The sequence below is a fragment of the Cryobacterium ruanii genome (assembly GCF_004404055.1).
GTDB classification, from domain to species: Bacteria; Actinomycetota; Actinomycetes; order Actinomycetales; family Microbacteriaceae; genus Cryobacterium; species Cryobacterium ruanii.
In genome coordinates, this window is the sequence record NZ_SOHK01000024.1 from 1 (window position 1) to 114,929 (window position 114,929).

At 65.6% G+C, this 114,929-nt stretch carries 104 protein-coding genes, 1 tRNA gene and 2 pseudogenes (1 of these 107 running past the window's edge); 74 read left to right on the top strand and 33 right to left on the bottom strand.

Annotation, left to right across the window (positions count from 1 at the left end; genetic code table 11):
* The 3 genes from E3T47_RS16005 to E3T47_RS16010 all read left to right on the top strand — a co-directional run.
* Positions 1–211 (top strand): hypothetical protein (locus E3T47_RS16005; protein ID WP_206751341.1); only part of this gene is annotated, 211 nt, incomplete at its 5' end.
* 272 nt (positions 212–483) lie between these two features.
* Complete coding sequence (locus E3T47_RS14895) at positions 484–3,267, top strand: response regulator (RefSeq protein ID WP_134556841.1); 2,784 nt, start codon at positions 484–486, stop codon at positions 3,265–3,267.
* 4 nt (positions 3,268–3,271) lie between these two features.
* Entirely contained in the window at positions 3,272–4,144 is an 873-nt protein-coding gene (locus tag E3T47_RS16010) for a response regulator (protein ID WP_166805734.1), read from the top strand.
* A gap of 14 nt (positions 4,145–4,158) precedes the next feature.
* On the opposite strand, the gene E3T47_RS14905 is transcribed toward E3T47_RS16010, so the two are convergent.
* A complete protein-coding gene (locus tag E3T47_RS14905; RefSeq protein WP_134556842.1) occupies positions 4,159–4,473 on the bottom strand; it encodes a hypothetical protein in 315 nt (104 codons plus the stop codon).
* Positions 4,474–4,495: 22 nt separating this feature from the next.
* Here E3T47_RS14905 and E3T47_RS16620 point away from each other — a divergent pair, with 22 nt between their 5' ends.
* Complete coding sequence (locus E3T47_RS16620) at positions 4,496–4,630, top strand: hypothetical protein (protein WP_277871854.1); 135 nt, start codon at positions 4,496–4,498, stop codon at positions 4,628–4,630.
* 58 nt (positions 4,631–4,688) lie between these two features.
* Here the strand turns inward: E3T47_RS16620 and E3T47_RS16850 are convergent.
* The 4 genes and pseudogenes from E3T47_RS16850 to E3T47_RS14925 form a co-directional block, all read right to left on the bottom strand.
* Positions 4,689–4,877 (bottom strand): annotated as a pseudogene (locus E3T47_RS16850) (hypothetical protein); the annotation flags it as partial.
* Positions 4,878–4,924: 47 nt separating this feature from the next.
* The gene (locus tag E3T47_RS14915) at positions 4,925–6,217 is read right to left on the bottom strand and encodes an ABC transporter permease (protein WP_134556844.1); all 1,293 of its coding nucleotides are present in this window, start codon (positions 6,215–6,217) and stop codon (positions 4,925–4,927) included.
* Positions 6,214–6,951, bottom strand: a complete 738-nt coding sequence (locus E3T47_RS14920) for an ABC transporter ATP-binding protein (protein WP_134556845.1) — start codon at positions 6,949–6,951, stop codon at positions 6,214–6,216. Before E3T47_RS14920 ends, E3T47_RS14915 begins: the two co-directional genes overlap by 4 nt.
* 123 nt (positions 6,952–7,074) lie before the next feature.
* The gene (locus E3T47_RS14925; RefSeq protein WP_134556846.1) at positions 7,075–7,725 is read right to left on the bottom strand and encodes an MBL fold metallo-hydrolase; all 651 of its coding nucleotides are present in this window, start codon (positions 7,723–7,725) and stop codon (positions 7,075–7,077) included.
* A 140-nt stretch (positions 7,726–7,865) separates the two neighbouring features.
* Between E3T47_RS14925 and E3T47_RS14930 the strand changes: the two genes are divergently transcribed.
* Positions 7,866–7,941: transfer RNA gene (locus E3T47_RS14930), tRNA-Glu, on the top strand.
* A gap of 99 nt (positions 7,942–8,040) precedes the next feature.
* Here the strand turns inward: E3T47_RS14930 and E3T47_RS14935 are convergent.
* Positions 8,041–9,066, bottom strand: coding sequence for a methyltransferase (locus E3T47_RS14935; RefSeq protein WP_241982298.1), 1,026 nt, complete (start codon positions 9,064–9,066; stop codon positions 8,041–8,043).
* A gap of 390 nt (positions 9,067–9,456) precedes the next feature.
* Here E3T47_RS14935 and E3T47_RS14940 point away from each other — a divergent pair, with 390 nt between their 5' ends.
* From E3T47_RS14940 to E3T47_RS14975, 8 genes are all read left to right on the top strand, one after another.
* A complete protein-coding gene (locus E3T47_RS14940; RefSeq protein ID WP_134556847.1) occupies positions 9,457–10,482 on the top strand; it encodes a TerC family protein in 1,026 nt (341 codons plus the stop codon).
* A 37-nt stretch (positions 10,483–10,519) separates the two neighbouring features.
* Entirely contained in the window at positions 10,520–11,311 is a 792-nt protein-coding gene (locus E3T47_RS14945; RefSeq protein ID WP_134556848.1) for a PP2C family protein-serine/threonine phosphatase, read from the top strand.
* A gap of 153 nt (positions 11,312–11,464) precedes the next feature.
* Positions 11,465–12,925 (top strand): 3-isopropylmalate dehydratase large subunit, encoded by a 1,461-nt coding sequence (gene leuC, locus E3T47_RS14950; protein WP_134556849.1) that lies wholly within the window; start codon positions 11,465–11,467, stop codon positions 12,923–12,925.
* 1 nt (position 12,926) lies between these two features.
* On the top strand, positions 12,927–13,538 hold the full coding sequence (leuD, locus tag E3T47_RS14955; RefSeq protein ID WP_134556850.1) for a 3-isopropylmalate dehydratase small subunit: 612 nt from the start codon (positions 12,927–12,929) through the stop codon (positions 13,536–13,538).
* Positions 13,539–13,705: 167 nt separating this feature from the next.
* Complete coding sequence (gene murA / locus E3T47_RS14960; RefSeq protein ID WP_241982317.1) at positions 13,706–15,013, top strand: UDP-N-acetylglucosamine 1-carboxyvinyltransferase; 1,308 nt, start codon at positions 13,706–13,708, stop codon at positions 15,011–15,013.
* Positions 15,014–15,038: 25 nt separating this feature from the next.
* Positions 15,039–15,809, top strand: coding sequence for a lysophospholipid acyltransferase family protein (locus tag E3T47_RS14965; RefSeq protein WP_241982299.1), 771 nt, complete (start codon positions 15,039–15,041; stop codon positions 15,807–15,809).
* Positions 15,799–16,950 (top strand): NAD(P)H-dependent glycerol-3-phosphate dehydrogenase, encoded by a 1,152-nt coding sequence (locus E3T47_RS14970; RefSeq protein WP_241982300.1) that lies wholly within the window; start codon positions 15,799–15,801, stop codon positions 16,948–16,950. The genes E3T47_RS14965 and E3T47_RS14970 overlap by 11 nt, the downstream gene beginning before the upstream one ends.
* Entirely contained in the window at positions 16,850–17,947 is a 1,098-nt protein-coding gene (locus tag E3T47_RS14975) for a D-alanine--D-alanine ligase family protein (protein ID WP_134556851.1), read from the top strand. The genes E3T47_RS14970 and E3T47_RS14975 overlap by 101 nt, the downstream gene beginning before the upstream one ends.
* Positions 17,948–17,955: 8 nt before the next feature.
* On the opposite strand, the gene E3T47_RS14980 is transcribed toward E3T47_RS14975, so the two are convergent.
* Complete coding sequence (locus E3T47_RS14980; RefSeq protein WP_134556852.1) at positions 17,956–18,480, bottom strand: DUF3515 family protein; 525 nt, start codon at positions 18,478–18,480, stop codon at positions 17,956–17,958.
* A 24-nt stretch (positions 18,481–18,504) separates the two neighbouring features.
* On the opposite strand from E3T47_RS14980, the gene thiL reads away from it, so the two are divergent.
* Positions 18,505–19,542 (top strand): thiamine-phosphate kinase, encoded by a 1,038-nt coding sequence (gene thiL / locus E3T47_RS14985; protein WP_134556853.1) that lies wholly within the window; start codon positions 18,505–18,507, stop codon positions 19,540–19,542.
* Here the strand turns inward: thiL and rsmD are convergent.
* Positions 19,539–20,114, bottom strand: a complete 576-nt coding sequence (gene rsmD, locus E3T47_RS14990) for a 16S rRNA (guanine(966)-N(2))-methyltransferase RsmD (protein WP_134556854.1) — start codon at positions 20,112–20,114, stop codon at positions 19,539–19,541. The genes thiL and rsmD overlap by 4 nt on opposite strands.
* 133 nt (positions 20,115–20,247) lie before the next feature.
* Between rsmD and E3T47_RS14995 the strand changes: the two genes are divergently transcribed.
* The 11 genes from E3T47_RS14995 (at position 20,248) to E3T47_RS15045 (ending at position 34,625) form a co-directional block, all read left to right on the top strand.
* A complete protein-coding gene (locus tag E3T47_RS14995; protein ID WP_134556855.1) occupies positions 20,248–22,497 on the top strand; it encodes an ATP-dependent DNA helicase RecG in 2,250 nt (749 codons plus the stop codon).
* A gap of 63 nt (positions 22,498–22,560) precedes the next feature.
* Positions 22,561–23,049: a pantetheine-phosphate adenylyltransferase gene (coaD, locus tag E3T47_RS15000; RefSeq protein WP_134512970.1), complete on the top strand. Its 489-nt coding sequence runs from the start codon at positions 22,561–22,563 to the stop codon at positions 23,047–23,049.
* Positions 23,046–24,170, top strand: a complete 1,125-nt coding sequence (locus tag E3T47_RS15005) for an AAA family ATPase (RefSeq protein ID WP_422386504.1) — start codon at positions 23,046–23,048, stop codon at positions 24,168–24,170. The genes coaD and E3T47_RS15005 overlap by 4 nt, the downstream gene beginning before the upstream one ends.
* Before the next feature lie 2 nt (positions 24,171–24,172).
* Complete coding sequence (locus tag E3T47_RS15010) at positions 24,173–25,558, top strand: DUF58 domain-containing protein (protein WP_134556856.1); 1,386 nt, start codon at positions 24,173–24,175, stop codon at positions 25,556–25,558.
* Positions 25,551–27,935 carry a transglutaminase TgpA family protein gene (locus E3T47_RS15015; protein WP_134556857.1) on the top strand — a complete coding sequence of 795 codons (2,385 nt, stop codon included), beginning with the start codon at positions 25,551–25,553 and terminating at the stop codon, positions 27,933–27,935. The genes E3T47_RS15010 and E3T47_RS15015 overlap by 8 nt, the downstream gene beginning before the upstream one ends.
* Before the next feature lie 37 nt (positions 27,936–27,972).
* Complete coding sequence (locus E3T47_RS15020; RefSeq protein WP_241982301.1) at positions 27,973–28,545, top strand: YceD family protein; 573 nt, start codon at positions 27,973–27,975, stop codon at positions 28,543–28,545.
* Positions 28,546–28,547: 2 nt separating this feature from the next.
* Positions 28,548–28,751, top strand: coding sequence for a 50S ribosomal protein L32 (rpmF, locus tag E3T47_RS15025; protein WP_092108959.1), 204 nt, complete (start codon positions 28,548–28,550; stop codon positions 28,749–28,751).
* A gap of 75 nt (positions 28,752–28,826) precedes the next feature.
* A complete protein-coding gene (gene rnc / locus E3T47_RS15030) occupies positions 28,827–29,519 on the top strand; it encodes a ribonuclease III (RefSeq protein WP_134556858.1) in 693 nt (230 codons plus the stop codon).
* Positions 29,520–29,524: 5 nt separating this feature from the next.
* On the top strand, positions 29,525–30,436 hold the full coding sequence (mutM, locus tag E3T47_RS15035) for a bifunctional DNA-formamidopyrimidine glycosylase/DNA-(apurinic or apyrimidinic site) lyase (RefSeq protein WP_134556859.1): 912 nt from the start codon (positions 29,525–29,527) through the stop codon (positions 30,434–30,436).
* Positions 30,437–30,470: 34 nt separating this feature from the next.
* Positions 30,471–30,701, top strand: a complete 231-nt coding sequence (locus tag E3T47_RS15040) for a hypothetical protein (protein ID WP_134556860.1) — start codon at positions 30,471–30,473, stop codon at positions 30,699–30,701.
* A gap of 216 nt (positions 30,702–30,917) precedes the next feature.
* Entirely contained in the window at positions 30,918–34,625 is a 3,708-nt protein-coding gene (locus E3T47_RS15045) for an AAA family ATPase (protein ID WP_134556972.1), read from the top strand.
* A 145-nt stretch (positions 34,626–34,770) separates the two neighbouring features.
* On the opposite strand, the gene fdxA is transcribed toward E3T47_RS15045, so the two are convergent.
* The 9 genes from fdxA to E3T47_RS15090 form a co-directional block, all read right to left on the bottom strand.
* Positions 34,771–35,043, bottom strand: coding sequence for a ferredoxin (fdxA, locus tag E3T47_RS15050; RefSeq protein WP_134556861.1), 273 nt, complete (start codon positions 35,041–35,043; stop codon positions 34,771–34,773).
* A complete protein-coding gene (locus E3T47_RS15055; protein ID WP_134556862.1) occupies positions 35,040–36,440 on the bottom strand; it encodes an FAD-dependent oxidoreductase in 1,401 nt (466 codons plus the stop codon). The genes fdxA and E3T47_RS15055 overlap by 4 nt, the downstream gene beginning before the upstream one ends.
* A gap of 46 nt (positions 36,441–36,486) precedes the next feature.
* A complete protein-coding gene (locus tag E3T47_RS15060) occupies positions 36,487–37,398 on the bottom strand; it encodes an ABC transporter permease (protein ID WP_134556863.1) in 912 nt (303 codons plus the stop codon).
* On the bottom strand, positions 37,388–38,113 hold the full coding sequence (locus E3T47_RS15065) for an ABC transporter ATP-binding protein (RefSeq protein WP_134556973.1): 726 nt from the start codon (positions 38,111–38,113) through the stop codon (positions 37,388–37,390). The genes E3T47_RS15060 and E3T47_RS15065 overlap by 11 nt, the downstream gene beginning before the upstream one ends.
* 68 nt (positions 38,114–38,181) lie before the next feature.
* Positions 38,182–39,594, bottom strand: a complete 1,413-nt coding sequence (locus E3T47_RS15070; RefSeq protein ID WP_134556864.1) for a sulfate adenylyltransferase subunit 1 — start codon at positions 39,592–39,594, stop codon at positions 38,182–38,184.
* A 3-nt stretch (positions 39,595–39,597) separates the two neighbouring features.
* The gene (locus E3T47_RS15075) at positions 39,598–40,659 is read right to left on the bottom strand and encodes an ABC transporter substrate-binding protein (protein ID WP_134556865.1); all 1,062 of its coding nucleotides are present in this window, start codon (positions 40,657–40,659) and stop codon (positions 39,598–39,600) included.
* Entirely contained in the window at positions 40,659–41,603 is a 945-nt protein-coding gene (cysD, locus tag E3T47_RS15080; RefSeq protein ID WP_134556866.1) for a sulfate adenylyltransferase subunit CysD, read from the bottom strand. Before cysD ends, E3T47_RS15075 begins: the two co-directional genes overlap by 1 nt.
* On the bottom strand, positions 41,600–42,400 hold the full coding sequence (locus tag E3T47_RS15085; protein WP_134556867.1) for a phosphoadenylyl-sulfate reductase: 801 nt from the start codon (positions 42,398–42,400) through the stop codon (positions 41,600–41,602). Before E3T47_RS15085 ends, cysD begins: the two co-directional genes overlap by 4 nt.
* Positions 42,397–44,082 carry a nitrite/sulfite reductase gene (locus E3T47_RS15090; protein ID WP_174844691.1) on the bottom strand — a complete coding sequence of 562 codons (1,686 nt, stop codon included), beginning with the start codon at positions 44,080–44,082 and terminating at the stop codon, positions 42,397–42,399. The genes E3T47_RS15085 and E3T47_RS15090 overlap by 4 nt, the downstream gene beginning before the upstream one ends.
* Before the next feature lie 277 nt (positions 44,083–44,359).
* Between E3T47_RS15090 and ftsY the strand changes: the two genes are divergently transcribed.
* The 5 genes from ftsY to E3T47_RS15115 all read left to right on the top strand — a co-directional run bounded on the left by ftsY (position 44,360) and on the right by E3T47_RS15115 (position 48,660).
* Entirely contained in the window at positions 44,360–45,235 is an 876-nt protein-coding gene (ftsY, locus tag E3T47_RS15095; RefSeq protein WP_134556868.1) for a signal recognition particle-docking protein FtsY, read from the top strand.
* A 22-nt stretch (positions 45,236–45,257) separates the two neighbouring features.
* Entirely contained in the window at positions 45,258–45,761 is a 504-nt protein-coding gene (locus E3T47_RS15100) for a DUF2004 domain-containing protein (protein WP_134556869.1), read from the top strand.
* A gap of 74 nt (positions 45,762–45,835) precedes the next feature.
* Positions 45,836–46,060, top strand: a complete 225-nt coding sequence (locus E3T47_RS15105; RefSeq protein ID WP_134556870.1) for a hypothetical protein — start codon at positions 45,836–45,838, stop codon at positions 46,058–46,060.
* 29 nt (positions 46,061–46,089) lie between these two features.
* Positions 46,090–47,679: a signal recognition particle protein gene (gene ffh / locus E3T47_RS15110; protein WP_134556871.1), complete on the top strand. Its 1,590-nt coding sequence runs from the start codon at positions 46,090–46,092 to the stop codon at positions 47,677–47,679.
* A 168-nt stretch (positions 47,680–47,847) separates the two neighbouring features.
* The gene (locus E3T47_RS15115) at positions 47,848–48,660 is read left to right on the top strand and encodes an LLM class F420-dependent oxidoreductase (protein WP_134556872.1); all 813 of its coding nucleotides are present in this window, start codon (positions 47,848–47,850) and stop codon (positions 48,658–48,660) included.
* 35 nt (positions 48,661–48,695) lie between these two features.
* Here the strand turns inward: E3T47_RS15115 and E3T47_RS15120 are convergent, their stop codons facing one another.
* A complete protein-coding gene (locus tag E3T47_RS15120) occupies positions 48,696–49,832 on the bottom strand; it encodes a glutamate--cysteine ligase (protein ID WP_134556873.1) in 1,137 nt (378 codons plus the stop codon).
* Positions 49,833–50,034: 202 nt separating this feature from the next.
* Between E3T47_RS15120 and rpsP the strand changes: the two genes are divergently transcribed.
* Genes rpsP through rimM form a run of 3 tightly spaced genes read left to right on the top strand, consistent with a single transcriptional unit; the run spans position 50,035 to position 51,391 of the window.
* Positions 50,035–50,439, top strand: a complete 405-nt coding sequence (gene rpsP, locus E3T47_RS15125) for a 30S ribosomal protein S16 (RefSeq protein ID WP_092341199.1) — start codon at positions 50,035–50,037, stop codon at positions 50,437–50,439.
* A gap of 3 nt (positions 50,440–50,442) precedes the next feature.
* Positions 50,443–50,679 (top strand): RNA-binding protein, encoded by a 237-nt coding sequence (locus E3T47_RS15130; protein ID WP_035879344.1) that lies wholly within the window; start codon positions 50,443–50,445, stop codon positions 50,677–50,679.
* Positions 50,680–50,683: 4 nt separating this feature from the next.
* Positions 50,684–51,391 (top strand): ribosome maturation factor RimM, encoded by a 708-nt coding sequence (gene rimM, locus E3T47_RS15135; RefSeq protein WP_241982302.1) that lies wholly within the window; start codon positions 50,684–50,686, stop codon positions 51,389–51,391.
* A 78-nt stretch (positions 51,392–51,469) separates the two neighbouring features.
* Here the strand turns inward: rimM and E3T47_RS15140 are convergent, their stop codons facing one another.
* The 3 genes and pseudogenes from E3T47_RS15140 to nirB form a co-directional block, all read right to left on the bottom strand.
* On the bottom strand, positions 51,470–52,612 hold the full coding sequence (locus E3T47_RS15140; protein WP_134556975.1) for a uroporphyrinogen-III synthase: 1,143 nt from the start codon (positions 52,610–52,612) through the stop codon (positions 51,470–51,472).
* Between the two features lie 104 nt (positions 52,613–52,716).
* Positions 52,717–53,526 carry a uroporphyrinogen-III C-methyltransferase gene (gene cobA / locus E3T47_RS15145; RefSeq protein ID WP_134556875.1) on the bottom strand — a complete coding sequence of 270 codons (810 nt, stop codon included), beginning with the start codon at positions 53,524–53,526 and terminating at the stop codon, positions 52,717–52,719.
* Between the two features lie 4 nt (positions 53,527–53,530).
* Positions 53,531–56,142: pseudogene (gene nirB / locus E3T47_RS15150) on the bottom strand (nitrite reductase large subunit NirB).
* Between the two features lie 302 nt (positions 56,143–56,444).
* On the opposite strand from nirB, the gene nirD reads away from it, so the two are divergent.
* The 9 genes from nirD (at position 56,445) to E3T47_RS15195 (ending at position 62,943) form a co-directional block, all read left to right on the top strand.
* Positions 56,445–56,834, top strand: coding sequence for a nitrite reductase small subunit NirD (gene nirD / locus E3T47_RS15155; RefSeq protein WP_134556876.1), 390 nt, complete (start codon positions 56,445–56,447; stop codon positions 56,832–56,834).
* On the top strand, positions 56,831–57,613 hold the full coding sequence (locus tag E3T47_RS15160) for a sirohydrochlorin chelatase (RefSeq protein ID WP_134556877.1): 783 nt from the start codon (positions 56,831–56,833) through the stop codon (positions 57,611–57,613). Before nirD ends, E3T47_RS15160 begins: the two co-directional genes overlap by 4 nt.
* A 9-nt stretch (positions 57,614–57,622) precedes the next feature.
* Positions 57,623–58,447: a tRNA (guanosine(37)-N1)-methyltransferase TrmD gene (trmD, locus tag E3T47_RS15165; RefSeq protein ID WP_134556878.1), complete on the top strand. Its 825-nt coding sequence runs from the start codon at positions 57,623–57,625 to the stop codon at positions 58,445–58,447.
* 57 nt (positions 58,448–58,504) lie between these two features.
* Positions 58,505–59,044 carry an MFS transporter gene (locus E3T47_RS15170; RefSeq protein WP_134556879.1) on the top strand — a complete coding sequence of 180 codons (540 nt, stop codon included), beginning with the start codon at positions 58,505–58,507 and terminating at the stop codon, positions 59,042–59,044.
* Positions 59,045–59,220: 176 nt separating this feature from the next.
* Positions 59,221–59,562 carry a 50S ribosomal protein L19 gene (gene rplS, locus E3T47_RS15175; RefSeq protein WP_134556880.1) on the top strand — a complete coding sequence of 114 codons (342 nt, stop codon included), beginning with the start codon at positions 59,221–59,223 and terminating at the stop codon, positions 59,560–59,562.
* An 80-nt stretch (positions 59,563–59,642) separates the two neighbouring features.
* A complete protein-coding gene (gene lepB, locus E3T47_RS15180; protein ID WP_134556881.1) occupies positions 59,643–60,425 on the top strand; it encodes a signal peptidase I in 783 nt (260 codons plus the stop codon).
* Positions 60,425–61,069: a ribonuclease HII gene (locus E3T47_RS15185; RefSeq protein WP_134556882.1), complete on the top strand. Its 645-nt coding sequence runs from the start codon at positions 60,425–60,427 to the stop codon at positions 61,067–61,069. The genes lepB and E3T47_RS15185 overlap by 1 nt, the downstream gene beginning before the upstream one ends.
* A gap of 12 nt (positions 61,070–61,081) precedes the next feature.
* Entirely contained in the window at positions 61,082–61,405 is a 324-nt protein-coding gene (locus E3T47_RS15190; RefSeq protein ID WP_022886464.1) for a DUF2469 family protein, read from the top strand.
* A gap of 65 nt (positions 61,406–61,470) precedes the next feature.
* A complete protein-coding gene (locus E3T47_RS15195) occupies positions 61,471–62,943 on the top strand; it encodes a glyceraldehyde-3-phosphate dehydrogenase (RefSeq protein ID WP_134556883.1) in 1,473 nt (490 codons plus the stop codon).
* Here the strand turns inward: E3T47_RS15195 and E3T47_RS15200 are convergent.
* Positions 62,940–63,395 (bottom strand): nitroreductase/quinone reductase family protein, encoded by a 456-nt coding sequence (locus E3T47_RS15200; RefSeq protein ID WP_134464779.1) that lies wholly within the window; start codon positions 63,393–63,395, stop codon positions 62,940–62,942. The two genes, E3T47_RS15195 and E3T47_RS15200, sit on opposite strands and share 4 nt — an antisense overlap.
* Before the next feature lie 39 nt (positions 63,396–63,434).
* On the opposite strand from E3T47_RS15200, the gene E3T47_RS15205 reads away from it, so the two are divergent.
* From E3T47_RS15205 to dprA, 4 genes are all read left to right on the top strand, one after another.
* Positions 63,435–64,574: an alcohol dehydrogenase catalytic domain-containing protein gene (locus tag E3T47_RS15205; protein WP_422386505.1), complete on the top strand. Its 1,140-nt coding sequence runs from the start codon at positions 63,435–63,437 to the stop codon at positions 64,572–64,574.
* 257 nt (positions 64,575–64,831) lie between these two features.
* On the top strand, positions 64,832–65,188 hold the full coding sequence (locus tag E3T47_RS15210) for a YraN family protein (RefSeq protein WP_134556884.1): 357 nt from the start codon (positions 64,832–64,834) through the stop codon (positions 65,186–65,188).
* Positions 65,188–66,723 carry a YifB family Mg chelatase-like AAA ATPase gene (locus tag E3T47_RS15215; protein WP_134556885.1) on the top strand — a complete coding sequence of 512 codons (1,536 nt, stop codon included), beginning with the start codon at positions 65,188–65,190 and terminating at the stop codon, positions 66,721–66,723. The genes E3T47_RS15210 and E3T47_RS15215 overlap by 1 nt, the downstream gene beginning before the upstream one ends.
* On the top strand, positions 66,720–68,042 hold the full coding sequence (gene dprA, locus E3T47_RS15220) for a DNA-processing protein DprA (RefSeq protein WP_134556886.1): 1,323 nt from the start codon (positions 66,720–66,722) through the stop codon (positions 68,040–68,042). The genes E3T47_RS15215 and dprA overlap by 4 nt, the downstream gene beginning before the upstream one ends.
* 15 nt (positions 68,043–68,057) lie before the next feature.
* On the opposite strand, the gene E3T47_RS15225 is transcribed toward dprA, so the two are convergent.
* On the bottom strand, positions 68,058–69,536 hold the full coding sequence (locus tag E3T47_RS15225) for a pyridoxal phosphate-dependent decarboxylase family protein (protein ID WP_134556887.1): 1,479 nt from the start codon (positions 69,534–69,536) through the stop codon (positions 68,058–68,060).
* Positions 69,537–69,652: 116 nt separating this feature from the next.
* Here E3T47_RS15225 and E3T47_RS15230 point away from each other — a divergent pair, with 116 nt between their 5' ends.
* From E3T47_RS15230 to E3T47_RS15240, 3 genes are read left to right on the top strand one after another with little or no spacing between them, the layout of a single operon-like run.
* On the top strand, positions 69,653–70,981 hold the full coding sequence (locus tag E3T47_RS15230; RefSeq protein WP_134556888.1) for a YncE family protein: 1,329 nt from the start codon (positions 69,653–69,655) through the stop codon (positions 70,979–70,981).
* Between the two features lie 54 nt (positions 70,982–71,035).
* The gene (locus E3T47_RS15235) at positions 71,036–71,953 is read left to right on the top strand and encodes a phosphodiesterase (protein ID WP_134556889.1); all 918 of its coding nucleotides are present in this window, start codon (positions 71,036–71,038) and stop codon (positions 71,951–71,953) included.
* A 37-nt stretch (positions 71,954–71,990) separates the two neighbouring features.
* The gene (locus tag E3T47_RS15240) at positions 71,991–72,983 is read left to right on the top strand and encodes a tyrosine recombinase XerC (protein WP_134556890.1); all 993 of its coding nucleotides are present in this window, start codon (positions 71,991–71,993) and stop codon (positions 72,981–72,983) included.
* Between the two features lie 56 nt (positions 72,984–73,039).
* On the opposite strand, the gene E3T47_RS15245 is transcribed toward E3T47_RS15240, so the two are convergent.
* Positions 73,040–73,600, bottom strand: a complete 561-nt coding sequence (locus E3T47_RS15245) for a murein hydrolase activator EnvC family protein (protein ID WP_134556891.1) — start codon at positions 73,598–73,600, stop codon at positions 73,040–73,042.
* A 361-nt stretch (positions 73,601–73,961) separates the two neighbouring features.
* On the opposite strand from E3T47_RS15245, the gene rpsB reads away from it, so the two are divergent.
* The 9 genes from rpsB to E3T47_RS15290 all read left to right on the top strand — a co-directional run bounded on the left by rpsB (position 73,962) and on the right by E3T47_RS15290 (position 80,874).
* Positions 73,962–74,915, top strand: coding sequence for a 30S ribosomal protein S2 (gene rpsB, locus E3T47_RS15250; protein ID WP_134556892.1), 954 nt, complete (start codon positions 73,962–73,964; stop codon positions 74,913–74,915).
* 9 nt (positions 74,916–74,924) lie between these two features.
* Positions 74,925–75,752 (top strand): translation elongation factor Ts, encoded by an 828-nt coding sequence (gene tsf, locus E3T47_RS15255; protein WP_134556893.1) that lies wholly within the window; start codon positions 74,925–74,927, stop codon positions 75,750–75,752.
* Between the two features lie 167 nt (positions 75,753–75,919).
* Positions 75,920–76,642, top strand: coding sequence for a UMP kinase (gene pyrH, locus E3T47_RS15260; RefSeq protein WP_134556977.1), 723 nt, complete (start codon positions 75,920–75,922; stop codon positions 76,640–76,642).
* Positions 76,643–76,672: 30 nt separating this feature from the next.
* Entirely contained in the window at positions 76,673–77,227 is a 555-nt protein-coding gene (frr, locus tag E3T47_RS15265) for a ribosome recycling factor (protein ID WP_092108831.1), read from the top strand.
* A 9-nt stretch (positions 77,228–77,236) separates the two neighbouring features.
* Positions 77,237–78,250 (top strand): phosphatidate cytidylyltransferase, encoded by a 1,014-nt coding sequence (locus E3T47_RS15270; protein ID WP_134556894.1) that lies wholly within the window; start codon positions 77,237–77,239, stop codon positions 78,248–78,250.
* Between the two features lie 47 nt (positions 78,251–78,297).
* Positions 78,298–79,026, top strand: a complete 729-nt coding sequence (locus E3T47_RS15275; RefSeq protein ID WP_134556895.1) for a DivIVA domain-containing protein — start codon at positions 78,298–78,300, stop codon at positions 79,024–79,026.
* Between the two features lie 147 nt (positions 79,027–79,173).
* A complete protein-coding gene (locus E3T47_RS15280; RefSeq protein WP_241982304.1) occupies positions 79,174–79,740 on the top strand; it encodes an aggregation-promoting factor C-terminal-like domain-containing protein in 567 nt (188 codons plus the stop codon).
* A 58-nt stretch (positions 79,741–79,798) separates the two neighbouring features.
* A complete protein-coding gene (locus E3T47_RS15285) occupies positions 79,799–80,104 on the top strand; it encodes a hypothetical protein (RefSeq protein ID WP_134556897.1) in 306 nt (101 codons plus the stop codon).
* 29 nt (positions 80,105–80,133) lie between these two features.
* The gene (locus E3T47_RS15290) at positions 80,134–80,874 is read left to right on the top strand and encodes an alpha/beta hydrolase (protein WP_134556898.1); all 741 of its coding nucleotides are present in this window, start codon (positions 80,134–80,136) and stop codon (positions 80,872–80,874) included.
* A 15-nt stretch (positions 80,875–80,889) separates the two neighbouring features.
* On the opposite strand, the gene E3T47_RS15295 is transcribed toward E3T47_RS15290, so the two are convergent.
* The gene (locus tag E3T47_RS15295) at positions 80,890–81,939 is read right to left on the bottom strand and encodes an AI-2E family transporter (protein WP_134556899.1); all 1,050 of its coding nucleotides are present in this window, start codon (positions 81,937–81,939) and stop codon (positions 80,890–80,892) included.
* A 23-nt stretch (positions 81,940–81,962) separates the two neighbouring features.
* Positions 81,963–83,570 (bottom strand): coiled-coil domain-containing protein, encoded by a 1,608-nt coding sequence (locus E3T47_RS15300; protein WP_134556900.1) that lies wholly within the window; start codon positions 83,568–83,570, stop codon positions 81,963–81,965.
* A gap of 238 nt (positions 83,571–83,808) precedes the next feature.
* Between E3T47_RS15300 and E3T47_RS15305 the strand changes: the two genes are divergently transcribed.
* Both E3T47_RS15305 and E3T47_RS15310 read left to right on the top strand, forming a co-directional pair.
* A complete protein-coding gene (locus E3T47_RS15305) occupies positions 83,809–85,644 on the top strand; it encodes a DUF8094 domain-containing protein (RefSeq protein ID WP_134556901.1) in 1,836 nt (611 codons plus the stop codon).
* Positions 85,641–86,633 carry a tetratricopeptide repeat protein gene (locus E3T47_RS15310; RefSeq protein WP_134556902.1) on the top strand — a complete coding sequence of 331 codons (993 nt, stop codon included), beginning with the start codon at positions 85,641–85,643 and terminating at the stop codon, positions 86,631–86,633. Before E3T47_RS15305 ends, E3T47_RS15310 begins: the two co-directional genes overlap by 4 nt.
* Before the next feature lie 4 nt (positions 86,634–86,637).
* Here E3T47_RS15310 and glgB read toward each other — a convergent pair whose 3' ends face one another.
* Complete coding sequence (gene glgB / locus E3T47_RS15315; protein ID WP_134556903.1) at positions 86,638–88,989, bottom strand: 1,4-alpha-glucan branching protein GlgB; 2,352 nt, start codon at positions 88,987–88,989, stop codon at positions 86,638–86,640.
* Complete coding sequence (locus E3T47_RS15320; RefSeq protein ID WP_422386506.1) at positions 88,986–91,085, bottom strand: alpha-1,4-glucan--maltose-1-phosphate maltosyltransferase; 2,100 nt, start codon at positions 91,083–91,085, stop codon at positions 88,986–88,988. Before E3T47_RS15320 ends, glgB begins: the two co-directional genes overlap by 4 nt.
* 114 nt (positions 91,086–91,199) lie before the next feature.
* On the opposite strand from E3T47_RS15320, the gene glgP reads away from it, so the two are divergent.
* On the top strand, positions 91,200–93,767 hold the full coding sequence (glgP, locus tag E3T47_RS15325; RefSeq protein ID WP_134556905.1) for an alpha-glucan family phosphorylase: 2,568 nt from the start codon (positions 91,200–91,202) through the stop codon (positions 93,765–93,767).
* Between the two features lie 10 nt (positions 93,768–93,777).
* Here the strand turns inward: glgP and glgX are convergent, their stop codons facing one another.
* Positions 93,778–95,856: a glycogen debranching protein GlgX gene (glgX, locus tag E3T47_RS15330; RefSeq protein ID WP_134556906.1), complete on the bottom strand. Its 2,079-nt coding sequence runs from the start codon at positions 95,854–95,856 to the stop codon at positions 93,778–93,780.
* A 71-nt stretch (positions 95,857–95,927) separates the two neighbouring features.
* Between glgX and E3T47_RS15335 the strand changes: the two genes are divergently transcribed.
* From E3T47_RS15335 to ligA, 3 genes are read left to right on the top strand one after another with little or no spacing between them, the layout of a single operon-like run.
* A complete protein-coding gene (locus E3T47_RS15335) occupies positions 95,928–97,124 on the top strand; it encodes a cysteine desulfurase family protein (protein WP_134556907.1) in 1,197 nt (398 codons plus the stop codon).
* 37 nt (positions 97,125–97,161) lie between these two features.
* On the top strand, positions 97,162–98,328 hold the full coding sequence (gene mnmA, locus E3T47_RS15340; RefSeq protein WP_181445810.1) for a tRNA 2-thiouridine(34) synthase MnmA: 1,167 nt from the start codon (positions 97,162–97,164) through the stop codon (positions 98,326–98,328).
* Positions 98,321–100,567: an NAD-dependent DNA ligase LigA gene (ligA, locus tag E3T47_RS15345; protein ID WP_134556908.1), complete on the top strand. Its 2,247-nt coding sequence runs from the start codon at positions 98,321–98,323 to the stop codon at positions 100,565–100,567. The genes mnmA and ligA overlap by 8 nt, the downstream gene beginning before the upstream one ends.
* On the opposite strand, the gene E3T47_RS15350 is transcribed toward ligA, so the two are convergent.
* Positions 100,554–101,696 (bottom strand): glutathione-independent formaldehyde dehydrogenase, encoded by a 1,143-nt coding sequence (locus E3T47_RS15350; protein WP_134556909.1) that lies wholly within the window; start codon positions 101,694–101,696, stop codon positions 100,554–100,556. The genes ligA and E3T47_RS15350 overlap by 14 nt on opposite strands.
* Before the next feature lie 243 nt (positions 101,697–101,939).
* Entirely contained in the window at positions 101,940–102,776 is an 837-nt protein-coding gene (locus E3T47_RS15355) for an aldo/keto reductase (protein ID WP_241982305.1), read from the bottom strand.
* 496 nt (positions 102,777–103,272) lie between these two features.
* Between E3T47_RS15355 and gatC the strand changes: the two genes are divergently transcribed.
* The 5 genes from gatC to E3T47_RS15380 are packed head-to-tail and all read left to right on the top strand — an operon-like array spanning position 103,273 to position 108,006.
* Positions 103,273–103,569: an Asp-tRNA(Asn)/Glu-tRNA(Gln) amidotransferase subunit GatC gene (gene gatC / locus E3T47_RS15360; RefSeq protein WP_134556910.1), complete on the top strand. Its 297-nt coding sequence runs from the start codon at positions 103,273–103,275 to the stop codon at positions 103,567–103,569.
* 2 nt (positions 103,570–103,571) lie between these two features.
* The gene (gatA, locus tag E3T47_RS15365) at positions 103,572–105,119 is read left to right on the top strand and encodes an Asp-tRNA(Asn)/Glu-tRNA(Gln) amidotransferase subunit GatA (protein ID WP_134556911.1); all 1,548 of its coding nucleotides are present in this window, start codon (positions 103,572–103,574) and stop codon (positions 105,117–105,119) included.
* Positions 105,119–106,624, top strand: a complete 1,506-nt coding sequence (gene gatB, locus E3T47_RS15370; protein ID WP_134556912.1) for an Asp-tRNA(Asn)/Glu-tRNA(Gln) amidotransferase subunit GatB — start codon at positions 105,119–105,121, stop codon at positions 106,622–106,624. The genes gatA and gatB overlap by 1 nt, the downstream gene beginning before the upstream one ends.
* A gap of 3 nt (positions 106,625–106,627) precedes the next feature.
* Positions 106,628–106,900, top strand: a complete 273-nt coding sequence (locus E3T47_RS15375) for a hypothetical protein (RefSeq protein ID WP_134556913.1) — start codon at positions 106,628–106,630, stop codon at positions 106,898–106,900.
* Complete coding sequence (locus E3T47_RS15380; RefSeq protein WP_241982306.1) at positions 106,897–108,006, top strand: VIT1/CCC1 transporter family protein; 1,110 nt, start codon at positions 106,897–106,899, stop codon at positions 108,004–108,006. The genes E3T47_RS15375 and E3T47_RS15380 overlap by 4 nt, the downstream gene beginning before the upstream one ends.
* Here E3T47_RS15380 and E3T47_RS15385 read toward each other — a convergent pair.
* Together E3T47_RS15385 and E3T47_RS15390 are read right to left on the bottom strand one after the other, a co-directional pair.
* A complete protein-coding gene (locus E3T47_RS15385) occupies positions 108,003–108,809 on the bottom strand; it encodes a cache domain-containing protein (RefSeq protein WP_134556914.1) in 807 nt (268 codons plus the stop codon). The genes E3T47_RS15380 and E3T47_RS15385 overlap by 4 nt on opposite strands.
* Positions 108,806–109,612 carry a FadR/GntR family transcriptional regulator gene (locus tag E3T47_RS15390; protein ID WP_134556915.1) on the bottom strand — a complete coding sequence of 269 codons (807 nt, stop codon included), beginning with the start codon at positions 109,610–109,612 and terminating at the stop codon, positions 108,806–108,808. Before E3T47_RS15390 ends, E3T47_RS15385 begins: the two co-directional genes overlap by 4 nt.
* A gap of 119 nt (positions 109,613–109,731) precedes the next feature.
* Here E3T47_RS15390 and E3T47_RS15395 point away from each other — a divergent pair, with 119 nt between their 5' ends.
* The 5 genes from E3T47_RS15395 to dinB all read left to right on the top strand — a co-directional run.
* Positions 109,732–110,778, top strand: coding sequence for an ABC transporter ATP-binding protein (locus E3T47_RS15395; protein WP_134556916.1), 1,047 nt, complete (start codon positions 109,732–109,734; stop codon positions 110,776–110,778).
* Positions 110,779–110,801: 23 nt separating this feature from the next.
* On the top strand, positions 110,802–112,010 hold the full coding sequence (locus tag E3T47_RS15400; protein ID WP_134556917.1) for an extracellular solute-binding protein: 1,209 nt from the start codon (positions 110,802–110,804) through the stop codon (positions 112,008–112,010).
* A 32-nt stretch (positions 112,011–112,042) separates the two neighbouring features.
* Complete coding sequence (locus E3T47_RS15405) at positions 112,043–112,969, top strand: ABC transporter permease (protein ID WP_134556918.1); 927 nt, start codon at positions 112,043–112,045, stop codon at positions 112,967–112,969.
* 9 nt (positions 112,970–112,978) lie between these two features.
* Entirely contained in the window at positions 112,979–113,779 is an 801-nt protein-coding gene (locus tag E3T47_RS15410; RefSeq protein ID WP_134556919.1) for an ABC transporter permease, read from the top strand.
* A gap of 178 nt (positions 113,780–113,957) precedes the next feature.
* On the top strand, positions 113,958–114,929 hold the 5' portion of the coding sequence (dinB, locus tag E3T47_RS15415) for a DNA polymerase IV (protein WP_134556920.1). 237 nt of this gene lie beyond the right edge of the window; only the first 972 of its 1,209 coding nucleotides appear in the window; it begins with the start codon at positions 113,958–113,960; its stop codon lies beyond the right edge, outside the window.

Consider the following 114,929-nt stretch of genomic DNA (forward strand, 5'->3'; position numbering starts at 1 on the left):
CGCTCAAGTGAAGGCGACGAACCAAAGCCCAATCTTCCACTGTGATCACCCATCTATCGTGCTTGGGTGGCCTAGTTTTAAACCGTCGATTCTGGACTACATTTCAACCGTCGCTGACATGGACGAGCGCTACCATCGCGTGCTACTCGCCAGCCAGGCCCTGAAAGCCATCGAAGACCACTGCACAGCTATCTCAACGACGCTCGCCTAGCCCACGCTGCCTGAAACTCAAGGCAAACGTCCAACTTCTGGCCCCCAAGCAAATCTCGAGCGACACTTTATTCGCGATGCTGCGCGCCGGCATTCCTTATGGAACCAAACACACCCCTTGCCGCTTGACAACGACAAGTCCCCCGCGCCGCCCGTTGTCGGCGGTCCCTGTGCGGTGGGCATTTCGGGTGAAGCATGCTGTAGATTTAATGAGAAAAATTCGTTAACGAGGCTCTGGGTTCCTCTTCGCAGATCACAGAAAGCGTGGTGAGTATGACTAAACGCCGCAGCAAAGACGAGTCTTGGTCTTCGACTCAGAATAAATTGGATAAAGAACTGACCCAGGCAAGCGAAGAGTATTCGGTCGCACAAAAGGGCGTCGCCGACACGAAACTGCTGGAACAGATCGTCAGCCTGCAGAATGCAATCTTCAATAGTTCCAATTTTGCATGTATCGCCACAGACGCCAATGGAGTGATCCAAATTTTTAATGTGGGCGCTCAACACATGCTTGGTTACAAGCTCGAAGATGTCGTGAATAAGGTGATGCCGGGAGACCTGCACGATCCAGACGAAATTATCGCGCGGGCAGAACGGCTAAGCGTCGAATTCGAGACTGCGATCCAGCCCGGCTTTGAGGCCCTCGTTTATAAGGCGAGCCGGCGAATCGAAGACATCTACGACTTGACCACAATCCGCAAGGACGGCAGCCGCTTACCAACCACGATCTCAGTCACGGCGTTATGTGACGCTGACGCAAAAATTATCGGCTATCTGCTGATCAAGACCGACAATACGGCACGCAATCAGGCAACAATCGCCCAATCGGTTCTCGACCAACGACTGCGCGACCAACAGTTTTATACCCGGTCACTCATTGAATCTAACATTGATGCGCTCATGATGACCGACACCAATGGGATCATCTCTGACGTAAATCAAGAGACGATCGACCTGACTGGGCGCACCAGGGATGAGCTCATCGGCGCTCCGTGCCGCAACTTCTTCACGGATCCCGAACGCGCCGACACTGCGATTCGGCGGGCCCTTGCGGAAAGTAGAGTCAACGACTACGAGCTCACGGTGCGTGCGATTAACGGCGATGAAACAGATGTCTCGTACAACGCGGCAACGTTTTACGACCGGGATCGTGTCGTGCAGGGAGTCTTCGCCTCCGCTCGCGATGTGACCGAACGCAAACGGTTCGAGCAGGCGCTCAAAGAAACCAATATCGAGTTGGAGCGTGCCAGCCGAATGAAGACGGAATTTCTGGGCACTGTGTCGCATGAATTGCGCACGCCCTTGAATGCTATTATCGGGTTTTCTGAGTCGCTTAAAGAGGGACTCGTGGGCAAGTTAAGTGATGCCCAGCGAGAGTATATAGGCGATATTTATACAAGCGGGCATCATTTACTGGCGCTCATTAACGACATCCTCGACCTCTCTAAAATCGAGGCGGGAGTGGTAGATATAGATTTAGAGCCCGTCGATGTGCACTTGTTGCTGGAACAGAGTCTGCTGATGGTGCGGGATGATGCCGCCATGCACGGCATACAACTGCGCTTTAAGAGTGCTATCAAGCTCGGTTCTCCACTGCTCGACATGCGAAAAACCAAGCAGATCGTGTACAACCTTTTGTCCAATGCGGTGAAATTTACTCCCGACCAGGGGCAGGTCACCCTGACAGCGAAACGTGTCGGGCGGAGTACGGTTGGTCACATCCCCGGCGCGCGGCCCGTGCACGATTTTCCGTTGCCCCAAAGCGCCGTTGCAAATTTTCTTGAGATTCGTGTCGACGACACGGGGATAGGAGTTTCGTCGAAGAATATGTCGAAACTGTTCTTGGCGTTTAGTCAGATCGATGGTGCGCCGGCCCGACAAAACACGGGCACCGGCCTCGGTCTGGCTACAGTTAAGCAAATGGTGGGCATCCAGGGCGGCACGGTCGCTGTGGCGAGCGCTGAGGGCGAGGGCTCGAGCTTTGTGGTTTGGATTCCCTTGGGTGCAACCGATCAGGTCGCACCGCTCTGGTCACTGCCGGGTTCAAAAGAGTCGGGTATCGACGGCAACCCTGCGAAGCGTGGTGCCAGCGCTCAGGCGGCCGATGTTGGTCGGGCGAAGCCGCATCCGTTCAACCCGATAGTCGCGGCATTATCGGAGGCCGGGCCGGGTACCTCAGACGTCAGGGCGGACTCGACCTCGACGCGCCACCTCGTCGCAGGGTCCGTCGCTGGGGCCGTGACATCTCAGCCTTGGCAAGCTTCCGAAGCGGGTTTGGAGAAGCCCACTGTTCTCGTAATCGAAGATGATGCCAACGGAGCTGAAGTGCTGCGGCTACTGCTGGAGGCTGAACAGTTTCGGGTCCTCGTCGCTCGCAGCGGCGAGGAGGGCTTGAAAATCGCCCCACGCCAGCATCTCAGCCTCATCACTCTCGACATCCGTTTGCCGGGAATGAACGGTTGGGGTTTTCTGAGGCGCTTGCACGAGTTCACTGATCTTGCCTCGGTTCCGATCGTGATCATTGCGGGGAGTACCGATGTGAGCCTGGCCCTGACCCACGGCGCGGCCGCCGTTCTGGAGAAGCCGATCAGCCGAGCTGCGCTGCAACAGTCGCTAAAAGCGCTGAACCTCAGCCCTGACGCGCTGCGCGCGCGACGCATCCTGGTGGCCGACGATGATCCTGAAACCATTGACGTGATCGCACGATTCTTGACTCGCCCGGAGTATCTGGTCGAACGTGCCTTTACGAAGGACGAGGCCATCGAGATGGCACAACGATTGCATCCGGACCTCGTGCTGCTCAATCTTATGATGGAAGGGTTCAGTGGCTATCAGGTCGTGCTGGCATTGCAGAGCGACAAGACAACCGAACATATCCCCGTGCTGATCGTGACTGCGAAGCCACTCACCACGCAGGAATCAGCGGTGATTGACAGCGACCCAAGCCAGCCCGTGCGAGTGCTGGGGACGGAAAATTTCGACCGAACGTCTTTCATGGCCGAGGTGAAGCGCGCTTTAAAGTCGCGAGATTTTCGCGGCGATTCGGCGGGCGGGTAGCGATATGGCCAGAATTCTGATTGTCGAAGATAACCCCACCAATATGAAGTTGGTCACCCTGCTCGTGCGCCGCGCGGGTCACGCGACGTGGGGAGCCGGTAACGCCGAAGACGGCTTGTTGCTTGCTCGGGTCGAGGTGCCGGACCTGATTCTGATGGATATCCAGCTGCCGGGAATGGACGGATTCGCCGCTACCGCCGAGTTAAAGAACGACCCGATCACCTCCGAGATCCCGGTGCTAGCGTTAACCGCGATGGCTCTGCCCAGTGATCAGGACCTAGCGCGCCAGGCAGGGTGCGATGCCTACATCACCAAGCCTCTGCACTATCAGGAGCTTCAGGACGCGATAAATTGGTTCGTGCCTAGAGTCGACAATGCAGCCGCATCCTTCAAGGCAGGATCATCGAACCGCAGTGTTCTGGATCCCGTGACGTCGCACCACGATTCGGCCTCACTGGCTGCACCCACGGAACAGGCGTGGGCCGCGCGTCGCGTTCCAGGTGCGCCCCGTATTCTCGTAGCTGAAGACAATCCGACCAACCAGAAACTCATCCTGTGGCAGCTGAACCTGCTCGGATACGACGCGGATGTGGCGGCCAACGGCGCGCTGGCGTTCGCCCGGTGGACGACGGGCGATTATGACCTCGTGATCACGGACCTCCACACTACAGAGATGAGCGACTACGAACTGGCAGCGGCCATTCGAGCAGCGGTGCCTGGTATTCGCCTGCCGATTCTCGCCATGACCGCCAGCGCCGAGCGCGGCGATCCCGACCCCGCCTGCATGGTCGGCATGAACGAATATCTCACGCGACCCCTGCACCTGGCCAAGTTGCGGGCGGCCCTGCTGAAATGGCTGCCCAGGGAACACAACTGATAATCTTGCCGCGTCTACAGACCCGGAATACACAGCGAGCGGCGCAGCACTTCAATCGTTCTGCTCAGCGACTCGGCCAGGGTCGGAGCCCGGTCATGATCAGCCGTGTTTCGACCAGTATCGGCATCGGACCCGGCCGCACAGTCTTGGGCGGGCATCCACTGCGCCGCCATGAAACGCACGCCCAGCATGGCGTGCATGGCTAGTTCTGCCTGGCCGTGCCGAAAGGCCCGGTCGGACTCATTCTCGGAGTGTGCGTCAGCTCCGCGTCCGAGGCGTGAGTAGACCAGCTCGATGATCTCGCCGGTGACCCGGGTCATTCGCTCCATTTGCCTCCTGCATGAGCTGCGGATGCAGCCCAAATATTCGCAGGCGGTCGGAGAACAGCTGTTCGTCGATGCCGTCGCGCAGGCCGATCGCCCTCATCAGGATGAGCACGTCGGGCAGCAGACATCGCCGGGGGCGCCGATGAAGGCGCGGGCCTGACCTTCATCGACGGTGAGCGGTTCGGCGCCGAGGATGGCGGTCTTTGGGTCTGGAAATAGTGGAAGAAGGTGCGCTGGGAAATACCGCCATGGCTGCAGATCATAGCCACGGTGACGTTGTTGAAACCATGTTTAAATACAAGGCTGACGGCACTGCGCTCCACGCGCAGCTTCGCCTCCTGATGCCTGTCTTTACGAGTGAGCACGCGCAGGTGCGCTGTCGCGGATGGCATCGGTGGGTGGGTCATGTCGGTCCTGAATCATCGGTTTTGGCCATTCACAGCGTGCCAAAGCGCTACTCGTAGCGCAGGGACTCGATTGGGTTCTGCTTGGCCGCGCGCTGGGCCGGCAGCGTGCCGGAGAGGAACGCGATCAGCATGACAAGTCCAATGACGAAGGTCACCGACGCCGGCTCGAACAGGAGGATGTTCAACCCCGGCAGTCCGGAGAGCAGTCCCTGCGACAACGCGGCACTCAGCGCGGAGCCGAGCCCGATGGCCACACCGGCGCCGATGGCGCTGCCGAGGAATCCGATGACGATGGCTTCGAGGCTGAACAGGGTGTAGACCTTGCCGCTGCTCATACCCATGGCCTTCATCAGGCCGATCTCGCGGGTGCGTTCCTGAACGCTCATGAGCAGGGTGTTGATGATGCCGAACGCGGCGGCTATCAGGGCAATCACGGCGAAGGCGTTCAGCACTCCGACGATGCCGTTGATCACCGTCTGAACTGCCCCCAGCTGGTCTTCGATGGTGCGAGCGGTGTAACCCGCGGTAGCGAGGTCCGCCTTGAGCGCCGTGATGGCATCCGCTGACAGCGTGGTGTCGAAGTGAGCCACGGCCACACCATAACTTGTGACAGCTGTGTCGATGCCGCTGGACTGCGCGTCGGCCAGCTCGGCTATCAGCGCGTCGTTGGCCCCGGCGCCCGCAGCAAGCAGGCTCTCGAGGGAGACGCCGACAACGGTGGCGTCGACGGTGTGCTTCTCTCCGAGAATGTCGGTTATCCCGATGGAAACGGATGCCCCCACTGCGTCCTCCGCCGAGGCGAACCCGAGGGGGAGTACAAAGGTATCGGGCAGCACGAGCTGCGCTTCACTGGCGCCGCCATCGAGCTGCGCGCCCGCTGTGAGGTCGGCCGTGGTAACGGCCGAGGTGGCGTTGATGCTGAACTCGTAGGGTGTGCCGGAGTCGTACTCGATATAGTCGGGCTGTACCGATCGGATCGGATCGACCGACTCGATGCCGGCGGTGGCGCCGATCGTCACGAGGTCGGCATCCGTCAGCGCTTTGGTCGTCGTACCGGGAGGTCCCTGGTTGCTGGCGACCGATGCAGACGAGCTTGCGTCAAACTCCACCGGGCCGTCGCCGGCGGTACTGGCATCGGTCGCTTGCGTGATGATGAACACGTCGGGGGAGCCGAGGGCGCCTACTTGCGCATCGACATACTGGCTGACGCCGGCGCCGACCGCGTTGGTCAGGGTTAGAGTGAACGCGCCGACGAAGATGGCCAGCACGGTCAGGGTCGTGCGGAGCTTGCTGCGAAAGGTGTTGGAGATCGCGGTGGCGACGAGGTCTTTGATTCTCATGCCGGGCCTCCGGCGGTGGTCATCGCGTGCGCGCCAGTGTGCGTTGCGGCGGTCTGCGGTACGACGAGTCCGTCGCGAATGTAGATCTGGCGATCGCAGCGAGCGGCGAGTTCCTCGTCATGGGTGACGATGACGAGCGTGATGTCCTGACTGCGGTTGAGTTCGAACAGGATGTCTTCGACCACGGCTCCGGTGGCGGTGTCGAGGTTACCGGTCGGTTCGTCGGCGAAGATCACGCGCGGCGCATTGACCAGGGCCCGCCCGATCACGACGCGCTGTTTCTGCCCACCGGAGAGGGTCGTGGCCTTGTTGCCGGCCTTGTCGACCAGCTCGAGCTGTTCGAGAACTTGCATGCCGCGGCGCCGCCGCTCCCTGCCGCCCATGCCGGCGATCTTCAGCGGCAGAATGACGTTGTCAAGCACGCTCACGTTAGGGGTGAGGAAGAACTGCTGAAAGACGAAGCCGAACTCTTTGTTGCGCAGTTCGTTGACCGCACGCTTCGACAGCGCCTTGGCGTCCTTGCCGGCGACCTGCAGCGTTCCCCGGTCGGGCTTGTCGAGGAGGGCAAGCAGGTGCATGAGGGTCGACTTGCCCGACCCGCTTTTACCGACGATCGCCACTGTCTCACCGGGCGCGATCTGAACTGACACGCCCTTCAGGGCGTCGAAACGGCTCGCACCCGACCCGTAGGATTTCTCCAGGCCTTGCGCATCAATTACCCACTCGGAGTCCATTGGTTTCCCTCGGTTCTGGCGACCCGTACGGGCCCCTTTGCAGTAACTGCACCCTAAGTTGCAGTTGTTGCAAATCACCTGAGGGCATGCCGTCTTCAAGCGGATGCTGCGCCGCAGATCGGGCTACAAGTCGAGGCTGTCGCCCGGTTCCAGGGGGAAGAATTCCCCGCCGCCGTGCTCGGTGACGCTTTGGAATCGAGCGTTGGACAGATCTTTTCCGACGCGGGACAGCAGCATCTCGTGGGTCGGAAAGCTTCGTTTGGGCTTCAACGCCAGAACGAAATCCATCGCCTCACTGATTTTCATCCAGGGCGCTGCCGCCGGCACGGCGAGCGTGCCCACCTCCACTCCCTCGGGAATGGTGAAGGCGTCACCGGCGTAATACAGCTCGTCGTTGACGAGCACGCCGACGTTGTCGATGACCGGGATTGATTCGTGGATGACGGCGTGTCTGGCACCGAAGAAGCGCAGGGTGAACGGATCGACGTTGATCACGTCGCCGGCCTGCACCGTCGTGACCTCGAGGTCGGCATCGACCGCGGCGATGGCTCTCACCACGCCGGCCGGCGCGAAGATGCGCAGGTCAGAGTTCATTTCCACAATGCGGCCCAACTGTTCCGGGGTCCAGTGGTCGGCGTGTTCGTGGGTGATTACCACGGCGACGGCGCCCGCCGTGCCGGTGAGGGCGGTGGTGAACGAACCGGGGTCGATGTACAGCTTCTTACCCGAGAGCTCAAGGATCAGGGCGGCATGCTCCAGCTTGGTCAGTTTCATGCCCTGAGCTAACCCCGATTCGGGTCGTGGCGCAACAGCATCCGCTTTCATGATTGCGGATTGTCGCCACCGCGACGCGCCGCGCAGGCTCAGTTTGGAAGTGCGCTCTTCTGTGTGGCATACTCGGTAAGTTGCAAAACGGCCCCATCGTTTAGCGGCCTAGGACATCGCCCTCTCACGGCGGTAACGCGGGTTCGAATCCCGCTGGGGTCACCATTGCCCGGCTGCCTTCCCCGCGAAGGTGCCGGGTATTCTTGTATAACCGGTCGGCGACCCGGCCGGTTCAGCTGGCGTCGTTGTCAGCTGGCTCGGTTGTTACGAAGCGCAGAGTCGCCAAAGTGAGGTGACTTCGTTCCGGCGCACCTCGTGCAGCGGGTCCCTCGAGTCGGCGGCGCGCGAGTGTACGGCGGGTGCTTCAAGCGCATCGATCACCCGCAGACCAGCGGCAGCGATCACGTTCAGGAGATCGTCGCGTGAGCGCAACCCGACCAGTTCGGCGAAATCGGAGAGCACGAGCCAGACCTCACCATTGGGTTGCAGATGGCCAAGCACGCCGGCCAGAAACCCCTTGAGCATGCGGGAACCGGGGTCGTAGACGGCCGCGTCGAGCAGGGAGTGCGCCGTCGCGGGGATCCAGGGCGGGTTGCACACGATCAGATCGGCGCGTCCCTCGGGAAACAGATCTGTCAACTGCACCTCAACTTGCCGGGAGAGTTTCAGTCGCGATACCGTCTCGCGAGCGGATGCGACGGCGCGTGGCTCGATATCCGTTGCGACCACCCGGGGCACGCCCCGGGTCGCCAGCACCGCCGCGAGCACCCCGGTGCCGGTACCGATGTCGAAGGCCACTGTCGGCGTTGCCAGCGGAGCCCTCGCCACGAGGTCGACGTATTCGCTGCGCACCGGAAAGAACGTGCCATAGTGCGGATGAATGCTGGCGTTCAACGCGGCAACGGGAATGCCTGTGCTGCGCCACTGATGGGCGCCGATCGTGCCGAGCACCTCGTGCAGTGACACAACGGATGCCTCGGTGATGCTTCCATAGGCAGCGACCGTGGCAGCGTGAATGTCGGGCGCACGGCGCAACGCGATGATGTTGCCGATTCCGAGCGGAACGAGCAGGAGTCCGAGAATACGTGCCCGGTGCGAGCGGTTCTGCCGATAGCGGTAGAAGAGCTCGGCGGTCGTGCGCTCGGCCTGATCGGGGCGAGGCCTGGTGCGGTGCTCCAGCGCCGTCAGGATCTGGCGGGCATTCTGAAAGTCGCCGGTCCAGAGCATCGCGACCCCCTGCGAGGCCAGCCGGTAGGCAGCGTCCGCTGTGATGGTGTCGTCAACCGGCACGACCCGTTTCGGGGCTAATGCGCCGTTGGCCGATCGCCAGGATGCGGTGGCCGGTTGACCATCTTCTGACCAGTCGATGAATTGCCGTGGGCTGTCAGCAGCCGCAATCGAAGCCCGGTCCATAGTCATAAATTTCAATTATAAGCCGCGGTCGCGACCTGCGACGGGGCGACGGTGCGCGCGGGACCGTCACACTGTTAGGCTTCTTCAAGCGAAAGGGAGTATCCCTCTGGGCCCGGTCGGGCTCTACGTCGCGATCGTCAACACGGGCCGCACTGGCGGGGCCCCGGTCGCGGTGGTATCGGTGTGCGCCGTTGAGGCGCCATCGATGTGGGAGAGACTTTCGGGTTCTGCTACGCCCGATTTCCCATCATCATTTGAAAGGCCCCCGTGGAACTCGCCCTCCCTCTTTGGTTCGAAGTTGGATCACTCGTTGTTCTGACCCTTATTCTGGTCGCCGACCTGCTGATTGTCTACAAGCGTCCGCACGTTCCGAGCATGCGAGAAGCCAGCCTCTGGGTGGCGTTCTACGTCGGGCTGGCCCTGATCTTCGCCGTGCTGATGCTTGTGCTCGGAGACGCCGAACACGCTGGTCAATTCCTCGCCGGCTGGTTGACCGAGTACAGCCTGTCCATCGACAATCTGTTCGTCTTTGTGATTATCATGGCCCGGTTCTCGGTGCCGCGGAAATATCAGCAAGAAGTTCTGATGGTGGGCATCATCATCGCACTCGTGCTGCGCGGAATCTTCATTCTGCTTGGCGCCCAGCTGATTGAAAGCTACAGCTGGATCTTCTACATCTTCGGGGCGTTCTTGTTCTATACCGCTGTCAGGCAGGCGTTGTCGTCGGAGGAGGACACCGAAGACAAGGAGAACGCGGTTATTCGTCTGCTGCGTCGCCGAATTCGCATCTCGTCGGAATTCGACGGCGCCAAAGTGCGTACGCGGATTGACGGCAAAAAGGTTTTCACCCCGATGCTCATCGTGTTCATTGCGATCGGCACGACGGACCTTATCTTCGCGCTCGACTCTATTCCGGCCATCTTCGGCATCACCGAGAGTCCGTTCATCGTGTTCACGGCCAACATCTTCGCTCTTATGGGCCTGCGCCAGCTGTATTTTCTGCTCGGCGGACTGCTCGAACGCCTCGAATACCTCAAGTACGGCATCGCGGTCATCCTCGGCTTCATCGGTGTCAAGCTCGTGCTGCACGCCATGCACGAGAACGAATTGCCCTTCATCAACGGCGGCAACCACATCCTATGGGCGCCGGAGATCGGTACCTGGACCTCGCTCGGCGTGATCATCGGTAGCATGGCCGTGGCCACCGTGGCAAGCCTGATCAAGGCCAATCATGACGCCAAAAAGCGAGGCCACACTCTGGCCGAAGAGATCTCGGTAAACGCCAACGAATGACTGATCGAGGCCGGGCGCCGGCGAACGGGGAGTTCTCATGACTCTGAACCAGCAGAGCACGATAGAACTCTCCACCGCTACCGCCCGCCTCTCCTTCAGCGTGCGCACCGATGTCGGCAGCGTGCGCAAGGTCAACGAAGACAGCGTTCTCGCGCAGTCCCCGGTGTTTTTCGTGGCTGACGGGATGGGCGGCCACGCCCACGGCGATGTCGCCAGCCAGACTGTGCTGCGCGTCTTCGACGAGCACATCGCCCGTGACCTGCCGTCGACGCCGGAGCGCATCCTTGACGCCATTCATTCCTCGAATGATGCCGTGCGAGATCTTAGCGCGGCCGACGATTACGGCACCGCGGTGTCGGGCACGACCCTCGCCGGCATCGCCTTCGTCGATGCCGGCGATGATGTCGGCTACCACTGGATGGCGTTCAACGTGGGTGATTCACGCGTTTACACCTGGACCGATGGCGTTCTGACCCAGCTGTCGGTCGACCATTCCGCCGTACAGGAGATGGTTGATGCCGGCCTGATCTCTCGCGAAGACGCCGAGAAGCACCCCGAGCGCAACGTCATCACCCGCGCCATCGGCGCCGACGAGTTCGTCGATGCCGATGTCTGGCTGCTGCCGGCCCTGGGTGAGCAGTCCTTTCTCATCTGCTCCGACGGGCTGACCAAGGAACTCGACGACGCGGCGATCGCGCGGGTACTGGCCATGGACATCCGTTTGGATGGCGACGGACGCAGCTGTGCTGACATTCTCGTTGATGAAGCAATCGAACACGGCGGGCGGGACAACGTGAGCGTCATCTACGTGGAGTCGACGTTCGACTGATTGCGTGCGAGCCAGGTTGCTGAGCGAGGTGTTAGCCTGAAGCCGTGGTGCTGAGCCGACGTCTTCTGTGCCGCGACGAGTCCCCGTCCTGAGGCCTCCCTCGTCGTGCAAGTTCGGCGTGGCCGCCATCGATTCGTGAGGAAGACGCTCAAAATGACCAACGCAATACCCACTTCGCAGGTTAGTTCCAGCACCGGCCTGCGCACGCTCGCCGAGAAGGTCTGGGATAAGCACCTTGTCACCAAGGGTGAGAACGGCACGCCCGACCTCATCTACATCGACCTGCACCTGCTGCACGAGGTCACCAGCCCCCAGGCCTTCGACGGGCTGCGCCTCGCCAATCGAACGCTGCGCCGGCCCGATCTGACCATCGCGACCGAAGATCACAACACGCCGACGCTGGCCATCGACAAGCCGATCGCCGATTTGACCAGCCGCACGCAGATTGAGACCCTGCGACGCAACTGCGCCGAGTTCGGTGTGCGCCTGCACTCCCTGGGTGACATCGAACAGGGCATCGTGCACGTGGTCGGTCCGCAGCTCGGCCTGACCCAGCCGGGCATCACCGTGGTGTGCGGTGACTCGCACACGTCAACGCACGGTGCCTTCGGAGCCATGGCGCTCGGCATCGGTACGAGCGAGGTCGAGCACGTCATGGCCACCCAGACACTGCCGTTGAACCCGTTCAAAACCATGGCCATCACGGTCAACGGCGCACTGCGCACCGGGGTCACCGCGAAGGACATCATCCTCGCCGTCATCGCGAAGATCGGTACCGGTGGGGGAGCCGGTTACGTGCTCGAATACCGTGGCGAGGCCATTCGTGCCCTCTCCATGGAGGGTCGCATGACCATCTGCAACATGTCGATCGAGGCCGGTGCCCGCGCCGGCATGGTCGCCCCTGACCAGACCACCTATGACTACCTCGAGGGCCGGGCGCACGCACCACGCGGCGCCGACTGGGACAAGGCCGTTGCCTACTGGCAGACCCTGGCCACCGATGAGGGCGCCAGCTTTGACGCCGAGGTCGTCATCGACGCGAACGAGCTCGAACCGTTCGTCACCTGGGGCACCAACCCCGGGCAGGGCGTCTCGCTGAGCGGATCCGTGCCGAACCCCGCAGACATCGTCGACGCCAACGAGCGTTCGGCCGCCGAGCGGGCGCTGGAATACATGAACCTCACGGCCGGCACTCCGATGAAGGAGATTCGGGTCGACACCGTTTTTCTCGGCTCCTGCACCAACAGCCGGGTCGAAGACCTGCGCGCTGCCGCCGAAATCATCAAGGGCAAGACCAAGGCCGAGGGGTTGCGCATGATGGTTGTTCCCGGCTCGGCCCGCGTTCGCATCGAAGCCGAAGCCGAGGGGCTCGACCAGATCTTCTTGGATTTCGGTGCCGAATGGCGGTTTGCCGGCTGTTCCATGTGCCTTGGTATGAATCCCGACCAGCTCGAACCCGGCGAACGCTGCGCGTCCACCAGTAACCGCAACTTCGAGGGACGCCAGGGTAAGGGCGGGCTCACCCACCTGGTGTCGCCGCTCGTCGCGGCCGCCACGGCTATTCGCGGCACGCTCAGCAGCCCGTGGGACCTCGTTCAAGATGGAGACCAGTAGCATGCAGAAGTTCACGACCGTCACCGGCATCGCGGTGCCGCTTCGCCGTTCAAACGTCGACACCGACCAGATCATTCCCGCCGTATACCTCAAGCGCGTTACGCGCACCGGCTTCGAAGACGCCCTGTTCGCGGCCTGGCGCCTCGATCCCGATTTCGTCATCAATAAGAAGGAATACCAGGGCGGTCGCGTACTCATCGCCGGGACCGACTTCGGTATCGGATCCTCACGCGAACACGCGGTCTGGGCCCTGCGCGACTACGGCTTCGACGTAGTGCTCAGCCCCCGGTTCGGCGACATTTTTCGCGGCAACTCCGGTAAGCAGGGACTGCTCGCCGGCCAGATCAGCGAAGCGGATGCTGAAACCCTGTGGAACCTGGTTGAGTCAGACCCTGGCATTGAGCTGACCGTGGATCTGGTGGGTAAAACCGCGCGTGTCGGCGATCTGACCGTGAATTTCGAGATCGATGATTACACTAGATGGCGGCTGCTCGAAGGTCTCGATGACATCGGGCTGACGCTGCGTGACGAAGCGCGAATCAGTGAGTTCGAAGCGATGCGAGAGTCGTGGTTGCCCCAAACCCTTCCCGCGCGGTCCCCGGAGTCACCGTAATAATTTGCATCAATCTGCACCAGGACAGGTAATTTGTGAGCACTCTCAGGGAAGCCCGGCGTGATCAAGAGGCGAAGGATTTGAACGCCGCGAGGCTCAACGACGACGCGAACGAACGGGGGAGTGCCCAGAACCACGGGGCATCCGTTGGCCTCACCGCCGACAAGATCACCATCCGGGGCGGTATCCCGCTGATCGGCCGTATCGAGGTGAAGGGGGCGAAAAATCTCGTCACCAAGGCCATGGTGGCCGCCCTGCTCGGTGAAACACCCAGCGTGCTCAAGGACGTTCCGAACATCAGCGACGTTCGGATCGTTCGGGGGCTGCTCGAGGTACACGGCGTCAAAGTGACCGAGGGAGCCAAGCCCGGCGACCTCATCCTCGACCCGGTCGACGTGGAAAGCGCGCACTTCGCCGCGATCGACGCCCACGCCGGTTCCTCGCGCATTCCCATCCTGTTCTGCGGACCGCTGCTGCACCGCCTCGGAGAAGCCTTCATCCCCGACCTCGGCGGCTGCCGCATCGGCGACCGGCCGATCGACTTTCACCTCGAGGTACTGCGCAAGTTCGGCGCCGTCGTCGAGAAGCAGCCCAACGGCATCCGCATGTCGGCACCGAACGGTCTCAAGGGCGCCAAGCTCGAGCTGCCCTACCCGAGCGTGGGAGCGACTGAGCAGGTGCTGCTTACCGCGGTGCGAGCCGACGGTATCACCGAGCTCAAAGGCGCAGCAATCGAGCCCGAGATCATGGATCTCATCAATATTCTGCAGAAGATGGGTGCCATCATCACGGTCGACACCGACCGGGTGATTCGCATCGAGGGCGTCGAACGCCTTCTGGGCTACAACCACCGCGCACTGTTCGACCGCAACGAGGCCGCCAGCTGGGCTGCCGCCGCCCTCGCCACCGACGGTGACATCTTCGTCGGAGGTGCCCGCCAGGCCGAGATGATCACCTTCCTCAACGTCTTCCGCAAGGTCGGCGGCGCTTTCGACATCTGCGACGACGGCATCCGCTTCTATCACCCGGGCGGCGATCTGAAGCCCGTGATCATCGAAACGGATGTTCACCCCGGCTTCATGACGGACTGGCAGCAGCCGCTCGTCATAGCCCTGACCAAGGCGCACGGCACGTCGATCGTGCACGAGACGGTCTACGAGCAGCGGTTCGGCTTTGTCGACGCGCTCGTTGAAATGGGCGCGACGATTCAGATTCACAAGGAATGTCTCGGCGGTCATCCGTGCCGTTTCGGCCAGCGCAATTTCAACCACTCGGCGGTCATCACCGGGCCGACCAAGCTGCACGGTGCCGACATCGTCGTGCCCGACCTGCGCGGTGGCTTCAGCCACCTGATCGCCGCCCTCTCGGCCGAGGGTACTTCCACGGTCAGCAACGTGGGAATCATCAGCCGCGGATACGAGAACTTCATCGGCAAGCTGCGTCTTTTGGGGGCGGACTTCGATCTCGAAGGATAATGGTCGCGTGCCTGAAAATAACACCGTGCCAGAATCACCCGAGCCACCGACCCGAATTCGTTCGGAGAAGAGCAAGCCGAGCGCGTTCTGGATTCTCGCCGGGCTGATCCTGCCGGTGATGAATCTCGCTGCTCGCTACGAGATCATCGACGCTCATAAGTTTCCGCGCAGCGGAGCGTTCGTCTTTTCGCCGAACCACTACAGCGAGATCGACCCCGTTGTCATGGGCGTCGTGGCTTGGAAGCTGGGCCGGCTGCCGCGCTTTTTGGCGAAGGCATCCGTTTTCAAGATTCCCGTCATCGGCTGGGTGCTGACCAAATCGGGCCAGATTCCGGTGCAGCGTGGCGGATCGGTGCGCGGCAGCGAACCGGTCAAGGCCGCCCAGCGCCTGGTCGAGAAGGGCCAGATCGTGGTCGTCTACCCGGAAGGGTCGCTCACCCGCGACCCCGACCTGTGGCCGATGCGCGGCAAGACCGGCGCCGTGCGCATCGCCCTCGAGCAAGGGATTCCAATCGTGCCGGCCGCCCACTGGGGCACCCAGCACCTGATGGAACGCTATTCCAAGAAGATCAGCCTGTTTCCGCGCAAGACCATCAGGGTGAAAATCGGCGACCCGCTCGACCTGTCCCAATTTCGGGGACGTAGCCTCGATACGGCCACGCTCAACGAGGCGACCGCGGTCGTGATGGTGGCCATCACGGCGCTGCTCGAAGACCTGCGCGGCGAGCAAGCCCCGACCGAGCGCTGGAACCCGTCGGAGCACAATCAGAAAGAGACCGGTCGTTTTGAAGCCTAGAAACCCGCAGCAGCCCAAGATTCATTCAGGCACTCGGGTAGCCGTGCTGGGGGCGGGAAGTTGGGGAACGACTTTCGCAAAAATTCTGACGGATGGTGGCGCCGACGTCGTTCTCTGGGCTCGCCGCCCCGAACTGGCGCGCGAGATCTCCGAAGCGCGCCGCAACAGCGACTACCTGCCAGGCGTGAACCTGCCGGTCGGCCTGCGGGCCACAAGCCGCCTCGACCTGGCCCTGGCCGGTGCCGAAATGGTGTTCGTCTCGGTGCCCAGCCAGTCGCTGCGTGAAAACCTCAAGCAGGTCGAACCGTACCTGGCCGAGAACGCGATCATCGTCTCGCTCATGAAGGGTGTCGAGCGTTCGACCGGAATGCGCATGAGCACGGTGATCGAAGAGGTGCTGCAGACCGACCCCGCTCGCATCGCGGTGATCAGCGGGCCCAACCTGGCCCTGGAAATCGCCAAGGAACAGCCCACCGGCGCTGTTGTCTCGTCTTCGAGTCTCGAAACCGCGCAGGCCGTGGCGAAACTGGCCACCAATCGTTACTTTCGCTCGTACATTAACACCGACGTCATCGGCACCGAGTTCGGCGGCGTGCTGAAGAACCTCATCGCCGTCGCCATCGGCATCGTCGACGGCGTCGGCTACGGCGAGAACACCAAGGCCTCGATCATCACGCGTGGCCTGGTCGAAATGACCGACTTCGCGGTCGCCTACGGTGCTCAAGCCGAGACCCTGGCCGGCCTGGCCGGCCTCGGCGACCTCATCGCGACCTGCCAGTCGCCGCTGTCGCGAAACAACACGGCAGGGCGGCTGCTCGGCCAGGGTTACAGTATCAACGATGTAGTCAAACAGATGCAACAGACCACCGAAGGCCTCGCGTCGGTGAAGCCCGTTCTCGAACTGGCCCGCGCCAAGGGCGTGGAGATGCCGATCGTCGAACAGGTGCGCCAGGTACTCGACGGCACCCTCAACCCCCGCGACTTAGCGCCGCACCTCACAACAGACTCCGGCGAACCGCAGGGCGAAAGGACACTTGACGATGGACAAGCTCACGGTGGTGCTTCTCTTTGGGGGGCGTTCCAGCGAACACTCGATCAGCTGCGCCACGGCAGGCGGAGTGCTGGCAGCCCTCGACCCTGAGCGTTACACGATCATTCCGGTCGGTATCACCCGGGATGGCGCGTTCGTGCTCGAAGACAACGACCCGGCGAAGTTCTCGCTGAATGCAGAGACATTGCCGGTCGTCGCCGATAACGGTACCCGGGTGCGCTGGCCACAGAGTGCGTCGAGCCGGGAACTGACCGTCGTCGACGGCTCGGGGGAGCGAACGCTGGGCTCCATCGACCTTATATTCCCGATTTTGCATGGACCGTTCGGCGAGGACGGTACCATCCAGGGCCTGCTCGACCTGCTCGGCCTGCCGTACGTCGGGTCGGGAGTGCTGGCATCCGCTTTGGGGATGGACAAGCACTTCGCCAAGACCGTCTTTCAACAGGCAGCACTACCGGTTGCGCCGTGGCGCACACTCACAGCGGATGACTGGGCAGAGTCCCCCGGAATGGCCTATGCCGCCCTCGAACAGCTGGGCCTGCCCGCCTTCGTGAAGCCGGCGCGTGCCGGGTCGAGCGTGGGCGTGAGCAAGGTCTCGACACCGGACCAGCTGGCGGAGGCCATGATAAATGGGCTCGCCGAAGACACCAAGGTGCTCATCGAATCCGGGCTGATCGGTCGGGAGCTGGAGATCGCCGTGCTGCAGGGCCGGCCGGGGGAGCCGACCCGCGCGTCCGTGGCCGGTGAGGTCGTCGTGACCGGCCGCGACTTCTATGACTTCGCGGCGAAGTACCAGGGCGCGCCGGGTGTCGACCTGGTCTGCCCGGCGCCCCTGGCACCGCACGAGCTGGCCGACGTTCAGCGCCTCGCCATCGCAGCGTTCGAGGCGATCGGCGGTGCCGGACTGGCCCGGGTGGACTTCTTTCTCACCGACTCGGGATGGGTGATCAACGAGATCAACACCATGCCTGGCTTCACGAGCATCTCCATGTTTCCGAGCTGCTGGCTGGCGAGCGGCTACACCTATCCCGAACTGATCGACGAACTCATCGCGGTGGCCGTCGCCCACGCCCGCCACGGTTCCTGACCAGGGGTTTACGGGGCGCTCGTGGCCCCATCGGTGGGCAGCTGCACGTCTTCGGCGCCGACACAGGCACCGGTCGCGGGCAGGTAACCGACCGCGTTGGCAACGTCGATCAGTGCGGTGGAGCCGCTCACCGCTTCGGAGTCGATCACAATCTCGATGGCCGGGTTGCGCCCGTATGTCGTGTAGCGGTAGGTCGGTGCTTCTGAGTCGTCTTCGATCCAGTCGATGCCGTTGATGTTCAGGCACGGCAACGTTGTGGGCACCGGCACCGTCACCCCGCAGTGCAACAGCACGCTGGCTGGGTCGCCCCAGGCGCCGGTTGCCTGCGCGTTCGTCTCGCGCGACGCCTGGTCGGCAACGGTCGACGGCAGGTGCACGATCACGTCGGCGCAGGCCACGTTGGTGGCGTCGGCGGCCGGCGTCAGCGGCACGGCAGCGGCGCAGCCGGCCAGCAGCAGCGAACTCGCGAGAACGGTGACGGCGGCGAAGGAACGAAGGGGCGCGGAGCGCGGGAGTAGGAATCGGTGAGACATCATATTCAGGCTACCGTTTCTTACATGACCACCGCAGCGGATGCCCCGCTTCCAGCCTCGCGCTCCGCCGCGTCCGAAACTCTTGCCGACCTGAGCGAAGGGGCCGTGCTCGGGCGGATCTTTCCCCGGCTGCCGACGGCAACGGCGCAGCTTCTCGGCCCCGGTGATGACGCGGCGGTCATCTCCGCGCCCGACGGACGCTTCGTGGTCACGACCGACATGATGATTCAGGGGCCGGACTTTCGCCTCGCCTGGTCGACGCCGCACGACCTCGGTTGGAAGGCAGCCGCCACCAACCTCTCCGACGTAGCCGCGATGGGCGCCCGACCGACCGCCCTCGTCGTAGCGATCGCCGCACCACCGTCAACGCCCGTGTCGGTGCTCGAGGGCATCGCCGACGGCTTGCGGGACTGCTGCGAGGCCCTCGCCCCCGGCTGCGGTGTCGTTGGCGGCGATCTGTCGGCCTCAGACGCGCTCACCCTCGCCGTGACGGCGTTTGGCGACCTGGAGGGCCGTTCACCCGTGCTGCGCTCGGGAGCACGCCCCGGCGACACCGTGGCGCTCGCCGGACGGCTCGGTGATGCCGGTATCGGCCTCGAACTGTTGTTTCGCCTCGGCGTTGACGCCGACGGGGTTCCCGACTTCGATCGGTCCAACACCCTCAAGCTCACCCACCCCAGCGAAGTGGCCGCGCAGCTCACCCCGGTACCGCCGATTGACAGTGGCCCCCTCGCCGCCCTCGCCGGTGCCACCGCCATGCTCGACGTCTCCGACGGTCTAGCCATCGACGCCGGCCGGATCGCCCGGGCGAGCGGAGTCGGCATCGATTTCGACTCCGCGTGCCTGGGCGAGCGCATCGAGGTCGCCCTCGGGGGCGGCGAAGACCACGGGCTGCTCGCCACTTTCCCGCCCGACATCGTTCTGCCGCCCGGCTTTCGCCGTCTCGGAACGGTCGTGGCGGCATCCGCTTCGATCGTGGCGGGAACGATCACGCTTGACGGCGCCCCACACGACCAGGTCGGGTGGGACCCATACCGGGGCTGGGACGGTGCTGCCGGCTAATCCACGTCGGCGGGTGCGGCATACCAGACGGTCGTGTCGCCATAGTCCTTGCGGCGCTCCAAGACCAGTCCCGCGCCCCACTCGGGCTCGGGCGAGCGCGAGCTGCGTTCCAGCACCACGAGCGCGTCGTCGGCCAGCAGCGGTGCCAGCGCACTCAAATTGTGGCCCAACTCAACCTCAGTCAGATCGTAGGGCGGGTCGATGAAAACGACGTCGAAACCGTCCTTGGTGGCCGCCAAAAACGACTGGACCGCCTGCGATGACACCGCGATCTTCAACTCGGTGCCCTTCGGTGCTGACCGCTGCACCGCCTCGCCGTTCTTGCGGCACATGGCCGCCGCGCCATAACTGTTCTCGACAAGCGTCACCACGCGCGCGCCCCGGCTCGCAGCCTCGAGCCCCAACGCGCCCGATCCCGCATACAGGTCCAGCACGCGCATGCCATGCAGGGCATCGAGGGAGTCGAGGGCCGAGAAGATAGCTTCCCGCACTCGATCGCTGGTCGGCCGGGTACCGGACTTGGGAACCGTCAAAGTCAAGGAGCCGGCAAACCCGGAAATAATTCGCGTCATAACCCTACTGAGCCTAGCTGCCGCCCAGGCAGCCGCTGGAAGGCAGTGAACGCGAGAGAACTGTGTTGGCGCCGCCGACCCGCAGCGATTCCGCTACATCACTCCTGTCAGCCCCCCGGTTTACGATGGAGCCATGACCGATTCGAGCGCTGCGCATGGCCCCGAATTCGATGGGGTTGCCTTGCCAGCTCAGCAGCCTGAAACGATCAACCTGGACACCCACCTGAATGAGGTCCTTGGCGTGCCGAAAGCGTCAGCGCTCGGCAAGGCCTTCGGCTTTCAGACCGTCAGTGACCTGCTCAGCCATTACCCGCGCGACTACGCAGACCGCGAAGTGCTGCGGCCGCTGAACCAGGTCACCCCCGGCGCCAACATCACGGTCATCGCCGACATCATCTCGGCTCACGAGAAACGCATGTCGTCCCGGGCCGGCACAATCGTCGAGGTGGTGATCTCCGACGGCGGAGGCCAGTTCACCCTCACGTTCTTCGGCAAAAATAACCAGCAGTGGCGCCTTGACCAACTGCGGCCCGGCTTGCGCGGCAGCTTTTCCGGCAAAGTGCGTGTCTACCAGGGCCAGAGTCAACTGGCGAACCCGGCGTACAGGACGTTTGAGAGCGAAGAAGAAGAGGCACGCGACGACCCGGCCGTGCGCTTGCGCCACAAGGCACTCATTCCCATTTATGCGGCCACCGCCGCAGAGACGAGCTGGAACCTGCAGACCATGATCGACCAGGTGCTCGGGCGTGTGGGCACGCTGCCTGATCCCGTTCCCCAGGATTTGCGGGTCGAGCACGGTCTGCTCGACCACACCCAGGCCATCCGCTGGATTCACAGCCCTGACAACAAAGAACAGTGGATGGCCGCGCAAGAGACGTTGCGGTTCTCCGAGGCCTGGGTTCTGCAGTGCGCCCTCATGCAGCGGCATCGTCTTGCGCGGGAGCGCCGCACCCGGCCGCGCGTGCCACTGCCGGGCGGGTACCTCGAACGCTTCGACGCCGCCCTGCCGTTCGTGCTCACGGTCGACCAGAAGATCTGTGCCGTTGAAATCGCCACCGACATGGCCGGGTCCGGCCCGATGAACCGGCTGCTGCAGGGCGAGGTTGGATCGGGTAAAACCGTCGTGGCGTTGCGGGCCATGCTCGCCGTGGCCGACAGCGGCGGCCAAACGGCACTGCTGGCACCGACCGAGGTTCTCGCCGGGCAACACCTGCGGTCGATCACGACGCTGCTCGGGCCCGATCTCGCGGCTGAACTCATGCCGACCCTGCTCACCGGCAAGCTTGCCGTCGCGCAGAAGCGCAAGGCGCTGCTGCGCACCGTGTCGGGTCAGTCGCGCATCGTGATCGGTACCCACGCCCTGCTGAGCGACACCGTGACCTTCTTCGATCTCGGACTGATCGTGATCGACGAGCAGCACCGGTTCGGCGTCGACCAGCGCGAAACCCTGCGGCTCAAGGGAGCCGAACCACCGCACGTTCTCGTGATGACGGCCACGCCGATTCCGCGCACCATCGCCATGACCGTGTTCGGCGACCTCGACGTGAGCACCATTCGCATGCTGCCTGCAGGGCGCCAGGGCATCACGAGCATCGTCGTACCGCTGGCCGAAAACCCGACCTGGTTCCAACGCATCTGGACCAAACTTGCCGAAGAGCTCGCGCTCGGCCGTCAGGCTTTTGTGGTCTGCCCGGCAATCTCTCCGGCCGAGATCGAAGACGGAACCGACGCCGAGGCGCCGCCGCCGGGCGATGACGACCCGAAGACTCCGCTCGCCAATGTGGAGACCGTGCACGAAAGGCTTCGCGGATTCGCACCGCTGGCCGGATACCGCATTGAGGCCTTGCACGGACGCATGACGAGCGACGAGAAAGATCGCATCATGCGCGCGTTCGCCGCCGGTGAGATCGATGTTCTCGTGGCAACGACCGTGATCGAGGTCGGTGTCGACGTTCCCAACGCCTCGGCCATGGTCGTGCTCGACGCCGACCGGTTCGGTGTCTCCCAACTGCACCAACTGCGCGGCCGCGTCGGCCGTGGCGGCGTACCGGGATTGTGCCTGCTGGTGACCAATTCGCGGCCAGGGTCGCCGTCCCGCCAGCGCATCGGCGATGTCGCCGCGACGCTCGATGGATTTGTGCTCGCCGAACTCGACCTTGCCCTGCGCCGTGAGGGCAACGTTCTCGGCGACATGCAATCCGGCGACGGCTCGAAACTGCGTTTCTTGCGGGTGGCGGTCGACGGCGACATGATCGCCGAGGTGCGACAGGCCGCCTACCACCTCGTGATCGGCGACCCGGGTATCCGCACCAACCCGGCGCTGCGCGGCGCGATCGCGCGTCGGCTGAACGAATCGGAGCGTACGTGGCTCAACAAGAACTGATCAGTCAACTTCGAGTGGATGCACCGGGCAGCGCCGGTCAGCCTGTGGCAGTAGGGTGTGATCATGCGCCGGATCGCCGTTGTCCCTGGATCATTTGACCCCGTTACCCTGGGCCACTTGGACGTGATCGATCGAGCGGCCGGCCTGTTCGACGAGCTCCATGTGCTCGTGGTGCACAACCCCGACAAATCAGCCTTGTTGCCGATCAGCCAGCGCGTGGCTCTGCTGGAACAGGCCATCACAGAGGCGGGGCTGCCGACCAACATCGTGGTCGCCAGCTGGAGCATGGGTTTGCTCGTGGACTACTGCATGGACGTCGGGGCGAGCGTGCTCGTGAAAGGCATCCGCTCGCAGGTCGATGTGGCCTATGAGACGCCGATGGCCATCGTCAATCGCAACCTAGCTGCCGTTGAAACTGTGTTCCTGCTGCCCGATCCGGCCAACGCCCACGTTTCCAGCTCGCTGGTGCGCCAGGTTGCCGGTCTCGGCGGCGACGTCTCGCCCTACGTGCCGCGGGCCGTGGCCGAGTACCTGGAGCGTTCGCGGGTATGAACCTCAAACCGACTCGCTCCTCTGCGGAACTGGCGTCGGTTCCGGCGGAAGAAACTGCGCCCTTCACCACCGCGTCGGCCGGTGATCTCAGTGAGCTACAAGCCGCCGGGCGCATGGTGATGCGCAATGTCGAGACGGTCATCGACGGCAAACACGATGCCGTCCAGATCGCTCTGACGGTTCTGCTGGCCGAGGGGCACCTCTTGATCGAGGACGTTCCCGGTGTCGGCAAGACCATGCTCGCCAAGGCTCTCGCCCGGTCCGTGGACTGCAGCGTCGGTCGAATCCAATTCACGCCCGACCTGCTGCCCTCCGATGTGACCGGGGTGTCGGTGTTCAACCAGGCTGAGCGCCGGTTCGAGTTCAAGCCCGGCCCGGTCTTTGCCAACATCGTCATCGGTGACGAAATCAATCGGGCGAGCCCGAAGACCCAGTCGGCGCTGCTGGAATCGATGGAGGAGCGCCAGGTCACCGTCGACGGCATCACCTACCCGCTCGCCCTGCCGTTCACCGTCATCGCCACCCAGAACCCGATCGAGATGGAGGGCACCTACGCCCTGCCGGAAGCCCAACGGGACCGGTTCATGGCCCGCATCTCGATGGGCTATCCCGACTCTGACTCGGAGCTTGCGATGCTCGACTCGCGTGACACCGCCAGCCCGCTCGCCTTGATCTCGGCCGTGGTATCGGGGGAGATGCTGCGGGACATGATGCTCACCGCGCGAGCAGTTTTCGCCTCCGGCGCCGTCAAAGAGTACGCGGTCAATCTGGTTCGAGCCACCCGCGACGACCGCGACCTACGCCTCGGAGCCAGCCCGCGCGCGACCCTTCAGCTGATTCGGGCGGCGAAGGCCCAGGCCGCGTTGAGCGGTCGCGATTACGTGCTGCCCGATGATATCGACTCGCTCGCGGTGGCTGTCCTCGGCCACCGGCTGGTCCCGACCAGCCGTGCGTTGGGGCACCATCACCAGGACAGCGGCCCAGTGATCGACGATATCGTGCGCCGCATTCTCGCCGATACGCCGGTGCCGGTCGGAGCAGGGGCATCCACTCGATTTGAATCGGTGCCGCCCGTCCGGGCCGTTCCGCCTCGCCCTGTGGGTTCCACCGAAGCGTCGTAGACATGGCCGCGCGCGGGGTGAGGGAGTCCGGGCCGGCGGCCAACGCCGAGTGGTTCACACGGTTGTCCACCCGATTCGCCACGCGCCTCACCCTGCGAGGCCTGGTATTCCTCGCCGTCGGGGTCGTGCTCTTCGCCAACGCGGTGTTCGCGAACAGCCGCGACCTGCTGTTCGTCGCCAGCTTCCTGATCATGGCACCGCTCGTTGCGGCCGCGTACGTGTCACTTCATCCGGCACGGGTCGAGGTGACCCGGGTCTTTCGGCCGCCGATCGTGCCGGTTGGCGGCGAAAGCCTGGTGTCCCTGCAACTGCACAATCTGTCGGCTGCGCCGCTCGGTGGTGCCTCGTGGACCGACACTCCGTCACCGGGTATTGAGACTCCGCCGGCGGCCGTACTCCCGCTCGTGAGCCGGGACGGGGCGGCCGGCGACTCTGTGCGGCTGGAATACTCCGTCGTAGCGCGCCACCGCGGCGTCTACGACGTCGGCCCCCTGCGGGTATCCAGGCAAGACCCGTTCGGTCTCGCGCACAGCGACCGAAACGCTGGTTCCCCCCACGACTTGATCGTGACCCCCCGGGTGACGCCCCTGCCCGCCAGCGGTCTCGCCCAGTCCCGCAATGACGGCTCCATTCGAGAACTGGTTCGCCAGGCCGCCCCCACCTCGGACGAACTCATCGCCCGAGAGTACCGCCCGGGCGATGCCTTGCGCCGGGTGAATTGGCCGGCCACGGCCCGGCACGGCGAAATCATGGTGCGGCAGGAGGAACAGCGCAGCAATCCAGAAGCCCGCATCGTGCTCGACACGACCCTGGCCGGCGCGGCCGGTCTGGGTGCCGGCCATGTTCCACCGCATCTGGTGGCCGCTTTCGAACTCGAGATCGAACTAGCGGCATCCGTTGGTATGCACCTGCTCGAGGCCGGATGCCGCCTCGAAGTGATCGAGCTGGGCGCCAGCCAGCTGCTGCCGGGCGACCAACAGACCCTGGGCGGGCTCCACGGCGATGTTCCCGCCACTTTTCGCGCACCCGGCGGTGATCGCGCGATGCTCGAGGCCCTCGCGAGCGTGGTTCCGGTGCCGTGGCCGAGTCGCAGCGCTCGCCTAGCCGCGGGGCGCAACGTGCCGGTGCGCGCCGCGTTTCGCGGGGCACAGCCGGCGGTGCCGACGTTCGCCCTGCTCGTGAGTGTGTCCGAAGCGGATGTCGATGCCCTGGTCACCCTCGCCCGTCACTGCGAGCCCGCGGTCGCGTTTGTGCAGCGCACCGTTAGCACTCCGGCCCGCGAACGCCTGCAGGATGCCGGCTGGCGCTGTGTTGAGCTTGGTACCACCGACGACCTGGAAGACGCGTGGAACGACGTGAGCGGGGAGCGAGGTGCCAGTCATGACTAGCCTGTCCACCAAACCGGCGTCACCCGTCGAAACCCTTGCGGTGGTGAGCCGGGCGCGTCCGTCTCGATCTCCGCGCCGTCGGCGTGGCGGACGAGACGCCGCCTTCTGGCCGCTCGCCCTCAGCCTGCTTTTGCTTCTGCTCATCTGCTGTGCCGCACTCGGCCCGCTGCTGCGCGGCAGTGCCTGGTGGTGGGCCTCGGCGTCGGTCGGGGCGGCCGTGCTGCTGGGCTCTGCGGTGTTTCGCCGCCTCGGACTGCCGCGCCCGATTATTCCAGTGGCCAACGGGGCGGTGCTCGTTGGCACGATGACGCTGCTCTTCGGCGGCGGAACCGGCCTGTTCTGGATCATTCCGACACCGCAGACCATTGGTACGTTCACCGAACTGATCGATGCCGGTGGGGCGTCGATCGCCCAACAGAGCACACCGGCAGAGGCGACCGTTGGCATCCTCTTTTTGCTGGCCGGCGGTACCGGACTGATCGCAGCTCTCATGGACCTGCTCGCCGTGACCCTGCGCTGGCCCGCCCTTGGCGCGGCGGGTGCACTCGTGCCGCTGCTCGCGACGAGCTTCATCATCGACGACGGGGCCGATATGGCCGCGCTCGTTGTGGCCGCGATCGCCTTTCTACTGCTGTTGCGGGTGGACGTCCATGTGCGTCGCGCGCGGGAGCAAACGCTCCCTTCGACCGGACCGCGCGCCTATCGGGCGCCGCGGCGTCGGGGGCCCGGGCCCATCGGCGGCGCACTCATCGTGGGATCCCTGGCCATCGTGGGCGCCCTGATTCTGAGCACGGTCGCGCCGGCGTTCTGGGCCGGGGGACCGGTCTCGGCCCGGCCCGGCGGTCTGTTGTTCGGCAGCGGCGTGAGCCCCATGATCAATCTCGGGCAGGACCTGCGACGGCCTAAGGCCGGGCCGGCCTTTCACTACACCTCAACCGGAACGGAACAGCCCTATTTCACCATGCTCACCCTCGACGAGGCGATCGGGTTGAACTGGACGGCGCGAATCGACGAAGCCAACACGCGCAATACCGTCGACGATATCCAGCGGCCCTTCGGGCTGGGTGCTACCGTCGAGGCCGCGGAAGCATCGACGTCGATCGTCATCGATGGCGTCAATAGCCACTGGCTGCCCGCACCGGCCCGCGCGACGAGCATCGAGGGGCTGGCCGGTGACTGGTATTGGGACAATCGCACCCGGGCCATCGCGAGTACGACGGCGAACACTCTCGGCCAGGACTACACGGTGTCGTCGTTGGAGATCAAACCCACGGCCGAGCAACTGCGCCAGTCCAGCACCGACTACCCGGCGAGCGTTCTCGGCAGTCTGCAACTCCCAACCGACCCGCCGTCGATTATCAAAGACACGGCGCTGCAGGTAACGGCCCAAACCGCGTCGAGCTATGACGCTGCCGTCGCGATCCAGAGCTATCTGCGGGGCAGTGCTTTCATCTATGACACGGACGCGCCCGTCGAAGACGGCTACGACGGTGGAGGAGTGGACGTGATCGGAGTGTTCCTCCAGGAGAAGCGCGGTTATTGCGTGCACTTTGCCGCGACGATGGCCGCGATGGCACGCAGCCTCGGCATTCCCTCCCGGGTTTCGCTCGGTTACCTGCCCGGCGTCAAATCGCAGGACCTCGAGCAGGGCCGCGGGCAGTACAACGTGGATTCGCATGACCTGCACGCTTGGCCGGAACTCTACTTCGTGGGCATCGGCTGGGTAAAATTCGAGCCGACCCCCGGGCGGGGAACCGTGCCCAACTATGAGCAGACCGTGGTTGCCGATGCACCGACAGCTCTGCCGAGCGGTGCCGCCGCCGCTGGTGCCCCCGGTCTCGGCGCCGACAGGCTGGCCGACGATTCCGCTCTCGAACGCGGCGCGACAACGCAGGGTGCGGGGACCAGCAACCTACCCGGCATCCTCGGCTTCGGCGCTCTGGTACTGCTCGTGCTGGTTCTGCCGGGGGCCGTTAGACGGATGCTGCGTCGTTCGCGGGTGCGCCGCATCCGCGGCAGCGGCGCCGGCCTCGCCTGGATCGAACTGCAGCACACCAGCCTCGATCACGGCATCTCGGTGTCGGTGACCGAAACCCCACGAGCTTTCGCAAGCCGCCTGGAACGGCTGGGCATGCTCGACTCCGCATCGACGGACGCCCTCGAACGGGTGCTGCTGGCGTTGGAGCGCACGCGGTTCGACCGGTCTCCGGTCATGGGCGAAACCCTCGCTGCTGATCTGACCCTGGTGCTGCGCACGCTGCACGCCAGCGCGAGTGTCGGCATCCGTTTGCGCGCAACGTTTGCGCCCACCTCGCTGTTCGCGACCCTCGGTGCGCTGCTGCGCGGTGAGCGTCGGGCGCGCACGATCACCCCCTGAACAGAGCACTCACGCAGAAAGCGTACACTTTACGACCGTGACTAAGTTCAAGAAGACGCCGTACACGGTCGACGTGCGTGACCTCATAAACCGCCCGGGCACCATGCACGAACGCCACCTCGATATCGAGGTTCCTGACGACCTCGGTGCCGGCCTGGTAGCAGTGAAAGCCGGGTCGATCCTGTCGACGGAGCTGCGCCTCGAGGCGATGCACGAGGGAATTCTGGTGAGCATCGAGGTGTACGCGCGGGCGCTCGGTGAGTGCGGCCGGTGCCTCAAAGACATCGACCTGCCGGTTCGAGTTCAGTTTGCCGAGCTTTTCGGTTATCCTCAGGAGGAAGCCTTCGAGTTCGAGATTCTAGACGACCATGTCGATTTAGAATCTTTGATCCGGGACGCGGTAGTGTTAGCACTTCCGTTCCAGCCGGTATGTCGGCGGGATTGCCCTGGTCTTGACAGTGAGACCGGGCAGCCGCTTGCCGAACTACCTGAACTTGTCGCCGAAGATGCGCCCGATCCCCGGTGGTCAGCGCTCGCGGGGTTCACGGCTTCCATAGACCAAGACACGGGTGTCCACACCCATGTTTCAGACAGCAGAGAAGAGAAGTAGTCATGGCAGTACCGAAGCGCAAGATGTCGCGTTCCAACACCCACTCGCGTCGCGCGCAGTGGAAGGCCACGCCTCCCACGCTCGTGAAGACCATGGAGGGCGGCAAGGTCGTCTACAGCCTGCCGCACCGCGCCAAGGTCGTCACCGACTCCACTGGCACCCCGTTGTTCATGGAATACAAGGGTCGTAAAGTCGCCGACATTTAGGTCACTCACGCGCGTGTCAGAAGCGCCATCAGACCGAAACCCGGTCGATGAAGGTGTCCAGACGAAGATGTATTGATGAAAAGCGTGAACACCGAGCGGTCGCCTCTGTTGGCGACCCTCGGCGTGCAGATCGAACCGGTGATTTTGGAGCTCGCTCTAACCCACCGGTCTTTCGCGTATGAAAACGGCGGACTTCCCACCAACGAGCGTCTAGAGTTCCTCGGCGACTCCATTCTGGGTCAGGCCGTCACGGTCATGCTCTACCGCACTTACCCCGACCTCGACGAGGGACACCTGGCCAAGCGCCGGGCCAGCCTGGTATCGACGGCGGCACTCGCCCAGATCGCCCGCGGTCTGGGTTTAGGCGAGTACATCCGCCTCGGTCGAGGTGAGATCCTCACCGGCGGGCGCGACAAGGCGTCTATCCTGGCGGATACCGTCGAGGCACTCATCGGCGCAACCTTCCTCGACGCCGGTGGCGAGGTTGCCACCGCGTTCGTGCTGCGCCTGATCGCGCCGCTTCTGGCTGAACCGGGCCACTTCGGTGTGTCAATGGATCCGAAGACGGCCCTGCAGGAGCTCGCCGCTAGTGCCGGGGTCGGCGTTCCCGTCTACGCGCTCGAATCCAGCGGGCCCGATCATTCCAAGGTATTCGTCGCGACCGTTACCATCGGCTCGGCAGTCACCGCCGAGGGCGTTGGCCCGAGCAAGAAGTTCGCCGAGATGGCCGCGGCCCGCGAGGCCATCGACCGGCTCAACGCGCTGTAGCTTCGATGCCGGAACTGCCCGAAGTCGAGGTCGTGCGCGCTGGTCTGCAACCGGCTGTCACCGATGCTGTGGTCACCGGCGTCGAAATCTTCGACGAACGCTCCCTGCGCCGCCACTCTCCGGCGGCCGGTTCCTTCGCCGAGCAGCTCGGGGGGCGCCGAATCCTCGCCGCCGTGCGCCGCGGCAAATTTCTGTGGCTGCCGCTCGACAACGACCGTGCTCTGGTCATCCACCTCGGTATGAGCGGACAAGTTCTGCTGCGCAAGCCGGGCGCCGCGGTGGATCGCATGTTGCGCATCCGCTTGACGCTCGAGCACCCGACCCACAGCGAATTGTGGGTCAATTTTGTCGATCAGCGCATCTTCGGCAGCATGGCCGTCGACGAGATGGGGCCGACCAGTGACGGGCTCCCGGCGGGTTATTCGGGTGAGCTGCAAGCGGATGCCGCCTGGCAGCACCGCATTCCGTCGCAGGTGGCGCACATCGCCCGCGACCCAATTGATGCGTCGTTTTCTTCGAGTGCTTTTTTGGCAGCCCTCGCCCGCAAGAACACCGGCATCAAGCGGGCGCTGCTCGACCAGAACCTGATCAGCGGCATCGGCAATATCTACGCGGACGAAGCGCTGTTCGCCGCGCGCATCCACTATGAGCAGCCGGCCGCATCGCTGTCTTCGGCGAGAGCTCAGCTGCTGCTGGCGGCGGTGCGCACCATTCTGCACCGGGCCCTCGCCGAGGGTGGCACCAGCTTCGACGCCCAGTACGTGAACGTGAACGGGCAGTCCGGCTATTTCGCGCACAGCCTGGAGGCCTACGGACGGCAGGGTATTCCGTGTTCCCGGTGCGGCACCCTGATCGTGCGCGAACAGTTCATGAACCGTGGTTCGCACTTCTGCCCCCGTTGCCAGCGCCTGCGCTAGCCGATGGGAGATCGGGCGCTGAGCAGGTGTCAGCGTGCGCGGTGCGCGGGAGGCTGGCGGGCGGGGGGAGGCGGCTGCCGCGTTCCACCTGTTCGAGCGGGTGGTTGCGGGCGAGCAGAAACCGCACTTCGGGATTGTCGCGCGGGACCGAACCGAAACCGGTCGGAGCGGGCACGCGGTCGCCGAGGGCATCCGCGGAGACCGTGTAAACGATCAATTCGGAGTGACGAGTTCGTCGATCGAGAAGTCGCTCATGCTGCGTTAGAGTGCCTCGCGCGGCGGCAGCGCGTGCATACCCGCGAAAAATTTCGCGGGCAGCCCCGAAATTGCCCGGCAAGCGGCTCGAATCGCGACAATGTCCGCAGTTCCACTCGCCACACTCCGCGACAAGCGGATGTCCCGGCCAGTGTCGGTGGGGCACGGTACCGTTGAACCAGCCCCGAGACCGGTACTCGCTGCCGACCGACAGAAAGGGTCTCCGTTGTATTTGAAGAGCCTCACCCTCAAGGGGTTCAAATCGTTTGCGCAGCCGACGACTTTCGCGTTCGAGCCCGGAGTCACCTGTGTCGTCGGTCCGAACGGTTCGGGCAAGTCCAACGTCGTCGACGCCCTCGCCTGGGTGATGGGTGAGCAGGGTGTGAAAACCCTGCGCGGCGGCAAAATGGAAGACGTCATTTTCGCTGGCACCTCGACCCGCGGTCCGCTCGGCCGGGCCGAGGTCATTCTCACGATCGACAACGCCGACGGTGCCCTGCCGATCGAATACTCCGAAGTCACCATCTCGCGCACGCTGTTTCGCAACGGTGCGAGTGAATACGCCATCAACGGGCGCACCTGCCGGCTGCTCGACGTGCAAGAGCTGCTTAGCGACTCCGGTCTCGGCCGCGAGATGCACGTCATCGTCGGGCAGGGACAACTTGACGCGGTACTGCGCGCGAGCCCCGAAGAACGCCGCGGCTTCATCGAAGAGGCCGCCGGCATTCTCAAGCACCGGCGCCGCAAAGAGAAAACCCTGCGCAAGCTCGATGCGATGCAGGCAAACCTCACCAGGCTGAGTGACCTCGCGGGGGAGATTCGCCGCCAGCTCAAGCCACTCGGGCACCAGGCTGAAATCGCCCGGGAGGCGCAGACCATTGCTGCGGTCGTGCGCGATGCCCGCGCCCGCCTGCTCGCCGACGACGTGGTGACGGTGCGCACGGCGCTCGATACCCACAATCGCACCGAGAGTGAACGCCACACCGAGCGGGTCGTTCTGCAGGAACAGCTTGCACAGAAACAGGGGCGGGTGGAAAGGCTTGAGCTTGCCCAGGTTGGCGATGCCGTCGACCTGGCCCGTCGCACCAGTCACGCGCTCGAATCGGTACAACAGCGCCTGCGCAGCCTGTTCACCCTCGCCAACCAGCGGCTGGCCCTGCTCGGGTCCCAAGCCGAGTCGTCCACCGTTGTGCCGAGCGTCACCCCGACCATGCTGACCGACACGGCGGCCGAGGTCGAGCAGTTGCGCGCGGGTATCGGGGCTGCCCAAAGCGCCTGGGATAACGCCAGGGCTCAGAGCGCTGCCGCCCGGTCGCGACTCGACGCTGTCGACGAAGACATCGCGGCGCAGGCAGTTCTCGTCTCCAGACATGACCTGGAGATCTCCCACCTGACTGGGCAATCCGAGACGGCAGCTTCGCGACTTGCCGCCGTGCGCGGTGAACGCCTGCGGCAGCAGAATGCTCTGGACGCGGCGACGGACCGCAGCCAGAACGCGCAGTTGCAGCTTGACGAGCTGCAAGCCTCAGCGCCTGCCGGCGAACCCGAGTCCGGTGAACTTTCCGAAGCGTTCGAACTGGCGCAGGCCGCGGTGCAGCGCGTCGAGGTCGAAGTGGAACGCCTGCGTGATGAGCTGCACCAGCATGAGCGAGAACGCGACGCCCAGGCGGCACGGCACGGTGCGTTCTCCCTCGCCCTCGACCAGAAAGACGGCTCGTCCGCGCTGCTCGGCGCGCAGCTGGCCGGCATTCGCGGTCTGGTCGCCGACCACGTGCGGGTGCGGCCGGGTTTCGAAGCGGCGATCGCCGCGGCGCTCGGCTCCCTCGCCGATGCCGTGCTGGCCGACAATCGCGACTTTGCCGTCGCCGCGATCGTGCAGGCCTCGCGCGATGACTTCGGGCGGGTCGAATTGATCGTGGCAGCTGCCGGTGCGAACACCGATCGAACGGACAATCCACCGAACGAGCCACGAGTCGATCTGAACGACGGTGCAACGCTCAATCTCGGTGCACGGCCCGGCCTTCGCTGGGCGAGCTGCGTCATCGATGCCCCCGACGGGGTGCTGGGCCTTCTGGCGCAGACCGTCATCGTCGATGATCTCGCGCTCGCCCGCGCTGCCCAGCTGCCCGACGGCCTCACCGTCATTACCCTCGCCGGCGAGGTACTGAGCCCGTGGGTCGTGCGCGGCGGTTCCGGCGCGCGGCAGAGCAAGCTCGAACTCGTCGCCGAGCGTGATATCGCGGCAGTGAAGCTCGCGGCGGTCACCTCCCTGATCGAGCGCGCACGATGTGATTTTGCCGAACAGCGCACACTGTTGCAGGCACACAAGGAGCAGGCAGTGAGCGCGCGAGCGGCACTGCGCGCCTTCGAGACGCGGCTCGCCACCCGCACCGAACGGCGAGGCCGACTCGTCGTGCAGGCCGATGCCGCTGCCGCCGACGTCGACCGCGTCATCGCCGCGCTCGAGCTCGCGAACGGAGCCGTGACCGAAGCCGAGGCCGTCGCGGCACGAGCCGCCGCCACCCTCGTGACCGCCCGGTCGCAACCGCGGCCCATCCTCGACGCGACCCTGCGCGACGCGCTGTACAGAGAACTCGAGGCCGCTCGCGAAACCGAGGTCGAGACCAGGCTCATGATGGAAACCGCGCGTGAACGGGTGCGCGCTGGCGAGATCCAGGTGAGGAACCTCACCCAGCAGCTCGAGACCGACCGAACAAAGGCTGCCGCCGCCGCGCGCCGGGCCGTCATCCGTCGCCGCCAGGTGGATGCCGCCTCCCGCGTTGCCGAAGCGCTCCCCGTCGTGCTCGCCGCCGCCGACCGTTCGGTCGCCGAGGCGCGGCTTCGCCTCACCAGCGCAGAAGCGGAGCGAGCGAGCCAGAACACCGAGCTGCAGCAGCTGCGGCGTGATGAGAACGCGATGCGTGAGCGCCTCGCCGCTCTCACCGAGAACGTGCACGGCCTCGAACTGGAGATCTACGAGAAGAAACTGCACCTCTCGGCCCTGCTGGAACGGGCTGGCAGCGAACTCGGCCTGACCGAAGATGTGCTCGTCGGCGAATACGGGCCCGACCAACTCATCCCGGCCGATGTCGCGAGCATGGGCGACACCACACGCGACACGACACGTGAGACGACACGCGACGCGACACGCGAGACGACACGCGACGCGACACGCGAGAGAGCCACGACGGGTGACGACATCACGGGCAGCGTCGCGACCGGGGCCAGCCCTGCCGACGGCATCCGTTTCGATCGCGCCGAGCAGCAGAAACGGTTCTCGGCCGCCGAACGCAAGCTCGGCCAGCTGGGCCGGGTAAACCCGCTCGCGCTCGAGGAATTCGCCGCGCTCGAGCAGCGGCATAAATTTCTCACCGAACAGCTCACCGACCTAACCTCGACCCGCAGCGACCTGCTCACGATCATCGCCGACATCGACGAAAGAATGCAGACCATTTTCGGTGCGGCATTCGACGACACCCAGGCGGCCTTCGCCGAGGTTTTCCCGGTGCTGTTTCCCGGTGGCACCGGGAGCATCTGGCTCACCGACCCCGACGAGCTGCTGACCACCGGCATCGACGTGTCGGTCAAGCCGGCCGGCAAGAAGATCGAACGGCTGTCGTTGCTGTCCGGCGGCGAACGCTCACTCGCCGCCGTCGCGCTGCTGATCGCCATCTTCAAGGCGCGCCCGAGCCCGTTCTACATCATGGACGAGGTCGAAGCGGCCCTCGATGACGCCAACCTCGGCCGGCTGCTGACCATCTTCGAAGACCTCCGCGAGACCAGCCAGCTCATCGTGATCACCCACCAGAAACGCACCATGGAAATAGCGGATGCCCTCTACGGCGTCAGCATGCGGCAAGACGGGGTCAGCGCTGTCGTCGGCCAGCGCATCGGTGACCGGGCTGACCAGCGCCAGGGTGCCGCGGCGGGTTGACCCGCGGTCGCGGATCTTGGTGCCGGTGCCTGTGCCGGTGCCGGTGCCTGTAACGCCCGGATCGTACGCAGGACCAGCCGTGTTCGTCTCAGTCCTGTTCGTCTCTGCCGTGCTCGTACACCGCAGCGCCCTACCCCGGGGTGTCTTAAGCCTGCGGTGGCAGTGCCGAGATGACGGGGTGGTCCTTAGCGAGGACGCCGACCTTGGCTGCGCCGCCGGGTGAGCCGAGGTCGTCGAAGAATTCGACGTTGGCTTTGTAGTAGTCGGCCCACTGTTCGGGCAGGTCGTCTTCGTAGTAGATGGCCTCGACCGGGCAGACCGGTTCGCAGGCTCCACAGTCGACGCACTCGTCCGGGTGGATATAGAGGGAGCGTTCGCCCTCATAAATGCAGTCCACCGGGCNGATCACATACGTCACAGGGTCAGCAACGCTTCCGCACGGGAGATCGCGACCTGTTCGGCGCGGGAGATAACTTTGACCCGTTCGCGACCCGGGGTGACCTCGTCGAGGCTTCCGAGCTTCAGTTCGTGGGCATCGAGGGCCTGCCAGCCGGCCCAGGTCGTGAACTCGACCCCTCGTTCGTCCAACAGGGCCAGAATCGCATCCGCTGTGCCAAGGGGTTTTTCGTCGGCGACGAGCGCCGGCAGATCGGCCACGAGCCGGGTCACGGTCTCCAGAGCGTCTCCCTTGGTGTGGCCGATGAGGCCGACCGGGCCGCGCTTGATCCAGCCGGTGGCGTACAGGCCAGCGATCGGCACGCCGGACGCATCCAGCACCCGCCCGCCGTCGTTCGGAATGACGCCGCGCACGGCGTCAAACGGAACTCCGGTCAGGGCGCTGCCCCGGTAGCCGACCGCGCGGTACACGGCCTGCACCGGGTAATCGACGATCTGTCCGGTTGCCTTGACGCCGCCGTCACCGGTGTGTTCGGTGCGTTCAAAACGGATGCCCTCCACCCGACCGTCGCCGTAGACCTCGAGCGGTGCGTGCAGAAAGTGCAGGTGCAAGCGGCGCGAGGCGCCCTGCGGAACCCTGGTCAGCCATCCGTTCAACGTGCGGGTCATGATCTTGACCTGGTTGTTGCTCGCCACGAGCTGCTCGCAGTGCGAATCGGGCGTGAAGTCCTCGGCATAGACGACGAGGTCGACGTCGGGAATGTCGGCGAGCTCCCGCAGCTCGATCGGAGTGAACTTCACCTGCGACGGCCCGCGACGCCCGAACACGTGCACGTCGGTCACCGGGGAACCGGCCAGTCCGGCATAAACCGATGCGGGGATATCCGTGGTGAGCAGGTCGTCGGCGTGCTTGGCCAGAATACGGGCAACGTCGAGAGCCACGTTGCCGTTGCCGATCACGGCGACATCGGTCGCGTCGAGCGGCCACTCCAACGGCACGTCGGGGTGGCCGTCATACCAGGAGACGAAGTCGGCGGCGCCGAACGAGCCGGGCAGTTCGATGCCGGGAATGACGAGCGGGGCGTCTTGCGCGGCGCCGGTGGCGAAGATGACCGCGTGGTAGTGCTCGCGCAGGTCAGCGAGGCTCAGGTCTGTGCCGAAGGAGACGTTGCCGATGAAACGAATCGTGTCGGCGTCGAGCATCTCCCGCAACGACTTGACGATGCCCTTGATGCGCGGGTGGTCGGGGGCGACGCCATAGCGGATGAGCCCGTACGGTGCCGGCAACGAGTCGAACAGGTCGATGGCCACGGTGTGTGCGGCCTCCTGCACGAGCCGGTTCAGGATGTTGCCGGCGTAGATGCCGGCCGGGCCGGCGCCGATGATGGCAACACGCAGGGCAGAGGGAGCGGGGGTCATGACGGGCCTTTCAGAATGAAGCAGAAGAAAAGTGGATGCGCGCGGTTCAGCGCAGGCCGGCGGCCATAAGTCCGCGGCGGCGCAGCAGACGACGTTCGATCGGGGCGAAGACCACCAGTTCGACCAGGATGCCGACGAACAGAATCACCAGGATGGTCGCTAGTACGCCCGACAGGTCGGCGAGAACACGGCTCTGGTCGAGCATGGAACCGAGGCCGAAACCAATCGTCCCGCCCTGAGTGATGATTTCGGCCGCCATCAGCGAACGCCAGGCGAAGGCCCAGCCCTGCTTGAGGCCGGAGAAATAGCCCGGCAGGGCGGCCGGCAGCACCACGAGGGTAGCCATCTCGAAGCGTGAGGCGCCGAGCACCGTACCGACCCGGCGCAGCTGTGGCGGAATCTGGTCGACGCCGGAGACGAGCCCGTTGGCGATCGACGGCACAGCGCCCATCAGGATCACGAAGTAGACGGTGGCGTCGGTGAGGCCGAACCAGATGATCGCGGCGGGCACCCAGGCAACCGATGGGAGCACCTGTAAGCCTGAGAGCAGCGGGCCCACGGCGCGTCGCACCGGGCGGCATTCGGCAAGCAACAGCCCGATCGGGGTGCCGATGGCGACGGCGATGAGAAAGCCGAGGCCGCCGCGTTCGAGGCTGGTCGTGACAGCGAGCTGCAGGCGGTCGCTGTTCCACGCGCTGGCCAGGGCGCCGAACACGTCGAGGGGACCGGGAATCAGGTCGGGCCGGGGCTTGACGGTGACGATGTAAACCTGCCAGGCCGCGACCAGCGCGATCAGCAGCAGAACGGGCGGTACGACACCGTCGAGAGTGCGGCGAAAAGCGCCTCGCGGCGTTTCGGGAACGGCCTGCAATGAATCCAGGCCCGCTTCGAGGCGCCGGAGTTCGTCATGGCCAGGGTCATGCACCTTATCGGTGGCTGTCTCAGTGTCAAGCGGCATTGCGGCGGATCTCCTCTCGCAGCTGGTCGGTGATCTCATCGCCCAGGCGGGCGACCTCGGGGGATTCGATGCGGCGTGAGCCGGTGTCGGCGATGGTCCACTCGTTGACGATGCGGCCCGGGCGTGACGACATCAAGAGGATGCGTTGGCCCAGCCGGGCGGCCTCCCGCACGTTATGGGTCACGAAGACGATGGTGCGGCCGGTTTGGCGCCAGACTCGTTCCAGCTCCTCGTGCAGCAGGTCGCGGGTAATGGCGTCGAGCGCGGCGAACGGTTCGTCCATGAGCAGCACCTTGCGGTCCTGCGCGAGCGAGCGGGCGAGGGCGACGCGCTGACGCATGCCGCCGGATAGCTCGTGTGGGCGCTTGTCAGCGGCATCAGCGAGGTTCACCAGGTCGAGTAGTTCGAGGGCTTCCGTCCGCCGTTCTTTGCGCGGCACACCACGAAGCTTCAGGGCGAGCTCCACGTTGCGGCCGGCGGTCAGCCACGGAAACAGTGCAGCGTCCTGGAACATGACGGCTGCTTTGCCGCTCGCCACGGTGACGGCGCCCTCGGTCGGTTTCTCCAGGCCGGCGATGATGTTCAGCAGCGTGGACTTGCCGCATCCGCTCGCGCCGAGCAGGCAAACGAACTGCCCGGCCTCGATCGACAGATTGATGTCGTCGAGCACGAGCGGCCCGGCGCCAAACCGCTTGCCGAGGGCATCGATCGTGATCGCGGCCGGCCCGGCGGCCAGCGACGCTTGAACCGGCGCCGTCACGACCGCGGTGGGTGCAGGGGAGCTCACGGTGACACGTCCGACCCGGCGCCTGAGCCATCGCCGGCCCGGGTGGGCTCGCCAGGTGCGGTCACGATGCCGGCGGCGAGGGTCGCGCCGTCCTGCGGGTGAATAACGAGAAACGCCCCAGAGCGGCGGTTCTGCGTGTAGCGCTCGATCGGCAGATCGCGGGACAAGCGGATGCTCGCCTGCCCGATGTCGTTCACGGCGAGCGAAGTGGCCGGTTCTCCAGCGAGCGTGGTGAGGTCGAGCCGGCCGGTGACGGCGCTGATGAGGGCCTGCACGACGGTTGTGCCGAACTTCAGGAGCACGCGGGCGCCCGGCGCGAGCGGGCGCGGGTCGAGCCAGAACAGGTCGGCTTCGAGGCTGCGGGTGATCGGCGGCAGGGTGTCGACGGCGGCGATCACGGCGCCGCGGGCGATGTCGAGGTCGTCGGCCAGGCGCAGCGCGATCGACTGCGGTGCGAAAGCCTCGTCGAGGGCGACGCCGGCAAAGTCGATGCCGGTGACGGTACTGGTGCCGCCGCCGGGCTCGACGCTGACGCTGTCGCCGACCTTGATGCTGCCGCTGGCGACCTGCCCGGCGTAAGCCCGGTAGTCGCGGTAGGAGTCGGCGAGTTCCGGGGCTACGACGACTGCGCCCTGCGGGCGTAGCACGAGCTGCACCGGCAGGCGGAACGCCTCGGTGGCCTGGCCGCGCTCGTCGAGGTCGTCGATCACGGTGAGGGTTTCGAGCAGTTCGAGCAGGCTCGGCCCGTCATACCAGGGGGTGCGCTCTGAGCGGTCGACGACGTTGTCGCCGACCAATGCCGACACCGGAATGACGAGAACTTCAGCGATTCCGAGTTCGGCGGTGACCAGACGAACGGATGCCTCCACCTCCCGGTAGGCGGCTTCGCTGTAGTCCAGCAGGTCGATCTTGTTGACCGCGATGATCACGTGCGGCACGCGCAGCAGGGCTACGACGCTGAGGTGCCGGCGGGTCTGCTCCAGCACACCCTTGCGGGCGTCGATGAGCATGATGACGGCATCCGCTGTGGTGGCGCCGGTGACCATATTGCGGGTGTACTGCACGTGGCCGGGGCAGTCGGCGAGGATGAAGGAGCGGGCGGGCGTCGCGAAGTAGCGGTAGGCCACGTCGATGGTGATGCCCTGTTCGCGTTCGGCGCGCAGGCCGTCGGTCAACAGCGCGAAGTCGATGCCGCCGCTCTCGCCGCCGAAGCCGCGCTCGGTCGACGTGCGGGTGACCGCTTCGAGCTGGTCGGCGAGGATGGCCTTCGAGTCGTGCAGCAGCCGGCCGACGAGGGTGGACTTGCCGTCGTCGACCGAGCCGGCCGTCGCGAAACGAAACAGTGTGCCTTCGGGGGCAGAAACGGCAGCCGCGGCGTCGAGGTTTCGGGTGTCTATGGTGAGGGTCATCTGCTATTCCGTTCCCAATCCGCCGGCCGAGACCGATTGTTTTGCGTGCTTCGCCAGTACGGCGTTGAGCAGTGCCACGTTGAACAGACCGTTCAGGTCGCCGTCCTTGCCGATGCCGGCCTTGACCGCCTCAGCGAGTGAGGTCGGGAAGGTCGAAGCCAGCGGGTCGACATTAAACTTCACTTCGGTCAGCGCCCGGGCCAGCACATCGTCGGCAAGAGCCTTGCCGGTGTCGGCCGTGAGCTTCGCGTTGATGGCCGTGGCGGCGTCGGTCGGGTTCTCGGTTAGCCACTCGACGGCCGTGACATGGCCCTCCAAAAGTGCCTGAACGGTGTCGGGGTGCTCCTCGAGAAAGGCCTTGCGCACGAGCAGCACCGTCGTCGGAAAGTCGCCGTTGTCCCACAGGTCGGCTTCGTTCACGAGAACGTGGCCTCCAGCTTCGAGCACGAGTCGAGACACCCAGGGTTCGGGGAGCCAGGCGCCGTCTATCGTGCCGCTCTGGAACAGGGTCAGGGTCTGCGCGTTCTCGGTCGGTGACACAGTGACCTCGCCGCCGCCCGTGGTGCTGGTCGTATACCCCTCGTCACCGAGCCAGGAACGCAAAGCGACGTCCTGGGTGTTACCGAGCTGCGGGGTGGCGAGGATGGTGCCGGCCAGGTCGGCCGGGCTGTCAATGCCGTCACGCACGACGAGTGCCGCGCCGCCGCTCGCGGCTCCAGCCACGATCACGGCCGACTGGCCGCCGCTCTGGATGAACGTGTTCACCGCTGGGCTCGGGCCGATGTAGGCGGCGTCGATGGCGCCGGCGCTGAGCGCCTCAACGGCGGTCGGGCCGGCGTTGAAAATCTGAGTGCTCAGCGTCGTGTCGCCGAGCGCGTCCTCGAAGAAGCCGTTCTCCAGCCCGACCAGCGCTGCCGCGTGGGTGACGTTGTCGAAGTAGCCCAGGCGCAGTTCGTCGGCTGGACCCTGGTCGGTGGCGGGCTCGGTGCTGGCCGTGGCGGCGCATCCGCTCAAAAGAAGGGCGGTTCCCAGCATGAGGACGCCCAAGCGTAGCGAATTCTTCATCAGAAATATCCTTCCTTCTTGCGGTCTTCCATGGCGGCCTCGGAGATGCGGTCGTCGGCGCGGGTTGCGCCGCGTTCGGTGATGGTGCTCACGCCGACCTCGCGCACAACATCGGCAACGGATGCCGCTTGCGAGTCGACCGCGCCGGTGCAGCTCATGTCACCCACCGTGCGGTACCGTACCGTGCGGAGCTCGACGGTCTCGTCGGCGTGGGGCGGGCTGACCGGGCTGACCGCGCGCCACATGTTGTCGCGGCGGTAGACCTCACGGTCGTGGGCGTAGTACAACGGGGGCAGTTCGATGTTCTCGCGTTCGATGTAACGCCAGACGTTGAGTTCGGTCCAGTTGCTGATCGGGAAGGCGCGCACATGCTGGCCCACGGTGTGGCGGCCGTTGTAGAGGTTCCATAGCTCGGGGCGCTGGTTGCGCGGGTCCCACTGGCCGAATTCGTCGCGCAGCGAGAGGATGCGTTCCTTGGCGCGAGCTTTGTCTTCGTCGCGACGGGCGCCACCGAAGACCGCGTCGTGCCGGCCGGCCGCGATCGCATCGAGCAGCGGCATTGTCTGCAGCGGGTTGCGGGTGCCGTCGGCGCGTTCCACCAGGCGGCCGTCCTGAATGTAATCCTCGACCTTGGCGACCGTGAGGCGCACCCCATGGGCGGCCACAGTCTTGTCGCGAAACTCGAGCACCTCGGGAAAGTTGTGGCCGGTGTCCACGTGCAGCAGCGAGAAGGGAATCTTGCCGGGCCAGAACGCCTTCGCGGCGAGGTGTAGCACGACGACGGAGTCCTTGCCGCCGGAGAACAGCAACACGGGCCGTTCGAATTCGGCGACGACCTCGCGAATGATGTGGATCGCTTCGCTCTCGAGCACGTCTAGTTCGGAGAGGCGGTGGGCGGTTGGCGTTGATGTTGATGTTGATGTTGAAACTAGCGCAGTCGTCATTGGTGGAGCCCGCATTCTGTCTTCTCAAGGGTGGCCCAGCGGCCGGAACGGGGATCGGCGCCCGCCGCGACGGGCTGGGTGCAGGGGGCACAGCCGATGGAGGGGTAGCCCTGGGAGAGCAACACGTTCACCGGAACGTGGTGATCCGTGGCGTAGTCCATGAGTTCGTCGTAGCTCCAGGCGGCGACGGGGTTCACCTTGACCAGGCCGTTGCGTTCGTCCCAGGTGACGAGCGGCGTATTGGCGCGGGTGGGTGACTCGTCTCGGCGCACACCGGTGAACCACAGCTCGTAGCCGCCGAGTGAACGCTGCAACGGTTCGACCTTGCGCATCGCGCAGCAGGCGTTGGGGTCCCGGGCAAACAGCTCGGCGCCGTGCTGCGCATCCTGCTCCGGCACCGTCGTGACTGGTAGCACGTCGACGACGGTGACCGGCAGGGCTGCGGCGACAGCGTCTCGGGTCTCGTAGGTTTCGGCGAAGTGGTAGCCGGTGTCGAGAAAGAGCACGTCAACGCCGGGCAGCTGCTGCGACACGATTTCGGGCAGCACCGCGTCGGCCATGGAGCAGGCGACGGCCACGGAATCGGCGCTGAAGTTGCGGGCGACCCACGCGACGACCTCGGCGGCGGTGGCCTCACGGCCGTTCGCAGCGGCGGCCTGAGCGAGTTCGGCCGAACCCTGCTCGGCGAGGGCCTGCAGGTCGGCGGCCGGCCGGCGCGGAGGCAACGCGCGGGCGGGGGCAGCGGACGCCTCGGCATTGTTATTGAGGACCCGGGCATTCAGGTTGATCGCGCTCATTTGAGGTTCTCTTCGTCGGCGCGGTGCGCCCACTGGGCGAAGGTTTCGTCGTCGGTGCGCGCTACCAGAAAACGACGCACGAGGCGTTCGACGTAGTCGGCGAGATCCTCGGCGGTCACCTTGAGGCCTCGCACGGTGCGGCCGAGGCCGGCCTCGTCGCGGTCGACGGAGGCGAGGCCGCCGCCGAGGTGCACCTGGAAGCCGGGGGTGGAGCCGCCATTGCCGTCCGGCAGCAGCTGGCCTTTGAGCCCGATGTCCGCGGTCTGGATGCGGGCGCAGGAGTTGGGGCATCCGTTCACATGCAGGGTGATCGGGTGGGGGGCGTCGATGTCCGCGAGGCGTTTTTCCAGGTCGAGGATGGCATCCGTTGCGGACTGCTTGGTTTCGACGATGGCGAGCTTGCAGAATTCAATGCCGGTGCAGGCCACTGTCGAGCGGCGGAACAGGCTCGGACGGGCCGAGAGGCCGATCTCGTCGAGGGCCGCGATGAGCGGTTCAACGTGCTCTTCGGCCACGTCGAGCACCACGATCTTCTGATGCGGGGTCGTGCGCAGCCGGGTCGAGCCGTGGGCTTCGAGTAGGTCGGCGAGCTTGATCAAGGTTTGGCCGGAGACGCGGCCAACGAAGGGGGCCACACCGATATAGAAGCGGCCGTCCTTCTGCTTGTGCACTCCGATGTGGTCGCCCTGCGTTTTAGGGCGGGGTGCGGCGGGGCCATCGGGCAGGGTGTAGCCGAGGTATTCATCTTCGAGGATGCGACGGAATTTCTCGGGGCCCCATTCGGCGAGGAGGAATTTCAGGCGTGCCTTGCCGCGCAGGCGCCGGTAGCCGTAGTCCCGAAAGATCGAGGCGACACCGCGCCAGACCTCGGACACCTTGTCTTCGGCGACGAACGCGCCGAGGCGTTCGGCCAGTCGCGGGGTGGTGCTGAGCGCGCCGCCGACCCAGAGGTCGTAGCCGATGCCAAGTTCGGGGTGTTCGACGGCCACGAGGCCGATGTCGTTGATCTCGTGAACGACGTCCTGGCTGGGGTGGCCGGTGATAGCGGTCTTGAACTTGCGCGGCAGGTTGGCGAATTCGTCGGTGCCGAGAAACTTGCGGGCGAGCTCGTTGATCGACTCGGTGGGGTCGATGAGTTCGTCGGCGGCGATGCCGGCCACGGGCGAGCCGAGGAACACGCGCGGCACATCGCCGCAGGCCTGGGTGGTTTCGAGGCCGACGGCTTCAAGGCGACGCCAGATCTCGGGCATGTCCTCGATCTCGATCCAGTGCAGCTGAATGTTCTGACGGTCGGTGATGTCGGCGGTATCGCGGCCGAAGTCGCGGGAGACTTCGCCGATCACCCTGGTCTGTTCGGTGGTGAGCTGGCCGCCGTCGATGCGCACGCGGAGCATGAAATAGCGGTCTTCGAGTTCTTCCGGTTCGAGGGTGGCGGTCTTGCCGCCGTCGATGCCGGGTTTGCGCTGTGTGTAGAGGCCCCACCAGCGAAAACGGCCGTGCAGATCGGTGCCGTCAATCGAGTCGAAGCCCTCTTTCGAGTAGATCTGTTCGATGCGACCACGCACTGCGAGGCCGTTGTCGACCTGCTTCCAGACCTCGTTGCCGTTGAGCGGTTCGGTGCCGTCGATCTTCCACTGGCCGTTCGGTCGCGTTGACGGCCGCGGCGGGCGGGCGGCGGGCAGCCTGGTTACTGCCGTGGCGTTCGCGGCCTCGACCGTTTCGCTGTGCACCGTCTCGGTTTCTTTCGGCACGTCGGGCTCCCTCGGTTTGCGGCGCCGCCCCGGCACTGGTGAACCGAAGCAACGGTACTCACGCTACTGCGCCGCACGAACAGGGGGTGCAGCGAGGGTCACGTGCTGTCACACACTGTCATGTGGCGTCACACAGTTTGCGAGGAAGGCTATGGGTGCTCCGCGGCTCCCCGCGCCGAAGCCCGCGACACCCCCCTAGGCTAGGGACATGGCTGAACGCACCCCCTGGTCCCTCTCTGGCGCACTGCGCGGAATGTTCGCGAAGAAGACCATCGACGCCGACACCTGGGACGACCTCGAGGATGCCTTGCTGCAGGCCGACTTCGGCCCCACCGTCACCGACGCGGTCATCGCTGACCTGCGTGCCAAGGTCGCCAGGTACAGCACGACCGACCCGACCGACCTCCAGCGGATGCTCCGCGAAGGCATCGAAGAGCGCCTTTCCGTTCTCGACTCCACCCTCACACTGTCCGAGCGACCGGCCGTCGTGCTCGTCGTCGGGGTCAACGGCGTCGGCAAGACCACGACGATCGGCAAATTCGCGAAATTTCTGAACACCTACGGTCGCAGCGTTGTGATCGGTGCGGCCGACACGTTCCGGGCCGGGGCGGTCGAACAACTATCGACCTGGGCCGAACGCGCCGGCGCGCAGATCGTGAAGCCGCAGATGACCGGCCAGGATCCAGCATCCGTCGCCTTTCAAACGGTCGAGAAGGCGAAGAACGAGGGCATCGAGATCGTGCTCATCGACACCGCCGGGCGACTGCAGACCAAGGGCGGCCTGATGGACGAACTCACCAAGATTCGCCGCGTCGTCGAAAAACAGGGGCCGATCGCCGAGGTGCTGCTCGTGCTCGACGCTACGACCGGCCAGAACGGGCTCGCCCAGGCCGAGGCCTTCATCGAGCACGCCGGTGTGACCGGCCTCGTGCTGACCAAGCTCGACGGCTCAGCTCGCGGTGGCTTCGTGCTGGCCGTGCAGGAGAAGACCGGCATTCCGATCAAACTCGTCGGGCAGGGTGAGGGCATCAACGACCTCACCGGTTTCACCCCGCACGTGTTCGCACAGAAACTCGTTGGCTGATCAAGAACTTTAGAGGAGCACTATGAGCATCGAACACGATTTCTTTGGAATTCTCGGCGACGAAGACGAGGGCGAGGTCTACTGGTCCGAGTCGGCCGAGCTCGGCGACCAGAGCGTCGAGATCGACCTCACCTCGCCCGATGAAGACTCGGTGACCGCCGAAGCACTCGATATTGCCGCAGCAATGATCGGCTCGATGGAGGACCTCGACTCCCAGGTGCGGGAGTCCCTCGTCGCCGACCTGTCGGCCGAGGTCTCCGTAACGAGCCAGTACATCACTGAGCAGCTCGAGGAGATGGACCAGGAGGCGATCGAAAACGCCATCATCTGGGATTCCGGCGACCAGCAGATCGACTTTCTGCGCTCGCTGCGCCTGCAGCGTATCGGCTTTCATCCGCACCACAACGGCAGCGAGGCGCACTTCGCGGTACTCGAATATGCCATCAGTCCCGACGACACCGACGGCCTGCTCGTCGTCACGATCGATGTGCACGGCGACACTGTGCAGGTGGCCCTGGACAGCTAACGGGACGGGCCCCGGAACACGGGCGCAGTTCGTAGACTGGGCCCGCGGTCATCGGGTGGGCTCGCGGCCATAGGGTGGGCCCGCAGCCCGAGGTGTATCGCGCCCGCGCCAAGCGGGTCTTCCGTGCGCGGGCGCACCAGGATGAACGCGATGAGCGCAACGGTGCGGTCGTCGTCGCTCATGTTGAGCGCGGCCTGCGCCTGGGGGAGCGCGATGGGCACAACGGTGCGGTCGAGCACGACGGTGAGCTGGGCGAGCGCCACGATGGCGTGCAGGCGGCAGCATCCGTTCAGAAGTAGCAGCGGCCACCGGTTAAACTAAACGCATAATGGCTACTTTTGGAAACCTCTCAGATCGTCTTGCCGAGACGTTCAAAAACCTCCGCACCAAGGGCAAGCTCAGCGCAGCGGATGTCGACGGCACCGTTCGGGAGATTCGCCGCGCGCTGCTCGACGCCGACGTGGCCCTCGAGGTCGTCAAGGATTTCACCGGTAAGGTGCGGGAGCGCGCCCTCGGCGACGAGGTCAGCAAAGCCCTGAACCCGGCTCAGCAGGTCGTGCAGATCGTCAACGACGAGCTCATCACCATTCTCGGCGGCCAGCAGCGCCGACTGGAATTCGCCAAGAAGCCGCCGACCATCATCATGCTCGCGGGCCTGCAGGGTGCCGGTAAGACCACCCTCGCCGGCAAGCTCGCGAAGTGGCTCGCCAAAGACGGCCACACCCCGTTGCTCGTCGCCGCCGACCTGCAGCGGCCCAACGCGGTCACGCAGCTCGAAGTCGTCGCCAAGCAGGCCGGCGTCGCCGTCTACGCCCCCGAGCCCGGCAATGGCGTCGGCGACCCGGTCAAGGTGGCCCGCGACGGCGTGAAGTATGCCCTGCAAAAGGTGCACGACGTCGTCATCGTCGACACCGCGGGGCGGCTCGGCGTCGACGCCGAGCTCATGAAGCAGGCCGCCAACATCCGCAGGGCGATCAACCCCGACGAGGTGCTCTTCGTCATCGACGCCATGATCGGTCAGGACGCCGTCGCCACGGCGAAGGCCTTCCAGGACGGCGTCGACTTCACCGGTGTCGTGCTCACCAAGCTCGACGGCGATGCCCGCGGAGGCGCGGCGCTCTCGGTCGCCTCACTCACCGGCCGCCCGATCATGTTCGCCTCCACCGGTGAAGGACTCGACGACTTCGAACCGTTCCATCCCGACCGCATGGCCGGCCGCATCCTCGACCTCGGTGACATCCTTACCCTGATCGAGCAGGCGCAGGGCGCGTTCGACGAGGACGAAGCCCGCAAGGTCGCCGAGAAATTCGCCACCGACACCTTCACCCTCGATGACTTCCTCGGCCAGATGCAGCAGCTGCGCAACATGGGCTCGATCAAGAAGATGATGAGCATGCTGCCCGGCGCCGGCGCCATGAAGGCGCAGCTCGAGAACTTCGACGAGCGCGAGATCGTGCGCACCGAGGCCATCATCCAGTCGATGACCAAGCTCGAACGCACCACCCCGAAGCTGCTCAACGGCTCGCGTCGCCTGCGCATCGCGAAGGGCTCGGGCTCAAGCGTCACCGAGGTCAACCAGCTCGTGCAGCGCTTCGAGCAGGCCGCCAAGATGATGAAGACCGTCGCCAAGGGCGGCATGCCCAACATTCCCGGTATGGGCCCGATCCCCGGTGCCGGCTACGGTGGCAAGCCCAAAGTTGCGCAGAAGAAGAAGGGCTCCAAGTCGGGCAACCCGGCCAAGCGTGCGGCCGAGAACGCCGCGATTGCTTCGGGCGTCAAGCTGGCCGGCGAGACTGCCTCAACGGATGCCGCGGGCTCGGGATTCGGCCTTGGCTCCGGCGCCCAGCCCGGCAAGGGCAAGGCCGGCGGCCCCACCGAAGAGGAAATGGCCGCGCTGCAGAAAATGCTCGGCCGGTAGCCCGCCCGACCGGAGCACGGGCGTATTTCTGAACGGGCCCCGTGCCTGGGCCCAGTTTGTAGACTGTGTCTGCGTTCCTATGGTTGGCCCGGCGCCCGCGCTGGCACCCCGCGTTGAATTCGACCCGGGTTCGCGGCCCGATTCCGGGTGCGCACCTAGGCTGAATGCATGTCCTCGACGAACCAGACGAACCAGACGGAGCCGACGAACAAGAACGTGCGCATCGGCGTGCAGATCGCGCCGCAGCACGCCGAATACTCGAAGATTCGAGACATGCTCACCGAGGTCGAAACACGCGGTTTCGACGTGGCCTTCAACTGGGACCATTTCTTTCCGCTCAGTGGTGAGCCCGACGGCCTCCACTTCGAATCGTGGACCATTCTCGCCGCCTGGGCTGAGCAGACCACCATGATCGAATTCGGCGCCCTCGTCAACTGCAACAGCTACCGCAACGCCGACCTGCAGGCCGACATGGGCCGCACGATCGACCACATCAGCGGCGGGCGCTTCATCTTCGGCACCGGCGCCGGCTGGTTCGAGCGGGACTACCAGGAATACGGCTACGAGTTCGGCACCCCCGGCACCCGGCTGAATGCCCTGGACGACAGCCTGCACCGCATCGAGGCCCGGTGGGCCAGGATCAACCCGCCGCCCACTCGCGACATCCCCGTGCTCATCGGCGGCGGCGGCGAGAAGAAGACCCTGCGCATCGTCGCCCAGCACGCCGACATCTGGCACTCGTTTTCGAACCCCGAGGTGCTCGAGCACAAGCTCGGCGTGCTGGGCGCCTGGTGCGATGAGGTCGGCCGGGATATCACCGAGATCGAAATCTCCACCGAGCTGCGCGGGCGTACCGTCGCTGATGCGGACGCGCTCTTCGATCTCGGCACGCGCTTGTTCACCGTTGGAATTTCCGGCCCCGACTACGACTTGGGCCCAGCTACCGACTGGCTGGCCTGGCGCGACAGCAAGAACGCCTGACCGGCACCCAAGCGGATGGCGCGGCAGCCGCCAGCCTAGTTCCCCAGCCCCTGCGCCAGCTCGTGGCTGAGCGCCGCGACAACCGCGGGCAGGCTGCCGCCAGAGGTGGCCGCAACAGCCAATTGCCGCTGGTAGCTGCCGCCGTTGTCGATGATGCGGTGCAGTGCGAGCAACTCCGGCAGGCAACCGAGCCGTTCGGCCACAGGAGAGAGCGTCTCGATGAGGCGACGCACATCATCCGTTACGAGGCATTCGGCGCCTAAAGCATCGAGGATGATCTCGGCGTCGAGCCCGTAGCGGGCCGCCCGCCATTTGTTCTCCCGCACGAACCACGGCTGCATGCGCGGCACGGCTTCGCCCGCGTCGAGGCGGGTGGACATCCACTCGACCAGGCATTGGATGAACGCGGCGATCGCGCCGAGCTCCACGGTGGTCGAGACGCCGTCGCAGACCCGAATCTCGATCGTGCCCCAGCGTGGAGACGGGCGGATGTCCCAGCGCACCTCGGTGACGTCCTCGATGATGCCGGTCACCGCCATATCGTCGACGTAGCGCTCCCACGCCTCCCAGTCGGTCAGATCCCAGGGCAGCCCGGCGGTCGGCAGTTGCTGGAACATGAGTGAGCGGTTGCTCGCGTACCCGGTGTCGATGCCGGCCCAGAACGGGCTCGATGCGCTCAAGGCCTGCAGGTGCGGCACATAGGTGAGCAGGCCGTTCATGATCGGAATAACCTTGGCCTTGTCCTCGATGCCCACGTGCACGTGGATTCCCCAGATCATCATATTGCGCCCCCACCACTGGGTGCGGTCGATGAGCTTGTGATACCGGGCCTTGTCGGTGACGGTCTGGTCGAACCATTGCGCAAACGGATGCGACCCGCTGCAGATTATGTCCACCTTGCGTCCGTCGAGAGCGCGACGTACCTCGCCGAGCTGGCCGGCGACATCCGCTACGGCACTGCCGACGGTGTCGTGCACCTGGGAGACGAGCTCGACCGTATTGAGCAGCAGTTCGCCGGTGATGGTGGCGTGGGCCGAGCCGTCGGGGCCACGCAGGGCATCGAGCACCTCGTCGGCGATATTGACCAGGTCGCCGGTCGCGCGGTCGACGAGGGCGACCTCCCACTCGATGCCCACGGTAGAGCGGGCGGATCGGGCGAATTCCAGTGACACGGGGTACTCCTTGGGTGGGCTGATGAAAGCCGTAGACGGTCGATTATCACAACGTGCGTAATCTCTGACACAATGATTAGTCGCGATCCGTTGTGCCCGACCCTCTATCTCGGTGCAACGTGATCCTATAGAGCTTATGCCGAGTGTGCCCCCACGCTCACGGCCCAAGGTTCGCCAAACACCGAATCAACACTGGAGAATTGTGGCTGTCAAAATCCGTCTGAAGCGCATGGGCAAGATCCGTGCACCGTACTACCGCATCGTCGTCGCCGACGCGCGCACCAAGCGCGACGGTCGTGTCATCGAAGAAATCGGCATCTACCACCCCACGGAGGAGCCCTCGGTCATCGAGGTCAAGTCCGAGCGTGCGCAGTACTGGCTCAGCGTCGGCGCTCAGCCGACCGAGCAGGTCGCTGCACTCCTCAAGCTCACGGGCGACTGGGGTATCTTCAAGGGCGACAAGAACGCCAAGAGCACCGTCAAGGTGAAGGAACCGAAGGCTGCTTTCGTCGCCGACGAGAAGAAGAAGCCGGTTCTCAAGCCCAAGGCCGAGAAGCCGGTTGCCAAGGCCCCCGAGGTTGCTGCCGAAGCAACCGAAGAGGCGTAACTGTTGCTTGCTCCCGCGCTCGAACACCTCGTCAAGGGGATCGTTGATCACCCGGACGATGTGCACGTTGCAGAAAAGAATTCGCCGCGAGGCGAGGTCCTCGAGGTTCGTGTGAACCCCGAGGACCTCGGCCGGGTCATTGGCCGTGCGGGTCGCACTGCCAAGGCCCTGCGTACCCTCGTTGCGGCTCTGGCCGATGGTCGTCGCGTTCGCGTCGACGTCGTCGACACCGATTTCTAGATCAGTGGACGACAGCGAGAAGGACCGCACCCAGCAGTTACGGGTGGGGCGCCTGACCAAGGCTCACGGCCTCAAGGGAGCAATCAAGCTCGAACTGTTCACGGATGACCCGGGACGACGTTTCGTCCCGGGCGCCGTGTTCACGCTGCAGGTTCCGACTGGGTCGGCTTGGCACGGCAAGACGATCGAACTCGTCGAGCTGCGCTGGTACAACCAGCACGCGGTCGGATTCTTCAAGGATGTCCCCGATCGCTCAACAGCCGAAACGCTCGCGAAGGCGATCCTCTGGATCGACGCGGACGTCGCCGAGCAGTCGGACGAAGAGGACGCCTGGTACGACCACCAGTTGGTCGGCCTCGCCGTCATGCGCGACGGTGTGCGCATCGGCACCATCGGTCGCCTCGAGCATATGCCCGCGCAAGACCTGCTGATCGTGAAGACGCCCACGGGCGACGTCATGATCCCGTTCGTGAAGGCAATCGTGCCGAGCGTCGACGTGAAGAACGGCCTGATCACGATCACGCCGCCGCCCGGCCTGCTCGAAGAACTGCCCGAAGACCCCGCCGACGCTGAGCCGGCCTCCGAAACGAACGCCGCGCCCAACGCCGACGCTGAGCCGGCCTCCGAAATGAATGCCGCGCCCAACGCAACCGCTGACGCCGCCTCCGAAACGGATGCCGCGGCATCCGTTCTGAAGACCGACGAACTGTAAGGCTCAACCCGTACCTTTGCCGGGCTGTCCCGTTGTGTTTCGCAACGGAACCGCCCGGCATTTGTGTGCCGGGGCAGGCTACACGTTCAGGCGGTAGCCGCGCTTGACCACGGTCGCGACGAGCCCGGGCACGCCCAGCGTCTGCCGCAGGCGGCTGAGCGAGACCTCCATGGCGTGATCGTCGGAATCGCCCGCGAGAGCGAGCGTGAGGTCTTCGCGGGAGACGACCGCCCCGCGGGCCCGCACGAGCGCCCGCATGATCGTGAGGGCCGTCGGCGGAAGTTGCACGCGCTCCTCGCCGACCTGAACGATCGAGCCGCGCAGATGCACGAGCCCATTCTGGGTCTCGACCCGCTCGATCATGTTCTGTTCCAGGTGTTCGCAGACCAGCCGAATCAGCGCGCCCATGCGAAACCGCGTCGGCTGGATCGGCGCGATCCCGGCTGCGATGAGCGGGGCGCTGGTCACCGGGCCGACGGCTGCCGCGCAGACCTCGGTCTGCAGGGCCGCGATCAATTCGGGATACATGTCCATGCCCTCGGCGGCGGTGAACAGGGCGTGCACGGCCGGCGCGCTCGTGAACGTGACGCAGTCCAGCTGGCGAGAACAGATGGCCTCGACGAGCTTGTAGACGCGCTCATCGGTGTCGTCCATGGCGATCCAGCGGTACGGAGCGACCACCAGAACACGCTCGTGCACGGCACGCAACCGGTCGAGCTGCACCTCATCGGTCGCTCCGTGAACCTGGATGCCGATTACGAGCCCGCGCGGATACTCGGCCAAAACCTTGTCGACGAGCGAGGCGGTCGTCTCAGAATCGCTCATGCCGGAGTCGTTCAGCCCGGCCGCTCGAATACCGCCGCGCGCTTTCGGCCCCCGCACCAGAATGGTCGTCTCGGCCAGCGCATCGGTCAACTCGGAGCCGATGCCGTCGGCCTCGGCCACCTCGAACCAGCGTCGAACGCCGTACCCGGTCGTCGCGAGCAGAATATCGGGCCGCGCACTGATCATAGTGCGGGTGTCCTCGAGAAGCGGGCCGTCTTCCTGCGAGTGCGCGATGCGCAGGGTCGGCGCGTGCACGACGCGGGCCCCGCGCCGCTCGAAGGCGTCGATCAGGTCGCTCGAACGGCGATCGCTCGTCACCCCGATGCGAAAACCCTCGAGCTGGTTCGGCTGCAGAAAAGGGGCCGCGATCTCGATCGGCTCGGTTGCTCCCTGCATGCGCACGTGGTGCCCGTGCAGGTCTGGTGCGGTCGAACCCGTCAAAGCGGATGCCTCAACGCCCGCTCCCGAGACACCGGCGGCCTCGTCGTTCGCCCCAGCCATCAGTCGATCACCGCGAACTCGGACGCGCGCGCGACGAGGTCCTCGGCGGCGGCATCACCGCTGAAAGCGAGGCGTACGACCTCACCGACGACCAGAACGGCGGGGCTCCGCACGCCCGCTGAAGCGGCAACCGCCAGCACCGCCGACAGCGTGCTCACGGTCGCGCGCTGCGTGGGGCTGAATCCGCGCTCGATGATGGCCACCGGCATGTCGCCGGGCATGCCGTGGCGCAGCAGGCCCTGGCTCAGGGTGGGCAGGGTTCCGACACCCATCAGCACGACGATGGTGCTGCCGAGCAGGGTGAGACCCTCGAGTTCGTTGTCGGTGAGCGGCGCGTGGCCGCTGATCACGGTGAAGGCGTGGCTGATGCCGCGGTGGGTCAGCGGAATCCCGGCCGCGGCCGGCACCGCGATCGCACTCGTGACGCCCGACACGACCGTGACAGCAATGCCGTTGCGGTGGCAGGCGAGCACTTCTTCGCTGCCGCGACCGAACACGTACGGGTCGCCGCCCTTCAGCCGCACTACGCGCTTACCGGCGAGGGCGTGCTCGACCATGAGCTCTTCGATTCCGGTCTGAGAGACCGGGTGGCTGCCGGCACGTTTGCCGACGTCGATGAGCGTGGCGCCGGGTGCAAGCGAGGCGAGGTCGTCGCTCGGCGCAAGGCGGTCGAACAGCACGACATCCGCTTGCCGCAACGCGGTGACGGCGGCGACGGTCAGCAGGTCCGGGGCGCCGGGTCCGCCGCCGACCAGGGTGACCGTCCCGACGCTGACTGACCCAGTCGAACGGGAACTCTGGGCTGTCATTTGCCTACTCTTTTCGAACGGGAATGCGGCTTCCAGTTAGTAGAACAGTACTCGACGAGGCCCGTTCGGCCGGGGTCGCCGGTCGGATTTGGTCACGCTCCGTAACGAGCGCGATGCTCGGGTCGGGTTCGGTCGGAGCGTTCACGAAGGAACGGAAGCGGCGCAGGCGCTCCGGGTCGGCGAGCGTCGCGGCCCACTCGTCTTCATAGTTGTCGACGTGAGCGAGCATGGCCTGTTCGAGCTCAGCGGCGAGGCCGAGAGAGTCGTTGATGACGACGTCGCGCACGTGCTCGAGACCACCCTCGAGGTCTTCCATCCAGCGGGCGGTGCGCTGCATCCGATCGGCCGTGCGAATGTAATACATCATGTAGCGGTCGATGTACTTGATCAAGGTTTCTTCATCAAGGTCGGTCGCGAGCAGCTGCCCGTGCGCGGGCTGGAAGCCGCCGTTCCCGCCGACGTACATGTTCCAGCCGTTGTCACTCGCGATGACACCCACGTCTTTGGCGCGGGCTTCGGCGCATTCCCGGGCGCAGCCCGACACCCCGAACTTGAACTTGTGCGGAGCGCGCAGTCCGCGATAGCGCAGCTCGAGCCGAATGGCTAGGCCGACGGCATCCTGCACGCCGAACCGGCACCAGGTGGACCCGACGCAGGACTTCACGTTGCGCAACGCCTTGCCGTAGGCCTGCCCCGACTCGAACCCGGCGTCGACGAGGATGCGCCAGATGTCCGGCAGCTGCTCCAGGCGGGCGCCGAACAGATCGATGCGCTGCCCGCCGGTGATCTTGGTGTAGAGGTCGAAATCGAGGGCGACCTGCGCGATCACGGCGAGTTTGGTCGGCGTGATCTCACCGCCGGGAATGCGCGGAACGACCGAGTAGGTGCCGTCTTTCTGCATGTTGGCCATGGCGCGGTCGTTGGTGTCCTGCAGGGTGCCGCGACCGGCATCCAGAATGTAGGAGGTGTTCTGGCTGGCCAGAATGGAGCCAACGGCCGGCTTGCAGACATCACAGCCGCGGCCGGTGCCGAAGCGGGAGAAGATCTCGTCGCTCGACGTGAGCCCGAGCACCCGCACCGACTCGAACAGTTCCTGCCGGCTCAGTCCGAAGTGCTCGCAGAGGGCGTGCGAAACGGTTTGACCGGATGCCGTCAGCTCGGATTCGAGGATCTTCTTGACCAGCGGCACGCACGACCCGCACTGGGTGCCGGCGCGGGTGCACACCTTGAGCGCTCCGAGTTCTGTGCATGAGTTTGAATGTTCGTCACCGCGCACCGCCTGCCGCACAGCGCCGACCGAGACCATGTTGCAGGAGCAGACCAGGGCGTCGTCGGGCAGTTCGTCACCGGCCCTAGCCTCGGCGCCCGCTGCCGTGAGGTAGGCGGCGGGTTCACTGCTGAGCTTGCGGCCGACCATGGGGCGCAGGGCCGAGTAGGGGGTGGCATCGCCGACGAAGATGCCGCCGAGCAGGGTTTTGGCGTCGTCGGTCACGACGAGTTTCTGATACAGACCGCGGGCCGGGTCGGCGTAGACGATTTCGAGCGATCCCGGAGTGGTGGCGAATGCGTCGCCGAAGCTGGCGACGTCGACCCCCGAGAGCTTGAGCTTGGTGGCGTCGTCGACGGTCGTAAACTCGGCGGTGCCGCCGAGCAGGCGGTCCGCGACGACCTCGGCCATGGCGTTAGCCGGAGCGACCAGTCCGACACAGCGGTCATTCCAGCTCGCGACCTCGCCGATCGCCCAGATTTTCGGGTCGCTCGTGCGGCAGTCGTTGCCGATCGTGACGCCCCCTCGGGTGCCCACGGTGAGCCCGGCACCGCGGGCCAGCTCGTCCCGCGGTGAGATTCCGATGGCGTAAACGACCAGATCGGCGGCGATCTCCCGGCCGTTGCCGAGCTGCAGCCCGGTGATCTGGTATCGAATTCGTCGGTGAGAATCGTGCGGGCGCGGGTGCCGAGGTGCAGTTCGATGCCCTGGGCCACGATCATCCGGCCGAGAGCCTGCCCGCCGCCCTCGTCGAGCTGGGCCGACATCAGCCAGCCGCCGGAGTGCACGATGGCCGAGTCGGCGCCGAGCTTGTGCAGCCCGCCGGCCGCTTCGAGCCCGAGCAGTCCGCCGCCGGCCACGACCACCCGCGGGGTACGGCCGAGCGAGACGGTGAGGGCGGCGAGCTCGCCGACGAGGGCATCGACGTCGTCGACGGTGCGGTACACGCGAATGTGTTCGCGCCCCGGCATCTCCGGCACCGGGGCGGTCGACCCGGTGGCGAGCACGAGGTCGTCATACTCGAGCACGGCCCCGGTCGAGGTCGTGACGGTCCGGGCGACCCGGTCGATGCTCGTGGCCCGCTCGTTGATGCGCAGCGCGATGCGCTCGCTGTCCCGCGGTGCCGTGGGGTCCAAAGTGAGGTCGATCATTCCGGCGAGGCGCTGGCTCAGCGCGACCCGGTCGTAGGGTCGGTGGTTCTCCTCGGCCAGTACAACGATCGAGAAGGAGCGCTCGGTGTCGCGGGAGTGGAGGGCGTCGGTGAGGCGGTGGGCGGCCGGGCCGCCGCCGATTACGATGACGCGGCGCAATGTGGCCGGAGCCGGTGTCACGGCATCCGCTGCACTCATCGATGTGACGGCGTGTGTCGCCTCCACAGCGGATGCGGCGGCGTCTGGGGGAGAATACGCGGAAGCGGTTTCACGAGAAGCTGGCATCAGCATCCTTTCAAAGCGGGGCAATTGTGAGCGTAGTTCGGGGCAGTTTCCCCCTCGTGTCGCTCGTGTGTCCCGTACTGGTCGAAAGCCCCACAGTGGAGCACCCCAACTGTGAGGCGGGTTTCACTCAGGGGAAACATGGCTGGCGACTGGCCGAAATATGGCCCGCCTACCGTGGGACCAACGCAGAAACGCGACAACCCCGGGAGCGAACGATGACGATGACACTGGCTGAGACCCGTCCGAGCAACGCAGCAACCCTGGTCTGGGAGCGCGCCTGCGCCGTGACCGATCTGGAACCCAGCTGGGGCGAAGCTGCTCTCATCCGCATGAAGCAGATCGCCCTATTTTTGCTCTCGCCGACCGAGATCTACGCCGTCGACCACCGCGACCCATACACCGAGGCCCACGTCATGGCCCGCGGCATCGTCGGCTCCAAGGGTGACCGCCCTACGATCGCCTCGCCGCTGCACAAAGAGGTCTACGACCTCAAAACAGGCGAATGCTTCACCAACCCGACGCTCGTGCTGAACACCTACGAAACCCGCATCGTCGGCGGCTACATCGAGGTCGCGGTCGAATCGGGACTCTTAGAGGCGGCATGACCCTGCTCGGCGAACGGCCCAGAACTGACCGACTTCCTGTCGGTCGGTCGACAGCCGAGCCCGCCGCACTCGTCGCCATCTCGCACGGCACCAACTCGGTCGACGGCCAGGCCGCCATCAAGGCGCTCGTCGACGGCGTCGCCCTTGCCCGTCGCGATCTGCGGGTGACCGGCGGTTTCGTCGACGTACAGCAGCCGGATGTCGCAGCGAGCCTCGGCGCTGTGAGCCCCGACTCCGCCGCAGTCGTCGTGCCCCTGCTACTCTCGGCCGGGTATCACGTACACGTCGACCTGCAACGTGAGACCAGCGCGCATGACCGCGATATTGCCCTGTCGCGGGCTCTTGGCCCCGACGGCCGGCTCATCGACGTGCTCGAACATCGCCTGCGCGCCGCCGGACTCGACACGCTGGCACAGGGCCAAGAAATCGTGCTCGCTGCTGCCGGGTCGAGCGACGTGCGTGCGGTCGACGACTGCCTCCGGGTCGGTGCGATGCTGCAGCAGCGGCTTGGGGTGCGGGTCACCGTCGGTTTTCTCTCCGCCGCCTCGCCTCGCCTCGCCTGTGCCGTCACCGCGGCGCGATTGCGCGGCGGCAGTGTCACCGTGAGTACCTATTTGATGGCACCAGGATTCTTCTTCGACCTCACCCGCGCGCAGGGCGCGGGTGCCGACCGGGTTACCGCCCCACTGCTGCTGCCAGGGGAAACGGCCCCCGCTGCGCTGGTCGATCTGGTCATCGACCGCTACCTCGAGGCGAAAGAGCACGCCCAACTCTTCTAGAATTTGACCATGCGCATCGACATCGTCACGATATTTCCCGAATTCTTCGATGTGCTCGACCTGTCGCTGCTCGGCAAGGCCCGCCAGAGCGGGCTGCTCGAGCTCGGCGTACACAACCTGCGGGACCACACGCATGACCGGCACCACACGGTCGACGACACCCCCTATGGCGGCGGTGCCGGCATGGTCATGAAGCCTGAGCCGTGGGGCGACGCCCTCGATGCCATCCTCGGCACTGGCACTGGCACTGGCACTGGCACTGGCACTGGCACTGGCACTGGCACTGGCACTGGCACTGGCACTGGCACTGGCACTGACGCGGCCGACCCGGCCAGTGCCGAAACGCCGATCACCGTCAACGCGGCCGATGACGGCCCGATCCTCATTTTTCCCTCACCGGCCGGCGAGCAATTCACCCAGGCGATGGCCCGCGAACTCTCGCTCGAGCAGCACTTGGTCTTCGGTTGCGGCCGTTACGAGGGAATTGACCAGCGCGTCGTCGATCACTACGAGGCCCGCGGCCGGGTACGCCTGGTCAGCCTCGGAGATTACGTGCTCAACGGGGGAGAGGTGGCCGTCATGGCAATGATCGAAGCCATCGGCCGGCTCATTCCCGGAGTCGTCGGTAATCCGGCGAGTCTCGTCGAGGAATCCCACGAAGACGGCTTGCTCGAATACCCGAGCTACACCAAACCGGCTAGCTGGCGCGGCCTCGCTGTGCCACCGGTGCTGCTAAGCGGCAACCATGGCGCCATCAGTAGCTGGCGCCACCAGCAGCAGATCACCCGCACCGAACGGGTACGCCCCGACCTGCTGCCGCGCACCGTGTCCTGACTTCTGCCTCCAGCGAACGCCAAGGCTGGTGTCAGTCCTCGCCGATAAACTGGCCGAGTGATCATCCGCCGCGCCTTCTACCACTGGCAATTCATTGCCGCCGGAGCCTTGCCGCTCTGGCTCCTCGTCGGGTCCTCGGTCTTCGGATCGGGCGCCTGGGCGGTGTTGGGCATCTTCTTCGGGGCCGTGCTCATCGGCCTCGGCATGCTGCTCGTCGCCCTCGTCATCTTCGCGCGCAGAGAAGTGCGCGAATTTCGGGCCGTTTCCTACGCTGACGTCGGCGTGCTCGCTCTCTGGCACGCCCTCATCATCGCCATTCCCTTTTCAACGGATGCCGCCGGCTGGCTCAGCGTGCTCGTCATCCTCGGCGGACTCGCCGTGTTCTGGTTCGCCGTCTGGGAGCTGTTCGACTCCGCCAAGCGTCGAATGCGCGCCATGGTCGACCTGGTGGAACAGACGGCGCGCGGGTCCGCGCCGGCCGGGGGTTCACGTCCGCTGCCCTACGCCTCACCGAATACGTCAAAGCCGACACCGACCTTTGGCCGACCCGCCACCCCCGAGGTCATCATCATCGAAGAAAAGCGCGACCGGGCCTGACGTTCCCGGCCGCGACTTTGCAGCGGGGCCGAGTTCATGGCAGAATAGGCGATTGTGCCGCTGCAGGACTCTGCCACAGGGGAGCCTGCACTGTGCGGCGCACATCCTCATACTGATTGCTTCCAACGAAGCACATATCGTAGTCGACCTGTGGCGGGTACAGAGAGCGAAACAACATGCATATTCTCGACGCGGTAGACGCCCCATCGCTGAGGAAGGACATTCCTGACTTCCGTGCCGGCGACACCGTCAAGGTTCACGTCAACATCATTGAGGGAACCCGCTCTCGTATCCAGGTCTTCCAGGGAGTCGTCATCGGCCGCTCCGGCGAAGGCGTGCGCGAAACGTTCTGCGTTCGCAAGGTCAGCTTTCAGATCGGCGTCGAGCGTACCTTCCCGGTGCACTCCCCGGTCATCGACCACATCGAGATCGTGACCCGCGGCGACGTACGTCGCGCCAAGCTGTATTTCCTGCGCGACCTGCGCGGCAAGAAGGCCAAGATCAAGGAAAAGCGCTAACCTTCGCGCGGACTACGATCCCACCGGATTCTCCACTGAGCTCCCCATCACCTAAACTGATGGGGAGCTCAGGCGGTTAAATGACAGATGAAGTGCTCGCCTCCAGGTCCGATCGTCGGGTATCAGAGTCGAAGAGGTCCCGAAGCAAAAAGGCCCCCAGCAAGAAGCGCAGCGTCTTGCTGTTCATCCGTGACCTCCTCATCATCTTCGTGGTTGCACTGCTCATCTCGTTCTTGATCAAGACGTTCCTGATCCGGTCCTTTTACATTCCCTCCGGGTCGATGGAGAACACCCTGCAGATCAACGACCGCATCATCGTGAACCAGCTCGAACCCGACCTGATCCCGATTACCCGCGGTGACGTTATCGTGTTCAAAGACCCAGGCGGATGGCTGCTTCCCCAGGCCGAGATCGTGCAGAACCCGATCGTGGCGGGGGCCGACTGGCTGCTCTCGGTCGTGGGCCTGTCTGCTCCCGACAGCAATGATCACCTCATCAAACGGGTCATCGGCCTGCCCGGCGACCACGTCGTCTGCTGCAACGCTCTCGGCCAGATGAGCGTCAACGACGTTCCGCTAAACGAGTCGGCGTACGTGCTCCTGCCGGCCGGTGAAACCAAGGTCTCCGCTATCGACTTCGACGTGACCATCCCGGCCGATTCGCTCTGGATGATGGGCGACAACCGCTACAACTCGAAGGATTCCCGCTTCAACGGTGAGACGGCCGGCAAGGGCTATGTGCCGGTCGATAATGTGGTGGGGCGGGCCCTCGTCGTGAGCTGGCCCCTCAGCCGCTGGGAGTGGCTCGATGACTACCCCGACGTGTTCCGCGAGGTGGAACAAACCGATACGGGCGCCGAGTAGTGGCGGTGTCCGACCCCACCCTGGAGGTGGAGTTCGACCTGCTGCGCACCGGGGCAAACTTCGTGATCGGCTGCGACGAGGTCGGTCGCGGCGCTCTCGCTGGGCCGGTGGCCGTGGGATTCGCCGCGGTGAATGCATCCGTTCTGACCATGCCGGCGGGACTGCGCGATTCGAAGATGCTCAGCGAACCGCGCCGGGAGCTGCTCGCACCGCTCGCCGCAGCGTGGGCAATGCACTCGGCCGTCGGGCTCGCCTCGGCCGTCGAGGTCGATGATCTCGGCATCATCGCCTGCCTCGGGCTCGCCGGCAAGCGCGCCCTGGCCGAGCTGTATGCGCAGGGAGTCGACGTGGCCGGCAGCATCGTGCTGCTCGATGGCAGCGACGACTGGCTGAACAAGGCGCTGGCCACCCCGCTGAACGTCGTGACCCGCGTCAAAGCCGACCGGGATTGCGGGTCGGTGGCGGCGGCATCCGTTATTGCGAAGGTGCACCGGGACCGCCTCATGATCGCCGCGCACGACGCAGCGCCCGGTTACGGCTGGGCGTCGAACAAGGGCTACGGCAGCGCCGCCCACCTGAGCGCGATCGACCTGCTCGGGCCGTCCCCTCTACACCGAAAATCGTGGCTCAAAATCTCAGCGTAAGATGAGATCACCATGGAAGAAGACGAATTCGAGGACTACGACCGCGAGGTCGAGTTGGCCCTGTATCGGGAATATCGAGACGTGGTTGGCCAGTTCCAGTACGTCGTCGAGACCGAACGACGCTTCTACCTCGCGAACGAGGTCGAACTTGTTCGCCGCGACACGGAACACGACTTCTACTTCGAACTGACCATGAAGGACGTCTGGGTCTGGGACGTCTACCGCTCCGACCGATTCGTGAAATCGGTGCGCGTGCTGACCTTCAAGGACGTCAACGTGGAAGAACTCGCGTCGAAAGACTTCGAACTCCCCAAGGAACTTGCGCTCGACGAATAAGGAAGTACTCCGGGACCGCGGGTAGCCGGACCAACTAACCGACGAAGGTTTAGGAAGGCAACCCTGTGATCCAGGACGTCGATCGTGCCCGTGCAACGTGGAGCAATCGCGAGGCTCTCGCCGAGGCGATGATTCCCCTGATCGGGCGCCTCTACCGTGACAACTCCGTCGTGACGAGCGTCTACGGGCGCGGCCTGGTCAACAAGTCGGTCGTCGGCCTGCTCAAGGCCCATCGCTTCGCCCGCCACATAGCGGATGTCGAGCTTCCGCTCGACGAGACCCTCCCGATCCTGCAGGCAGTCGACGGCCTGGGCCTCGGCGCCGCGTCCCTCGACCTCGCCCGCCTGGCCCTCGGCTTTCGTGAGCAGAACGGCCGGGTCACCCTCGAGGAATACCTGCGCGTCGAACTCGCCGACGTCGTCGACCAGCATGGCCTCGACGGACGCACGAGCACCGACGTCGTGCTCTATGGTTTCGGCCGCATCGGCCGGCTCCTCGCGCGCATCCTGATCGAACACGCCGGCGGCGGCCAAGGCCTGCGCCTGCGCGCCATCGTCGTTCGTCGCGGGTCGGCCAACGACCTCGTCAAGCGTGCCAGCCTGCTGCGTCGCGACTCGGTGCACGGCCCGTTCGAGGGCACGATCACCATCGACGAGGAGAACGACACCATCCTCGCAAACGGCACGCTCATCCAGGTGATCTATTCTGGTGACCCGGCCAGCGTCGACTACACACAGTACGGAATCCACGACGCCATCGTCGTCGACAACACCGGCAAATGGCGCGACGAGCAAGGCCTGTCGCAGCACCTGAAGTGCCCCGGCGTTGCGCGGGTTCTGCTGACCGCGCCAGGCAAGGGCGTGCTGAAGAACATTGTGCACGGTATCAACCACACCGACATCCTGACGAGCGACCGCATCATCACCGCGGCGTCCTGCACCACGAACGCGATCACCCCCGTGCTCAAAGCCATCAACGACCGCTACGGCATCATCGACGGGCACGTCGAAACGGTGCACTCGTTCACGAACGACCAGAACCTCATCGACAATTTCCATTCCGGTGACCGTCGAGGCCGTTCAGCGGCGCTCAACATGGTGATCACCGAGACCGGTGCGGCGAAGGCCGTCGCCAAGGCCCTGCCCGAACTGGCCGGCAAATTGACCGGCAATGCGATCCGTGTTCCTACCCCGGACGTGTCGATGGCCATCCTCAACCTCAACCTTGCCAGCGCGACCGACAAGGACGAACTCAACACCTACCTGCGCACCATGTCGCTGCACTCCTCGCTGCACCGCCAGATCGACTTCATCGACTCGCCCGAAGTCGTCTCGAGCGACTTCCTCGGCTCGCGCCGCGCCGGCATAGTGGACGGCCTGGCCACAATCGTCACCGACCAGAAAGCCGTGCTGTACGTTTGGTACGACAACGAATACGGCTACAGCTGCCAGGTGATTCGGGTGCTCGAAGAGATGTCGGGCGCGCACGCGCCCATCTTCCCGGCCATCCTCGCCGAAACGCTCGAGCCGGTCGCCTAACGGTCGTTCGTCAAACGCGGCTCGCAAATAACCACCGGAATCGCACGCTCTGTCTTGCCCTGGTAAGTGCCGTATCCCGGGTAGGCGGCGACGATGCGCGGCCACAGCGCAGCCTTCTCAACGGATGAAGCGGCGCGAGCCCGAAACGGCCGCGTCACCCCGCGAATGGTCAGCTCCACGTCGGGCTGCGCCACCAGGTTGAGATACCAGAACGGATGCCGGTCGTCGCCGCCCTTAGAGGCTACGAGCACGTACCGGCCGTCCTCGTGCACCGGCGCCGTGAGCATCGTCGACCGACGCTTTCCGGTAGTCCGGCCGGTCGTGTGCAGTTCGACCGTCTGCATGGTGCGGATGGTCCAGCCGAGGCGTCCGCCCGACAGGCCCAGCACCATCCGGTGCACGCCGTTCATCGTTCGCATGCCGAGGTCGGTCACCCGGTCGCGCATTTTCATACGCTCAGCGTACGCCTTAGTGGGCGTTAGGTTGGAAGAATGATTCCAGCAACGATGCTCAGCGCGATTCTTCGCCAATCCGGCTCTACGCGACCCTACGCCGACAGCCGCCCGCTCACGCTCGAGCAGATTCCGGTGCCCGCGCCGCGCACCGGCGAAGTACTCGTACGCATCGAACGCGCCAGTCTCTGCCACTCGGATCTCTCGGTCATCGACGGCTCGCGCATTCGCCCCCTGCCGATGGCACTCGGACACGAAGCCGCCGGTACCGTCACCGCGCTGGGCGACGGCGTCGATGACCTGGCCGTGGGCGACCGGGTCGTGCTGGTCTTCGTGCCGAGCTGCGGCGACTGCCGGGCCTGCCTCGCCGGGCGCCCCGCGCTCTGCCATCGCGGCGCGGAGGCCAACACCACCGGCGACCTGCTGCACGGCCCGGCCGTGCTGGCCGGCAGCGCGGGGGAGCGCATCAACCATCACCTCGGCGTGTCGGCGTTCTCGCAGTACGCGGTCGTCGCCCGCGAGTCGGTCGTCCCGATCGACCAGGACGTTCCCTTTGACGTCGCCGCCATGTTCGGCTGCGCTGCCCTTACCGGCATCGGTGCCGTGCTCAACACCGGTGCCCTCGCCCCCGGCCAGTCGGTGATCGTCTTCGGCCTGGGCGCGGTCGGCCTGATGGCCGTGATGGCGGCCGCGCAGGTGCAAGGCACGACCGTCATCGCGATCGATCCGCTGCCCGAGAAGCAGGCGCTGGCCCTCCGCTGCGGCGCGCACCACGCCGGATCGCCCGAGCAGGCAGCCGAGCTGGTGCGTGCGCACTCCGGCGACGGCGTCGACCTCGCCATCGAAGCGGTCGGCAGTGCCCGCGTGATGGAGGCGAGCCTGGCGCTACTCACCCGTGGCGGCGCCCTCGTCTCGGTCGGCCTGCCGCACCCCGAGCAGACCATCACGACACCGGCGCTGCAATTCGCGGGGCTCGGGCGACGGCTGCTCGGCTCGTACATGGGCGATTCCGTGCCGAACCGGGACATTCCTGCCTACCTTCAGCTCTGGCGCGACGGCCGACTGCCGGTCGAACTGCTCCACACCGACACCCGACCCGTCACCGACCTGAACGAGAGCCTCGACGCCCTCGTGGCCGGCGACATCGTGCGCCGCCTATTCGTGCTGCACGCCGAGTAGCGGGTCGCGCGAAGCGCAACGCTCCGCGTGCAACTCTGTCCCGCAGCGCGCCGTGCGCTCCAGGGCGCCGCCTCCTGCTCGGCGTCTGACAGGGCGCCGCCTCCTGCTCGGCGTCTGACAGGGCGCCGCCTCCTGCTCGGCGTCTGACAGGGCGCCGCCTCCTGCACAGCGGCGTCCGCGGCGGTGTTGTCCACCAGTGTGACCGCGGCACGACCTCGATGGCTTGGCAGCGGTCACTCTGGTTCTCGGAGGCACTCGTGGCGCGCAAAGATGTACTCGGCAAACTCGGCGAAGAGCAGGCTGCGCGCTTCCTTCAGTGCGCCGGCTACACCATCCTGACCCGCAACTGGCGGTGTAAAGAGGGGGAGATCGACCTCGTCGTGCAGCACGGCGCTGCGGTCGTCTTCGTTGAGGTGAAGACGCGCAGCAGCCTGAGATTCGGGCATCCGTTTGAAGCCATCACCGTGAGAAAGCTTGCCCGGATGCGTCGCCTCGCCGCCGCCTGGTGTGTACAGGCCGAGCGGTGGCCGCGCCAGATCCGGCTCGACGTCGTGGCGGTCATCGCCCCGGCCGGCCAGGAACCGATCATCGAACACCTCGAGGGCGTGTTCTGATGGGCATCGCCCGCACCCACGCCGTGGCGCTGCTGGGGCTGACCGGTGCCCTGGTCGAGGTGGAGGCCGACATCTCGGCTCAATTGCCCGGCATGATCCTGATCGGGCTGCCCGACGCAGCCCTCTCCCAGGCCACCCAGCGGGTGCGTGCCGCAGCCGCCAACAGCGGATGCCCCCTCACCGTTCACCGCCTCACCATCAATCTGTCGCCCGCAGCACTACCCAAGCACGGTGCCGGCTTCGACCTCGCGATCGCGCTGGCCTGTCTCGCCGCCGACAGCACCATTTCGGCAGCCTCGGTCGACACTGTCGTGCACTTCGGCGAACTCGCCCTCGACGGTCGGCTGCGACCGACCCCGGGCATCCTTCCCGGGGTGATGACCGCCGCCCGCCTCGCGCACGACACGGTGATGGTGCCGATCGGCAACGAGGCTGAGGCCCGACTCGTGCCCGACATCCGAGTGATCGGTGTCGCGTCCCTGCGCGAGGCGGCGATCTTCCACGGCGCCAGGCTGGAGCCGAAACCGGTCGAGCCGATCCTGGCAGCAGTCTCGCCCGGCAGCGCGACCGCTGAACCCGACCTGGCCGACGTGATCGGCAACGACGACGCCATCCTCGCCCTGCAGATCGCCGCCGCGGGTGGGCATCACGTGTTTCTGCTCGGCCCGCCAGGCGCCGGCAAGACGATGCTCGCCGCCCGCCTTCCCGGCCTGCTGCCCGACCTCGACCCGGCCAGTTCGCTCGAGGTCAGCTCCCTGCGTTCGCTCAGCGGCCTCGGACTGGGCGGAGCCCTGATCACCCGGCCGCCGTGGGAAGCGCCGCACCACACCGCGACCGCCGCAGCCATGGTCGGCGGTGGCGGCGGCCAGATTCGACCGGGGGCCGCGTCGGCGGCTTCGCACGGCGTACTGTTCCTCGACGAGGCCCCCGAATTCGCCTCCCCGGTGCTCGACGCCCTGCGCCAGCCGCTGGAATCCGGCTGGATCAGCATTCACCGGGCCAACGCCGTCGCCCATTTTCCGGCCCGGTTTCAGCTGGTGATGGCTGCCAACCCGTGCCCGTGCGGGCAGTTTGGGGCGGGCGACCTCAGCTGCACCTGCCCACCGAACGCGCGCCGCCGCTACCTTGCGCGCATCTCCGGTCCGCTGCTGGACCGCATCGACATTCAGCTCAACGTCAAGCGAATCACCGCCGCCCAGTTGCGCGTCTCTGCCGGAACGCAGCGGATGACGAGCGTCACCGCCCGGCAGCGGGTCGTGGCCGCGCGGGCGGCAGCGGCCGAGCGGCTCGGCAGTACACCGTGGACCCTGAACTCCCAGGTTCCGGGCCCGTGGCTGCGCGGTGCGCCGGTGCGCCTGGCCCCGAGCACCACAGCGGGCCTCGATCGAGCGCTCGAACGCGGCGGCATCACCATGCGCGGCTACGACCGGGTGCTGCGCATCGCCTGGACCCTCGCCGACTATGACGGTCTCACCCTCCCAGGCCCCGACGAGGTCGGCCAGGCCCTGTACCTACGTAAAGGAATGACATCATGACGTTGTTCGGTCTCGACGAGACCCGGGTGCGTGCGCTCGCTGCGGGCGTGCGCGGCGGACTGCCGGCAGACGACGACCCGGCCACCGCGGGCGAAGTGTTCGCCCGCGCCGCCTGGTCGGGCCTCGCCGAACCCGGTGATGGGACCGCCGGTCTGCTCGTAGCGAGCCTCGGCGCGAGCGTGGCCCTGACCGCCATTCTCGAGTCCTGGAGCCCGGTACACCTCGGCGCGCTCGTGCGCGACGCACTCGGCGAGGAGCCGGGCAGCCCCGACCTGGTCTTCGCCGCCAGCCCAAGCCCAGATACCACCGAAGCGGATGCCGACACCAGCGCCGAGCTGGAACAGGCCCTCGACCTGGGATTGCAACGGTGGCGGCCGCGGCTCAACTCGAACGAGGTCATCCATACGCTGCAGCAAGCGGCCCGTCTGCAGACCCGGTTGCTGCTGGCCACGGACGCCCTCTGGCCCTCTGCGCTCGACGACCTCGAGCAGCATGCACCGCTCGCGTTGTGGTGGCGCGGGGTGCCCGGCGCCCTCGCCGCGCTACCCAACTCGATCGCGCTGGTCGGGGCCCGGGCGGCCACCGGGTACGGCGAACACATCGCCATGGAAGCGTCGGCCGGGCTCGTCGACCGCGGTTTCGCCATCGTCTCCGGTGCCGCCTACGGCATCGACGGGATGGCCCACCGGGCCGCGCTCGCCAGCGACGGCATAACCGTGGCCTTTCTCGCCGGGGGAGTCGACCGGTTCTACCCGAGCGGCCACGACTCCCTGCTCACCCGCATCGTGGCGAGCGGAGCCGTCGTGTCGGAGCTGCCCTGCGGGGCAGCGCCCACAAAATGGCGTTTTTTGCAGAGAAATCGACTGATCGCCGCAGCGAGTTCGGCGACGATCGTGCTCGAAGCCGGCTGGCGGTCCGGGTCGCTCAACACGGCTGGTCACGCTTCGGCGCTGGGCCGTCCGCTCGGCGCCGTGCCCGGGCCGATCACAAGCCCCACCTCCGCCGGGTGCCACCGTCTCATCCGCGAATTCGCCGCGGTCTGCGTGACCAACCCGACCGAGATGGCCGAACTGGTCGGCGAGCAGTCGATCCAGGTGCCGCTGGAGTTTCCGGACAGCGACGCCGGCCCCGGGCCGATACCGCGCACGAGCGACCAGGTACGCGTGTTCGACGCCCTGAGCGGGCGCTCGCCGCGCACGGTCGCCGACCTGTCGCGGCGCGCCGGGCTGTCCGGTGCCGCCGTGCGCGGCGCCCTCGGCGGTCTCGATCTCGACGGGGCCGCTCAGGAGCGGGAGGCCGGTTGGGTGCGCCGGCTGTAGGGCACGGAGAAAGGCTCAGTCCCGATCGTTGGTCGCAGGGTCAGGGTGCCGGGGTTTGGCCGCACGGCGTACATCTTCGACTTCGACACTGGCAGCGTCAACGACAGCGCAGGCCCGCGCCACCGCGGCGAGGGAGAGCGCTATGTCTGCGGCATCCGTCGACCAGTTACTCACCGAGATGCGCAGAATTTCCCGGTCGTGCCAGCGCGACCCCGACATCCAGGCTGAACCGTCGGTGATGAGCTGCTGTGCCACCCGCCGGGTGCGTTCATCGCTGCCGAAGCTCACGCACACCTGGGTGAACACCACCTCGTTGAGCACTTCGACCCCCGGTAGTGAACGCAGGCCGTCGGCGAGGTCACGCGCATTCGCTGCGAGACCGTCCACCAGCGCGATCGTGCCGACACGGCCGAGCGATCGGAGCGCCGCCCAGACCGGAACCCCCCTGGCCCGGCGGGACAGCTCGGGCACCTTCTCAAATGGATCACCAGGCCCCAGGTTGCCGGGAGTGCCGTCGGCCGCCACCAGATAGTTCGTGTGCACGCCGAACACCCTGCGCACGACTTCGGGCCTGGACACGATCGACACACCGCAGTCGTAGGGCACATTGAGTGTCTTATGGGCGTCCGTCGCCCAGGAATCAGCACCGTTTAGGCCGGTCACCTGATCACGGAAGCGCGGGCTGGCCGCCGCCCAGAGGCCGAAGGCTCCATCGACATGCACCCAGGCTCCATGCCGGTGTGCCACGTCGATCGCCACACCCATCGGGTCTGATGCTCCGGAATGCAGGTTGCCAGCCTGCAGGCAGACGATGGCCGGGCCGGAACCGGCGTCCAGTAGCTCGGCCAGGGAGTCCGGCCGCAATCGTCCTTGCTGGTCAACGTCGACCACGATGGGTGCCCCGAGGCCGAGGTAGCGCAGTACGAGATCGATGACGTCGTGACGCTCCGCCCCCACGAAAACCCGCACGCGCGGCGAACCGGCCAGGCCGTCCCGGTCCAGGTCCCATCCGGCCCGCTCCAGGACCCACTGCCGTCCCGCGGCGAGACCGACAAAATTGGCCATCGTCGCGCCCGTGGTGAATCCGACATCCGCTCCCGGTGGCAGCCCGAGCAGATCGAGAAGCCAGCCGGCGGCAATCTCCTCGAGCACGGCGGCCGCGGGAGTGGCGAAGCGCATTCCGGCGTTCTGGTCCCACGCGGTCACCAGCCAGTCGGCGGCGAGCGCGGCGGGCAGGGTTCCCCCAATGACCCAACCAAAGAACCGGCCGGAGGGCATCGCCATGAGTCCCGGTTCGGCGAAGGCGGCGAGTTCATCGATCACGTCGGCCGCAGCGCACGACGATGGGGGCAACGGGCCGACCGAGAGGGCGGCGAGGGTATCGGCGTCGACGCGGGGGCCCACTGGGCGGGAGGGTAATGACGCAAGCCAGGCATGAGCGTGAAGCAGCGCACGGCGAAGGGCCTCGGTGTAGGCGTCCGGCTGGGCAGACATGCCGCCATGATAGCCCGCCGGTCTGCCCTTGTCGCCGGTTCGGGACGGGGTTACAGTGACCCAAAACATCGCCAGTCGCCCCGACCCTTTCGCCTAATTTAAGAAATGTGGATGCCATGTGCGCACCTGTACGCCTCTATCGCCGACGCCTGGGCTTTGCAGTCTCGGTGCTCACCCTGGGAGCAGCGGTGCTGGCCTCCGCGCCGGCGGCGTTTGCGGTTTCCGCAACGAGCGCACCCAACTCTGTGCACGCGAGCCGGTCCAGCGCGAGCCAGCCCGCCGCCAGCCAATTCACCGCAAGCCCGGTCCCGACGATCACCGGCACGCCGCAGGCCGGCCGGCGCCTCACCGTCTCGCCGGGAACCTGGAAACCGGCCCCGGTAGCGCTGTCCTACCGCTGGAAGGTGAGCGGTGTTGCGGTACCCGGCGCCACCGCATCCACTTTCACACCCTCGAACACCCAGGTGGGAAAACGCGTGACCGTGACCGTCACCGGCACGAAGACCGGGTATCAGACGGTCTCGAAGACGAGCGCCCCGACCCGGCCGGTCGCCCCAGCCACCATTGCTGTCGGTGCCAACCCGCGCGAGCTCGTGGTGACCGCCGACGGCCGCTGGGCCTACGTCGCCAACTTTGGTTCGGGCACCGTTTCGGTAGTTAGTATCGCGACCGGCAAAGTCGTCGCGACCATTCCAGTGGGCGGCAGTCCGATAGCGTTGGCGGTATCGACCAACCAGAAGCAGGTGTTTGTGAGCTCCTGCGGCGACGAAAAAATCTACGCACTGAACATCGCCTCGAACACGGTCGCCTACTCCTTCCCGACCGGTGCCTGCGGCGACCTGGTGGCCACAAGCGATGGAAAGTCCCTCTTCATCAGCGGTTCGCCCTCACTGTTCGACATCACGGTGGCCACCATCGCAACCCGCTCCCTCGCCGAGCCGATCTTTACCGGCGCCCCGGTGGGTGAACTCACACCGAGCGCAGACCAGACGAAGGTCTACCTGAGCAATAGGGACGACTACGGCGTGATCATCATCGACACGGCAGCACCCCAGGCGCCATTGGGGAAGTTCACCACCTCGCACCCGCCGATCGCGTCGGCACCGTCGCCCGACGGCAAGACGGTCTACGCGAGTCTCGGACGTGACCTGTTCACCGGGCCGTCCAATGCCGTCGAGGTCATCGACATCGCGACGAACCGGGTGCGGGCCAGCATCGCCATCAACGCACCGAGCAGCCTGGTGGTGAGCCCTGACGGGTCGAAACTCTTTGTCCTGTCGACGGAGAACAACACCATCGTGACGGTCAGCACGACCACCAACCGGGTACTCAGCCGCATCCCGGTGGGGCTTGACCCGTCGAGCCTGGTCGTCACGCCCGACGGCAGCAAGGTTGGCATTACCAATTCCGGCGAGAACACGGTCTCGGTGCTGCCGGTGTTCTGACGAAATGTGTGTCGGCGGGTGCCCGTAGTGTGGAGACCTGATGAGAGGTGATCCATGGCAGCCGTGCAACTGGGCCAGTACGCGCCCGCCGATATGCTTCTGGTGCACCTGAGTGACACCCATTTTCTAGCGAATGGCGCGGCGCTCTACGGTTCCGTCGACACCGACCACACCGTGCACCACGCCCTCGAGCAGCTGCACCGCTCGGGCATCCGCCCCGACGCCCTCATCCTCACCGGCGATGTGGCCGATCGGGGCGAAGCGGATGCCTACCGCCGCATTCGCGGCATCGTCGAGACCGCCGCCGCCCGGTGGGAGGCCAAAATCATCTGGGTGATGGGTAACCACGACCAGCGCGAACCCTTTCGGACCGAGCTGCTTCGCCAAGCACCCGCTGCTCACGACTACGCTGACCAGTACCCCGTCGACCACGTGCATGACCTGGACGGCTTGCGCATCATCGCCCTTGACACGAGCGTTCCCGGCTATCACCACGGTGAAGTCACCGAGGAGCAATTGAGTTGGCTGGCCGAGCTGTTCGCGCACCCGGCCCGCCGCGGGTCCATTCTGGCGCTGCACCACCCTCCGATTCCCACACCGCTGCCACTGATGAGCGTGCTCGAGCTGCAGGACCAGCCACGACTGGCCGCCGTTCTCGACGGCAGCGATGTTCGGGCAATTCTCGGCGGGCACCTGCACTATTCCACCCAGGGCCTCTTCGCCGGCATCCCGGTGTCGGTTGCCGCGGCTACCTGTTACACGATGGATCTCAGCGCACCCGACCGTGAGCTCAGGGGGATGAACGGCGGCCAGACGCTCAATCTCGTGCACGTCTACGCCGACCAGATCACCCACTCCCAGCTGCCGATCGGCGATTTCACCGCCGTCACGCAGTTTTCCGCCGACTACGTCGACGAGCTGGCTGCACTCTCGCCCGAGGGCCGCCGACAGGCTTTCTCGCGGCAGCGCTGACGGCGGCGCCAAACGATGAGCCAGAGAAAGTGATCCCGTGCTTCTGAGCGACGACATCGACCAGTTTCTGGTCTACCTCAGCGCCGAGCGGGGCTACTCAGCCCACACGGTGCGGGCGTACCGCACTGACCTTTTCCAATTGGCCGGGTTTGCGGCCGGCCGGGGGGCGACGGCATCCGCTGACGTGGATCTGGAACTGTTGCGGGAATGGCTCTGGGCGGCCACCCAAGCCGGCCTGGCCCGGGCCACCCTGGCCCGGCGGTCGGCGTCGGCTCGGAGCTTCACTGCCTGGCTCGCTCAGAGCCACGATGACAGCATCGACCCGGCGGCTCGCCTGCGCTCGCCGAAGCCGGGACGAACCCTGCCGCGCGTCATCACACACACCAAGATGACGGATCTGCTCGATTTGCTGGCGGCCCGGGCCGACGGAGGAGGGGCGCCAGCGCTGCGAGACCTCGCCATCGTCGAGTTGCTCTACGCCTCGGCACTGCGCGTGTCCGAGCTGGTCGGCCTCGATCTCGCCGACGTCGACCTGGACCGGTTGACCGTGCGGGTGACCGGCAAGGGCGCGAAGGAACGCGTGGTTCCGTTCGGGGTTCCGGCCCAGCGTGCCCTCGTCGATTATCTGCGTGAGGCCAGGCAGACACTCGCGGCGGGCACCGCGGTGCCCGTGCCAACCGGGGCAGTGCAGGCTGGCGCGGTGCAAGTCGCACCGACGACGGCTGCCCGATCGAACGCTGCGGTCTCGAAGGTCACGGCAGTCTTTCTCGGCAAGCAGGGCCGGCGACTCGGCGTGCGCGGGGTCTACCGCCTCGTGGCCGCGCTGCTCGAAACGGTTCCTGGCACCGGTCCGGCCGGGCCGCACGCCCTGCGCCACACGGCCGCCACGCATCTGCTCGACGGTGGGGCCGACCTGCGCGCGGTGCAGGAGCTTCTCGGGCACGTCAGTCTCGGCACCACCCAGATCTATACCCACGTTTCTGCGGAACGTCTCAAAGCGAGCTACGGGCTTGCCCATCCGCGGGCCTGACCCGGCCGAGAGCGGCCCGGCCGCGGTTGAGTAGTGCCACCGAATGCATCGGGCCATCAGGGGCCGCGCGTCGGTGCCCAGGCATGCGGCACCGCCGGCAACAGAACGGCGCGGGGCAGATTCCCGAGATATTGCAGCGGGGAGACGTAGGACCCGTGCAGGCGTACTCCAAGGTGCAGGCACCCGGGCGGGCAGTGTCCGCCGCTCGCCACGATGCCGATCACCTGCCCCGCGCGCACCCGTTCTCCCTCCACGACGACGGCGTCGACCGGCTCAACCGTCACGATCACGTCACCCGACTGCTTGATCGACAGCACCGGCCGATCGACGACCCGCCCCGCGAACGACACCACTCCGTCGTGCGGCGCAAGCACGGGCTTATGCGCCTCGGCGGCCAGGTCGATTCCCCGATGACCTCCCACGTAGGCTGACGCCGGTGCCAGAAAGTCCCGGGTCACGGGGTGTGGTTCCGAGAGCGGCCAGCGCCAGGCATCCGCTGTGGCGGCGGCGGCACCCGACGGCGGCCGGGTTAAGGCTGCGCACGTTGCAGACCCGGCTCCCAGAACAACGATTCCGATGATGAAAACGGATGCCGCCAGCGCGCGCAAATTCTGCATGCTCCCACCCTGCCGCCCGCTCCCAGTTGTGGCGCGACGTCGAGTGGATTCGTGTACTTCCCCACCGATCCAGGCCTGTGCAGGACACGGCGCGTTGGGAGCGGGAGGGGACACCCAGCCACCCGGTCGCACCGGCACCCCCGGCGGTGATACGCTACATCTAGCAGCGCTTCGTGCGCTGACTACGCGTGCCCATTTGGCCGCCATGTCCAATCGGTCCCGTACAGCCAGATTCTTGCACAGAGAATCTTGTGTGAACAGGGCGGACGTGTGCCGGGCACCAGGAGCCTTGATCAACCGATCATCGCACAAACCGATTGGTGGGGCTTTTCAAGCCCGCACCAGAACAGGAGTACGGCACATGGCCGTCGTAACCATTCGCCAGCTGCTTGACAGTGGCGTGCACTTCGGGCACCAGACTCGCCGTTGGAACCCGAAGATGAAGCGTTTCATCTTCACCGAACGTTCCGGCATCTACATCATCGACCTGCAGCAGTCGCTCGGGTTCGTTGACAAGGCGTATGACTTCGTCAAGGAGACGGTTGCCCACGGCGGCACCATCCTCTTCGTCGGCACCAAGAAGCAGGCCCAGGAATCCATTTCTGAGCAGGCGCAGCGCGTGGGCCAGCCCTACGTCAACCAGCGCTGGCTCGGTGGGCTCCTCACCAACTTCCAGACCGTTTCCAAGCGTCTGGCTCGCATGAAAGAACTGGAAGAGCTCGACTTCGAAGACACCGCCAAGAGCGGTTTCACGAAGAAGGAAATGCTCATCAAGAAGCGCGAGCTCATCAAGCTGCACAAGAGCCTCGGCGGAATTCGCAACCTCACGAAGACCCCGTCTGCGCTGTGGGTTGTGGACACCAACAAGGAGCACCTCGCCATTGACGAGGCGCGCAAGCTCGGTATCCCCGTGATCGCCATCCTCGACACCAACTGCGACCCTGACGACGTGCAGTACCCGATCCCGGGCAACGACGACGCCATCCGCTCCGTTGGCCTGCTGACCCGCATCATCGCGGACGCCGCAGCCGAGGGCCTCATCCAGCGCCACGCCAAGCCGGAGGCCGAAGTCGAGCCCCTCGCCGCGTGGGAAGCTGAACTGCTCCAGGCCTCCGACACGGAGACCACCCCCGCGCAGTCCTCTGCCGAGACCGAGAAGGTTGCCGACGCTACCGTCGTCGCCGACGAGGCCGTCGTCGCCGACGAGGCCGTCGTTGCGGAGCCCACCATCGCCGATGCCGTCGCCGACTCCGACGTTGCCGCCGTTCTGGCCGCCGTCGCTGACGAGCCCGTCGTCGCCGACGAGACCAAGTAAGGAACCCGTATGGCAAACTTCACTCTCGAAAACGTCAAGGCTCTTCGCGAGAACCTCGGCACCGGAATGGTCGACACCAAGAATGCCCTCGTTGAAGCCGACGGCGACATGGATAAGGCCATCGAGATCCTGCGTCTCAAGGGTGCCAAGGGCAACGCCAAGCGCGCTGACCGTTCCACCTCGGAGGGACTCGTCGCTGCCAAGGAAATCGGCACGACCGCGTACATGATCGAACTCGCTTGCGAGACCGACTTCGTCGCGAAGGGTGACAAGTTCGTTGTCCTGGCCGACAAGGTTCTCGACGCGATTGCCGTCGCTGGGGCGACCACGGTTGAGGCCGGACTGGCCGCGCCGGTCGGATCCCAGACCGTCGCCGAGCTCATCGACGGTGAAGCGGCCATCATCGGCGAGAAGTTCGAACTTCGTCGTGTTGCCGTCGTCACGGGCGAGTCGTTCTCGATCTACTTGCACAAGACCAGCAAGGATCTGCCCCCGCAGGTCGGCGTCGTTCTCGGTTTCTCCGGTGCAGATGTGGAGACCGCTCGCAGCGTCGCCCAGCACATCTCGTTCGCCAACCCTGAGTACCTCGCGGCGAGCGATGTTCCTGCTGAGCTCGTGGAGACCGAACGTAAGATCGTCACCGAGATCTCGAAGAACGAGGGCAAGCCGGAAGCGGCACTGCCCAAGATCGTGGAGGGACGCGTCAAGGCGTACCTCAAGCAGGTCGCACTGCTCGAACAGGACTACGCCAAGGACAACAAGTTGTCTGTCGCGAAGGTTCTGGACGACGCAAAACTGACCGTATCGGGCTTCGCCCGGTTCAAGGTCGGCGCCTAACAAAAAATGACGGAGGTCGGATTGCGAAAGCGATCCGGCCTCCGTTTTGTGTGCGTCCCAAGCGGGGCGCACGCTGCGCACTTGGTAGTTTGGTAGCACCCCCCTCTCGGAAGGCCCCGCACGACATGACTGACACGGCCAGCACGCCCATGACCCACACCAGCCCGATGAGCACCGCCGCCGTCGTCAAGAAGCGACGCGTGCTCCTCAAGCTGTCCGGCGAGGCGTTCGGCGGCGGCGCCGTCGGTGTCAATCCGGATGTGGTCAGCTCGCTGGCCCGGGAGATCGCCGAAGGCGCCAAGCAGGTCGAAGTGGCCATCGTCGTCGGTGGCGGAAACTTCTTTCGCGGCGCCGAGCTCTCCCAGCGAGGAATGGACCGCGGACGCGCTGACTACATGGGCATGCTCGGCACCGTCATGAACGCCCTCGCCTTGCAGGACTTTCTCGAACAGGCCGGAGCCGAGACGCGGGTGCAATCCGCCATCTCGATGACCCAGGTCGCCGAGCAGTACATTCCGCGGCGTGCTGAGCGGCACCTGGAGAAGGGCCGCGTCGTGATCTTCGGTGCCGGAGCCGGGCTGCCCTATTTCTCCACCGACACGGTGGCCGCGCAGCGCGCGCTCGAAATCGACGCTGACGTCGTGCTCGTGGCTAAGAACGGCGTCGACGGCGTCTACTCCGACGACCCCCGCACCAACCCCGACGCCCAGAAGATCCACCACATCACCTACCAGGATGCCCTCCAGCGCGGCCTCAAGGTGGTCGACTCCACTGCGTTCAGCCTGTGCATGGACAACCACATGCCCATGCAGGTGTTCGGCATGGCGCCAGAGGGCAACGTCACGGCCGCCATCCTCGGCACCGATTTGGGCACCCGCGTCTCCAACTAGAATTATTCCACCACCAATAAAGGAGTCACCGTGATCGCGGATGTTCTTTCCGACGCCACTGCGCGCATGAACCGGGCCCTCGAGGCCGCCAAAGACGACTTTGGCACCGTGCGCACGGGTCGTGCGAACCCGCAGATGTTCGCAAAGATCCTGGTGAGCTACTACGGCACTTTGACCCCGTTGGAACAGCTGGCGTCGCTGCAAAACCAGGAAGCGCGCACCATGCTGATCGGCCCCTACGACAAGGCAGCGCTGCGCGACATCGAGATCGCCATCCGCGACACCCCGAACCTGGGTGCGAACGTCGGCAACGACGGCACCACGATCCGGGCGACCCTCCCCGAACTCACCACGGAACGTCGCAAGGAATTCGTGAAGATCGTCAAGGCCAAGGCAGAGGATGCCCGCATCTCGGTGCGCAACATTCGCCGCAAGGCCAAGGATGAACTCGACGCGCTCAAGAGCGAGGTCGGCGACGACGAGGTCGGTCGTGCCGAGAAAGAGCTCGAGCTGATCACCAAGAGCCACGTGGACGGCATTGACGACGCCTTCAAGCGCAAGGAAGCCGAACTCCTCGAGATCTAGGGACCTCCGATGACCGAGAAACCGGGGAATGACCAGCGGCACAAACGCGGTCACGGTGTCAGTCGCGCGGAATTTCGGGCGCAGGTGAAAACGACGCGCGCTGATTTCGAACGCCAGGTGCAGAGTACTAAGGCCGATTTTGAACGCCAGGTGCAGGCCACGCGCGCCCAACTCGATGCGACGAGCGAGCGCATCGAAGCGCGCACCGGGCGCAACCTCATCCTGGCCATCCTGATCGGGCTCGTGCTCGGCGGCTCCATGCTGGTCAGCCTCATCATCATCAAACAGCTGTTCATGATTTTCGCGGTCGTGATCGTCGCCTTCTGCGCCTTTGAACTCGCGCAGGCACTGCGGCATGCCGGGCGCAACGTGCCGCGCATCCCGGTGATCATCTCCGCGGTCGCGATCGTTCCGGCCGCGTTCTACGGCGAGGCGACCGGCCAGTGGCTCGTCATGCTCGGCGGCGTCGTGTTGATCGCCCTGTGGCGACTGGCGCTGCTGGTGATTCCCTTACATCGTGCCTCGGCCCGTTCCGTCATCGGCGACGTGGGTGGCGGCATCCTGATTCAGGTCTACGTCGTTTTTCTCGCGAGCTTCGCCGTGTTGCTCGTGGCCCAGGACCACGGCCAGTGGTGGACCCTCGCCTTTCTGATCCTGGTGATCTCTGCCGACACCGGTGCGTACGTCAGCGGGCTCAACTTCGGCAAGCATCCGATGGCGCCCTCGATCAGCCCCAAGAAGACCTGGGAAGGCTTCATCGGCGCCGGCCTGGTCTGTATGATCGCCGGCGTTCTGCTCTCGATCTTCATGCTCGACCAACCGTGGTGGTTTGGACTGATATTCGGGGCGGTCATCCTGCTTACCGCCACCTTTGGTGACCTGGCCGAATCGCTCATCAAACGTGACCTCGGCATCAAGGACATGAGTTCCTGGCTTCCCGGTCACGGTGGTTTTCTCGACCGGCTGGACTCGATCCTGCCGTCGGCAGCTGCCGCCTATGCGCTCTACCTGGTCTTCGCGTGAGACCGCCCGATTCTTCCCGCCCGAACCGCGCACGAGACAATGAGACTATGAGCACCATATTTCCCCGAGTGGGCAAAAAGTCGCTCGGCTACAACGTCGGCCAGGTCGAAACGTTCCTGGCTGCGGCCCGCCGCGACTACGACCAGCCGGACCAGCAGGACCACACCGCTGACGATGACCTCGACGCCGATACCGGAGTCGCGGCATCCGTCGACGAGATCGCCTCCGACACCGACTCCGCCACCCCTGTGGCGTCGACGCCCGACGACGAAGAGGGCACCGACGCCATCCAGGCCATCGTCGCGGAGAAGGCCGAGGCCGAAGGGGGCCGCAGCGGGCTTGCCTTGACGGCCGAAGGCATCCGTCATACCGCCTTTGCAATGCACAAGGGCGGATACTCACCCGAACACGTTGATGCGGCCCTCGAACGACTAGAAGACGCCTTTGCGGCCCGGGAACGTTTTCAGGCGACCCACGCCGGGGGAGAACAGGCGTGGATGGCGGAAGCCGAGAGCACCGCCGATGTGCTCGTTGCCCGGCTCAGCCGCGCGGCCGGTCACCGTTTCACGCGCGCGAGCGTGTTGGCGGTCGGCTACAGGCGAGTGGATGTTGATCGTCTCGCCAGCAAACTGGTCAAGTATTTTCAAGATGGTCGTGAGCTCACGGTCGATGAGGTTCGGACCGCCGTTTTTCGCCCTGAACGGGGCGGATACCGGGAAGCGCAGGTGGACCTCGTGCTGGACAGTGTCGTCGACGTCATGCTCGCGGTTCGCTGATTTGAACACCGTTACTTGGCTGTTATCAAAATTGTCGGCTAGGGTCGTATGTTGATGGGTAGGCATCTGAAGGCAATCGACACCGTACCGGCCGCGTCACGGCCATTCGTTCGTCGTACCCGGTCCAGGGTGAAGCCGGCGCACTTTTTGTTTGGATTCACCGCCGCCTGCGCTTTCGTGCTCGTCACCGTGGTCGATCCGTACTCGGGCGCGACGGCGTCTCCGTACTTTCAAATTGCCGGCAGCACGGCCGATGATGGTCCGGCCCAGGTCGTACTCGTGGCCGACGGTTATACCAACACCATCACTCGCGATGGCTACGCCGTGACCGAGAAGCCCAAGCCGGCTCCCGTCGTGGTCGCCGTGGAGAAGAAGCAGAGCTTCACGGCCCCGTCCGCAGCCGTGCCCGATCCGGGCTCGGCCCAGGCGTATGCCTACGACGCCGTTGCGGCTCGAGGGTGGGGCGAAGACCAGTACAGCTGCCTCGTCTCGCTCTGGCAGAAGGAGTCCGGTTGGCGCGTCAACGCCGAGAACAGCTCGAGTGGGGCATATGGAATTCCGCAGGCCCTCCCCGGCTCCAAAATGGCGACCGCTGGCGATGATTGGGCCACGAACGCCGGCACGCAGATCGAGTGGGGCCTTGGCTATATCACGGGCCGCTACGGCACGCCGTGCGGGGCGTGGGGCAAATCCCAGGCTTCGGGCTGGTACTAGGGCAGGTTCTCGAAGCCCGCGGGTGCCGGGCTTCGAGCCCGCACTTTAGACTGGAACCATGGCGCGCAGCAATCGACCCCGAGGCCGCAAAGCCCAGCAGCCGTCCGAGAACGACGAAGCCGGTGACCTGAGCCACTTGCTTTCGGGGTGGCGTCGCAGTGAAGTCCGGCGTGACGGGCTGTGGCACGTGCAGCCGGTTCCCGCCAAGCAGGCGGTTAAGACCTACCTGTGCCCCGGGTGTGCACTCGATATCGTGCCTGGCGTCGCACACATCGTCACGTGGCGTGGCGACGGGGTGCTCGGTGACGCCGCTGACCTTTCCAACCGGCGGCACTGGCACTTGCACTGTTGGAGGATCAAGTGACCATCGACCCCGAGATCCCAGGAGAACCCATGACCGCCTCGGTCGACATTCGCGGCGGCATCGAATTGCCCGCCACCATCGAGCACATCGAACTGCACACCAGCGACGGGCTCACCCTGGTGGGCGAACTGGCAACCCCGGTGGGGCGGGCGCCGGTCGCGACGCTCGTGACGCTGCATCCGCTGCCCACTGCCGGTGGCTTCATGGATTCGCACATTCTGCGGAAGGCCGCGAACCGGCTGCCCGCCCTCGCCGACCTGGCCGTGCTGCGGTTCAACACCCGCGGCACCGCCTCGCCGCGCGGCACGAGCGACGGCGGCTTCGGCCACGGATTGACCGAGCGGGCCGATGTCGCCGCGGCGATGGCCTTCGTCGCCGAGCGTCAGCTGCCCAACCCATGGCTGGTCGGCTGGTCGTTCGGCACCGAACTCGCCCTCAAATACGGGCTGGAACATGCCATTCGTGGGGCCATCCTGCTGTCACCGCCGCTGCACCGCACCACCAACGAGGAACTGGCGGCCTGGGCCGGAAACGAACGCTCCCTGGTGGCTCTTATTCCCGAGTTCGACGATTACCTGCGACCGGATGCTGCCCGCCTGCGGTTTGCGAGTGTGCCCGACCTGCGCCTGGTCGCGGTCGAGGGCGGCAAACACCTGTGGGTCGGCGAGAACCTGACTCGTCGGGTGCTGACCGAAATCGTAGCCACCGTCAACCCTGGCGCGTTGCCGCTGCCGACCGAGTGGACGGCGCCGCTGCCCGATCCTTCCTGACGCGCGCTCTCGGCCTCAGAGCTCGTTCTGGCGGGGGATGACGACCTGTTTGACGATCATGATGACCGAGGCGGCGACCGGGATGGCGATCAGGGCGCCGAGGATGCCGAGCAGGTTGCCTCCGGCCAGGGCCGCGATCACGACGACGGCGCCGGGCACGGAGACGGCCCGGTTCATAATGTTTGGGCTGAGCACGTAGGCCTCGACCTGCATGTAGATGAGGTAGTAGATCGCCGCGGCCAGGGCCGTCTGCGGTGAACTGCCGATTTCGGGGATCAGGCAGGTCAGCACGATGATGACCGAACCCGTAATGGTACCGATAAGCGGAATCAGCGACAGCAGGAAGGCGATGAAGGCGAGCAGGGCCGGAAACGGGGCTCCGATGATCGATAGGAAGATGAAACTCAGCACGCCGTTCACGGAGGCCAGCGAGGCCTGCCCCACGATGTAACGACCGACGGCCGTGGTGATCTGCTCACTGATATCGGTGAATCGTTCGCGTTTGGACGCCGGAACCAGCTGGTAGGTGGCACGCTTCATGTTGTTCAGCGAGGCCGTGAAGTAGAGCGTGAGGATCAGGATGATGAGGGCGCCGAACAGTCCGTTGACGAAGGCGAGCCCCGACTGCACGATGGTGGTCGTGATGTTGGTCAGGTTTCCGCCAAGAAAATTGGTGATGGTCTTGGTGATCTCCCCGATTTCGAGGCCGGGGAACTGTTTTTGTAGATCGCTCAGAAAGGTCGAGCTGTTCACCGCCTTGACCAGGTCGGGAATAAGCGTGGACAGCTTGGACACCTGGTCGACGATGATGGGAACAATTGCAAAGATCACCGCGGTCAGCACGCCGAGCACAGCGGCTACTACGGTCAGGATGGCGGCCCAGCGCGGAAACTTCTTCTTTTCCAGCCAGGAGACGGCCGGATCGAGGCCGAGCGCGATGAAAAGTGCCGCACCGACGTAAACGATGATCGTCTGCAGGGTGATCACCGAGGTAATGATCAGCAGGCCCAGCCCGACACCCAGGGTTCCGACGAGTCCGAACCGGAAGGCATTCTGAATTTTCACTTGGAGTCTCCAGGCGTAGGGAATTACTCGGCTGCGACCCGTTCTGCCTGGGTCAAAACGCTGCGGAGGCTCTCAAAATATCCGGCCACGGCGTCGCGCTCAATCCTAATCTGCGACAACCGGTCTTCGGCGTCGGCGACGACGGTACGTGAGCGTGTCGTGGCGTCTGTCACGAGGGCGGTGGCGGTGGCGTGGGCATCGCTGAGAATGCGCTCGGCGTTCTCCTCGGCGAGTTCCTTGTTCGCCTTGGCCTCCTCGCGGGCACCCGTGTCGAGCTGCTCGTTGAGGGCGCGCAACTCGGCGGTGCGCTCGGTCGTCTCGGTCAGCTGCCTGGCGGCATCGGCTTGGAATTTCTGCGTCTGCGCCACGGCCTCCTGATGACGGGCCAGGTGCCCCTGCTCGGCCTCGTCGCGGCGCGCTTTCAGCTCGACATCGAAGTCGGCGCGGGTCTGGTCGATCTCCCGGGCCAGGCGGCTCGCCTCGTGCTCGCCTTTCTTCCGGGTGGCGGTGAGCTGGTTCTCCAGATCGATGCGGGACTGCTCCGCCTCGGCCTCAGCGTCGATGCGGGCCTGCTCGTTCTCGCGCGCGAGGTCGGCGCCGGCCTGCTCCACCTCGGCGGCCAGGGCGGCACGGGCCTGCTCGATCTCACGGGCCAGGCCGGCGCGCTTGCGCTCGAGTTCACGAGTGAGGTCGGTCTGGGCCTGCTCCCGTTCAACTTCGGTCACCGCGTGGGCCTGTTCGATTTCGCGGGCCAGATCGATGCGACCCTGCTCCACCTCGGCGGCGAGCAGTGTGCGGGCCTGGTCGGTTTCGTGGGCGCCGGCCAGCCGCGCCTGTTCGGTCTCCCGGGCCAGATCTACTCGGGCCTGCTCGGTCTCGGCCGCGAGATCGACGCGGGCCTGGTCGGTTTCGCGCTGCAGGTCGGCGCGCTGCTGGTCGAGTTCCAGGGCAACTTCGGCGCGGGTGAGTTCGGTCTCGTGGGTCAGGCCGGCCGCGATTTCACGGGCCTCGGTGGCCTCCCGCTGGGCGACAACGCGTACCTCGGCGGCTTCCCGATCGGCTTCAGAGCGGATGGCCGCCACCTCACGCTTGACGGTGGCCCGCGCTTCGGCGGCTTCGGTGGCGACAGCGCCGCGAATCAGCGAGGCGTCACGAACCGCGTCCTGGGTGATCTGGGCCTGCTCGTCCTGCGTGCGGGCGCGCAGGTCATCCGCTTCAACGCGAACGTCATCGAGCACTCGACGCGCCTTGACGGCGGCATCGGACAGGGTTCGTTCGGCCTGCTCGATGGCGTTCTGGCGGAGCAGTTGTACCTCTTCGTTGGTCGCGGCGCGCAGCTTCTCGGAGTCGATATCGGCCTGAGCGATGACACGGGTGGACTGTTCCTCGGCGACGCGGAGGGTGTTCTCAAGCTTGGTGCCGAGACCGGAGAACGTGGGGCTCCCGACCTCTTCGATCTCAGCGTTGAGATCGTCGATGCGACCGGTGAGACGCTTGACCTCACGGCTGGCTTCAGCATTCTGGGTGTTCGCCTGAATCAGTTCGCGTCGCAGCGACTGGATGGCCTTGGCGACCTCGTCCTTGTCATAGCCGCGAAATACCTGGGTGAAATCAGCTTCGTCGTCAGACACGTGTGCTCCTTAGAGATGGGCCCCGGCCCTCGATGGATCATGCATGACGGGACAACGCAATTTTAGGGGGTTTTGCCCCGCCCCGTACGCGTCCCCTTCTAGAGTGGCCCTTGACCGCTATTTGGTACCTCTCAGGAGAACGCAGTAACGTAGAAGGTCTGTGTCTGAACAGCTTCAGGCACGTGAATCAGCCAGAGTGACTGATCAGTACCGAGCGGCAACCGCTGAAGGGTGATACGTGCGTTTTGTTCTTGCCATCGTGGCCTTTGTCGTTGCTGCCGTGATGATCGTTCTCGGCATCGCGCAGCGCACAATCTTGCTCGAGCCCGCCTTCACCTCGCTCGGCTCGACCGTGGCCGGTGACACGAAATACACCGTGATCGATTCGAGCGCCCTCGCGGCCTCGCCGGGTAGCCAGACGATCAACGTGCGCGGTGACGGCCCTATCTTTCTCGCCTACGGGCGTTCCGACGACGTGGCCGCCTGGGTCGGCACGGATGCGTTTGCCACCGTCGGCCTCAGCGACGAGACCGGTGAGCTCACCTCGACCATCACCGAGGCCGGCGTTTCTGACGAGCCGCCGAGTGACGCGACAACAACGGATGCCGAACCATCGGTTGAAACCGCCACGATTGTGAATCCGGCCGGCTCCGACCTCTGGCTCGACGAATACAGCGGTGCCCGATCCCTGACGACCACGCTGAACCTGCCTGCTGGCATTTCGGTGCTCGTCGCCTCGGACGGGATCGAACCTGCGCCCGCGAGCATCCGTTTGTCGTGGGCGTCGGACAACTCCACCCCGTGGGCCGGCCCGCTTTTCGCCGGCGGTGCCCTGTTGCTGCTGGCCGGCCTCGTGCTGTATCTGCTGGCTCTGCTGCACCTGCGTCGCTCGCGGCGGCCCCGCCGCAACATTCCGCGCGGTCCGCGCATGCCCCGTTTGCCGCGCGCGCCACGGCCGAAGGCGATCAAGGCGAGCCAGATCACCACGTCGCGGCGGGGAATCACCCGCCGGGTGGCGATTATCCCCATGGTTTTGGTCTCCGGCTTGGCCCTGAGCGGGTGTTCAGCGGACCTGTGGCCGAACTTCAGCACGGCCGGCACCGTGACCGCGACCCCCACCCCAACTCCCCAGTTGACCGATTCGGTGGAGGCCGCCGCCGAGTTGCCGCCGCCCGCCGTGACCGTTTCCCAGCTGGAAACGATCATGAGCGAAATCTCGTTGCTCAGCGCCGACGCCGATGTCACGCTCAACGCGGAGACCCTGGCGACGCGATTCACCGGACCGGCCCTGGAGCAACGCCTCGCGAACTACAAGATTCGTGCCGTCGATCCGGCGGTGTCCCCGCTCGTCGCCCTGCCCGGCGCCCCGCTCACCCTCACCCTGCCGCAGCAGACTAACTCCTGGCCGCGGGTGGTCATGACCGTCATCCAGGACGAGAACGATCCGAGCATTCCGACGATGGCTGTCATGCTCAAGCAGGAATCTCCCCGCAGCAACTACCAGGTGGACTACCTGTTCGCACTGGAGCAGTCGGCGCACGTGCCGAAGGTGGCCCCGGCCATCGTCGGTGCCCCCGCCATCGCCCCGGATAACAAGCTCCTCGTGCTGCCGCCGGATCAGCTGGCTGCTGCCTACGCGGACATTCTGGTGCAGGGCGAAGCGAGCCCCTCGTACGGCTTGTTCGAGAGCGACGGGGACAACTTCCGGATTCAGGTTGCCGATCTCAACGCCGCCAAGAGCGCCGCCCTGCCGTCGACCGCGTCGATCGCGTTTGCGGCCGCCGCGGGCAGCGATGAGGCCGTAGCTCTGGCCACCAACGACTCTGGCAGCATCGTGGCCGTCAGCATGACGGAGACCGAAACGGTCAAACCCGTCGATGCCGGTGCCACGGTAGGCCCCGCAGCGGATGCCCTCGCCACCAAGGCGCTCTCCGGCATCACCACCACGGCCAAGGGCTTTCAAAACACCTACCGCGACCAACTGCTGTTCTACGTGCCTACGGCCGGTTCCAGCGAAAAAATCGTGCTTCTGGGCTTCGCTCAGGGCCTCATCACATCGGCGGAGCTTCCATGACGAACATGCCCTTTTCCGGATCGAACCTGCGCGGAGCGGTCGACCTGTCCTCCCTCGTGAACCGTGCCCCGGCCGGCGCACCGACAGCCGCCAGAACCGGCGCACCCATCCCCGGTGCCCCCGTCGGCCCCGCAGCGGCGCCCAGCGGAGCCGTCACCGTTCCGAGCCTGGTCCTTGACGGCACGGACGCCAACTTCGGTGAGCTGCTCGAGCTGTCGTCCCGCGTTCCCGTGATCGTTGGGCTGTGGGCACCGTGGAGCGAGCCCTCCACCGCGCTCATGGCGGTGCTGGAGAAGCTCGTGACCGGGCTCTCCGGCCGGTTTGTGCTGGCCCGCGTCAACATCGACGCGAATCCGCAGCTCGCGCAGGCGTTCCAGGCCCAGTCGGTTCCGACGGTCGCAGCCGTCATCACCGGCCAGCCGGTGCAGCTCTTCAACGGCCCGCTCGCGGAGGAACAGATCGCCGACGTGCTCGGGCGTGTGCTTGAGCTTGCCGCGCAGCAGGGCGTGACGGGCACGGCCGAGGCCGCCGAGGTGGCCGCTGACGCCGAGCCGGTAGTAGTGGCCGACGAGCCGCTGCCGCCGCACCACCTCGAGGCCTTCGCGGCTATCGAAGCGGGCGATTATGCCACCGCGCAGAGCGAATACCGCACTGCCCTGGCTCAGAATCCGAACGACACCATGGCTGTGGCCGGACTGGCCCAGGTCAGCCTGCTCGCCCGGCTGCAGGGCAAGACCATCGACCAGATCCGCAACGGGGCGGCATCCGCTCCCGACGATCTCGACGCGCAGCTGCTGGTCGCCGACCTTGACCTGTCCGGCGGTCACATCGAGGACGCCTTCGACCGCCTGCTGAGCCTGTTCCCGGCGCAACCCGCCCCCGGCCGCAACACCATCCGTGAGCGCATCCTCGAGCTGTTCGAGGTCGTCGGCCAGGATGATCCCCGCGTCCCGCCGACTCGTTCGCGCCTAACCGCTCTCCTCTACTGAAGATCTAATTCGCTCTCGCGGGGGGTGTCAGCGGCGCAAGGCGCAACCACAGACCGGCGAGGGGCGGCAGGGTGAGGGTCGCGGAAGCCGGCCGCCCGGCCCAGGGCTCGTTGTAGGCCTCGACGCTTCCCTGGTTTCCCACGCCGGACCCGCCGAAGTCGGCGGCATCCGTGTTGAGAATCTCCTCCCACTGCCCGGCGAACGGCAGGCCGACGCGGTAGTCGGTGTGCGGCTGCCCGGCGAAGTTGAAGAAGCAGGCCACCGGAACGCCATGGTTGTCCCAGCGCAAAAACGACACGACGTTCTGGCTCGCGGCCCCGCCGTCGAGCAGTTCGAAGCCGCCCGGGTCGCTGTCGCGGCTCCACAGGCTCGCATTGTCGCGGTACACCCGGTTGAGCTGGCCGACGAGGTTGAACAGGCCGCGGTGCGCCGGCTGGTCGAGCATCCACCAGTCCAGTCCCCGTTCTTCGCTCCACTCCGAGCGCTGCCCGAACTCGCTGCCCATGAACAGAAGCTGCTTGCCGGGGTGCGCCCACATGAAGGCGAGATAGGCGCGCACGTTGGCGAGCTGCTGCCAGGAATCGCCGGGCATCTTCGAGACCAGGGAGCCCTTGCCGTGCACAACTTCATCGTGGCTGATCGGCAGCAGAAAATTTTCGCTGAACGCGTAGATGAACGAGAACGTGATGTCATTGTGATGGTATGAACGGTACATGGGGTCGACCTGCATGTACTCGAGCGAGTCGTGCATCCAGCCCATGTTCCACTTGAACCCGAAGCCGAGCCCGCCTCCGCTGGTCGGCGCCGTCACCCCGCCCCAGTTGGTCGATTCCTCGGCGATCATGATCGTGCCGGGATTGCGCTTGTACGCCGTCGCGGTAATCTCCTGCAGCAGGCTGATGGCCTCGAGGTTCTCGTTGCCGCCGTACTGGTTCGGCTCCCACTGGCCGTCTTCTCGGGAGTAGTCGAGGTAGAGCATCGACGCGACGGCGTCGACGCGCAGGGCGTCGATGTGAAATTCTTCGAGCCAGTACAGCGCGTTCGCGACTAGGAAGTTGCGCACCTGCATCTGGCCGAAGTCGAAGATGTAGGTGCCCCAGTCCATCTGCTCGCCACGACGCGGGTCCGGGTGCTCGTAGAGGGCCTGACCGTCGAAGCGGGCGAGGGCGAAGTCGTCCTTGGGGAAGTGGCCCGGTACCCAGTCCATGATCACACCAATGCCGGCCTGATGCAGTGAGTCGATCAGGTAGCGCAGGTCGTCGGGGGAGCCGAACCGGCTGGTCGGCGCATAGTAGCCGCTCACCTGGTATCCCCAGGAGCCGCCGAACGGATGCTCCGCGAGGGGCATGAATTCGACGTGGGTGAAGCTCAATTCCTGCAGGTACCCGACGAGTTCATCGGCCAGGTCGCGGTAGCCAAGGCCGGGCCGCCAGGATCCGACGTGCATTTCGTAGACGCTCATCGCCTGGTTGTGCGGATCGTTGGCCTTGCGGTTGGCCAGCCACGCGGCATCCTCCCAGTCGTAGTGCGATGCGGTGACGACCGACGCGGTCTGCGGTGGCACCTCGGCCAGCCGGGCGATCGGGTCTGCTTTCTCGACCCAGGCGCCGGACTGCGTGAGCAGCTGGAACTTGTATTTGGTGCCGAGTTCGAGGCCAGGGATGAACAGTTCCCAGACGCCGGTGCTGCCCATATTGCGCATGGCATGGGTCGTGCCGTTCCAGCCGTTGAAGTCGCCGATCACACGGGCGGCGCGAGCGTGCGGCGCCCAAACCGCGAAGGAGGTGCCGGTCGAGGCCGCCGCGACGCCCTGATGTTCCCGGTAGTGTGCGCCCAGGACGTCCCAGAGCCGTTCGTGGCGGCCTTCCCCGATCAGGTGCAGGTCCAGCTCGCCGAGCGTCGGGATGAAGCGGTAGGGATCATCGCAGATCCACGGCGGGGCGTCCTGGTAGCGCGCCTCGATTGTGTAGTCGGTGAGTCCGAGGGTACTTTCGCCCTGCCAGATGCCGTGCGCGAGGTGGGCCAGTTCCACATGAGCGCCGCTGGCCAGTATCGCGAAAACCTCGGTGGCGAGCGGCCGCAACGCTCGGATCATGACGAGCGGGTCGGTGACACCGGCCTGATGCGCGAGGTGCTGGCCGAGAATCTCGTGCGGGTTGTAGTAGTGGCCGGCGGCGACGGCCTCAAGAACATGGTCGGGAATCGGTGCCGGCTCGGTGGGGGCCACATGCTTCTGCGCCTTCGTGGACTGTGCTTTCAAGGACTGAGCCTTCTTGGAGTCGATGTTCTTTGCCTGACCCTTCTTATGCTTGCTCGAATGCTTCTTTTTCTTGTCTTTGTTCTTGTCACCGCTCATGCGCGGCCCGGATCGTGGGGGGTGACGTGCAGGATATGCACCGGCTCGGTGAAGGCATCGAGCCGCACGAAGTTGTCGGCCGACCAGGTCCAGGTGGCGCCCGACACGAGGTCATGCACGTCGAAGGTGTCACCGCGGGCAATGCCGAATCGGGTCACGTCGAGGTGCACGACCGTCTGGCGCACCGAGTGCGGGTCGACATTGGCGACGATGATGAGGGCATCCGCCTGGCCGGTGCCGGTGAACGCCGCCTCGAGGTACTTGCTATAGACGAGGATCGAATCGTCGTCGCTGGCGTGGATATCGAGGTTGCGCAGCTGGCCCAGCGCCGGGTGCTCGGATCGAATGCGGTTGAGCAGGGTGAGGTACGGCGCGAGCGACCGGCCGAGCTCCTCCGCCTTGCTCCAGTCGCGCGGCCGGTACTCGTATTTCTCGTTGTCGATGCTCTCTTCGGCACCCGGCCGGGCGACGTTCTCGAACAGGTCGAATCCGGCGTAGACCCCCCAGGTCGGCGCCGCCGTCGCGGCTAGGGCCGCCCGGATCTTGAACGCTGCCGGACCGCCGAACTGCAGGTATTCGGTGAGGATGTCGGGGGTGTTCACGAACAGGTTCGGGCGCAGAAAGTCGGGGGTATCGGTGGCGAGGCCGTCGAAGAACTCTTCGAGCTCCGTCTTCGTGTTGCGCCAGGTGAAGTAGGTGTACGACTGCTGGAAGCCGACCTTGCCGAGCGCCTGCATGAGGGCCGGACGGGTGAAAGCCTCGGCCAAGAACACCACGTCGGGGTCGGTGGCGTTGACCTCGGTGATGAGCCACTCCCAAAAGTCGAGTGGCTTGGTGTGCGGGTTGTCCACCCGGAACATGCGCACGCCGAGGCTGATCCAGTGGCGCAGCAGTCGCAGCGCCTCGGCACGGATGCCGGCGGGATCGTTGTCGAAATTGATCGGGTAGATGTCCTGATATTTTTTCGGCGGATTCTCGGCGTAGGCGATGGTTCCGTCGGGCAGGGTGGTGAACCATTCCGGGTGCTGCTGCACCCAGGGGTGATCGGGAGAGGCCTGTAGGGCGAAGTCGAGGGCGACCTCGATGCCGAGCGAGGCCGCTTTCTTCAGAAAGAACGTGAAGTCGGCGACGGTGCCGAGGTCGGGGTGGATGGCGTCGTGGCCGCCATCGGCGGAGCCGATCGCCCACGGCGACCCCGGGTCGCCCGGTGCGACCTCGAGCGAATTGTTCGGCCCCTTGCGAAAAGCCTGCCCGATCGGGTGGATCGGCGGCAGGTAGAGCACGTCGAAGCCCATGGCCGCAACGGCGGGCAGGCGCTTGGCCGCGGTGCGGAAGGTTCCGCTCTGCCAGCTTTCGTCGGCGCGGCGAACGGCGCCCTCCGAACGGGGGAAGAACTCGTACCACGAGCCAACTCCGGCCCTGGTGCGTTCGACGATGATCGTGCGTTCGGCTGAGAGCGAGGCCAGCCCGGCGAGGGGGTGGGCCGTGATGGCCTGCCGCAGCGCGGCATCCGCTACCGCCAGAAAACGTTCGCTTGCCGGCTTCTCCCGGTCGGCGAGCGTTTTCGCTGCCGCGAGGAACAGGCGGCGGGCGGCGAGCGGCCGGGTCTTGTCCAAGCCGGCCTTGCTGAGCAGGGTGCCGCCGATCTCGAACATGAGCTCAACGTCGATGCCCGCCGGTATCTTGATCGCGGCGTTGTGTTCCCAGGTGGCGAAGTCGTCGGCGTAGGCGCGCACGCGGTAAGTCCAACGGCCAGCAGTACCGAGCTGCGCCTTGGTACCGTAGCGGTCGGTTCCGTCAGCCAGCAGCGCCATGGCATGTCGCGTGGTGCTCGCGTCGGGCGCGGTGAGCTGCAGGTCGACCCCGATGAGGTCGTGCCCTTCGCGAAAAGCGGTCGCACCGAACGGCACCACCTCACCGACGAAAGCACGGGCCGGCCAGAGATTGTCGTTCAGCTGGGGGGAGAGGTCGAGAATGGGAATACGACCGATGGATGCTTCGGCGCCGCTCCCCGTCTCCCCGCTCGTGGACACGGTCGTCGGGGCACTGCTCGATGCTGTCGGCAGGTTCGTCTTATTTGCTGCTGTCTTAGCCACACCATGACCGTAGCGTGAAAGCGCGAGGATGGCCCCCGTCGTTCGTTCGGCTCGCCCAAGACCGGGAGATCTGGAGTTACGTGTTCGACTCGTGGCACCCCTAAGGTTGACCTCGTGAAGGCCATCCGCAAATTTACTGTCCGTGCCGTTCTCCCCGAGCCCCTCGCGGCTCTCGAGGAGCTTGCCGGCAATCTCCGCTGGTCGTGGCATGAGCCCACCCGGCAGCTGTTCGAGCGTATTGCCCCGGATTTGTGGCGCGAGATCGGCACCGACCCGGTCGCCCTGCTCGGCGCTGTCGACCCGCGCCGCCTCGACGAGCTCGCGCGTGACCACGACTACGTCGGCGAGGTCAACGCCACCCGCGACGGGCTGCGTGACTACCTCGAGCAGCCGCGCTGGTACCAGGGCCTCGAGGGTGAGAAGCCCGCAGCGATCGCCTACTTCTCACCGGAATTCGGTATCGCCGCGGCCTTGCCGCAGTACTCCGGCGGGCTCGGAATCCTTGCCGGTGACCACCTTAAGAGTGCCTCCGACCTCGGCCTGCCACTCGTCGGCGTTGGGCTGTTCTACCGTGCCGGGTACTTCAGCCAGGCCATCTCGCCCGACGGCTGGCAGATGGAAAGCTACCCACTGCTCGACCCCGACGGCCTGCCGCTCGCCGTGCTGCGCCGTGCAGACGGCTCGGCCGTGCAGGTCTCCCTCGCGCTCCCCGACGACCGCACGCTGCACGCCCGGGTCTGGCAGGCCAAGGTAGGCCGGGTGCGCCTGCTGCTGCTTGACGCTGACATTCCCGAAAACGCCGACGATCTTCGCCTGGTCACCGACCGCCTCTACGGCGGCGGTGGCGAACACCGACTGCTGCAGGAGCTGCTGCTTGGAATCGGCGGCGCCCGCGCGGTGAAACTGTGGAGCTCGCTGCACGGCTTGCCCGAGCCCGAGGTATTCCACACCAACGAGGGCCACGCCGGGTTCCTTGGCCTCGAACGCATCTCGAGCCTGATCGGCGAGGGCCTGAGCTTTCAGGAAGCGCTGCAGGTTGCCCGCGCCGGCACTGTCTTCACCACCCATACTCCCGTCGCCGCCGGCATCGACCGGTTTGAGCGTTCGCTGGTGCGCCGCTACTTCGGCACCGATCTGCTGCCCGGCGTCGACGTGGACGACCTGCTCGCGCTCGGCGCAGAAAGTTACGCCGGGGGCTCCTCCGAGGTGTTCAACATGGCCATCATGGGGTTGCGTCTTGGTCAGCACGCCAACGGCGTGTCGACCCTGCACGGCGAGGTCAGCCGTCGCATGTTCAACGGCCTGTGGCCGGGTTTTGATTCAGCGGATGTGCCGATCACGTCGATCACGAATGGTGTGCACGCTCAAAGTTGGACCGACCCGGCGCTCAAGAGCCTCGCGCAGGCCCAGCTCGGCACGAGCGACACCTCGATCGCCAATTGGGCCTCGAGCGAGGTGTCCGACCAGGACCTGTGGTCGGTGCGCGGGCAGATGCGCCTGCAGTTCGTCGAAGATGCCCGCCGCCGCGTGCTCAACGCCTGGCGCGACCAGAACCCGGGCGGCATCCCGCCGGCCTGGATCGGCCGGGTCTTCGACCCGAACGTGCTCACCATCGGGTTCGCCCGCCGCGTTCCCACCTATAAGCGCCTGACCCTGATGCTGCACGATCCTGAGCGCTTGCGTGCCCTCCTCCTTCACTCGGAGCGTCCGATTCAGATCGTCATCGCCGGCAAGTCACACCCCGCCGATGAGGAGGGCAAGCGGCTGATCCAGAAAATAGTGCAGTTCGCCGCCGACCCGGCCCTTCGTACTCGCATCGCATTTTTGCCCGACTACAACATTGCGATGGCTCAGCTGATGTATCCGGGAACGGATGTCTGGCTCAACAATCCGCTCCGTCCGCTTGAAGCCTGCGGAACGAGCGGTATGAAGGCGGCTCTCAACGGCGCGCTCAACCTGTCGATCCTCGACGGTTGGTGGCCGGAATACTATGACGGCAAGAACGGCTGGGCGATTCCGTCGTCCGATTCGGCTGGCGACCCAGCCGAACGCGACCGGCTTGAAGCCGAGGCGCTCTACGACCTGATCGAACACCAGGTAGCGCCGACGTTCTATGAACGCAACGCCGACGACGTTCCCGAACGCTGGGTATCCAATATCCGCCACACCCTGGCCACCCTGTCGCCGCAACTGTCCGCTGACCGCATGGTGAGAGAGTACGTGCAACGCTTGTACCGCCCGGCCGGGCACTACGAAGCGCTGATGTCGGCCAACAACTACCGTGCGGCCCGTGAACTGGCTGCGTGGAAGGGCCGGATCGTCTCAGCCTGGCCGCAGGTCGCGGTGACCCACGTCGAGTCGGGTGGTGTCTCGTCCGTGCCCGAAGTGGGCGATGACCTCCACCTTCGCGCGCACGTGCAGCTCGGCGGACTCGCGGCCGAGGACGTGACCGTCGAAGTCGTCTACGGCAAGAGCCTCAGCGGCGACGACCTGCGCGATGTGGCCATTCAGGCGCTCGAACCGGCACCGGTAAAGGAAACCCCGGCCGGCGGGGCCACGTTGTTCACGGGAACGGTTGAACTCGACCGGGCCGGAGCGTTCGGATACACCGTGCGTGTCGTGCCCCGGAACGACCTGCTCATCAGCCCGGCGGAAATGGGCCTGGTGGCCATCGCGAACTAGCCGGCGGGGCTCAGACGCGCGGCGTGCGGCGTGGCACGAACGCGCCGTGCGCGCGCATCAGCTGCATCGACGCGCCCGGCACGAACAAGGGGGTGCCGGGCGCGTGCTCGAGACGCAAGTCGCGCAGGTCGTCGTGATTCGAATCCCAGAGCAGCGTGTACGCATCCACTCCCTCGTGCGCGGGCAGGGTAACGGTCTCGTCCTGCTCCCGGGCGTTGATCACGAGCAGGATGCGGTTGAACGCCTCGTGCTCAGGGGTGGACGCTGCCATGTATTGCAGGGTGCGCTCGGTCGGCGAGTTCCAGGCATCGCCGGTGAGCGCCTCGCCGGCGATGTTGTACCAGTCCAGCTGGCTGGCGTTCGGCGTGGTCTCGCCGAACCGCCCGAAATGCATCGGACGCAGGGCCGGGTTCTCGCGGCGCAGCTGCAGCAAGCGGCGGGTGACCCGGTGCAGGTCCTGCTGCCAGTCGTCGAAGTCCCAGTTCAGCCAGGTGAGCTCGCTGTCCTGGCAGTAGGCGTTGTTGTTGCCGCGCTGGCTGCGCCCGAACTCGTCGCCGGCAGTAAGCATGGGAATGCCGGCCGAGAGCAGGAGCGTGCCGAGCAGGTTGCGCATGGCCTTACGGCGGGTGGCCAGGATGGCCACGTCGCGGGTCGGCCCCTCAACCCCGTGGTTGTATGAGCTGTTGTTGTCGGTGCCGTCGCGATTCGACTCGCCATTGCCGAGGTTGTGCTTCACGTCGTAGGCGGTCAGGTCGGCGAGGGTGAATCCGTCATGCGCGGTGATGAAATTGAGCGAGGCGAGCGGGCCGCGCTGCTCGGAGAAGGTATTCGACGAACCGGCGACCCGGGTCGCGAACCGGCCGATGCCGCTGCCGGCCGAGCCGGTCAGGCGCAGGCTCTTCATATCCGAGAGCCAGAAGTCCCGCATGCGGTCGCGGTAGCGGTCATTCCACTCCGTCCAGCCGGGCGGAAAATTGCCGGTCTGCCAGCCGCCCTGGCCGACATCCCACGGCTCCGCGATGAGTTTCACGCCGGCCAGGTCCGGGTCGTCGCGAATCTCGGTGAGCAGCGGATGCTCCGGGTTGTAGACCACGCCGGCGTCCCGGCCGAGCGTCGCGGCGAGGTCGAAGCGGAACCCGTCTATCTGCAGGTCGTTGGCCCAGTAGCGCAGCGAGTCGAGCACGAGGCGTTTCGGCACGTCGTGGCTGAAGTCAACCGTGTTGCCGCAGCCGGTCACGTCGATGTAGGCGCCGGACTCGTCCTGCCGGTAGTAGGCTGCGTTGTCGATGCCGCGCAGGCTCGTGACCGGACCGTTGCGGCCCTCCTCGGCGGTGTGGTTGTAGACCACGTCGAGGATGACCTCGAGGCCGGCCTCGTGTAGCAGCTTGACCATTCCCTTGAACTCGCGCAGCACGGCTTCCGGCCCGGCGGACTGGGCCGCCTGGGTGGCGTAGTCGGCGTGCGGGGAGAAAAAGTTAAGGGTGTTGTAACCCCAATAGTTGATCAGGCCCTGTTTGATCAGGCGTTGCTCCGACACGAACGCTTGCACCGGCAGCAGTTCGACCGCGGTGACGCCAAGATCCTTCAGGTAGGCGATGGTGGATTCGTGGGCGAGACCGGCGTAGGTTCCTCGCAGTGCGGCCGGTACCAGAGGGTTCAGTCGGCTGAGGCCGCGCACGTGCGCCTCGTAGACCACGGTGTGATCGAGGGCTATAGCCGGTTTTTCGGTGCCGTTCCAGTCGAAATAGTCGTCGACCACTGACGACTGCCACAGCCCGGCCCCGGCCCGAACCAGACCTCGAGAATACGGTTCGATCAGAGTTTTCTCCGGGTGAAAAGAGTTCTTCGGGCTCGCCGGGCCCGACACGCGGATACCGTAGCGGCGCCCGGGTGACAGGGTGCGTGACCGACCGGACCACACGCCGTGCACGTCCTGGCTCATCGGCACGCTTTTGATGATCCAGTTCGGGTCGGTGTCGTCGAACATGCACAGGTCCATGGCGTCGGCGTGTTCGGCCCAGACGCGCAGTTCACCGCCCGCGCTGGTTAGTCGCACACCGAGGTTGCGCAGGGGGTCGGTGGAACTCATGGGTTCAAGAGTAATCAGTGCGGGGGGAGCGTGATGACCACGGGCATCCGCTCGACGGTAAAATGAATTGCATGGTTGTCTATCTGGACCATGCGGCGACCACGCCCATGCTTCCCGCCGCTATTGCCGCCTATGCCGAAGCGATGGGCGTCGTCGGTAACCCCGCTTCGGTTCACAGCCAGGGGCAGAACGCGAAACGGATGCTCGAAGAGTCACGCGAAATCGTCGCTGCGAGCCTGGCCTCTGATCCGATCGAGGTGGTTTTCACCGGCAGCGGCACCGAGGCCATCAACCTCGGCATCAAGGGCCTGTACTGGGCACGCGCCCCGCGCCGGCGCATCCTGGTGCCGGGCGGCGAACACCACGCGACCCTCGATACCGTCGAATGGCTCGCCCAGCACGATGGGGCCGTCGTCGAGTGGATTCCGCTCGACGAGAACGGCCGCATCGACCTCGGGGCGCTCGAGGCCGCCATCGCCCACGACCCCCTCGATGTGGCGCTGGTCAGCGTCATCATGGCCAATAATGAAGTCGGCACCATCGAGCCCGTCGCCGAGGTGGCGGTGCTCGCGGCCGCGCACGGAATTCCGGTGCACGTCGACGCCGTCGCAGCCTACGGCTACATCCCGGTGGATTTTCGCACGCTCGCTGCCGCCGGGGTGTCGGCGTTGAGCGTCTCGGCGCATAAGGTCGGCGGGCCGGTCGGCATCGGCGCGCTCGTACTCGGCCGCGCCACGACCGTCGAACCGCTCATCCACGGCGGCGGCCAGCAGCGCAAGGTGCGCAGCGGCACTCAGGATGTCGCGGCGGCGGTCTCGTTCGCGGTGGCGGCATCCGCTTTGTCTCGTGAACAGCTTGCGGCGCACGGTGGCCGCGAAACCGCGCGTCTCTCTCGCCTTCGCGACCGGGTGATCGAGGGGGTGGCCCTCTTGGCTCCCGGGGCGCAACTCAACGGCGACCCGATCAACCGGCTGCCCGGCAACGCCCACTTCAGCTTTGCCGGCTGTGAGGGTGACTCGCTGCTGTTCCTGCTCGACGCCGCCGGGGTGTCGGTGTCGACCGGGTCGGCCTGCCAGGCTGGCGTGCCTGAGCCCTCGCACGTGCTGCGGGCCATGGGGCGCAGCGAGGCCGAGTCCCGCGGAGCCTTGCGCATCACGCTCGGCCACTCGTCGACCGATGCCGACGTCGACGCGCTGCTCGCGGCGCTGCCGGCCGCGCACGCCCAGGCGCTCGCCGCCGGTATGGCCGATCGGGTGCCAGGGCACTGACGTTGGCTCCAACGGGCACTCCGCGTACACTCGTTGGGTGAAGGTTTTAGCAGCAATGAGTGGCGGTGTTGATTCCGCCGTCGCAGCCGCGCGTGCGGTCGAAGCTGGACACGAGGTGGTCGGTGTTCATCTTGCGCTGAGCCGCATGCCGGGCACGCTGCGCACCGGCAGCCGCGGCTGCTGCACCGTCGAAGACTCGATGGATGCCCAGCGCGCTGCGAACATCATGGGCATTCCGTACTACGTCTGGGATTTCTCCGAACGGTTCAAGCTCGACGTCGTCGACGACTTCATCGCCGAATATTCGGCCGGTCGCACCCCGAACCCGTGCATGCGCTGCAACGAGAAGATCAAGTTCGCCGCCTTGCTCGAAAAGGCCATGGCCCTCGGCTTCGACGCCGTCTGCACCGGCCACTACGCGAGCATTTTGACGGATGCCGATGGCAACAAGCAGCTGCACCGCGCGGCGGCCTGGGCGAAAGACCAGTCCTACGTGCTCGGCGTGCTCACCGCCGACCAGATCAACCACTCCATGTTCCCGCTCGGTGCGACGCCGACCAAGGCCGAGGTGCGGGCCGAAGCCGCCGAACGTGGCTTCTCGGTGGCGAACAAGCCGGACTCCTACGACATCTGCTTCATTCCAGACGGCGATACCAAGGGCTGGCTCGGCGAACGGGTCGCCCAGGTGACCGGCGACATCCTCGACCGGGAGGGCAATACGCTGGGCCAGCACGACGGCGCCGTCGCGTTCACCGTCGGTCAGCGCAAGGGCCTGTCGATCGGCACCCCGGCTGCTGACGGCAAGCCGCGCTTCGTGCTCGAGGTGCGCCCGATCACCAACACAGTCGTCGTCGGCCCCAAGGAGGCGCTCGCCATCAGGGAGATCGCCGGCAACGAGTACACCTGGGCTGGCCTAGCGCCCGAACAGCCAGAGGTGGAATTCGCCTGCCACGTGCAGATTCGCGCTCACGCCGACCCGGTTCCGGCGGTCGCCCAAGTGGTGAACGGTCTTGAGGGCGCCCTCGAACTGCGCATCATTCCGAATGAGCCGCTCGCCGGCGTCGCCCCCGGCCAGACCGCCGTCGTCTACGTCGGTACCCGGGTGCTTGGCCAGTGCACCATCGACCGCACCGTCAGCGCGGTTCCCGTTTTCGTCACACCTGCCAGCACCGCTTCGGCCAGCCCCGTCCCGGTCAATGCCTGAGTCCGTCGCCGACACCACCCCGGCGAGCCTCGCCGCCGCGGCCGCCGAGGCCGCCGACACGACCACGCGCGTGCTCACCGCCCGTGACGCCTACTACGGGCGGGACACCGTCGTCATCGCCGACGCCGAGTACGACCTGCTCGTGCAGCGCCTCGCCGAGCTCGAACGCCTCTACCCGGAACTGCAAAGCCAGGACAGCCCCACCCAGACGGTCGGCGGCCGCGCCGAGGTCACCCTGTTCGACGCGGTCACCCACGCCGAACGGATGCTCAGCCTCGACAACGTCTTCTCCCTCGCGGAATTCGCGGGCTGGGCCGGTAAAGCCGCAGATAACTCGGGCCGCGCCGTGCACTATCTGTGCGAGCTCAAGATCGACGGCCTCGCCGTCAACCTGCGCTACGCCAACGGTGTGCTCCTCTCCGCGGCGACCCGCGGCGACGGCGTCGTCGGCGAAGACGTCACCGAGAACATCGACCTGGTGCCCGGGATCCCGTCGCGGCTGGCCGGCACCGGGCATCCGTCGCTTATGGAGGTGCGCGGTGAGGTGTTCTTTCCCACGGCCGCGTTCGACGAACTGAACGCCGCGCAGTCCGCCGCCGGCGAGCGCGTGTTCGCGAATGCCCGCAACGCGGCGGCCGGGTCGCTGCGGCAGAAAGCCGCCGGCAAGAACGTCGATCAGCTGCGCCTGATGAAGGCCCGCCTCGGCCGGCTGCGCATGCTCGTGCATGGTATCGGCGCCTGGGAGAACCCGCCCGTTCAGACCCAGTCAGCGGTCTATGGCCTGCTCAAGGGCTGGGGCCTGCCGACCAGCAGCTACTTCAAGGTCGTCGAGTCGGTCCCCGAGGCTGCGGCGTTTATCGAGTACTACGGGGCACACCGCGGCAGCGTCGAACACGAACTCGATGGCATTGTGATCAAGATCGACGAGCTTGCACTGCACGCCGAACTCGGCGCCACCAACCGGGCGCCGCGCTGGGCGATCGCCTACAAGTATCCGCCCGAGCAGGTCAACACGAAGCTGCTCGACATCGTCGTGAGTGTCGGCCGCACCGGTCGCGCCACCCCCTTTGCCGTCATGCAGAAGGTGCTGCTAGCCGGCAGCGAGGTGCGCCAGGCCACCCTGCACAACCAGGACGTAGTCAAGGCCAAGGGCGTGCTGATCGGTGACACCATCGTGCTGCGCAAGGCTGGCGATGTCATTCCCGAGGTGCTCGGCCCGGTCGCCCTGCTGCGCGACGGTACCGAACGGGAATTCGTCATGCCGCTGAACTGCCCGGAGTGCGGCACCCCGCTGGCCCCGGCCAAAGAGGGTGACATCGACCTGCGCTGCCCGAACGCGCGCAGCTGCCCCGCGCAGGTGCGCGGCCGGGTCGAACACATCGGCAGCCGTGGCGGCCTCGACATCGAGGTGCTCGGCGAGGTCGCGGCCTCCGCGCTCACCCAGCCGACCGTGCCGGCCGATCCACCGTTGTCGACCGAGGCCGGCCTGTTCGACCTCGCGCTGGGCGACCTGCTGCCAATCCGGGTGATCGTGCGCGACGCCGAAACCGGGCTGCCCAAGGAAGACGACGACGGCACGGCCCGGCAGCGGATGCCGTTCCAACGCAATCCCAACGCCGCCGAGAAGAAGCAGGGGCTGACGGGGCCACAGCCGTCCTCGAGCGCGCTGAAGCTACTCGCCGAGATCGACAAGGCCAAGACCAAGCCGCTGTGGCGCATCCTGGTCTCGCTCAATATCCGTCACGTCGGCCCGGTTGCGGCTCGTGCGCTGGCCAACCACTTTGGCTCACTCGACACCATTCGGGCAGCCACCCGTGAACAACTCGCGGAGGTCGACGGGGTCGGCGGCATCATCGCCGATGCGGTGCTGGACTGGTTTTTGGTGGACTGGCATGTCGATATCGTCACCCAGTGGGCCGCGGCCGGCGTGCAGTTCACCACGCCGGGCCATCCGGGTCCGGGAGCGGCCGAGGCCGCCGGGGGAGTGCTCGCGGGGCTGACCGTCGTGGCCACCGGTTCACTCGAGGGCTTCAGTCGAGAGGGCGCGCAGGAGGCGATCATCGCCGCCGGCGGTAAGAGCGCGTCGAGCGTGTCCAAGAACACTGACTTCGTGGCCGCCGGGCCGGGCGCCGGATCGAAGCTCGGCAAGGCCGAAACCCTCGGAATCCGTATTCTCGACGCCGATGAGTTTCGACTCTTGCTGGCCGAGGGCCCGGCAGGATTGCCTACTCGGGCTTGAGGATGACTTTGGTCCAACCGTTGTTGCGGTCGTTGAAGTTCTTGTAGGCATCCACGGCTTGGCTGAGCGGGATCTCGTGCGAAACGATCCATGAAGGCTTGGCCTTGCCCACGGCAATCAGGTCGCGCAATTGCCGATTGTATCTCTTTACCGGGCATTGGCCGCTGCCCATGCTCTGCCCTTTGAGCCACATCAGGCCGTAATCTATGGCTATCTTGCCCTTCTTGGCGTTCTCGTCGAAGCCACCGGGATCTGCCGGCAGGAAGACGCCGACAACGCCGATTCCCCCGGTAATTCGCACCGTCTGAATCAGCCGGTTCAGAGTCATGGCGGGATCTTCGGTACCCTGTGGGTCGTGGGCCTGATAGCCCACGCATTCACAACCCCGGTCCGCGCCGATACCCTTCGTCTGGTCCAAAATGAACTGAACCGGGTCCGTCTTTGAATCATCAACGGCGATCGCACCGATCTGCTCGGCGAGGGCCAGCCGATCCGGGCGTCGGTCCACGACCCAGACTTTACTCGCGCCCTTGATCGTCGCAGACAGGGCAGCCATCAGCCCGACCGGACCCGCACCGTAAATCACGACCGTGTCACCGGGGATCACGCCGGCCATTTCGGTAGCGTGGTAGCCCGTCGGGAAGATGTCCGAGAGCATCACGTAATCGTTTTGCTTTTCTTTGGCGTCTTCACCCAGGCGCAAGCAGTTGTTGTCACCGTAGGGCACACGCAACATTTGGGCCTGCCCGCCGGGATACGGACCCATGCCGGCGAAGCCGTAGGCGGCGCCGGCACCGACCGGGTCGGGTTGAGTGGTCATGCAATAGTTGGTGAACCCGCGCTCGCAGTTTTTGCAGAACCCGCAGGAAATATTGAACGGCAACACGACGAGTTCGCCCAATTTGACCTTGTCGACGCCGTTACCGACCTCGATGACCTCGCCCATATTTTCGTGGCCAAACGTGCGTCCAACCTCGAAATCGGTGCGCCCCTCATACATGTGTAGATCTGAACCGCAGATGTTTGTTGCCGTAATGCGAACCAGAACATCAGTGGGACGTTCGATCTTGGCATCCGGAACTTCTTCAACACTGACCTCATTGGGGCCCTTGTAAACGACTGCTTTCATTTCTCTTCACTTCCTGACTTTTTTTGAACGTGACGACGGAGGATCCGGCAACACTTTCGGAGGTATTGAATGGATAAATGTCCCGACAGTCCTAAGCTGTGCGGTAAGCGAGCATGCCTCAGTTTTATCACGATCGCGCGTTGCCTACTACTGTGCGCCTTCAAGGAATGGCGGGCGGGGCGCTGGCCGGGTCGAGATCACTCGACTCGGCCAGAGGTGTCCTGTAAGAAAGAGCGGACGACGTCAGAGAATATCGAGCGGTTGCTTTCTGCGGGGCGCCGGAAACGCGCTATCGAGAGACAAGTAATCCTCGGCGTCGAGCACCACGGCGCCCGCGCCGGCATTCTGGCGCACGTGCTCGGGCGACGAAGCCTTGGGGATCGCGATGACGCCCGGTTGCCGAATAACCCAGGCCAGCGCGATCTGGGCACTAGTCACTCCGTGCCGTTCTCCCAGTTCAGCCAGTAAGGGATGCTCGAGCAGGGATGGTCCCTGCCCGAGCGGCGAATATGCCATAAGCGGCATACCCACGCGTTGCTGCCACGGCAGCAGATCAAACTCAATGCCCCGACTGCCGAGGTTGTAGAGCACCTGATTGGTGGCACATCCGTCGGGTACTCGCTTCAGATCATCCAGGTCGAAATTCGATAATCCCCAACTCCGAATCTTGCCAGCCGCCACCAGACGGTCGAACCCGTCGACGGTCTCAGCTAGTGGATATCTACCGGCCCAATGCAGCAAGTAGACGTCGAGCCGATCGGTATCGAGCCGGCGCAGGCTGCGCTCGCACGCAGCGACGACACCGCTGCGGCTCGCGTTATGCGGGTAGACCTTGCTTACCAGCACCACCTCGTCACGTCGCCCTCGGATGGCCTCGCCGACCAGTTCCTCCGAAGCTCCGTCGCCATACATTTCGGCCGTGTCGATCACGGTCAGGCCGACGTCGATCCCCGCGCGGAGAGCCGACAACTCGTTGGTTCGTCTCGCGGGGTCCTCACCGAGATGCCAGGTTCCCTGCCCAATCACGGGTACTTGACCGCCGTTAAAAAGATCTGTGTAGCGCATGCGCGTCACGTTCATCCACCTCGCATTCCGCTGCCTCGACGTCACCCGCGGCATCCAGCCCCACAATCAGCGGAGCACTGCCCGGCCTGACCTGCTGATGGGGTCTCCCGCGCTGGGCCAGGTCGGCACGATCCACCGACGCGGTCCGCATACGGATTTTCACCCGACGCGGGCCCGGTGCAGGGTTCAGGAGATTCCGCATCGAAAGTACGGATCCGGTCAGGTTCTGCTCCACGATAATTGTTCTCATATTTCTAAGTGTGCTCTCTATCGGTCACCTCTCGCTGAATTTATTGATCCAGGGCGTCGTCGTCGTCGGTGACTCAAGCTTCACTCGATCAGCGCGAAAGGGACCGACCGGATCCGTTGTCGATTTCTGTCCAGGGAAGCGGACACTGACTGCAACAGGGTCGTGGGGTGTGGCTGCACGGGTGGTGGCGGTCGGCGGATCGGGCTCGCGGCGGCTGGCGAATAGGATTGGAGTATCCACCCCAATGCGTATCGGAGCACCATGTCTGAAATCACGGCCGAGCAGGTTGCCCATTTGGCATACCTCGCCCGGATCGACCTCAGCCCCCTCGAGATCACCGATCTCACCCATGACCTCGGCCAGATCGTCGACTCGATCGCCAAAGTGTCTGAGGTTGCCACAGCCGATACACCGGCCACGAGCCATCCGATGCCGCTGACCAACGTGTTCCGCGATGACATCGTCGTGCCCTCCCTGACGGTCGAGCAGGCACTGTCCGGTGCACCCGACCGCGCCGGAGACAAATTCCGCGTGCCTGCCATTCTGGACGAGGAGTGACCATGACCTATCTCACCAAGCTCTCCGCCGCTGCACTGAGTGAACTTTTGGTCAGCAAGCAGGTCAGCGCCGTCGAGGCGACCCGCGCCCACCTTGACCACATCACGGCGGTCGACACCGACCTGCATGCTTTTCTGCACGTCGCAGCCGACGCCGCCCTCAACACCGCCGCCGCGATTGATGCCCGCCGCGCCGCGGGTGAGCGGCTGAACCCGCTCGCCGGTGTTCCGATCGCGATCAAAGACGTGCTCGCCACCCAGGACATGCCCACCACCGCCGGGTCGAAAATTCTCGAGGGCTGGGTGCCGCCGTACGATGCGACCGTCGTCGCCCGCCTGCGTGCGGCCGGGCTGATTCCGCTCGGCAAGACCAACATGGACGAATTCGCCATGGGCTCATCCACCGAGCACTCCGCCTATGGCGTCACCCGCAACCCCTGGGACCGCGACCGCATCCCCGGTGGCTCCGGCGGCGGCTCGGCCGCGGCCGTCGCCTCCTTTCAGGCGCCGCTCGCCCTCGGCAGCGACACCGGCGGATCGATTCGCCAGCCGGCCGCTGTAACCGGCTCGGTCGGCGTCAAGCCGACCTATGGCGGCGTCTCCCGCTATGGCGCTATCGCCCTCGCGTCGAGCCTCGACCAGGTCGGCCCGGTCTCCCGCACGGTCTACGACGCCGCCCTGCTGCACGATGTCATCGGCGGGCACGACCCGCTGGATTCCACCTCGCTGACCGACAGCTGGCCCTCCATGGCCGCCGCGGCCCAAGCTGGCCTCAAGGACGGCGCCCTCAAGGGCGTGCGCGTCGGCGTCATCAAGGAACTCTCCGGTGATGGATTCCAGGCCGGCGTCACCCAGCGCTTCACGGAGACCCTTGCCCTGCTCGTCGCCGCCGGTGCCGAGATCACCGAGGTCTCCGCCCCGAACTTCGAGTACGCCGTCGCGGCCTACTACCTGATTCTGCCGGCCGAAGCCTCGAGCAACCTGGCGCGCTTTGACTCGGTGCGCTTCGGCATCCGGGTCAACCCGGAGACCGGTTCGCTCACGAGCGAGCACGTCATGAGCGCCACCCGTGAGGCGGGTTTCGGTGCCGAGGTCAAGCGCCGTATCATCCTCGGCACCTACGCCCTGAGCGCCGGCTACTACGACGCCTACTACGGCAGCGCGCAGAAGGTGCGCACGCTCATCCAGCGCGACTTCGCCGCCGCATTCAGCCAGGTCGACGTGCTCGTCTCGCCGAGCGCCCCGACCACCGCGTTCAAATTCGGTGAGAAGCTCGCCGACCCGATGGCCATGTACATCAACGACGTCACCACCATCCCGGCCAACCTCGCCGGAGTGCCCGGCATGAGCATCCCGATCGGACTGGCACCAGAAGACGGCCTCCCGGTCGGCCTGCAGATCATGGCCCCGGCCAAAGCGGATGCCCGCCTCTACACCGTCGGCGCTGCCATCGAGCAGCTGCTCGAGGCGAGATGGGGGCACACCATGCTCAGCCAGGCTCCAGCCCTGACACCGACCGAAATGTTTGCCAGCGAAGAGGGAGCCGTCTGATGACAAGGTCCGAATTGATGGACTACGACAAAGCACTCGAACTGTTCGAGCCGGTGCTCGGCTTCGAGGTGCACGTCGAACTGAACACCAAAACCAAGATGTTCTGCGGCTGCGCCAACGAGTTCGGCTCCGGCGCCAACACGAACACCTGTCCTACCTGCCTCGGCCTGCCCGGCGGGTTACCGCAGGTGAATAAGAAGGCGATCGAATCGAGCATCCGTTTGGGGTTGGCTTTGGGGTGTGAGATCGCGGAACACTCGCGGTTCGCCCGCAAGAACTACTTCTATCCCGACACGGCGAAGAACTTTCAGACCAGCCAGTACGACGACCCGATCTGCCACGACGGATCCATCACGATCGAACTCGAGAGCGGGCGCCTGGTCACCGTCGAGATCGAACGCGCCCACATGGAAGACGACGCCGGCAAGCTCACCCACATGGGCGGCGCCACCGGACGCATCCAGGGCGCTGACTACTCGCTCGTCGACTACAACCGCGGCGGCGTGCCGCTGGTCGAGATCGTCACCCAGATGATCGAGGGCGCCGAACACGACGCCCCCGAGATTGGCAGGACCTACGTCGCGGCCATTCGCGAGATCGCCAAGGCGCTCGGCGTCTCGAACGCCCGCATGGAAGAGGGCAACGTGCGCTGCGACGCCAACGTCTCCCTGCGCCCGCGCGGCTCGAACGTGCTCGGCACCCGCACCGAGACCAAGAACGTGAACTCGCTGCGAAGCGTCGAGCGCGCCGTGCGCTACGAGATCCAGCGCCAGGCGGCCGTGCTGCACGCCGGCGGCACCATCACGCAGGAGACCCGGCACTGGCACGAAGACACCGGCCGTACGAGCGCCGGTCGGCCCAAGAGCGACGCTGACGACTACCGCTACTTTCCCGAGCCCGACCTGTTGCCGATGGCGCCGTCGCGTGACTGGGTCGAAGAGCTGCGCCTGACCCTGCCTGAGCCGCCCGCAGCCCGCCGCAAGCGTCTGCAGGCGTCCTGGGGTTTCGTGAACCTCGAGTTCCAGGACGTCGTCAACTCCGACCTGCTCGACGCGGTCGAAGCGACCGTCGCCGCCGGGGCATCCGCGCAGGCCGCACGCAAGTGGTGGACCGGTGAAATCGCCCGACTCGCCAACGTGGCCGGAGTCGCCGCCGACTCGCTCGTGACGCCGGTGCAGCTCGCCGCGCTGATCGAACTCGTCGAGGCCGGGACCCTCACCGACCGCCTGGCCCGCCAAGTGCTCGAGGGCGTCATAGCCGGGGAAGGCACTCCGGTCGAGGTCGTCGAGAGCCGTGGCCTCGCCGTGATCTCCGACGATGGCCCACTCATCGCGGCCATCGACGCCGCGCTGCTGGACCAGCCCGATGTGCTCGCCAAGATCCGCGACGGCAAGGTGCAGGCCGCCGGCGCCGTCATCGGCGCGGTCATGAAGGCCATGCGCGGGCAAGCGGATGCCGCGCGCGTGCGCGAACTCGTGCTCGAACGCGCCCAGGCGATCGAGTAGAGCATGGGTGGTCAGAGCACTGTTTTCGGAGTGGGCGTGCAGGTCATCGTGCACCTTGACCGCACCCGTTTTCCCGACTCCCTCATCGACGACCCGATCGGCGTGATCGTGGCGCCGGGAGAGTCGGAGGGAGCCGGGCTCTACGCACCGACCGTGGTGCGGGAGAAGTTCTGGGTCGTGCGGTTCGAGGAACCCTTCTTCGGCCTCGACGGTTCCGGCCCGCACGATTCCGCTCGCATCCCGCAGGGCTTCCTGGAAGCGGCGCCGGACGCGTGAACGTGACCACTGCGCAGCCGGACGGGCGGGAACCGTCGCCCCGGGACATCCGTCGGTGGCGGCAATACCTGGCCGACGAGCAGGCGGAGGCTGCGGTATACCGCGACCTCGCCAACCGACGGGCCGGCGAGGAACGTCAGATTCTGCTCGCCCTCGCTGACGCTGAGGGTCGACATGAAGAGCACTGGCGGCAACTGCTCGGCGCCAGCCTCGGCTCGCCCCGGCGCGGCGCGCTACGCACCCGATTTCTTGGACTACTCGCCCGCCGGTTCGGATCGGTCTTCGTGCTCGCCCTCGCCCAGCGGGCCGAGGGCCGCTCGCCTTACCAAGCGGATGCCGACGCGACCAACGCTATGGCCGCCGACGAGACCGTGCACGAAGAGGTCGTGCGCGGGCTCGCCGCGCGCGGCCGTAAACGCCTGTCGGGTACCTTTCGGGCTGCCGTGTTCGGCGTCAATGACGGACTCGTCAGCAACCTCGCCCTCGTGCTCGGCATCGGGGCGACCGGTGTACCGGCCGCGACTATTCTGTTCACCGGCATCGCCGGGCTGCTGGCCGGGGCGCTCTCGATGGGCGCGGGTGAGTACGTGTCGGTGCGGTCCCAGCGGGAACTGCTCGAAGCCTCCACTCCCGCGGCGCCGGCCAAGAGCGTGCTCTCGCACCTCGACCTCGCCGCCAACGAGCTCACCCTGGTCTACCGGGCCCGTGGCATGTCCGAGGTGGAGGCCGAGACCTACGCCCGTGGCGTGCTGGCTACGGCCTATGCCGCCACCGGACCGATCGACGCGGTGAACAGGCAGGTGCCGCAGCCCGACGAACACGAGGCCATAGGCACGGGAACCGGCGCCGCCTTGTCGAGCTTCTGCTTCTTCGCCTCCGGCGCGCTGCTCCCGGTGCTGCCGTACCTGTTCGGCATGAGCGGCTACGCGGCCATCATCGTCGCGACCGTACTGGTCGGCGTGGCGCTGCTCGCTACCGGTGCCGTCGTCGGCCTGCTCTCGGGCGGTCCTCCGCTCAAGCGCGCCCTGCGGCAACTCGTCATCGGCCTCGGCGCGGCCGCGGTCACCTACCTTCTCGGGCTGGTCTTCGGTACGTCGATCGGCTAGCTTGGCGCCAGGACGGCCGCGGGACCGGCCACGACGGCGAGCTCGGTTCGGCCGCACCACTGGAACGTGTGTGCTCCGTGCAGCCCCACTGCGCCGTCCGTTGACGCGGGGTCAGCCAAGAGCTTGGTCAAACCCGGCAGACGCAGCAGCGCGCCGGTCGCGAGGTGGGTGTCGGTCGAGACAACCACCCGGCCGCTCGCGTTGATCACCGTCACCGCAACAGCGTCGGCGCCAAGGAGGGGAACGAGATCGCGCTCGATCTCATCGACGGACAGGTCGATCCCGACGACGCCGATGAGCTCGTTGCCGCCGCGGTACACCGGCAGCGTGAGCGTCAGGGTGTACTCGTCGGTGCATAAATAGTCCACATAGGGGCCGGTGATATGCCGTCGTCCGGTTTGTGCCGGAACCCGCCACCACTCCAGAGCGGTGTAGTCCCGAAAATTCTCGTCGAGAGGGTCTTCGAGCGTTTCCAAATGACGGATGCCGTTGGCCGGCAGCCTCGGCGACGCCGCGTTCTGCCCGCCCAGCCACCAGGCCAGGTGCCAGCCCAGAAAGCCGGGCGCGGAGACGAAGCCGGCCCCGATCACGCACCCGACTGGGTCGGCGAACTCGCGGCGCACCAGCTCTTCAACCAGGGAGTCGAGTTCGGCCCGGTCGGCCACAGTGCCGGGGCGCGCGGCGTAGCGCTCAACGAGGTCGGCCCACTGTTCCAACCGGGCGAAGACCGGGTCGAACACGGCGGCAACGGATGTCACACAGGCGCCGGTACGCGGCGTCTTCTGCTCGGGCGTGATGGTCATGCGGGAGCCACGGTCCGTACCGCTTCGGTTGTGCTGCCGGTCATCGTCGACCCGCCTTTCTGTTCCAGAAGGGACTTGGCTTCAATCAGCCACTCGATGGATTCGGTGATCTGTGAAACGGTGAGCTGCCGTGCCAGGGCGCCGTCCTCGGCGACGAGCGCAGCGACCGTCTCGCGTTGCACCGCACGGCAGCGTTTCCGACGAAGCGGCTCTCGCAGGCCGAGCCAGAGCAGCGCGCCGAACTCGGCCTGCAACCGCAATTCTTCGCGCACGAGGCGGGCGGAATGGCTGAGCGCGGCCACTTCGAGACGGAAGGTGCCCTGGCCGCGGCGTGCGGCATCCGCTGTGCCGGCATCGGTGCGGTCGAGGACGCGCTCGAGGTTGTCGATGTCGGCCGCACTGGCCCGGTCGGCGGCGAGTTCGGCCGCGAGGCCGGCGATTGCGGAATAGTGCACGCCGAGGTCCCGCAGGTGTACCCGGGACCAGGCCAGCAGGCGGTCGTCCTGCAAGTTTGTCGAACCTTCGCCGGCGAAGGTGACGAAGCTGCCGCCGTCGCGACCGCGCTTGGTGTGCACGAGGTTGTTGCGGCGCAGAATCTCAAGCGCTTCGCGAGCGGTGACGGTGGCGACGCCGAGCTGGCGGGCCAGTTCGGCTTCGCTCGGCAGCCGTTCGCCGTCGTGCAGCACCCCGAGCACGATGGCGTCGGTCAGGCGCTGCAGCACCAGTTCGGCGCGGCCCGCGCCGTCGAGGGGAGCGAAGATGGCCGCGCGCGTTCCTGATCCGGCACGGATGGACTGCGGCATGGGCGGCTCTTTTCAGGTTGTGACACGACCGTAACATCTCGGCGCACTTTCATGACATCTAACTCCATATGATTAGCCTGCAAGTGAGCAGGGAGTCAGTGGATGACAGAGGAGATCATATGACCGGTGCGCAGCCCGCCATCCGTTTGACCGGCCTGACCAAGAGTTTCGGTAGCATCAACGCCGTCGACGGCGTCGACCTCGACATCGTCGAGGGGGAATTCTTCTCCATGCTCGGGCCGTCCGGGTCGGGCAAGACCACCGTCTTGCGCCTAATCGCCGGCTTCGAGCAGCCCACGAGCGGATCGATCGCGCTGCGCGGCCAGGACGTCACCGACCGGGCACCGTTCGACCGGGACGTCAACACCGTTTTCCAGGACTACGCCTTGTTTCCGCACATGAGTGTGCTCGATAACGTCGCTTACGGGCTGCGCGTGCGCGGAGTCGCCAAACGAGCCAGGCACGAGCAGGCCAGAGCGGCCCTCGACACCGTGCGCCTGGGCGGTTTCGCCGATCGGAAACCCAGCCAGCTCTCGGGAGGGCAACGCCAGCGGGTGGCCCTGGCCCGCGCCACCGTTGTGCAGCCCAAGGTATTGCTGCTCGACGAACCGCTCGGCGCGCTTGACCTCAAGCTGCGCGAGCAGATGCAGGTCGAACTCAAGGAACTGCAGCGCAGCCTCGGCATCACGTTCATTTTCGTCACCCACGACCAGCAGGAAGCACTCACCCTCAGTGACCGCATCGCCGTCTTCAACGAGGGCAGGATCGAGCAGCTCGGCACCCCGGCCGAGATTTACGAGCGCCCGGCTTCGCCCTTCGTCGCCGCGTTCGTTGGCACCTCGAACATCTTCGACGACAACATCTCGCAGGCGCTGCTCGGTCGCAGCGGCACAAACTCGGTGCGCCCCGAGAAGATCAGCATCATCACCGAGAACCTGCCCCTCGTCGCCGATCGCGCCGCGACCGGGGTTCTCGCCGAGGTGATCTATGTCGGCAGCAGCACCCAGCTCATCGTCGACCTCGACGCCGGAACGCGCGTCGTGGTGCTCGAACAGAATGACGCGCACCGCGTGACGACCAACGGTCGCGGCGCGCGCGTGACGGTCGGCTGGAACGACTCTGACATCGTCGCCCTCACGGCTCCCGCTCTTACTTCCCGCCCCTGACCGATTCACGAATGGAGAAAGTCATGAAACGCACCCCTGCACGCCGAACATCCGCACGCTTCACCCCTGGCGCCCGCACCGGCGTCGCGATCGTATCGGTCGCTCTGCTCCTCACCGCCTGCGGTACCAGCCAGGGCGGCGGCACGACGGAACCGACCGAAGCCCAGACCGCACTCGGTGCGATGGAGGGCAGCGTCTCGCTGCTGGCCTGGCCCGGCTACGTCGAAGACGGCACCAACGACCCCGAGGTCGACTGGGTCAGCGCCTTCGAGGATGAGACCGGCTGCACCGTGACGAGCAAGACCTACGGTACCTCGGACGAAGCGTTCAGCCTCATGAAAACCGGTGATTACGACGTCGTGGCAGCCTCCGGAGACGCCTCGCTGCGGCTCGTCGGCGCCGGCGACGTCGCCCCGGTCAACACCGACCTCATTCCCAACTATGAGGGCATCTTCGACTTTCTAAAGATGCAGTCCTGGAACAGCGTCGACGGCGTCTCCTACGGGATTCCGCACGGCTATGGCGCCAACCTGCTCATGTACAACACGGAGGTCGTCACCCCGGCGCCCACCTCGTGGGACGTCGTCTTCGACAAGTCGTCCGCCTACAAGGGTGCGGTGACCGCCTACGATTCGCCGATTTCCCTGGCGGATGCCGCGGTCTATCTCATGACGCACCAGCCGGAACTGGGAATCGAGAACCCGTACGCGCTCGACGAAACCCAGCTGGCGGCTTCCGTTCAACTATTCAAGGACCAGCGGGTGAATATCGGCGAATACTGGTCGGACTACCTCAAGGAAGTGCAGGCCTTCGAAACCGGTGACACCGTCGTCGGCACCACCTGGCAGGTCATCCGCAACTCGCTCGCCGAGGGAACCCCGGCCGAGGTCGTGCTGCCCGAGGAGGGTGCCACCGGGTGGTCGGACACCTGGATGATCGCCGCCAACGCGAAGAGCCCGAACTGCGCCTACGCCTGGTTGGACTACATTGCGAGCCCCGAAGCCAACGCCCAAGCCACCGAGTACTTCGGCGAGGCGCCGTCCAACGCGGGAGCCTGCGACTTCACGGTCAACCCGGATCACTGCGAGATCTTCCACGCCGGAGACGCCGACTACGCCGCGCAGATCTGGTACTGGTCGACCCCGATCGCTGAGTGCCTCGACGGGCGCACCGACGTCAAGTGCACCGACTACTCGGACTGGACGACGGCCTGGCAGGAAATCAAGGGCTGAGGCTCGTTCGCGTGAAAACAGAAGGATGAACTATGACGGTTGACGCTTCCGCGCCACCCACTCGTCGGGCGGTGGTGCCGCCGCAACGCGGCAACATCGCCCGGCGGGGCTCGGTCTTTCTCAGCCGGCACCCGCGTTTGCGGCTTTCGCTGCTGCTGAGCGCACCCTTGTTCTGGCTCGGGCTTGTCTACATCGCGGCCCTCGCCGCGCTGCTGATCACCGCCCTGTGGACGGTCGACTCGTTCACCGGTCAGATTTCACAGACCTGGACCCTCGACAACATCGTGGCGGTGCTGACCGGGTCGCTCTATCAAACCGTGACGCTGCGCACGGTGGGCGTGGCGCTGCTCGTCACCATCATCGACATCGTGATCGCGTTGCCGATCGCGTTCTACATGGCCAAGGTTGCCAGCCCCAGGGCCCAGCGTATCCTCGTGATCGCCATTCTGATGCCGCTCTGGGCGAGCTACCTCGTGAAGGCGTACGCCTGGCGCTCGGTGTTGTCCCAGGGCGGCATCTTCGAATGGCTCGTGTCACCGTTCGGCGGGCACAGCCCCGGTTACGGCTTGCCGGCGACGATCATCACCCTGTCCTACCTGTGGTTGCCTTACGTGATCCTGCCGATATATGCGGGTCTGGAACGGGTGCCGGATTCGCTGCTGGAGGCATCCGCTGATCTCGGTGGCGGCACCTGGTCGACGCTGCGCCTGGTAGTGCTGCCGATGATCTGGCCGGCGATCATCGCCGGGTCGATCTTTAGCTTCTCGCTCTCGCTCGGTGATTACATCACCGTGAATATCGTCGGCGGGGCGAACCAGATGCTCGGCAATCTCGTCTACACCAACGTCGGAGCGGCGAACAACCTGCCGCTCGCGGCCGCGATCGCGTTCATTCCCATTCTGATCATCTTCGCCTACCTCGCCGCCGTGCGGCGCACGGGCGCACTCAACAACCTCTAGGAGCCTGCCATGCGTCTGAGTCGACCGGCTCGCGGCCTGCTCGCGGCCATCACGGCCGTGGTTCTGGCCCTGATCTACCTGCCATTGCTCGTGGTGTTCGTGAACTCGTTCAGCACCAGCCAGAACCTCACCTGGCCACCGCCGGGCTTCACCCTGGAGTGGTGGGCAAAGGCATTTCAGAGTGAGGGCGCCCTCGACGCCGTGCTGACCAGCCTGCAGGTGGCGCTCGCTTCGACGGCCATCGCCCTCGTGCTCGGTACGCTTATTTCGATCGGGCTGCAGCGCTTCGAATTCTTCGGCCGGGACGCCATCAGCCTGCTCGTGATCCTGCCGATCGCGCTGCCCGGCATCGTCACCGGCATCGCTTTGAACAACGCGTTTCGCACCGGCTTGGGCGTGCAGCTGTCCATTCTGACGCTCATCATCGCCCATGCCACGTTCTGCATCGTGACCGTATTCAACAACGTGATCGCCCGACTGCGGCGCCTCGGAACGAGCCTCGAAGACGCCTCCTCCGACCTCGGCGCCGGCATCTGGACGACGTTTCGTCTCGTCACCTTTCCTCAGTTGCGCTCAGCGCTGTTCGCCGGCGGTCTGCTCGCCTTCGCCCTGAGTTTCGACGAAATCATCGTGACGACGTTCACGGCCGGGTCGGGCGTGAAGACACTGCCCCTGTGGATTCTGGACAATCTGTTCCGGCCCAACCAGGCGCCGGTCGTCAACGTCATCGCCGTGGTGCTCGTGCTCGTCTCGATCCTTCCCATCTATTTTGCGCAGCGCATCGCCGGCGCCGAAAAGATCGTGCGTTAGCCGTTCCCGCCCTGACTCCCCGCACGACTCCTGCAATTTCAAAGAGCAAGAGCGGCCTTTCCCTGAAAGGGCTCAGTTCTGTGATTCCTCGGGGGCAAATTGCAGGAGTTCTGCCGGGGGCTGGAACTTGACCTCTGGCTGGTATCGCCGATGGCCCGGATCGGGTTAGGGTTTTCCGGTGGGCAGACAGGACGGCAGCGGGCGGCAGATCTCGGCGGAGGGCGTCGATGACCGTTCCGCCACCGTGCTGCACGTGGACCTCGACGCCTTCTTCGTCTCGGTCGAGCTGCTCTCCCACCCCGAATACGTGCACCTGCCGGTGATCGTCGGCCATCGCGGCGGCCGTTCGGTCGTCACGGCGGCCAACTACATCGCCCGAAAATACGGCATCAACTCGGCCATGCCCATGGCCCTCGCTATGCGGCAGTGCCCGAACGCTATCGTGCTCGAGCCGCATATGGGGTTATACCGCGACTTCTCCACCCGGGTCATGAGCATCTTCGACGACGTGACCCCGCTCGTCGAACGGCTCGGCATCGACGAAGCCTTCCTCGACGTGGCCGGCGCGACCAACCTGTTCGGCTCACCGGCCATGATCGGCGAACTCATCCGCGCTCGCGTGTTCGCCGAGACCGGACTGGTCTGTTCCGTCGGCGCGGCGTCGACCAAGTTCGTCGCCAAACTCGCTTCCGGCCTGGCCAAACCCAACGGCCTGTTGGTTGTTCCGGCCGAGAAGGCGGTGGCGTTCCTGCATCCGCTGCCGGTAACCGCCCTCTGGGGCGTGGGAGCCGCCACCGAGCAGGCGCTGACTCGCCTCGGACTGAAACTCATCGGCGATATCGCGCACACCCCACTGGACGTGCTGAAGAAAACGCTGGGGGAGGCATCCGGTGTGAAGCTGCACGAACTCTCCTGGGGACGTGACCCGCGCGCTGTGACGCTCGAGCGGGAGGAGAAAAGTGTCGGCCACGAGGTGACCTTTGAACACGATGTGACCGACCTCGACCGACTGCGCAGCGAACTGCTGCGACAGTGCGACCTCGTGGCCGCTCGGCTGCGGCGTAGCGACCTGGTGGCGCGCCGCGTCGCGCTCAAATTGCGGTACACCGACTTCAGCACGATCACCCGGTCGCGCACCCTCGCCGAACCG

What these genes read in the sequence shown, in the direction of transcription:
- glgB (WP_134556903.1), bottom strand. Translation starts at nt 88,989, where the DNA reads ATGAGCGGTGACAAGAACAAAGACAAGAAAAAGAAGCATTCGAGCAAG.
- E3T47_RS15070 (WP_134556864.1), bottom strand. Translation starts at nt 39,594, where the DNA reads ATGACCCTCACCATAGACACCCGAAACCTCGACGCCGCGGCTGCCGTT.
- pyrH (WP_134556977.1), top strand. Translation starts at nt 75,920, where the DNA reads ATGAGCACCGCCGCCGTCGTCAAGAAGCGACGCGTGCTCCTCAAGCTG.
- E3T47_RS15100 (WP_134556869.1), top strand. Translation starts at nt 45,258, where the DNA reads ATGAGCATCGAACACGATTTCTTTGGAATTCTCGGCGACGAAGACGAG.
- E3T47_RS15235 (WP_134556889.1), top strand. Translation starts at nt 71,036, where the DNA reads ATGGCAGCCGTGCAACTGGGCCAGTACGCGCCCGCCGATATGCTTCTG.
- cobA (WP_134556875.1), bottom strand. Translation starts at nt 53,526, where the DNA reads ATGACAGCCCAGAGTTCCCGTTCGACTGGGTCAGTCAGCGTCGGGACG.
- E3T47_RS15270 (WP_134556894.1), top strand. Translation starts at nt 77,237, where the DNA reads ATGACCGAGAAACCGGGGAATGACCAGCGGCACAAACGCGGTCACGGT.
- E3T47_RS15005 (WP_422386504.1), top strand. Translation starts at nt 23,046, where the DNA reads ATGAACCTCAAACCGACTCGCTCCTCTGCGGAACTGGCGTCGGTTCCG.
- rsmD (WP_134556854.1), bottom strand. Translation starts at nt 20,114, where the DNA reads ATGACGCGAATTATTTCCGGGTTTGCCGGCTCCTTGACTTTGACGGTT.
- E3T47_RS14915 (WP_134556844.1), bottom strand. Translation starts at nt 6,217, where the DNA reads ATGAGAATCAAAGACCTCGTCGCCACCGCGATCTCCAACACCTTTCGC.
- E3T47_RS15405 (WP_134556918.1), top strand. Translation starts at nt 112,043, where the DNA reads ATGACGGTTGACGCTTCCGCGCCACCCACTCGTCGGGCGGTGGTGCCG.
- E3T47_RS15400 (WP_134556917.1), top strand. Translation starts at nt 110,802, where the DNA reads ATGAAACGCACCCCTGCACGCCGAACATCCGCACGCTTCACCCCTGGC.
- dprA (WP_134556886.1), top strand. Translation starts at nt 66,720, where the DNA reads ATGACGTTGTTCGGTCTCGACGAGACCCGGGTGCGTGCGCTCGCTGCG.
- E3T47_RS15215 (WP_134556885.1), top strand. Translation starts at nt 65,188, where the DNA reads ATGGGCATCGCCCGCACCCACGCCGTGGCGCTGCTGGGGCTGACCGGT.
- E3T47_RS15160 (WP_134556877.1), top strand. Translation starts at nt 56,831, where the DNA reads ATGACCCTGCTCGGCGAACGGCCCAGAACTGACCGACTTCCTGTCGGT.
- E3T47_RS15410 (WP_134556919.1), top strand. Translation starts at nt 112,979, where the DNA reads ATGCGTCTGAGTCGACCGGCTCGCGGCCTGCTCGCGGCCATCACGGCC.
- ffh (WP_134556871.1), top strand. Translation starts at nt 46,090, where the DNA reads ATGGCTACTTTTGGAAACCTCTCAGATCGTCTTGCCGAGACGTTCAAA.
- lepB (WP_134556881.1), top strand. Translation starts at nt 59,643, where the DNA reads ATGACAGATGAAGTGCTCGCCTCCAGGTCCGATCGTCGGGTATCAGAG.
- E3T47_RS15285 (WP_134556897.1), top strand. Translation starts at nt 79,799, where the DNA reads ATGGCGCGCAGCAATCGACCCCGAGGCCGCAAAGCCCAGCAGCCGTCC.
- E3T47_RS14980 (WP_134556852.1), bottom strand. Translation starts at nt 18,480, where the DNA reads ATGTCTCACCGATTCCTACTCCCGCGCTCCGCGCCCCTTCGTTCCTTC.
- E3T47_RS15205 (WP_422386505.1), top strand. Translation starts at nt 63,435, where the DNA reads ATGATTCCAGCAACGATGCTCAGCGCGATTCTTCGCCAATCCGGCTCT.
- E3T47_RS15385 (WP_134556914.1), bottom strand. Translation starts at nt 108,809, where the DNA reads ATGACCATCACGCCCGAGCAGAAGACGCCGCGTACCGGCGCCTGTGTG.
- coaD (WP_134512970.1), top strand. Translation starts at nt 22,561, where the DNA reads ATGCGCCGGATCGCCGTTGTCCCTGGATCATTTGACCCCGTTACCCTG.
- E3T47_RS15015 (WP_134556857.1), top strand. Translation starts at nt 25,551, where the DNA reads ATGACTAGCCTGTCCACCAAACCGGCGTCACCCGTCGAAACCCTTGCG.
- E3T47_RS15055 (WP_134556862.1), bottom strand. Translation starts at nt 36,440, where the DNA reads ATGACCCCCGCTCCCTCTGCCCTGCGTGTTGCCATCATCGGCGCCGGC.
- ligA (WP_134556908.1), top strand. Translation starts at nt 98,321, where the DNA reads ATGCCTGAGTCCGTCGCCGACACCACCCCGGCGAGCCTCGCCGCCGCG.
- E3T47_RS15010 (WP_134556856.1), top strand. Translation starts at nt 24,173, where the DNA reads ATGGCCGCGCGCGGGGTGAGGGAGTCCGGGCCGGCGGCCAACGCCGAG.
- rnc (WP_134556858.1), top strand. Translation starts at nt 28,827, where the DNA reads ATGAAAAGCGTGAACACCGAGCGGTCGCCTCTGTTGGCGACCCTCGGC.
- E3T47_RS15310 (WP_134556902.1), top strand. Translation starts at nt 85,641, where the DNA reads ATGACGAACATGCCCTTTTCCGGATCGAACCTGCGCGGAGCGGTCGAC.
- E3T47_RS15355 (WP_241982305.1), bottom strand. Translation starts at nt 102,776, where the DNA reads ATGAACGTGACGCGCATGCGCTACACAGATCTTTTTAACGGCGGTCAA.
- leuD (WP_134556850.1), top strand. Translation starts at nt 12,927, where the DNA reads ATGCAGAAGTTCACGACCGTCACCGGCATCGCGGTGCCGCTTCGCCGT.
- E3T47_RS15245 (WP_134556891.1), bottom strand. Translation starts at nt 73,600, where the DNA reads ATGCAGAATTTGCGCGCGCTGGCGGCATCCGTTTTCATCATCGGAATC.
- E3T47_RS15375 (WP_134556913.1), top strand. Translation starts at nt 106,628, where the DNA reads ATGGGTGGTCAGAGCACTGTTTTCGGAGTGGGCGTGCAGGTCATCGTG.
- E3T47_RS16010 (WP_166805734.1), top strand. Translation starts at nt 3,272, where the DNA reads ATGGCCAGAATTCTGATTGTCGAAGATAACCCCACCAATATGAAGTTG.
- rplS (WP_134556880.1), top strand. Translation starts at nt 59,221, where the DNA reads ATGCATATTCTCGACGCGGTAGACGCCCCATCGCTGAGGAAGGACATT.
- glgX (WP_134556906.1), bottom strand. Translation starts at nt 95,856, where the DNA reads ATGAGTTCCACCGACCCCCTGCGCAACCTCGGTGTGCGACTAACCAGC.
- gatB (WP_134556912.1), top strand. Translation starts at nt 105,119, where the DNA reads ATGACAAGGTCCGAATTGATGGACTACGACAAAGCACTCGAACTGTTC.
- E3T47_RS15200 (WP_134464779.1), bottom strand. Translation starts at nt 63,395, where the DNA reads ATGAAAATGCGCGACCGGGTGACCGACCTCGGCATGCGAACGATGAAC.
- E3T47_RS15115 (WP_134556872.1), top strand. Translation starts at nt 47,848, where the DNA reads ATGTCCTCGACGAACCAGACGAACCAGACGGAGCCGACGAACAAGAAC.
- E3T47_RS15190 (WP_022886464.1), top strand. Translation starts at nt 61,082, where the DNA reads ATGGAAGAAGACGAATTCGAGGACTACGACCGCGAGGTCGAGTTGGCC.
- mutM (WP_134556859.1), top strand. Translation starts at nt 29,525, where the DNA reads ATGCCGGAACTGCCCGAAGTCGAGGTCGTGCGCGCTGGTCTGCAACCG.
- cysD (WP_134556866.1), bottom strand. Translation starts at nt 41,603, where the DNA reads ATGACGACTGCGCTAGTTTCAACATCAACATCAACATCAACGCCAACC.
- E3T47_RS14905 (WP_134556842.1), bottom strand. Translation starts at nt 4,473, where the DNA reads ATGGAGCGAATGACCCGGGTCACCGGCGAGATCATCGAGCTGGTCTAC.
- E3T47_RS16620 (WP_277871854.1), top strand. Translation starts at nt 4,496, where the DNA reads ATGCAGCCCAAATATTCGCAGGCGGTCGGAGAACAGCTGTTCGTCGAT.
- rpmF (WP_092108959.1), top strand. Translation starts at nt 28,548, where the DNA reads ATGGCAGTACCGAAGCGCAAGATGTCGCGTTCCAACACCCACTCGCGT.
- E3T47_RS14995 (WP_134556855.1), top strand. Translation starts at nt 20,248, where the DNA reads ATGACCGATTCGAGCGCTGCGCATGGCCCCGAATTCGATGGGGTTGCC.
- E3T47_RS14925 (WP_134556846.1), bottom strand. Translation starts at nt 7,725, where the DNA reads ATGAAACTGACCAAGCTGGAGCATGCCGCCCTGATCCTTGAGCTCTCG.
- gatC (WP_134556910.1), top strand. Translation starts at nt 103,273, where the DNA reads ATGTCTGAAATCACGGCCGAGCAGGTTGCCCATTTGGCATACCTCGCC.
- E3T47_RS14920 (WP_134556845.1), bottom strand. Translation starts at nt 6,951, where the DNA reads ATGGACTCCGAGTGGGTAATTGATGCGCAAGGCCTGGAGAAATCCTAC.
- E3T47_RS14975 (WP_134556851.1), top strand. Translation starts at nt 16,850, where the DNA reads ATGGACAAGCTCACGGTGGTGCTTCTCTTTGGGGGGCGTTCCAGCGAA.
- E3T47_RS15060 (WP_134556863.1), bottom strand. Translation starts at nt 37,398, where the DNA reads ATGCCGCTTGACACTGAGACAGCCACCGATAAGGTGCATGACCCTGGC.
- E3T47_RS15140 (WP_134556975.1), bottom strand. Translation starts at nt 52,612, where the DNA reads ATGCAGGGAGCAACCGAGCCGATCGAGATCGCGGCCCCTTTTCTGCAG.
- E3T47_RS15225 (WP_134556887.1), bottom strand. Translation starts at nt 69,536, where the DNA reads ATGTCTGCCCAGCCGGACGCCTACACCGAGGCCCTTCGCCGTGCGCTG.
- E3T47_RS15075 (WP_134556865.1), bottom strand. Translation starts at nt 40,659, where the DNA reads ATGAAGAATTCGCTACGCTTGGGCGTCCTCATGCTGGGAACCGCCCTT.
- E3T47_RS15230 (WP_134556888.1), top strand. Translation starts at nt 69,653, where the DNA reads ATGTGCGCACCTGTACGCCTCTATCGCCGACGCCTGGGCTTTGCAGTC.
- gatA (WP_134556911.1), top strand. Translation starts at nt 103,572, where the DNA reads ATGACCTATCTCACCAAGCTCTCCGCCGCTGCACTGAGTGAACTTTTG.
- E3T47_RS15350 (WP_134556909.1), bottom strand. Translation starts at nt 101,696, where the DNA reads ATGAAAGCAGTCGTTTACAAGGGCCCCAATGAGGTCAGTGTTGAAGAA.
- tsf (WP_134556893.1), top strand. Translation starts at nt 74,925, where the DNA reads ATGGCAAACTTCACTCTCGAAAACGTCAAGGCTCTTCGCGAGAACCTC.
- E3T47_RS14945 (WP_134556848.1), top strand. Translation starts at nt 10,520, where the DNA reads ATGACTCTGAACCAGCAGAGCACGATAGAACTCTCCACCGCTACCGCC.
- E3T47_RS15085 (WP_134556867.1), bottom strand. Translation starts at nt 42,400, where the DNA reads ATGAGCGCGATCAACCTGAATGCCCGGGTCCTCAATAACAATGCCGAG.
- E3T47_RS14895 (WP_134556841.1), top strand. Translation starts at nt 484, where the DNA reads ATGACTAAACGCCGCAGCAAAGACGAGTCTTGGTCTTCGACTCAGAAT.
- E3T47_RS15390 (WP_134556915.1), bottom strand. Translation starts at nt 109,612, where the DNA reads ATGCCGCAGTCCATCCGTGCCGGATCAGGAACGCGCGCGGCCATCTTC.
- nirD (WP_134556876.1), top strand. Translation starts at nt 56,445, where the DNA reads ATGACGATGACACTGGCTGAGACCCGTCCGAGCAACGCAGCAACCCTG.
- E3T47_RS15290 (WP_134556898.1), top strand. Translation starts at nt 80,134, where the DNA reads ATGACCGCCTCGGTCGACATTCGCGGCGGCATCGAATTGCCCGCCACC.
- rpsB (WP_134556892.1), top strand. Translation starts at nt 73,962, where the DNA reads ATGGCCGTCGTAACCATTCGCCAGCTGCTTGACAGTGGCGTGCACTTC.
- E3T47_RS15275 (WP_134556895.1), top strand. Translation starts at nt 78,298, where the DNA reads ATGAGCACCATATTTCCCCGAGTGGGCAAAAAGTCGCTCGGCTACAAC.
- ftsY (WP_134556868.1), top strand. Translation starts at nt 44,360, where the DNA reads ATGGCTGAACGCACCCCCTGGTCCCTCTCTGGCGCACTGCGCGGAATG.
- E3T47_RS15335 (WP_134556907.1), top strand. Translation starts at nt 95,928, where the DNA reads ATGGTTGTCTATCTGGACCATGCGGCGACCACGCCCATGCTTCCCGCC.
- E3T47_RS15395 (WP_134556916.1), top strand. Translation starts at nt 109,732, where the DNA reads ATGACCGGTGCGCAGCCCGCCATCCGTTTGACCGGCCTGACCAAGAGT.
- trmD (WP_134556878.1), top strand. Translation starts at nt 57,623, where the DNA reads ATGCGCATCGACATCGTCACGATATTTCCCGAATTCTTCGATGTGCTC.
- leuC (WP_134556849.1), top strand. Translation starts at nt 11,465, where the DNA reads ATGACCAACGCAATACCCACTTCGCAGGTTAGTTCCAGCACCGGCCTG.
- thiL (WP_134556853.1), top strand. Translation starts at nt 18,505, where the DNA reads ATGACCACCGCAGCGGATGCCCCGCTTCCAGCCTCGCGCTCCGCCGCG.